Origin of the sequence: Catenuloplanes sp. NPDC051500 (genome assembly GCF_044454585.1) — a bacterium.
Taxonomy (GTDB): Bacteria; Actinomycetota; Actinomycetes; order Mycobacteriales; family Micromonosporaceae; genus Catenuloplanes.
Window position 1 is genome coordinate 224,763 of sequence record NZ_JBITDX010000009.1, and the last position, 102,970, is coordinate 327,732.

Annotated in this window: 97 protein-coding genes, 3 tRNA genes, 1 pseudogene and 1 riboswitch; of the genes and pseudogenes, 45 read left to right on the top strand and 56 right to left on the bottom strand. The window is 70.9% G+C overall.

The window, feature by feature from the left end:
• Positions 1-84 precede the first annotated feature (84 nt).
• Positions 85-2,028, bottom strand: coding sequence for an ABC transporter ATP-binding protein (locus ACIA8K_RS20375; RefSeq protein ID WP_396061628.1), 1,944 nt, complete (start codon positions 2,026-2,028; stop codon positions 85-87).
• Between the two features lie 2 nt (positions 2,029-2,030).
• Positions 2,031-3,803, bottom strand: coding sequence for an ABC transporter ATP-binding protein (locus ACIA8K_RS20380; protein ID WP_396061295.1), 1,773 nt, complete (start codon positions 3,801-3,803; stop codon positions 2,031-2,033).
• Positions 3,804-3,971: 168 nt separating this feature from the next.
• On the opposite strand from ACIA8K_RS20380, the gene ACIA8K_RS20385 reads away from it, so the two are divergent.
• Entirely contained in the window at positions 3,972-4,538 is a 567-nt protein-coding gene (locus ACIA8K_RS20385) for a dihydrofolate reductase family protein (RefSeq protein ID WP_396061298.1), read from the top strand.
• A gap of 63 nt (positions 4,539-4,601) precedes the next feature.
• Here the strand turns inward: ACIA8K_RS20385 and ACIA8K_RS20390 are convergent, their stop codons facing one another.
• Complete coding sequence (locus tag ACIA8K_RS20390) at positions 4,602-5,429, bottom strand: SDR family oxidoreductase (RefSeq protein WP_396061301.1); 828 nt, start codon at positions 5,427-5,429, stop codon at positions 4,602-4,604.
• A 78-nt stretch (positions 5,430-5,507) separates the two neighbouring features.
• Between ACIA8K_RS20390 and ACIA8K_RS20395 the strand changes: the two genes are divergently transcribed.
• Positions 5,508-6,350, top strand: a complete 843-nt coding sequence (locus tag ACIA8K_RS20395; RefSeq protein WP_396061303.1) for a helix-turn-helix domain-containing protein — start codon at positions 5,508-5,510, stop codon at positions 6,348-6,350.
• Here ACIA8K_RS20395 and ACIA8K_RS20400 read toward each other — a convergent pair.
• From ACIA8K_RS20400 to ACIA8K_RS20440, 9 genes are all read right to left on the bottom strand, one after another.
• Positions 6,340-7,593: an Hsp70 family protein gene (locus ACIA8K_RS20400; RefSeq protein ID WP_396061307.1), complete on the bottom strand. Its 1,254-nt coding sequence runs from the start codon at positions 7,591-7,593 to the stop codon at positions 6,340-6,342. The genes ACIA8K_RS20395 and ACIA8K_RS20400 overlap by 11 nt on opposite strands.
• Positions 7,594-7,846: 253 nt before the next feature.
• A complete protein-coding gene (locus ACIA8K_RS20405; RefSeq protein ID WP_396061309.1) occupies positions 7,847-8,059 on the bottom strand; it encodes a hypothetical protein in 213 nt (70 codons plus the stop codon).
• Between the two features lie 18 nt (positions 8,060-8,077).
• A complete protein-coding gene (locus tag ACIA8K_RS20410) occupies positions 8,078-8,458 on the bottom strand; it encodes an STAS domain-containing protein (protein ID WP_396061311.1) in 381 nt (126 codons plus the stop codon).
• The gene (locus ACIA8K_RS20415; protein ID WP_396061314.1) at positions 8,455-9,522 is read right to left on the bottom strand and encodes a B12-binding domain-containing protein; all 1,068 of its coding nucleotides are present in this window, start codon (positions 9,520-9,522) and stop codon (positions 8,455-8,457) included. The genes ACIA8K_RS20410 and ACIA8K_RS20415 overlap by 4 nt, the downstream gene beginning before the upstream one ends.
• A complete protein-coding gene (locus ACIA8K_RS20420; RefSeq protein ID WP_396061317.1) occupies positions 9,519-11,129 on the bottom strand; it encodes a SpoIIE family protein phosphatase in 1,611 nt (536 codons plus the stop codon). The genes ACIA8K_RS20415 and ACIA8K_RS20420 overlap by 4 nt, the downstream gene beginning before the upstream one ends.
• Before the next feature lie 83 nt (positions 11,130-11,212).
• Positions 11,213-11,992, bottom strand: a complete 780-nt coding sequence (locus tag ACIA8K_RS20425) for an exodeoxyribonuclease III (protein WP_396061319.1) — start codon at positions 11,990-11,992, stop codon at positions 11,213-11,215.
• 4 nt (positions 11,993-11,996) lie between these two features.
• A complete protein-coding gene (locus ACIA8K_RS20430) occupies positions 11,997-12,929 on the bottom strand; it encodes an Acg family FMN-binding oxidoreductase (protein ID WP_396061631.1) in 933 nt (310 codons plus the stop codon).
• A gap of 479 nt (positions 12,930-13,408) precedes the next feature.
• On the bottom strand, positions 13,409-15,022 hold the full coding sequence (locus tag ACIA8K_RS20435; RefSeq protein ID WP_396061634.1) for a GAF domain-containing protein: 1,614 nt from the start codon (positions 15,020-15,022) through the stop codon (positions 13,409-13,411).
• 98 nt (positions 15,023-15,120) lie between these two features.
• Positions 15,121-15,831 carry a VOC family protein gene (locus ACIA8K_RS20440; protein ID WP_396061322.1) on the bottom strand — a complete coding sequence of 237 codons (711 nt, stop codon included), beginning with the start codon at positions 15,829-15,831 and terminating at the stop codon, positions 15,121-15,123.
• 58 nt (positions 15,832-15,889) lie between these two features.
• Between ACIA8K_RS20440 and ACIA8K_RS20445 the strand changes: the two genes are divergently transcribed.
• Positions 15,890-17,320, top strand: coding sequence for an ATP-binding protein (locus ACIA8K_RS20445; protein ID WP_396061324.1), 1,431 nt, complete (start codon positions 15,890-15,892; stop codon positions 17,318-17,320).
• On the opposite strand, the gene ACIA8K_RS20450 is transcribed toward ACIA8K_RS20445, so the two are convergent.
• On the bottom strand, positions 17,298-17,903 hold the full coding sequence (locus tag ACIA8K_RS20450; protein ID WP_396061327.1) for a D-alanyl-D-alanine carboxypeptidase family protein: 606 nt from the start codon (positions 17,901-17,903) through the stop codon (positions 17,298-17,300). The two genes, ACIA8K_RS20445 and ACIA8K_RS20450, sit on opposite strands and share 23 nt — an antisense overlap.
• A 133-nt stretch (positions 17,904-18,036) precedes the next feature.
• On the opposite strand from ACIA8K_RS20450, the gene ACIA8K_RS20455 reads away from it, so the two are divergent.
• Complete coding sequence (locus ACIA8K_RS20455) at positions 18,037-18,867, top strand: alpha/beta fold hydrolase (protein ID WP_396061637.1); 831 nt, start codon at positions 18,037-18,039, stop codon at positions 18,865-18,867.
• Here ACIA8K_RS20455 and ACIA8K_RS20460 read toward each other — a convergent pair.
• A complete protein-coding gene (locus tag ACIA8K_RS20460; RefSeq protein WP_396061329.1) occupies positions 18,856-19,329 on the bottom strand; it encodes a nitroreductase family deazaflavin-dependent oxidoreductase in 474 nt (157 codons plus the stop codon). The genes ACIA8K_RS20455 and ACIA8K_RS20460 overlap by 12 nt on opposite strands.
• 109 nt (positions 19,330-19,438) lie before the next feature.
• Positions 19,439-20,158 (bottom strand): annotated as a pseudogene (locus ACIA8K_RS20465) (septum formation family protein); the annotation flags it as partial.
• 71 nt (positions 20,159-20,229) lie between these two features.
• Between ACIA8K_RS20465 and ACIA8K_RS20470 the strand changes: the two are divergent.
• From ACIA8K_RS20470 to ppk2, 6 genes are all read left to right on the top strand, one after another.
• Positions 20,230-21,168 carry a phosphotransferase gene (locus ACIA8K_RS20470; RefSeq protein WP_396061332.1) on the top strand — a complete coding sequence of 313 codons (939 nt, stop codon included), beginning with the start codon at positions 20,230-20,232 and terminating at the stop codon, positions 21,166-21,168.
• A gap of 8 nt (positions 21,169-21,176) precedes the next feature.
• Complete coding sequence (locus ACIA8K_RS20475; protein ID WP_396061335.1) at positions 21,177-21,827, top strand: NAD(P)H-binding protein; 651 nt, start codon at positions 21,177-21,179, stop codon at positions 21,825-21,827.
• A gap of 341 nt (positions 21,828-22,168) precedes the next feature.
• Positions 22,169-23,455, top strand: coding sequence for a citrate synthase (locus ACIA8K_RS20480; protein ID WP_396061639.1), 1,287 nt, complete (start codon positions 22,169-22,171; stop codon positions 23,453-23,455).
• 166 nt (positions 23,456-23,621) lie between these two features.
• Positions 23,622-24,851, top strand: coding sequence for a M20 family metallopeptidase (locus ACIA8K_RS20485; protein WP_396061338.1), 1,230 nt, complete (start codon positions 23,622-23,624; stop codon positions 24,849-24,851).
• Between the two features lie 47 nt (positions 24,852-24,898).
• Complete coding sequence (locus tag ACIA8K_RS20490; RefSeq protein ID WP_396061341.1) at positions 24,899-26,926, top strand: glycerophosphodiester phosphodiesterase family protein; 2,028 nt, start codon at positions 24,899-24,901, stop codon at positions 26,924-26,926.
• A 174-nt stretch (positions 26,927-27,100) separates the two neighbouring features.
• Entirely contained in the window at positions 27,101-28,033 is a 933-nt protein-coding gene (gene ppk2, locus ACIA8K_RS20495; protein ID WP_396061344.1) for a polyphosphate kinase 2, read from the top strand.
• On the opposite strand, the gene ACIA8K_RS20500 is transcribed toward ppk2, so the two are convergent.
• Together ACIA8K_RS20500 and ACIA8K_RS20505 are read right to left on the bottom strand one after the other, a co-directional pair.
• A complete protein-coding gene (locus ACIA8K_RS20500) occupies positions 28,007-29,071 on the bottom strand; it encodes a hypothetical protein (protein WP_396061346.1) in 1,065 nt (354 codons plus the stop codon). The two genes, ppk2 and ACIA8K_RS20500, sit on opposite strands and share 27 nt — an antisense overlap.
• 169 nt (positions 29,072-29,240) lie before the next feature.
• The gene (locus ACIA8K_RS20505) at positions 29,241-29,444 is read right to left on the bottom strand and encodes a cold-shock protein (protein ID WP_396061348.1); all 204 of its coding nucleotides are present in this window, start codon (positions 29,442-29,444) and stop codon (positions 29,241-29,243) included.
• A 323-nt stretch (positions 29,445-29,767) separates the two neighbouring features.
• Positions 29,768-29,831: riboswitch (cobalamin riboswitch) on the top strand.
• A gap of 86 nt (positions 29,832-29,917) precedes the next feature.
• Between ACIA8K_RS20505 and ACIA8K_RS20510 the strand changes: the two genes are divergently transcribed.
• Genes ACIA8K_RS20510 through ACIA8K_RS20520 form a run of 3 tightly spaced genes read left to right on the top strand, consistent with a single transcriptional unit; the run spans position 29,918 to position 33,904 of the window.
• Positions 29,918-31,909 (top strand): magnesium chelatase subunit D family protein, encoded by a 1,992-nt coding sequence (locus ACIA8K_RS20510; RefSeq protein ID WP_396061351.1) that lies wholly within the window; start codon positions 29,918-29,920, stop codon positions 31,907-31,909.
• Between the two features lies 1 nt (position 31,910).
• Positions 31,911-32,513 (top strand): cob(I)yrinic acid a,c-diamide adenosyltransferase, encoded by a 603-nt coding sequence (gene cobO / locus ACIA8K_RS20515; protein WP_396061354.1) that lies wholly within the window; start codon positions 31,911-31,913, stop codon positions 32,511-32,513.
• Positions 32,507-33,904 carry a cobyrinate a,c-diamide synthase gene (locus tag ACIA8K_RS20520; protein WP_396061357.1) on the top strand — a complete coding sequence of 466 codons (1,398 nt, stop codon included), beginning with the start codon at positions 32,507-32,509 and terminating at the stop codon, positions 33,902-33,904. Before cobO ends, ACIA8K_RS20520 begins: the two co-directional genes overlap by 7 nt.
• Here ACIA8K_RS20520 and ACIA8K_RS20525 read toward each other — a convergent pair.
• Positions 33,841-34,257: a hypothetical protein gene (locus ACIA8K_RS20525; RefSeq protein WP_396061650.1), complete on the bottom strand. Its 417-nt coding sequence runs from the start codon at positions 34,255-34,257 to the stop codon at positions 33,841-33,843. The genes ACIA8K_RS20520 and ACIA8K_RS20525 overlap by 64 nt on opposite strands.
• On the opposite strand from ACIA8K_RS20525, the gene ACIA8K_RS20530 reads away from it, so the two are divergent.
• On the top strand, positions 34,144-34,764 hold the full coding sequence (locus tag ACIA8K_RS20530; RefSeq protein ID WP_396061642.1) for a cobalamin biosynthesis protein: 621 nt from the start codon (positions 34,144-34,146) through the stop codon (positions 34,762-34,764). The two genes, ACIA8K_RS20525 and ACIA8K_RS20530, sit on opposite strands and share 114 nt — an antisense overlap.
• 26 nt (positions 34,765-34,790) lie before the next feature.
• On the top strand, positions 34,791-35,129 hold the full coding sequence (locus tag ACIA8K_RS20535; protein WP_396061644.1) for a hypothetical protein: 339 nt from the start codon (positions 34,791-34,793) through the stop codon (positions 35,127-35,129).
• A 52-nt stretch (positions 35,130-35,181) separates the two neighbouring features.
• On the opposite strand, the gene ACIA8K_RS20540 is transcribed toward ACIA8K_RS20535, so the two are convergent.
• Both ACIA8K_RS20540 and ACIA8K_RS20545 read right to left on the bottom strand, forming a co-directional pair.
• Entirely contained in the window at positions 35,182-35,964 is a 783-nt protein-coding gene (locus tag ACIA8K_RS20540) for a hypothetical protein (RefSeq protein WP_396061360.1), read from the bottom strand.
• A gap of 55 nt (positions 35,965-36,019) precedes the next feature.
• Positions 36,020-36,556 carry a carboxymuconolactone decarboxylase family protein gene (locus ACIA8K_RS20545; protein ID WP_396061363.1) on the bottom strand — a complete coding sequence of 179 codons (537 nt, stop codon included), beginning with the start codon at positions 36,554-36,556 and terminating at the stop codon, positions 36,020-36,022.
• Between the two features lie 22 nt (positions 36,557-36,578).
• Here ACIA8K_RS20545 and ACIA8K_RS20550 point away from each other — a divergent pair, with 22 nt between their 5' ends.
• The 3 genes from ACIA8K_RS20550 to ACIA8K_RS20560 all read left to right on the top strand — a co-directional run bounded on the left by ACIA8K_RS20550 (position 36,579) and on the right by ACIA8K_RS20560 (position 39,004).
• Positions 36,579-37,070, top strand: a complete 492-nt coding sequence (locus tag ACIA8K_RS20550; RefSeq protein ID WP_396061366.1) for a MarR family winged helix-turn-helix transcriptional regulator — start codon at positions 36,579-36,581, stop codon at positions 37,068-37,070.
• Positions 37,067-38,494 carry a polyprenol phosphomannose-dependent alpha 1,6 mannosyltransferase MptB gene (mptB, locus tag ACIA8K_RS20555; protein ID WP_396061369.1) on the top strand — a complete coding sequence of 476 codons (1,428 nt, stop codon included), beginning with the start codon at positions 37,067-37,069 and terminating at the stop codon, positions 38,492-38,494. The genes ACIA8K_RS20550 and mptB overlap by 4 nt, the downstream gene beginning before the upstream one ends.
• 108 nt (positions 38,495-38,602) lie before the next feature.
• The gene (locus ACIA8K_RS20560; protein ID WP_396061371.1) at positions 38,603-39,004 is read left to right on the top strand and encodes a hypothetical protein; all 402 of its coding nucleotides are present in this window, start codon (positions 38,603-38,605) and stop codon (positions 39,002-39,004) included.
• 206 nt (positions 39,005-39,210) lie between these two features.
• Here the strand turns inward: ACIA8K_RS20560 and ACIA8K_RS20565 are convergent, their stop codons facing one another.
• Positions 39,211-40,104 carry a LysR substrate-binding domain-containing protein gene (locus ACIA8K_RS20565; protein ID WP_396061374.1) on the bottom strand — a complete coding sequence of 298 codons (894 nt, stop codon included), beginning with the start codon at positions 40,102-40,104 and terminating at the stop codon, positions 39,211-39,213.
• A 216-nt stretch (positions 40,105-40,320) separates the two neighbouring features.
• On the opposite strand from ACIA8K_RS20565, the gene ACIA8K_RS20570 reads away from it, so the two are divergent.
• Positions 40,321-41,529, top strand: a complete 1,209-nt coding sequence (locus ACIA8K_RS20570; protein ID WP_396061376.1) for an FG-GAP repeat domain-containing protein — start codon at positions 40,321-40,323, stop codon at positions 41,527-41,529.
• A gap of 221 nt (positions 41,530-41,750) precedes the next feature.
• Positions 41,751-42,077, top strand: a complete 327-nt coding sequence (locus tag ACIA8K_RS20575; RefSeq protein ID WP_396061379.1) for a TraR/DksA family transcriptional regulator — start codon at positions 41,751-41,753, stop codon at positions 42,075-42,077.
• Positions 42,078-42,190: 113 nt separating this feature from the next.
• On the opposite strand, the gene ACIA8K_RS20580 is transcribed toward ACIA8K_RS20575, so the two are convergent.
• The 8 genes from ACIA8K_RS20580 to ACIA8K_RS20615 form a co-directional block, all read right to left on the bottom strand.
• Positions 42,191-42,922, bottom strand: a complete 732-nt coding sequence (locus tag ACIA8K_RS20580) for a hypothetical protein (protein WP_396061382.1) — start codon at positions 42,920-42,922, stop codon at positions 42,191-42,193.
• Between the two features lie 36 nt (positions 42,923-42,958).
• Positions 42,959-43,318, bottom strand: a complete 360-nt coding sequence (locus ACIA8K_RS20585; protein WP_396061384.1) for a VOC family protein — start codon at positions 43,316-43,318, stop codon at positions 42,959-42,961.
• 56 nt (positions 43,319-43,374) lie between these two features.
• Positions 43,375-44,460, bottom strand: coding sequence for an NAD-dependent epimerase/dehydratase family protein (locus tag ACIA8K_RS20590; protein WP_396061387.1), 1,086 nt, complete (start codon positions 44,458-44,460; stop codon positions 43,375-43,377).
• Between the two features lie 50 nt (positions 44,461-44,510).
• Positions 44,511-45,134, bottom strand: a complete 624-nt coding sequence (locus tag ACIA8K_RS20595; protein WP_396061389.1) for a hypothetical protein — start codon at positions 45,132-45,134, stop codon at positions 44,511-44,513.
• Between the two features lie 5 nt (positions 45,135-45,139).
• Positions 45,140-46,012 carry a carbohydrate ABC transporter permease gene (locus ACIA8K_RS20600; RefSeq protein ID WP_396061392.1) on the bottom strand — a complete coding sequence of 291 codons (873 nt, stop codon included), beginning with the start codon at positions 46,010-46,012 and terminating at the stop codon, positions 45,140-45,142.
• Positions 46,009-46,911, bottom strand: coding sequence for a carbohydrate ABC transporter permease (locus ACIA8K_RS20605; protein WP_396061395.1), 903 nt, complete (start codon positions 46,909-46,911; stop codon positions 46,009-46,011). Before ACIA8K_RS20605 ends, ACIA8K_RS20600 begins: the two co-directional genes overlap by 4 nt.
• 65 nt (positions 46,912-46,976) lie before the next feature.
• A complete protein-coding gene (locus tag ACIA8K_RS20610) occupies positions 46,977-48,239 on the bottom strand; it encodes an ABC transporter substrate-binding protein (protein ID WP_396061397.1) in 1,263 nt (420 codons plus the stop codon).
• 14 nt (positions 48,240-48,253) lie between these two features.
• Positions 48,254-49,273, bottom strand: a complete 1,020-nt coding sequence (locus ACIA8K_RS20615) for a hydroxyacid dehydrogenase (RefSeq protein ID WP_396061400.1) — start codon at positions 49,271-49,273, stop codon at positions 48,254-48,256.
• 131 nt (positions 49,274-49,404) lie between these two features.
• Between ACIA8K_RS20615 and ACIA8K_RS20620 the strand changes: the two genes are divergently transcribed.
• On the top strand, positions 49,405-50,505 hold the full coding sequence (locus ACIA8K_RS20620; RefSeq protein ID WP_396061402.1) for a substrate-binding domain-containing protein: 1,101 nt from the start codon (positions 49,405-49,407) through the stop codon (positions 50,503-50,505).
• Here the strand turns inward: ACIA8K_RS20620 and ACIA8K_RS20625 are convergent.
• Together ACIA8K_RS20625 and egtA are read right to left on the bottom strand one after the other, a co-directional pair.
• Positions 50,502-51,065, bottom strand: a complete 564-nt coding sequence (locus ACIA8K_RS20625) for an HD domain-containing protein (RefSeq protein ID WP_396061405.1) — start codon at positions 51,063-51,065, stop codon at positions 50,502-50,504. The two genes, ACIA8K_RS20620 and ACIA8K_RS20625, sit on opposite strands and share 4 nt — an antisense overlap.
• Positions 51,066-51,130: 65 nt before the next feature.
• Entirely contained in the window at positions 51,131-52,354 is a 1,224-nt protein-coding gene (gene egtA / locus ACIA8K_RS20630) for an ergothioneine biosynthesis glutamate--cysteine ligase EgtA (RefSeq protein ID WP_396061408.1), read from the bottom strand.
• A gap of 544 nt (positions 52,355-52,898) precedes the next feature.
• On the opposite strand from egtA, the gene ACIA8K_RS20635 reads away from it, so the two are divergent.
• Both ACIA8K_RS20635 and ACIA8K_RS20640 read left to right on the top strand, forming a co-directional pair.
• Positions 52,899-54,488 (top strand): protein kinase, encoded by a 1,590-nt coding sequence (locus tag ACIA8K_RS20635; protein ID WP_396061410.1) that lies wholly within the window; start codon positions 52,899-52,901, stop codon positions 54,486-54,488.
• 43 nt (positions 54,489-54,531) lie between these two features.
• Positions 54,532-54,666, top strand: a complete 135-nt coding sequence (locus tag ACIA8K_RS20640; RefSeq protein ID WP_396061653.1) for a hypothetical protein — start codon at positions 54,532-54,534, stop codon at positions 54,664-54,666.
• Between the two features lie 22 nt (positions 54,667-54,688).
• Here the strand turns inward: ACIA8K_RS20640 and ACIA8K_RS20645 are convergent, their stop codons facing one another.
• Together ACIA8K_RS20645 and ACIA8K_RS20650 are read right to left on the bottom strand one after the other, a co-directional pair.
• A complete protein-coding gene (locus ACIA8K_RS20645; protein WP_396061412.1) occupies positions 54,689-55,837 on the bottom strand; it encodes an oxygenase MpaB family protein in 1,149 nt (382 codons plus the stop codon).
• 117 nt (positions 55,838-55,954) lie between these two features.
• Complete coding sequence (locus ACIA8K_RS20650) at positions 55,955-57,004, bottom strand: polysaccharide deacetylase family protein (RefSeq protein ID WP_396061415.1); 1,050 nt, start codon at positions 57,002-57,004, stop codon at positions 55,955-55,957.
• Between the two features lie 152 nt (positions 57,005-57,156).
• On the opposite strand from ACIA8K_RS20650, the gene ACIA8K_RS20655 reads away from it, so the two are divergent.
• From ACIA8K_RS20655 to ACIA8K_RS20670, 4 genes are all read left to right on the top strand, one after another.
• On the top strand, positions 57,157-57,645 hold the full coding sequence (locus ACIA8K_RS20655) for an AAA family ATPase (protein ID WP_396061417.1): 489 nt from the start codon (positions 57,157-57,159) through the stop codon (positions 57,643-57,645).
• A 28-nt stretch (positions 57,646-57,673) separates the two neighbouring features.
• Entirely contained in the window at positions 57,674-59,371 is a 1,698-nt protein-coding gene (locus ACIA8K_RS20660; protein ID WP_396061418.1) for an alpha/beta hydrolase, read from the top strand.
• Between the two features lie 46 nt (positions 59,372-59,417).
• Entirely contained in the window at positions 59,418-60,422 is a 1,005-nt protein-coding gene (locus ACIA8K_RS20665) for an LLM class flavin-dependent oxidoreductase (RefSeq protein ID WP_396061420.1), read from the top strand.
• 174 nt (positions 60,423-60,596) lie between these two features.
• Positions 60,597-61,610, top strand: coding sequence for an LLM class flavin-dependent oxidoreductase (locus tag ACIA8K_RS20670; protein WP_396061647.1), 1,014 nt, complete (start codon positions 60,597-60,599; stop codon positions 61,608-61,610).
• Positions 61,611-61,711: 101 nt separating this feature from the next.
• Here the strand turns inward: ACIA8K_RS20670 and ACIA8K_RS20675 are convergent, their stop codons facing one another.
• Entirely contained in the window at positions 61,712-62,491 is a 780-nt protein-coding gene (locus ACIA8K_RS20675; RefSeq protein WP_396061423.1) for a hypothetical protein, read from the bottom strand.
• Between the two features lie 201 nt (positions 62,492-62,692).
• On the opposite strand from ACIA8K_RS20675, the gene ACIA8K_RS20680 reads away from it, so the two are divergent.
• The gene (locus ACIA8K_RS20680; RefSeq protein WP_396061425.1) at positions 62,693-63,253 is read left to right on the top strand and encodes a hypothetical protein; all 561 of its coding nucleotides are present in this window, start codon (positions 62,693-62,695) and stop codon (positions 63,251-63,253) included.
• Between the two features lie 4 nt (positions 63,254-63,257).
• On the opposite strand, the gene ACIA8K_RS20685 is transcribed toward ACIA8K_RS20680, so the two are convergent.
• Positions 63,258-63,857 carry a hypothetical protein gene (locus tag ACIA8K_RS20685; protein WP_396061427.1) on the bottom strand — a complete coding sequence of 200 codons (600 nt, stop codon included), beginning with the start codon at positions 63,855-63,857 and terminating at the stop codon, positions 63,258-63,260.
• A gap of 292 nt (positions 63,858-64,149) precedes the next feature.
• Here ACIA8K_RS20685 and ACIA8K_RS20690 point away from each other — a divergent pair, with 292 nt between their 5' ends.
• The 4 genes from ACIA8K_RS20690 (at position 64,150) to ACIA8K_RS20705 (ending at position 70,877) form a co-directional block, all read left to right on the top strand.
• Positions 64,150-65,427, top strand: coding sequence for a VWA domain-containing protein (locus tag ACIA8K_RS20690; RefSeq protein ID WP_396061430.1), 1,278 nt, complete (start codon positions 64,150-64,152; stop codon positions 65,425-65,427).
• Between the two features lie 2 nt (positions 65,428-65,429).
• Positions 65,430-66,257 (top strand): peptidase, encoded by an 828-nt coding sequence (locus ACIA8K_RS20695; protein ID WP_396061433.1) that lies wholly within the window; start codon positions 65,430-65,432, stop codon positions 66,255-66,257.
• Between the two features lie 192 nt (positions 66,258-66,449).
• Positions 66,450-67,331 carry an ADP-ribosylglycohydrolase family protein gene (locus ACIA8K_RS20700; protein ID WP_396061436.1) on the top strand — a complete coding sequence of 294 codons (882 nt, stop codon included), beginning with the start codon at positions 66,450-66,452 and terminating at the stop codon, positions 67,329-67,331.
• A gap of 309 nt (positions 67,332-67,640) precedes the next feature.
• Positions 67,641-70,877 carry an AbfB domain-containing protein gene (locus tag ACIA8K_RS20705; RefSeq protein WP_396061439.1) on the top strand — a complete coding sequence of 1,079 codons (3,237 nt, stop codon included), beginning with the start codon at positions 67,641-67,643 and terminating at the stop codon, positions 70,875-70,877.
• Here ACIA8K_RS20705 and ACIA8K_RS20710 read toward each other — a convergent pair.
• Positions 70,826-71,344, bottom strand: a complete 519-nt coding sequence (locus tag ACIA8K_RS20710) for a CGNR zinc finger domain-containing protein (RefSeq protein ID WP_396061441.1) — start codon at positions 71,342-71,344, stop codon at positions 70,826-70,828. The genes ACIA8K_RS20705 and ACIA8K_RS20710 overlap by 52 nt on opposite strands.
• Positions 71,345-71,404: 60 nt before the next feature.
• Here ACIA8K_RS20710 and ACIA8K_RS20715 point away from each other — a divergent pair, with 60 nt between their 5' ends.
• Complete coding sequence (locus tag ACIA8K_RS20715) at positions 71,405-72,487, top strand: epoxide hydrolase family protein (protein ID WP_396061444.1); 1,083 nt, start codon at positions 71,405-71,407, stop codon at positions 72,485-72,487.
• Positions 72,488-72,655: 168 nt separating this feature from the next.
• Entirely contained in the window at positions 72,656-73,870 is a 1,215-nt protein-coding gene (locus tag ACIA8K_RS20720) for an acyltransferase family protein (protein ID WP_396061446.1), read from the top strand.
• 28 nt (positions 73,871-73,898) lie between these two features.
• On the opposite strand, the gene ACIA8K_RS20725 is transcribed toward ACIA8K_RS20720, so the two are convergent.
• Positions 73,899-74,585, bottom strand: coding sequence for a response regulator (locus ACIA8K_RS20725; RefSeq protein ID WP_396061449.1), 687 nt, complete (start codon positions 74,583-74,585; stop codon positions 73,899-73,901).
• Complete coding sequence (locus tag ACIA8K_RS20730) at positions 74,582-76,177, bottom strand: ATP-binding protein (protein ID WP_396061451.1); 1,596 nt, start codon at positions 76,175-76,177, stop codon at positions 74,582-74,584. Before ACIA8K_RS20730 ends, ACIA8K_RS20725 begins: the two co-directional genes overlap by 4 nt.
• A gap of 79 nt (positions 76,178-76,256) precedes the next feature.
• Between ACIA8K_RS20730 and ACIA8K_RS20735 the strand changes: the two genes are divergently transcribed.
• Complete coding sequence (locus tag ACIA8K_RS20735; RefSeq protein ID WP_396061454.1) at positions 76,257-77,636, top strand: cation:dicarboxylate symporter family transporter; 1,380 nt, start codon at positions 76,257-76,259, stop codon at positions 77,634-77,636.
• A gap of 1,820 nt (positions 77,637-79,456) precedes the next feature.
• Here the strand turns inward: ACIA8K_RS20735 and ACIA8K_RS20740 are convergent.
• The 3 genes from ACIA8K_RS20740 to ACIA8K_RS20750 form a co-directional block, all read right to left on the bottom strand.
• Positions 79,457-80,311 (bottom strand): DUF817 domain-containing protein, encoded by an 855-nt coding sequence (locus ACIA8K_RS20740; protein ID WP_396061457.1) that lies wholly within the window; start codon positions 80,309-80,311, stop codon positions 79,457-79,459.
• A 232-nt stretch (positions 80,312-80,543) separates the two neighbouring features.
• Complete coding sequence (locus ACIA8K_RS20745) at positions 80,544-80,774, bottom strand: hypothetical protein (protein WP_396061460.1); 231 nt, start codon at positions 80,772-80,774, stop codon at positions 80,544-80,546.
• A 137-nt stretch (positions 80,775-80,911) separates the two neighbouring features.
• Positions 80,912-81,196: a Smr/MutS family protein gene (locus ACIA8K_RS20750; RefSeq protein WP_033337616.1), complete on the bottom strand. Its 285-nt coding sequence runs from the start codon at positions 81,194-81,196 to the stop codon at positions 80,912-80,914.
• Positions 81,197-81,308: 112 nt separating this feature from the next.
• Here ACIA8K_RS20750 and zwf point away from each other — a divergent pair, with 112 nt between their 5' ends.
• Positions 81,309-82,652: a glucose-6-phosphate dehydrogenase gene (zwf, locus tag ACIA8K_RS20755; protein ID WP_396061463.1), complete on the top strand. Its 1,344-nt coding sequence runs from the start codon at positions 81,309-81,311 to the stop codon at positions 82,650-82,652.
• Positions 82,653-82,756: 104 nt separating this feature from the next.
• Here zwf and ACIA8K_RS20760 read toward each other — a convergent pair whose 3' ends face one another.
• On the bottom strand, positions 82,757-83,224 hold the full coding sequence (locus tag ACIA8K_RS20760; protein ID WP_396061466.1) for a universal stress protein: 468 nt from the start codon (positions 83,222-83,224) through the stop codon (positions 82,757-82,759).
• A 268-nt stretch (positions 83,225-83,492) separates the two neighbouring features.
• On the opposite strand from ACIA8K_RS20760, the gene ACIA8K_RS20765 reads away from it, so the two are divergent.
• Together ACIA8K_RS20765 and ACIA8K_RS20770 are read left to right on the top strand one after the other, a co-directional pair.
• Positions 83,493-84,233: an ArsR/SmtB family transcription factor gene (locus tag ACIA8K_RS20765; RefSeq protein WP_396061469.1), complete on the top strand. Its 741-nt coding sequence runs from the start codon at positions 83,493-83,495 to the stop codon at positions 84,231-84,233.
• 47 nt (positions 84,234-84,280) lie between these two features.
• Positions 84,281-84,664, top strand: coding sequence for a hypothetical protein (locus tag ACIA8K_RS20770; RefSeq protein WP_396061471.1), 384 nt, complete (start codon positions 84,281-84,283; stop codon positions 84,662-84,664).
• Positions 84,665-84,878: 214 nt separating this feature from the next.
• Here ACIA8K_RS20770 and ACIA8K_RS20775 read toward each other — a convergent pair whose 3' ends face one another.
• Positions 84,879-85,793: a DUF389 domain-containing protein gene (locus ACIA8K_RS20775; protein ID WP_396061473.1), complete on the bottom strand. Its 915-nt coding sequence runs from the start codon at positions 85,791-85,793 to the stop codon at positions 84,879-84,881.
• A gap of 126 nt (positions 85,794-85,919) precedes the next feature.
• Positions 85,920-85,991, bottom strand: a tRNA-Gly gene (locus tag ACIA8K_RS20780).
• 111 nt (positions 85,992-86,102) lie between these two features.
• On the opposite strand from ACIA8K_RS20780, the gene ACIA8K_RS20785 reads away from it, so the two are divergent.
• Positions 86,103-86,462 carry a hypothetical protein gene (locus ACIA8K_RS20785; protein ID WP_396061476.1) on the top strand — a complete coding sequence of 120 codons (360 nt, stop codon included), beginning with the start codon at positions 86,103-86,105 and terminating at the stop codon, positions 86,460-86,462.
• A gap of 27 nt (positions 86,463-86,489) precedes the next feature.
• Here the strand turns inward: ACIA8K_RS20785 and ACIA8K_RS20790 are convergent, their stop codons facing one another.
• From ACIA8K_RS20790 to ACIA8K_RS20830, 9 genes are all read right to left on the bottom strand, one after another.
• On the bottom strand, positions 86,490-86,801 hold the full coding sequence (locus ACIA8K_RS20790) for a hypothetical protein (protein WP_396061479.1): 312 nt from the start codon (positions 86,799-86,801) through the stop codon (positions 86,490-86,492).
• Between the two features lie 38 nt (positions 86,802-86,839).
• A tRNA-Glu gene (locus ACIA8K_RS20795) sits at positions 86,840-86,916 on the bottom strand.
• An 18-nt stretch (positions 86,917-86,934) separates the two neighbouring features.
• A tRNA-Ala gene (locus ACIA8K_RS20800) sits at positions 86,935-87,006 on the bottom strand.
• Between the two features lie 223 nt (positions 87,007-87,229).
• Positions 87,230-88,075 (bottom strand): carbohydrate ABC transporter permease, encoded by an 846-nt coding sequence (locus ACIA8K_RS20805; protein WP_396061482.1) that lies wholly within the window; start codon positions 88,073-88,075, stop codon positions 87,230-87,232.
• The gene (locus ACIA8K_RS20810; RefSeq protein ID WP_396061485.1) at positions 88,072-88,986 is read right to left on the bottom strand and encodes a carbohydrate ABC transporter permease; all 915 of its coding nucleotides are present in this window, start codon (positions 88,984-88,986) and stop codon (positions 88,072-88,074) included. The genes ACIA8K_RS20805 and ACIA8K_RS20810 overlap by 4 nt, the downstream gene beginning before the upstream one ends.
• 62 nt (positions 88,987-89,048) lie before the next feature.
• A complete protein-coding gene (locus tag ACIA8K_RS20815) occupies positions 89,049-90,362 on the bottom strand; it encodes an ABC transporter substrate-binding protein (RefSeq protein ID WP_396061488.1) in 1,314 nt (437 codons plus the stop codon).
• A gap of 38 nt (positions 90,363-90,400) precedes the next feature.
• Positions 90,401-92,404: a beta-galactosidase gene (locus ACIA8K_RS20820; protein WP_396061491.1), complete on the bottom strand. Its 2,004-nt coding sequence runs from the start codon at positions 92,402-92,404 to the stop codon at positions 90,401-90,403.
• Complete coding sequence (locus ACIA8K_RS20825) at positions 92,401-93,438, bottom strand: LacI family DNA-binding transcriptional regulator (RefSeq protein ID WP_396061493.1); 1,038 nt, start codon at positions 93,436-93,438, stop codon at positions 92,401-92,403. Before ACIA8K_RS20825 ends, ACIA8K_RS20820 begins: the two co-directional genes overlap by 4 nt.
• Before the next feature lie 243 nt (positions 93,439-93,681).
• Positions 93,682-94,539: a LysR family transcriptional regulator gene (locus ACIA8K_RS20830; RefSeq protein WP_396061496.1), complete on the bottom strand. Its 858-nt coding sequence runs from the start codon at positions 94,537-94,539 to the stop codon at positions 93,682-93,684.
• 72 nt (positions 94,540-94,611) lie between these two features.
• Between ACIA8K_RS20830 and ACIA8K_RS20835 the strand changes: the two genes are divergently transcribed.
• The gene (locus tag ACIA8K_RS20835) at positions 94,612-96,003 is read left to right on the top strand and encodes a GNAT family N-acetyltransferase (RefSeq protein WP_396061498.1); all 1,392 of its coding nucleotides are present in this window, start codon (positions 94,612-94,614) and stop codon (positions 96,001-96,003) included.
• A 24-nt stretch (positions 96,004-96,027) separates the two neighbouring features.
• Here the strand turns inward: ACIA8K_RS20835 and ACIA8K_RS20840 are convergent, their stop codons facing one another.
• Positions 96,028-97,860 (bottom strand): anthranilate synthase family protein, encoded by a 1,833-nt coding sequence (locus ACIA8K_RS20840; RefSeq protein ID WP_396061501.1) that lies wholly within the window; start codon positions 97,858-97,860, stop codon positions 96,028-96,030.
• 228 nt (positions 97,861-98,088) lie between these two features.
• Here ACIA8K_RS20840 and ACIA8K_RS20845 point away from each other — a divergent pair, with 228 nt between their 5' ends.
• From ACIA8K_RS20845 to ACIA8K_RS20855, 3 genes are all read left to right on the top strand, one after another.
• Complete coding sequence (locus ACIA8K_RS20845; protein ID WP_396061504.1) at positions 98,089-98,748, top strand: isochorismatase family protein; 660 nt, start codon at positions 98,089-98,091, stop codon at positions 98,746-98,748.
• A gap of 157 nt (positions 98,749-98,905) precedes the next feature.
• On the top strand, positions 98,906-99,871 hold the full coding sequence (locus tag ACIA8K_RS20850) for a DUF1152 domain-containing protein (protein ID WP_396061506.1): 966 nt from the start codon (positions 98,906-98,908) through the stop codon (positions 99,869-99,871).
• A gap of 42 nt (positions 99,872-99,913) precedes the next feature.
• Entirely contained in the window at positions 99,914-100,060 is a 147-nt protein-coding gene (locus ACIA8K_RS20855) for a hypothetical protein (RefSeq protein ID WP_396061509.1), read from the top strand.
• Positions 100,061-100,105: 45 nt separating this feature from the next.
• On the opposite strand, the gene ACIA8K_RS20860 is transcribed toward ACIA8K_RS20855, so the two are convergent.
• On the bottom strand, positions 100,106-100,663 hold the full coding sequence (locus tag ACIA8K_RS20860; RefSeq protein ID WP_396061512.1) for an ester cyclase: 558 nt from the start codon (positions 100,661-100,663) through the stop codon (positions 100,106-100,108).
• 138 nt (positions 100,664-100,801) lie between these two features.
• On the opposite strand from ACIA8K_RS20860, the gene ACIA8K_RS20865 reads away from it, so the two are divergent.
• A complete protein-coding gene (locus ACIA8K_RS20865) occupies positions 100,802-101,455 on the top strand; it encodes a cellulose binding domain-containing protein (protein ID WP_396061515.1) in 654 nt (217 codons plus the stop codon).
• Between the two features lie 8 nt (positions 101,456-101,463).
• Positions 101,464-102,009 carry a hypothetical protein gene (locus tag ACIA8K_RS20870; protein ID WP_396061518.1) on the top strand — a complete coding sequence of 182 codons (546 nt, stop codon included), beginning with the start codon at positions 101,464-101,466 and terminating at the stop codon, positions 102,007-102,009.
• 271 nt (positions 102,010-102,280) lie between these two features.
• Here ACIA8K_RS20870 and ACIA8K_RS20875 read toward each other — a convergent pair whose 3' ends face one another.
• Complete coding sequence (locus ACIA8K_RS20875) at positions 102,281-102,715, bottom strand: DUF6069 family protein (RefSeq protein WP_396061521.1); 435 nt, start codon at positions 102,713-102,715, stop codon at positions 102,281-102,283.
• Between the last annotated feature and the right edge of the window lie 255 nt (positions 102,716-102,970).

Sequence of the window (102,970 nt, forward strand, 5' to 3'; positions counted from 1 at the left end):
GACATCCCGTACCGGCCCGACCGGCATCCGCGCGCCGATTCCACTCTCGAGAGTCAGCCGGGCGCGGCGATCATGCGCACGGCTTCAGTGCGCGATACCCGGACCGGTGGATTCCCAGGTGGCGTACATCGCGGCGTAGCGTCCACCGGCGGCGACAAGCGCGGCGTGCGGCCCGGACTCGACCACCCGGCCGTCCTCGACCACCAGGATCCGGTCGGCACGCCGGGCCGTGGAGAGCCGGTGCGCGACCAGGATCGCGGTCCGGCCCGCCAGCAGCCGGTCCAGCGCGGCCTCCACCCGCAGCTCGCTGCGCAGGTCGAGGCTTGACGTCGCCTCGTCGAGCACCACGATGCGCGGCGCGGCCAGGAACGCGCGGGCCAGCGCGATCAGCTGCCGCTCGCCGGACGACACGGACTGGCCGCGCTCGTGCAGGAAACCGTCCAGGCCGATGCGCGCGACCAGGTCGTCCAGGCCCACGGCCGCTACCGCGTCCCGCACCTCCGCGTCGGTGGCGTCCGGCCCGGCGAACGCCAGGTTGTCCCGCAGCGTGCCGGCGAACAGGAACGGCTCCTGCGGCACCACGCCGACCTGCCGGTGCAGCGACGGCAGTGACACGGTCCGCAGGTCGTGCCCGTCGATGGCGATCACGCCGGACGACGGGTCGTAGAAGCGCGCCACCAGCTTGGCGAGCGTGGACTTCCCGGCACCGGTCGGTCCCACGCAGGCCACGGTCTCTCCGGGCGCGATCCGCAGCGACACGTCATGAAGCACCGGCCGGCCGGGCCGGTAGCCGAACGTGACCGCGTCAAAAACGATCTCACCTCTTACCAGCGGAAGATCAACATCCCCCGAGGGTACGCCGGGAGGCGTGCCGAGCAGCCCGCGGAGTTTGCCGATCGCGGCCCGGGCCTGCTGATAGTTCGTGTACAACTGCACAAGCTGCTGCACCGGCAGGAAGAACGCGTTCAGGTAGAGCACGAACGCGGTCAGCTCGCCGATGGTCAACTCGCCGCGCAGCACCATCCGGCCGCCGATCCAGAGCAGCGCGGCCAGCCCGAGCAGCCCGATCACCGACGTGCCGGGCCCGTAGACCGCGTTGATCCGGCCGGTGGCGTCGTTCGCGTCCCGGAACGCGCCGACCACCTCGCGGTGACCGAGCACGTGCCGTACCCGCTGGTGGTAGGCGGTGATCACCCGGACGCCGTAGAGGCTCTCGGACAGGTGCGCGAACATCGCCGCGATCGTGTCCCGCTGCCTGTTGTACGTGTGGTTCGCGGCCCGCCGGAACCACAGCGTCAACGCCAGCAGCGGCGGCACCACGATCAGCAGCGTGATCGCGGCCAGCCCGGCGTGGTAGTGGAACAGCACCGCGGTGACCACGACCATGGTCAGCCCTTGGATCAGGAACTGCGCCGCGCCCTCCTGCAGCAGGTGCTGCAACGCCTCCACGTCCGAGGTCATCCGGGTCATCGTGACGCCGGCCTTCTCCCGCGTGTAGTACTCGAGCGACATGCGCTGGAGCTGGGCGAACACCCGCACCCGCAGGTCCCGGGTGGCGTAGGCGGCGAGCCGGCCGCTCTGCCGCACCCGGACGCCGGTGGCGAGCGCGGTGCAGACCACCGCGAGCAGGAACGCGACCGCGCTTGCGACGAGCACTGTCGTGTTCCGGGCCAGGATGCCGTGGTCGATGCCGATCTGCACCAGGTACGGCCCGGACTGCAGCAGCAGCGCCTCGACCCCGACCGCGACCGCGGCGGTGATCAGCAGCGCGGGACGGCCGGACAGCAGCGACCAGAGCGAGATCCGGCCGCCGTCCGGCGCGAAGCTGAACGGCTCGTGCGCGGGCGGGCGCTCCGGCTCGGAGGCTTCGAGGCGCGCCACGCCGTCGGCCAGCTCGGGCGGGATTCCCGCGAACGGTAGGGCGGCGGACTGATTGCGTGCGTTCCGCCCGGCGCCGCTGCCGGTGAAGCCGCCGGGCGAGCCCGACCCCGGCCCACCGCCCGGCCCGCCGAAACCGCCGCCGAACATGCTCACGCTCTCGTCTCCTCTTCCGCGGAGAAGGTCGCCAGCACCGCGGCGTACCGTGGCTCGGTCCGGAGCAGTTCCGCGTGCGTGCCGTCCGCGACGACGCGACCGTGGTCGACGAGCAGGACGCGGGCGGCCAGGCCGATCGTGGCGAGCCGGTGCGCCACGATGATCGTGGTCCGGCCGCGCATGAGGCTGCGAAGCGCGTCGTGGATGTGCTGCTCCACGGCCACGTCGACCGCGCTTGTGGCGTCGTCGAGCACCAGCACGGGCGGGTTGACAAGCAGCGCGCGGGCGATCGCGACGCGCTGCCGCTGACCGCCGGAGAGCGTGTAGCCGCGTTCGCCGACGACCGTGTCGTACCCCTGGTCGAGGTGCTCGATGAAGTCGTCCGCGCCGGCCGCCCGCGCCGCGGCCCGCACCTGCTCGCGGCTCGCCTCCGGCCTGCCGAACGCGATGTTGTCGTGAAGCGAGACGGAGAACAGGAACGGCTCGTCCGGGACGATGCCGACCTGATGGCGGAGCGTTTCGAGATGATAATTCCGGACATCTCGTCCGTCGATCGTCACGCTCCCGGCCGTCACGTCGTAGTAGCGCGCGATCAGCCGGCCGATCGTGGACTTGCCGGACCCGGTCGCGCCGACGATCGCGACGGTCTCACCGGCGTCGATGGCCAGGTCGAGGCCGTCGAGCGCGCGCGTGCCGTCGGGGTAGTCGAAGCACACGCCGTGGAACCGCACCGCGCCCTCGATGGTGGCCTCGACCCCGTCCGGCGGCGAGACGATCGTGGGCGGCAGGTCGAGGATCTCGTAGATGCGCTTGGCGGACGCGGCCGCACGCTGACCCAGCATGATCATCATGCCGAGCATGCGGAACGGCGGCTGGAGCATCAGCACGTACGAGTTGAACGCCACGATCGTGCCCACCGTGGCGCTGCCGTCGATCACCATCAGGCCGCCGACAAGCAGCACCAGCGCCAGCCCGATCCGGGTCAGATTGTCCAGCACGGGATTCCACCGGCTGCGGATCCGCGCGTCGCGCATGTAGATCCACCGCACCCGGTCCGCGGCCGTGGCCAGCGCGTCCACCTGCCGCTGCTCGGCCGCGAACGACTTGACGATCCGTACCCCCTGGATGTTCTCGTCGACCACTGTCGCGAGCCCGGCCAGCCGCGCCTGGATCACCCACGACACCGGGAAGATCGCCCGGCGCATGCGCAACCCGACCACCGCGATCAACGGCATGGTCGCCATCGCCACAATCGCCAACGGCACGTTGATCGTCAGCATCAGCCCGAACGCCACCGCCGCGATCAGGCACTGCACCACGATCGACGGTCCGAACGCCAGGTACATCTGCACCGCGCGAATGTCCGAACTCGACCGCGACATCAGCTCACCGGACTGCACCCGGTCGTAGAACGCGAACGGCATGCGCAGCAGATGGCTGTAGACGATGTTGCGCAGGTCGTACTCCATCTCGTACGCCGTGCGCAGCAGGTACAGCCGGGCCAGGAAGTTGATCACACCCTGCGCCAGCGCAAGCCCCACGATCAGCCAGACATAGGTCTCCAGCCGCGCGGTCCGGTCCACAAGCGCCTCGTCGATCCCGCGCCGCACCAGATCCGGAATCTGCACCTGCACGATCAACCCGACAAACGACAGCGCCAGCGACGTGATCAGCAGCCCTTGATGCGCCCGCAGCACCGGCCACGCCCGCCGCAACCAGCTCTTGGAAACATCCCGGTCGATGCCGGCCTTCGGCGCGCGCCTGGTCACAGCTCCCTCACCACGATCCTTAGCCTAGCTAAAAAGGCCCGGGCGACACGCCGCGGATCAGGATGCTGCACGCCGAGGGCACGGATGCCAGGATTTTCGAGACGGCATGTCGAAAGCGGGCGGGCGCCGTTCGACCAACTGGCAGGAACCCACCTGAGGAGTCATCTGATGCGAACCCTGATCGTCACCGCCTTCGTCTCGCTGGACGGTGTCATGGAGGCGCCCGGCGGCGAGGCCGGCTACCGCAACTCCGGCTGGACCTTCAAGGGCGTCGAGTTCGACCCCGCCGCGTACGAGATCAAGGGCCGTGAGCAGGAGGAGGCCGGCGCGCTGCTGCTCGGCCGCCGGTCGTATGAGGCGTTCGCCCCGGTCTGGCCGACCATGGTGGAGGACTTCAAGGGCTACAACAGCATGCCGCGGTACGTCGTGAGCACCACCCTGCAGAGCGAGGACGAGCGCTGGCCGGCCACCATTCTGCGATCGATCGAGGACGTCGCCACGCTGAAGGAGACCGAGGGCGGCCCGATCTCCGTGCACGGCAGCGCCACGCTCGGCGCCGCGCTCGCGGACGCCGGCCTGGTCGACCGCTACCACCTGCTGGTCTTCCCGCTGCTGCTCGGCGCCGGCAAGCGGCTGTTCAGCGACGCGGACAAGGACCTGACCAGGCTGCGGCTCACCGAGCACGAGGTCTACAGCAACGGAATCCAGAAGCAGGTCTTCGACGTCGTACGCTGATCATGCGAGGCGCCCGGCCCTGCCCGGCCGGGCGCCCGCGATCTGGGCCGCCCGCGGTCCCGCCTACGCGTCCGTCGCGGCGGCGGAGGCCTTCTGTGGCTCGATCTCGGCCAGCCGGGCCCGGAGTGCCGCGGTCACGCCCTGGTAGGAGTCGCTGCCGAGTACCACCCGCCGCGGCGCCGGGCTCTGTTCCGCGCTCGCGATCACGGCCGCGGCGACCTTCGCCGGGTCACCGGGCAGCAGGTCGCCGTGCCCCTTGATGCCGTGCACCATCGCGGACGGCGCGTTGCCGTAGTCGGCCAGCGGCGTACCCACCTGGAGGCTTGTGGTGGCGAACGCGGTGCGTGCCCCGCCCGGCTCGACGAGTGTCACCTCGATGCCGAACGGCGCGACCTCCTGCGCCAGTGCCTCGGAGAAGCCCTCCAGGCCCCACTTGCTCGCGTGGTAGAGCGAGGCGCCGGCGTGCGCGGCCAGCCCGGCGACTGACGACATCTGGATCAGCCGGCCGCCGCCCTGGGCGCGCAGGTGTGGCAGCGCGGCCCGGGTCGCCTGGATCGTACCCAGGAGGTTGGTGGCGATCTGGTGTTCCACCTGCGCGTCGGTGAGCTCCTCCGCGGCGCCGAACAGCCCGTATCCCGCGTTGTTGATGACCACGTCGACGCGTCCGAGCCGCGCGAAGACCTCATCGACGACCGGGCGGATGCGTGCGGTGTCGGTCAGGTCGAGGCGCGACACGGTGAAGCGGTCGCCGTGCTCCTTCAGAAGGTCGTCGGCCGAGCCGTCGCGGCGGACCGTGCCGGCGACCCGGTCGCCGCGCTCAAGCAGTTGCCGGCTCATCTCCCGGCCGAACCCGCTGTTGACCCCGGTGATGAACCACGTGCGTGTTGTCATGACCACAAGCCTCTGCCGCGGGTACGCGACGCGGCAGTCGCCGCTGTTCCTGGTAGTGCGGGGGATACCGTGGTCGGCATGGAGCACGGCAACGCCCTCGGCGATTTCCTCCGCGCCCGCCGTGAGCTGGTCAGGCCGGCCGACGTCGGGCTGGCGCCCGGCCACGGGTTGCGGCGCGTGCCGGGCCTGCGGCGCGAGGAGGTGGCGCTGCTGGCCGGGATCAGCGCGGAGTACTACCTCCGGCTGGAGCAGGGCCGGGATCGCAGCCCGTCCGCGCAGGTGGCCTCCGCGCTGGCCCGGGTGCTGCGGCTCGACGCGGACGCGACCGCCCACCTGCTGGCGCTGGCCGCCCCGCCGCCGCGTCGCACCGGCCGGTCGGCGCAGGACACGGTGCCACCCGGTATCGGCCTGCTCATCGAGGGGCTGAACGTGCCCGCTTTCGTGATCAACAGGTACCACGACATCCTGGCCGTGAACCCGCCCGCGCGGAGGCTGACCCCGCTTGTGACGCCGGGCGTCAACTGGCTTCGCGTGCACTTCGCCGAGCCGTCCGCGCGGGTGCACGCGCCGGAGTGGGAGCGGGGCGCCGCCGCGATGGTCGCCCACCTGCGGGCGCAGGCCGGCACCGATCCGTCGGACGCGCGCCTGCAATCCTTGATCAGCGAATTGTCGCAGGCCAGCACGCTGTTCCGGGAGCTGTGGGACCGCCACGAGGTGCACCGCGGGCACGGCTCGTCGACTGTCATCCGCCACCCGGTGCTCGGCGATCTGCACCTGATGGCGGAGAAGTTCGCAATCGTCGGCTCGGACGGCCTGGAGGCGGTCCTGATGCACGCGGCCCCCGGCTCACCCTCCGCCGAGGCGCTGGCCAGACTGCTGTCGGCGGAGGCGGAGGCGGAGGCGCTCGCCGTCACTCCTTGACGGGCTTGAACGCGTTCCGCACCGCGCCGAGCCAGCGCTTCTGCAGGTGCCGCAGCTTCGGGTTCGCGACCGGGACCCGGAAGTTCGACGTGCCGACGCCGGCGCGCGTCACATGGCCGGACGCCGGCGTGATCGCGACGACCTGGGAGAGGTCGCCGGTCTCCTCGTTGCGGCTGAGCCTGTGGTACGCAAGCGCGCCCACCGCGACCGGCAGCTCCGGCTGCTCGGGCACGGACGGTGTGGTGCCGAGGCGCGCGTAGAGGCGGGTGGAGACGAGCGGGACGCGGCTGGAGCCGCCGACAAGCATCAGCGAGTTCAGCAGGAAGGACGAGACGCCGGCCGCCTCGACGACGCGGCGGGTCTCCTCCACCGCGCGCGCGATGAGCGGCTCGGCGACGTACTCCAGCTCCTCGCGGGTGATGTGCAGCGGGCGCTCCCAGCCGGGCACGCGGACCGTCACGGCCGCGTTCCGGGACAGCGCCTCCTTGGCGCCGCGGACCTCGGTGCGGAAGTCCTGGCGGGCGCGCAGCTCGACCGCGGTGCGCGGGCGGAACAGCCGCTTCCAGGTGTCCGGGTCGCGGCGGGCCAGGTGACGGCGGAAGTGGTCGAGCAGCGCGATGTCGATGTCGACGCCGCCCAGGTCGGCGAGGCCGCCGGTGCTTGCCACCTGCCAGCCGTTGATCTCGCGGCGGACCACTGTGACGTCGAGCGTGCCGCCGCCGAAGTCGAAGACCGCGATCGAACCGCCGAACGGCACGTGGTGGCCCTCGACCTGGGTGCAGTAGACCGCGGCCGCGACCGGCTCCTCGAGCAGCCGCACCTCGCCCATGCCGGCCCGGCGCGCCGCGTCGGTGAGCATCTCGCGGTGCTGGCGGCCCCAGCCGACTGGGCAGGTCAGGAGCGCGCCGTCCGGGTTGACGCCGGCCATCCGGGCCTCGTAGGCGACACGGGACAGCACGGCGCTGAGCAGCACCACGACCGGGACCTCGACGCCGCCGAGCGGGATCGAGCCCTCGCCGACGCGGCGCTTGGGGTGCGGCTCGTAGCGGACCGGGTCCTCGGCGCCGAGCCGGGCCGCCTCGATGCCGGTCACGATGTTGCCCTCGGCGTCCAGATAGACGCCCGAGTCCATCAGCGAATAGCCGTCGAACAGCAGCGTCTCAGGAGGCTCACCGGAACGCCCGACCACTGCCACCGTGTGGGTCGTGCCCAGATCCACCGCCAGTTGCGACGGACTCTCCACTGCTGTCTCCCCCACCCGTCCCGATCAGCGCGCCGCCGCGCCGCCGGGATGGTACCCACGGACTCAGCCTTGCAGCTAGAGACCACTCTGACGGGTGATCAACTTAAGCGACGACCGCCCCACTGACCGTCAACACCACCGCACGCTATCGAAAACCCGCAAACCTCGCCGCAGCGGTACGGCATAGTCCCGCTGTCGGGCCGTTCGTTGCATCGTCCCCTGGCCAGCGGTTGTGCGCATCCTGAGCGGCAACTCAGCGACAGCCGATCGCGGACCGTGACGCGGGCCCCGGAACGCGGCGCGAAAGCTGGTCCCAAACCGTGATCTGAGGCGCGCCGAAATCGTTTCCGGCGGGGCGTCGATAGAGGTGTGCACCGCCGTCCACGTCCGAGACGCGCCACACGCCGTCGCCGGCCGGGAACAGCAGGAGATGAAGCTCGCCCCGGGAGCCGTCGTCGAGCGCCACGGTGGCGATCACCCTGCCCTACACGGCGTCTATACGCCCGTGTGTAGCGAGGGGCGCCTCCCGGCGGGCGGGCGCGGGGTCGACGCCGAGGACCGTGTCGAGGCCGGTGACCTCAAGGATCCGCATGAGCTGCATGGTGACGCCGGTGATGACGAACGTGGCCCCGACGCGCTGCGCGTCCTGGTTGACGTGGATGAGCGCGCTCAGGCCGGACGAGTCGCAGAGGTCCAGCCCGGAGACGTCGAGGCGGATCGTGCGGACGCCGGTGGTGATCAGCGGTGCGGCGTGGTCGACCAGCTCGTCAGCGGTCTCGAAGTCGAGGTCGCCGGTGACGGTCAGCGCCACGGTGCCCGGGTCGGGATGGTGGGTGTCGATGCGGAGGGGGGAATCGTCGATCATCGCTTCGGCCTCACAGTGTCGTGGCCCGGGACTGTACCCGCCGACAGCTCCGCCAAACCCAATGTCAGCAGATCTCCCGCGCGTGGGAAGTCCCGGAGGTCGTCGCCGAGCAGATCCAGGCAGACGGTGAGCGCCCGGAGCGGCACGTGGCGGGCCTGGAGCACCGATGCGGTCCAGGTCAGGAACTCGGTGAACACGCTCGCGTCGTTGACGTAGAGCGCGGCCGCAAGGAAGTCCACGATGTGTGTGACGTCCTCCGCGGTCGCGTCGGCCTGGCGCTGGTCGTAGTCGCGCATCGGCGGGTACCCGGCGCGGAGCCGGTCGAGCAACCCGATGATGATCTTGTGTCGCTGCCGTACCAGCTGGGTGTATTCCTCGTCGGCCAGGTGCGCGAGGTCGTCGTGCGGCGCGCGGGCCGGCGGGTTCCACCCGGAGTCGAGGATGTCCGCGGCCTCGGTGGCGGTCGCGGCCCAGCCGTCCGCGCCGAGCAGCCGGGCGTGCCGGCCGTCCACGCCGAAGCCGCGGCCACCGGTCAGCACCGGCACGCCCACGGCCTGGCAGGCGGTGAGCGTGGCGTGCGCGCGCGGCAGCCGGGTCGGCAGCGCGCAGCTGAGCGCGACCACGTCCGGGCCGGTCTGGTGCAGGTGGGTGACCAGGTGCGGCCCCGGCACGTTCGCCCCGAGGAAGTCGACGCGCCAGCCGCGCAGCCGCAGCACCTCGCCGACCAGCCGGGGCGGGAGCGCGTGCCACTCGCCGTCAGTGCAGGCGACAGTGATCCGGCCGAGCGTGGGGCGGGGGGCGGCGCGGGCGATCAACGCCGCGATGGCGCGCTCGCTTGTCGCGGTGGCCGCGTGCTCGCGGGCGACCGACCACTCGTTCGCGGCCCAGAGCTCACCGACGCGGACCTGGGCGGGCGCGATCAACTCCAGGAGCAGCTGCTCCGGGGCGACGCCGTCCTCCCAGAGCGCCAGCACCAGATCGGTCGCGCCCCACTCGTCCCCGGCGCCGACGAGCGCGAGGTACTTCTCATCCACGCCGGGCAGGAGCGCGGTGGTGGCCGTCACCGAGGCCGTCGCGAGTTGACCGGATGGAGTGGCTGCTCGGGCCCGCGCGAGGGGACCCGGACCGCGAGGAGCGCTATGTCGTCGTGCGCGGCGCCGTGGATCCAGTCGGAGACGAGCTGCTCCAGCCGCTCCACCACCGCGTATGCCGGCATGCCGTGACAGCTGGCCACCGCGTCCGCGAGGCGCTCCTCGCCGTACGCCTCCCGGCCGCCCACCCCGCCGCGCGCCTCGAAGATCCCGTCGCTGTAGAGCAGCAGCAGGTCGCCGGGGCCGAGCGTGAGGTCCGCGGTGTCCACCCGGATCGGGCCGGAGACGCCGATCAGCGTGCCCTTCGCCGCGACCTCCTCGACGCCGCCGCCGGCGCGCAGGATCAGCGGCGGCGGGTGCCCGCCGGCCGCGACGGTGACCTGCCAGGAGTCGTCCTCGCGGACCAGGGTGGCGAGCGCCAGCGTGACGAACCGGCTGCGGTCGCGGGGGTCGATCAACGCCTGGTTGAGCACGCGCAGCAGCGGTTCCGGGCGGCCCTCCAGCAGGCGCAGCGCGCGGAGCGTCTGGCGGACCTTGCCGGCCAGCACGGCCGCCTTCGGTCCCTTGCCGCACACGTCGCCGAGCACGACCATCGTCTCCGCGTCCTCGCCACCGGGCAGGAACGAGGGGGTACGCGGGAACGCGTCGTAGAAGTCGCCGCCGATCCGGGCCGCGTCCTGAGCCGGCCGGTACGCCCCGGCCAGCTCCAGCCCGTCGATCCGGGGCAGCTCCGGCGGCAGCAGGTCGGCCTGCAGGATCGCGGTCGTCTCCACCTGCTCCTGGTAGAGCGAGGCCGCGGAGATCGCACCACCGGCGCGGGCCGCGAAGATCCGTGCCTGCAGCTCCTCCTCCTCGGCGAACGTCCCCGGCGCCCGGCGGGCCAGGATCAGCGCGCCGGCCGGGACACCGTTGCCGGGCAGCGGCGTGACAAGCAGCGCGCCGATCTCGCCGAAGCCGTCCGGCAGCAGCGAGGCCGGCACCTGGGTCTGGTCCAGCCAGCGGCTCGGCACCGGCGGGAAACCGGCGAGCGCCTCGACCAGGCCGGGCACGCTCTCCGCGTCCCGCTCGCTCATCGCGCCGGTCTCGAAGCGGCTGCCGGTCACCGCGCGCACCCACTCGGTGCGATGGCGGGACGGCGGCAGCACGACCACTGCCGCGTCGGCCAGGTGGGCGGCGGCCAGCTCCACAGTCGTACGCACGCAGCGCCCACGGTGCAGCGACGCGGACAGCCGTCGGCTCGCCTCGGCCAGGAACGCGGTCCGCTCCTTCTCCCGGGCTATCGCGGCGGTCCGGGCCAGCTCGTCCGTACAGTCGTGGACGGTCCACACCGAGTGCGACTCGTCGACCGGCTGCCGGCGCCCACGCAACGGCCGCCCGTGCAGCTCCAGGTCGAACGCCTCAGGCTCGTCGGTGATCTCGCCGATCGCGGTCAGGCCCGGCAGCAGCCGACGCGCGGCCGCGTTGGCCAGCAGCACGGCGCCGTGATCGTCACAGAGCAGCACCGCCTCCGCGGTCGCGTCAAGCACGGCGTGCAGCAGGTGTGTCGGCGGTGGTGTACTGACGTTCCGTAAACCCGTCATGGTGTTCGCCCCCAGGTCCGGGTGTTGGTGATCGTCAAGACCCGAGCCTACGCGCCGACCCGGAAACCACCATTCGTGAGCCGTTACAGCTTGATATCCACGACGATCGGCGCGTGGTCCGACGGGCCCTTTCCCTTTCGCGCCTCCCGATCGACGTACGCGTCCGTCACCTGCGACGACACCGACTCCGACGCGTAGATCAGATCGATCCGCATGCCTTTGTTCTTGTGGAACATGCCCGCGCGATAGTCCCAGTAGGTGAACGGACGGTCACCTTTCAGTGGGCGTGGCACGATGTCGTGCAGGCTCAGCGCCTCCCGGAGCACGCGCAGCGCATCCCGCTCCGGCGGCGTCACATGGGTGGCACCCTCGAACACGGCCGGGTCCCACACGTCCTCGTCTGTGGGAGCGACGTTGAAGTCACCGCAGACCGCAAGCGGGCCCGGCTCGGCGCGCAGCGCCTCGGCCAGCCGGGAGAACCAGACCAGCTTGTACGCGTAGTGCGGGTCGTCCGGGGTGCGGCCGTTCGGCACGTACACCGACCAGACGCGCAGGCCGCCGCAGGTCGCGGAGACCGCGCGCGTCTCCGGCGTCGCCTCGTCCGGGAAGCCGGGGTCGCCGTCGAACCCGCGGCGCACGTCCTCGAGGCCGACGCGGGACAGCAGCGCCACCCCGTTCCACCTGCCGTCGCCGTGCGCCGCGGTCTCGTAGCCGAGCGCCCTCACCTCGTCGGCCGGGAACTGGTCGGCCGTGCACTTGATCTCCTGCAGGCACAGCACGTCCGGCGTGGTGTGTTCCAGCCAGTCGAGCAGCCGGGGGAGCCGCGCCTTCACACTGTTGACGTTCCAGGTAGCGAGCCGCATGCCCCTACCCTGCCACGATGACGCTCCCGGCCGGTCGTCGTGGCGTGGCGGCGCCCGGCGCGGCGTACCCGATCCGCACCACCATCTGCGGCGGCCCGTGACGCCCCAGCGCCAGCCGCAGCTGCTCCCGCGCGGCCGGGACCTCGATCGGCTGCGACACCAGCGACGATGCCAGTCCCGCGTCCGTCACCGTGAGCAGCAGCTTCTGCAGCGCCTGCCCGGCTGTCACCTGCTCCGCGGCCGAGTCCGCGGGCGTACCGAGCACCGCCACCAGCGGCTCCACCTCTTTAGCCGGATATTTCGTGTCGATTCCTCCGAAGTCACGACGGGGCAGGACGTCGGCCGAGTCTGCCTTCGGGCCCGCCGCCTCCGATGGCACGCCGTCGATCGCCGGAGCCGGTCGTGTCCACGCCTCGATCTCCGCCCGGTACCGCTCGTCGCGCCGCAGCACCCGGTCCGCGCTGTGCGCGATCTCCGCGACCGCGGTCACGGCCGGCGTGCCCACGATCAGATCCAGCCAGCAGCCTTCCGACCGCACCGCCTCGAGCATCCGCGCCCGGACCGCGGCCGGGACCGGCGAACCGGAGAACCGTCCCCGCGTGCTCCGCCGCCTCGGCACCGCGCGCAGCAGCGCCAGCTCGGCCGGCGTCGCCGCCCGTGCCGCCCCCGGAGTCAGCCGCGCCACCAGGTCGGACTCGCCCCGCGACGGCATGATCACCAAGTCCGCCGGGCGTCCTGCCCCGGCCAGCGCCAGCCGCGCGTTGCCGAGCGCGGCGCCACACCCGATCCTGGCCGCCCACCTGCCCGGATCCGCGACCGGCAGCCGCCGCGCCGGATCCGACCACACCTCGATCGCCCCGTCCACCAGCCGGAACCGCCACGGCTGCGTATTGTGCTGCGACGGCGCCCACACCGCCGCCGCCACCGCGACCGCCATCTCCTCCGCCCGATAGCCGGCCGTCTTCGGTGCACCGATCTCCTCCGGCGCGGGGAACGTCGCAGCTTCTCCGGCCAGCGGAATCCGGACCATCGCGCACCTCCTGAAGCGTTCCTTTCACTCTGACCGGCGCAACAGAGGGCCCTCAGGGCCGAAAGACCTCAATTCATCTACCCACACCCGCCGTGGACCGGCCCGCACGCTCCCGCGGGCTCCGGTCGGCCCCCAGGGGGCCTCCCTTCCGGTGCCGTGGGTGGTCGCGTCCGCCCCCGTTCGTGGCGCGCGGCCACGACACGGCGCGAAGGCCCTGCCCTGGGCCGGGCGAGGTCGAGAGACGGATTCAGGACACCGACCGCAGGCGTCGCGCGTGCAGGGAGGAGCGCAGGCGACGACCGGAGCCCGCGGGAGCGTGCGGGCCGCGACCACCGACCGAGTGGGTCAATGAATGTGATCGTGATCGGTGGGGTGGATCTCGTGTTTCAGAGGGGGACCGACCAGGTCAGGAGCGTGCCGGGAGGGCTGGGCGCGGGGGAGAGGGTGAAGGTGCCGCCGTGGCTGGTGGCGCGGTCGGCCATGTTGACAAGGCCGCTGCGGGCTGCGTCCGGTGGGCAGCCGATGCCGTTGTCGAGGACGGTGAGCGTGAGGTGGCCGGCGGCGATGCGGAGGCCGACCTCCACGGTTGTCGCGCGCGCGTGTCTGACCACGTTGGACAGGGCCTCGCGGAGTACGGCCAGCAGGTCGGGGCGGAGGCTGTCCGGGATGGCGCTGTCGACCGGGCCGTAGAGGTCGAGGCGGGGCCGGAAGCCGAGCGGGCCGGTCGCGGCGTCGATCATCTCGCCGAGGTCGGTGCGGAGCGCGGGGGCGACAGGCGTGCGTAGTTCGAAGATGGCCCGGCGGATGTCGCGGATCGTGCTGTCCAGGTCGTCGACGGCCGCGTTGATGCGCTGCGCGGCCTCGGGGCGGCCGGCCAGCGGGATCGCGGTCTGCAACTGCAGTCCGGTGGCGAAGAGGCGCTGGATGACGACGTCGTGCAGGTCGCGGGCGATGCGTTCGCGGTCCTCGAGCACGACCAGCAGCTCGCGTTCCTCCTGGGCGCGGGCGCGTTCGAGCGCGAGCGCGGCCTGACCGGCGAAGGTCGCGAGCATGGTCAGGTCGTCGTCGTGCCGGGTGATCGCGTCGTCGTGCGCGACCACGAGCGCGCCGTGCAGCGCCTCCGCGCTGCCGAGCGGTGCGACCATCGCCGGGCCGGACGGGACCTCGCCGGGCCAGGCCGCGGCCCTGGCCAGGCTGTCCACCGTGACGGTGCCGGCGCCGGTGACCGCGGGCAGAAACGCGGTCTCGCTCGCCACCAGCTGCGCGCCGGCGGCAAGTGACGAGTCGCCGTCGACGACCTCGACGGTCAGGCGGTCGGTGTCCGCGTCGTAGAGCAGGACAAGCACCAGGCGCGCGCCGGCGACCTCGCGGGCCCGGCGGGCGATCAGCGACAGCGCGTCGGTACGGCGCACCTCGGACAGCAGCACCGAGGTGATCTCCGCGGCCGCGGCCAGCCACTGCTCGCGGCGGTGCGAGATCGCGTAGAGGCGGGCGTTTTCGATGGCGGCGCCGGCGGCGGCGGCAAGCGCGACCATGATCTCCTCGTCGTCGTCGGTGAACTCGGCCGCGCCCTGCTTCTCGGACAGGTAGAGGTTGCCGAAGACCTGGTCGCGGATGCGCACCGGCACGCCCAGGAAGCTGTGCATCGGTGGATGGTTCGCCGGGAAGCCGGCCGACTGCGGGTGCGTGGTGATGTCCGGCATGCGGACCGGGCGCGGGTCCTGGATGAGCAGCCCGAGCACGCCGCGCCCGTGCGGCAGGTCGCCGATGTGCCGGGCCTGCTCCGGCGTCATGCCGTGCGTGATGAAGTCGGTGAGCAGCCGGTCCTGCCCGATCACGCCGAGCGCGCCGTAGCGGGCGCCGGCCAGCTCACAGGCCGCGCCGACGATGCGCTGCAGGGTGCTGTGCAGGTCCAGGTCGGTGCTGATGCCGACGACCGCGTCCAGCAGCGCGCGCAGCCGTTCCCGGCTGGCCACCACGTCGCCGACGCGGTCGAGCATCTCCTGGAGCAGCTCGTCGAGGCGGACCCGGGACAGCGGCCCGAGCCCGAGCGACGGCGGTTGGTCTGCGGCCACGGAAGAGATGGTAAGGCGTGAGGTCAGGACGTCTCCGGGGCGAACGCGCAGAATTCGTTGCCCTCCGGATCCTCCATGATCCACCAGTGGATGTCGTCGTCCGGGGCGCGCTGCACGGTCGCGCCGGCCGCGACCAGCGCGTCAGGTGTGGGGCCGGTGAGCGTGACGTCCCAGTGCACGCGGTTCTTCACCGTCTTCGGCTCGGGCACGTTCTGGAATACGAGGTATGCGAACGTCTGCCCGGCCCCGCCGATAAGCGCGGCGAAGTCGTCGTCGTCCTTGTGGTCGACCTTGCCGCCGAGGATGTGCTGCCACCACCGGGTCTGGGCGATCGCGTCCCGGGCGTCGACGACCAGCTCGTACAACCTGGCGGGCCGGTCGTCCGGCGGGAACGCGCAGAACTCGTTGCCCTCCGGGTCGGCCAGCAGCCACCACGTCTCGTCGGGGCGCGGTTCCAGCAGCACGCGCGCGCCGGCCGCGAGCAGCGGGCCGATCGTCTCGCCGGGCCCGAGCCGCAGGTCGAGGTGCACGCGGGTCTTGAGCGCGGGCGGCGCCGCCGGCACGCCGTTGATCCAGACGGTGGGCGAGTCCTCGAGGCCCGGCGTCAGCGACCAGACGACCGGCCTCGTGTCGTGCGGCTTTCCGGTGGCGCGCAGTGCGATCTGCCAGAACGCGGCCATCCGTGCGGGGTCCGACGCATCGATGCAGATGTCGGTGAAGGCGGCGATCGTCATCTGCTCATCCTGCCCGATCGTCCGGTGCGTGGCAGACTCGATCAGAGAGGGAGGTTCCATGACCCTGAGGCCCCCGAGTGAGTCCGTCGAGTGTCACGGCGCGTCCGTGCGGATCATCGACCCGGACGGGATCCTGCTGGCCGCGGCCGGTCCCGAGCCGGTGGAACTGCTACACGGCGCGTCGTTCCCGGCGCCGCTGCGCGCGGTCACGATGACCGCGGGCAGCCGGCTGTCCTCGAACGGGCCGGTCTACCGGTTCGTCGGCACGGTGCGGCGCGGTGGGCTGGACGCGGTGCGGTCCGGCCTGACCGGACCGGTCGGCGTCATGATCGCCCAGCAGATGGCGACGCGAGACCCGCTGCGGTTCGCCGCCAAGACCGCGTCGCTCGCCGGGGAGACGATCCGGCGGCTGGGGGAGCGGCCGGACGATCTGCCGCGCGAGCGGACCGTGGCGGACGCGGTCACCGGCATGTCGGCGAAGGTGCTCTACGAGGCGGAGTTGACCGGGCTGCCGCAGCAGATGTCGGTGACGGTCACGGCGGAGGCGCCCCGGCGGGCGGACACGCCGCTCATCCCGTACCTCCGCGGCTTTGTGACTGTGTTCTTCGACGTGCTTGCGGAGTTGAGCGGCGGCGAGCTGAGCGGCCGCTACCTTCTCACGCTAAATCCCGAAATTTCGGATGTAGTGGATGTGGCCAGCCTCGATCAGGTCGGCGGGCTTGACCACATCGTCCGGCAGCTGCGGGAAGTGGCGGTCTCGTTCAACCACCCCGAGGCGATGGCCCGCTGGGGTGCACGGCGACCGCAGGGCATCCTGCTCTACGGGCCGCCCGGGACCGGGAAGACCATGCTCGCCACCGCGCTCGCCCACGAGATCCGCGGTGAGCTGCGCGAGGTTCGCACGCCGGAGATCCTGGACCGCTGGCTCGGCGCGTCCGAGCGCAACATCAAGAAGATCTTCGCGGAGGCGCGCCGCTACACCAGGCCGACAGTGCTGCTCTTCGACGAGTTCGACTCGATCATCAGCTACACCGGCGGTGGCCAGGACGCGGCCGGCCAGGCGATCAACTCGGTCGCGGGCATCTTCAAGCAGGAGATGAACACGCTGATCGAGGAGAACCCGCTCGTCATAGTGGTCGCGACCACGAACTTTCCGGACCGGGTGGACGCGTCGCTGATCCGCTCCGGCCGCTTCGACATCAAACTGTCAGTCCCGAAGCCGGACACGGACGGCCGCGCCGAGATCCTCGGGAAGATGCTGCGCCGGCTGATCGCCACGCACGAGTCGGCCGGGTTCCGGATGTTCGGCGACGACGTCGACGCCCGTGAGCTCGCCGCCGCGTGCCCCGGTGCGACAGGCGCGGACATCCGCGAGGCGCTGCGCCGCGTGCAGCTTCAAAAAGCAATGGAAGAGGCGAGTGGGTACGCCCCGGCGCCGATCAGTCAGAGCGAGCTGCTCCAGGCGCTCACGTCAGTTTTTCCGGTTTGAACGCCCAGTGCCAGGATTCGCGTGGCGTGTCCTCCGCGAAGCCGTACCTTCCGGCGTTGTCCCGCATCCAGGCCAGCGCCTTCGGGTTCAGGTCCAGGTCGGTGGCCATGCCCCAGCCGTGGTCGGAGGTGCCGGGCTTCGCGGCCAGCCCGCCCTGCGAGTAGAGGCCCTTGCGGCGCACCAGGTCCACCTGCTCCTCGTAGGGCCGGTACGAGTCGGTGATGCCGATGGTGACGCCCTGCGCCTTCGCGTCCGCCATCATCTGCGTCAGCTTCTCCGCGGCCGGCGCCCACAGCTTGTGCCGGGTCTCGCCGACCTTGCCCAGCGCGGTCGGCGGTATCTTCCCGTTGCCGTAGGCGGCCAGGTCCTCGGGAATGCCCTGCGCGTTGACCTTCATTTTCGCGGCCGGCGCCGTGCTCGGCGCGGTGGTCCCATGCACGGCGCTGGCCAGGGCGGACGCGAACGCCTGACCGCTCTTCGCCACCGCTGTCGCGCTCTTCGCCGCGGTCTGCTGCGTCATCGACGAGATGCGGTGCTCGATGTCGTTGATCCGCGCGGTGATGCCGGTGATCCCGTTCAGCATGTCCCCACCCCCAGATGCTTCAGCCACCCATCGGCCGTTTCCGCGAAAACTTGAGGCGTCATGCGGAAAAGTGTCAGGGGTGGGGCGCGAGTGACGCTCCGAGGCCGCATGCGAGGAGCCGAACGACGTGGAGATGGTGCACACCGACGACGGCGTACGCCTCTGGACCGACCGTACCGGTCACGGCGCGCCGCTCGTGCTCTGTCACGGCGGGCCAGGACTGTGGGACTACCTCGGTGACGTGGGCGCGCTGCTGGCCGGCGCGGGACAGATCGTCCGCTGGGACCAGCGGGGGTGCGGCCGCTCGGAGAAGAAGGGGCCGTATACGGTCGTCCGCTGCGTCAACGACCTGGAGGCGATCCGGCAGAGTCTCGGCGCCCGGCGCATCACCCTGCTCGGCCATTCCTGGGGCGCCATGCTCGCGCTGCGGTACTCGCTGTCGTTCCCGTTCGCCGTGGAGAAGCTGATCTACGTCTCCGGCACCGGCGTCGACCCGCAGGAGACCTGGCAGCAGCCGTTCCACCACGCGGTCGAGGAGCGGATCGCCGCCGACGGCGAGCTGGCCCGCTGGCGTGACCTGAGCACCCGCGAACGCAACCGCGAGGAGGACCGCGAATGGGCGATCCTGCAGTGGACGACCGACTACGCCGACCCGCGCACCGCCCGCGCCCACGCGGAGAAGCTGGCCACGCCCTGGCCCGGCATCAACCACGAGGCCGCGGACGCGCTCAATGCGGACAATGCGGCCTACCTGCGCGAACACGACATGCCCCGGATCTGCAAGGTGATCCCCGCACCCGTACTCATCATCGACGGCGACCGCGACCTGCGCCCGCGCCGTGCTGTCGACTCGCTTGAGGCCGTGCTGCCGGACGTGCGCCGGGTGACGATCGAGGGCGCCGGTCACTCGCCGTGGGTGGAGGACCCGGACGGCTTCCGGGACGCGGTCATGTCATTCCTGTGAGGGAACCAGCCGGAAGATCCTGATCTGCCGGCCGCCCGCGGTCTCCAGGTAGGCCTGGTAGCTCGGCCAGCGCGCCACGATCGCGCCCCACAGCCGGTCGTGGTCCGCGCGCTCGGTGACCTCCTCCGCGTGCACCGCCAGGTCCGCGCCGCGCACAGTGACGATCGCGGCCGGCGTGGCAAGCAGGTTGAACACCCAGGCCGGCGGCCGGTCCTGCCCCCAGTTCGTACCGACGACAACGAACGCGCCGCCGTCCCGCAGATAGCTGAGCGGGTTCTGCCGGGGCAGCCCGGTCTTCCGGCCGGTCGTGGTGATCAGCAGGCTGGGCAGCATGCCGAGCGCTACCACCCGCCCGCGCGTCACCCTGCCCACAAGCCGATCCACAGGCATCATCGCCCGCGCGAACGGCGTGAACCACCGGAATCCGCTCAGCCACCGCCAGAACGCCCGCCACAATCGCATCCGCCCACCATGACGAACCCCGGCCCGAAAATCCATGAAAACCCGCCGGGGGTACGCCGAGAGCGTCAGCGGCCGGAGCGGCGGACCGTCCCGTCAGTTTGCCCTTGGGATCGTAGACCACGCAGTAGACGTGCCGATTGCCGTCCTCCCACGTCTCCGCCGTCGGGGAGCCGGAGGTGTAGTCCAGCACGGAGTCGTCCAGGTCCGTCCCGACGTACGCACGGAACGCCGTGCGGCACTGCTCCGCCACCAGGTCGCTCATCGCGTCTCCGGGGAACGTGCCGGCGGCGGGCCACGGATCGGACGCCAGGATCACCTCACCGTCGTGCGGCGTCTCGCAGGGCACCACCTCGGTGGTGTCCGGCCAGGGGAGCTCCGTGTTGTCCAGGATCAGGTCATCGCCGGCCACACAGTCACCCGGCAGGACCGCGCGTATGCCGACCCGGAGCGGGCTGCCGCTGGGTGACGGCGTCGCGAGCGGCCGAGACGTCGCCTCCCCCGCGAACAGCGGCTCCAGATAGACGGTCACCAGGGCGCCCAGCGCGAAGATCGCGATCGCGGTGCAGACCGGGACCCGCCAGCGGCCGTGCACGTACCGCGCCGCGAAGATCAGGGCGGCGACCCCGACCGCGCCCGCGGCGGAGAACACCGCACGCCACGCCGACAGCTGGGCCAGCGTGATCAGGACGCTCACGGTGGCGATCAGCGCGGCCGCGTCGAACACGCGGGCGCGCACTTCCCCGGCTCTGGTGGGGATCTCGGGCGGGGGTTCTTCGGGGAGATCATCCGAGCCCGGCGGAAGCGGTTCATCGGTAGCCGTCGTGGCCATCCATCGACGTTATCACCTGGTCTTGCGCGGCCGGCTCCCGGAAATCCCTGATCAAAGCTACATTCGGGTCCATGTTCGCCGAGCCGCCCGGATTCGACCGTGTCGCGCTGGCCGGCGCGCTCCGTGAGGGGTGGGGGATCGAAGCGGTGACGCTTGACTACGCGCCGGTCGGGTTCGGCACCCACCACTACCGGGTCCGGGACACCGCGGGCGCGGACTGGTTCGTGAACGTGGACCTCGGCGCGGACGCGTCGGCGCTGGAACGGGCGCTTGGCGCGGCGGCGGCGCTTGCGGAGGCGGGGCTTGAGTTCGTGGCCGCGCCCCGGCGCCGGGTAAACGGGCGCTGCGTGACAGTGACGGCCGGGGGAGACGCGGTCTCCGTGGTCAGCGTGATCGACGGGACGCCGCACGAGTTCGGCGAGCTGCCGCCCGGGCCGGTGCGCCTCGCGGTGCTGGGCGCGCTCGGCCGGATCCACGCGGAGCGCGGGATCGACGCGCCGCGGGACACGCTCGCCGTGCCGCACCGGGCCGCGCTGGCCGAGGCGCGGGAGACGCTTGACCGCCCCTGGGACGGGGGACCGTACTCCGCGCGTACCCGTGAGCTCCTGGCTTTCCGGGGTGCGGTCGTCGACGGGCTGTTCGCACGGTACGACGCGCTCGTGCCCCTGGTCCGGGCGACCGGGGACGACTGGGTGGTCACGCACGGCGAGCCGCACGCGGGCAACGTGATGATCCCGGCCGGCGGCGGGATCCGGCTGATCGACTGGGACACGGCCGCGATCGGGCCGCGCGAACGCGACCTGTGGATGCTCACGCCGGGTGACGACGCCGAGTGGGCCGCCTACGGGACCCACGGGATCGACGAGACCGCGATGGAGCTGTATCGGCTGCGGTGGACGCTCTCCGAGATCTGCGCGTTCACCAGGGACCTGCGCGTGCCGCACCGGGACGACGAGAACACCCGGATCGCCTGGCGGGAGCTGAGCGGTTACCTCACCGCCGCCATATGATCGACCGCATGGCGCGAATCGTGATCATCGGTGGGCACGGCAAGGTCGGGCTGCTCCTGGCGCCCCTGCTGGTGGCGGCCGGCGACGAGGTCACCTCGATCTTCCGCAACCCGGACCACTCCGCCGAGGTGGCCGCGACCGGCGCCCGGCCCGTGGTGGCGGACGTGGAGAAGCTTGACACCGAGGCGATCGCGGCGCTGCTCGCGGGTCACGACGCGGTGGTCTGGTGCGCGGGTGCCGGCGGCGGGAGCCCGGAGCGCACCTACGCGGTCGACCGGGACGCGGCGATCCGGAGCATGGACGCGGCGGCCGAGGCCGGGGTGCGCCGGTACGTCATGGTGTCCTACTTCGGCGCCGGGCCGGATCACGGCGTGCCGGCCGACAACGGCTTCTTCCCGTACGCGGAGGCGAAGTCCGCGGCCGACGCCCACCTGGCCGGGACGGCGCTGGAGTGGACGATCCTGCGCCCGAGCCGGCTCACCACCGATGCGCCGACCGGGCTGATCGAGACGTCCGCGCAGGGTGCGGCGTCCGGCGCGGTGTCCCGTGCCGATGTGGCCGCGACAGTGGCGGCCGTGCTTGCGAACCCGGACACCCGCGGCGCGACGATCGAGTTCAACAACGGCGGGACGCCGATCGCCTCAGCGCTCGTGCCGTAGGGCCCCGCCACCGCTTCCGACGGCACGCGACCGGGCCGCTGCCGTGCCCCTGGTGCGGTATGCAGCAGAAGGGGCGCAATGGACATATCGCGCCTGGCAACGTCGCCGTCTGGGCCTGAGGCACCTGCTTACGGCGATATGGTGCGCAGAGAAGCGACGCGACACGCCGTGGTACCACGAATAAAAGCCGCTGAAGCCGCGTTAAGGCGGGCCGACAGCGGTCGGTGATCCACGCCTCACTGGGGCCGCTGCGCCGGTGCCGGGTGGAGGGTTTACGGTGAACGGAAGGTCTACCCAGAGATCTGCCGGTAAAGCGAGGGAAATACATGACGGATGTCAAGATGGGCGAAGTCAAGCTTGAGCATCCTGGCGGACAGCTGTCGATGCCGGTTCGAAGCGCGGTTGAGGGACCGGCGGGTGTTGACGTCGGTCAGTTGTTGAAGGAAACCGGATACGTCACCCTCGACACCGGATTCGTCAACACCGCCTCGTGCACCTCCGCGATCACCTACATCGACGGCGATGCCGGAATTCTGCGGTACCGCGGTTACCCGATCGACCAGCTCGCGGGCAAGGCGTCGTTCCTCGAGACGTCCTACCTGCTCATTTACGGTGAGCTCCCGACCGCGGACCAGCTCGCCGAGTTTGACTCCCGGGTGCGCCGGCACTCGCTGCTGCACGAGGAGATGCGCCAGTTCTTCGGCGGCTTCCCGCGCGACGCGCACCCGATGGCCGTGCTCTCCTCCGCGGTGAGCGCGCTGTCGACGTTCTACCAGGACGCGCTCGACCCGTTCAACCCGGAGGACGTGGAGATCTCCACGGTCCGGCTGCTGGCCAAGGTGCCGACCATAGCGTCGTACGCCTACAAGAAGTCGATCGGCCAGCCCACGCTCTTCCCGGACAACAACCTGGGCTACGTGGAGAACTTCCTCCGCCTGACCTTCGGCGTCCCCTCCGAGGACTACGAGGTCGACCCGGTCGTCGCCAAGGTGCTCGACATGCTGCTGGTCCTGCACGCGGACCACGAGCAGAACTGCTCCACCTCCACGGTCCGCCTGGTCGGCTCCTCCCACGCGAACCTGTTCGCCTCCGTCTCGGCCGGCGTCAACGCGCTCTTCGGCCCGCTGCACGGCGGCGCGAACGAGGCCGTGCTGCAGATGCTCAACGGCATCCACCAGAACGGCGGCGACGTCAACGCGTTCGTCGAGCGCGTGAAGAAGAAGGAGCCCGGCGTCAAGCTGATGGGCTTCGGTCACCGCGTCTACAAGAACTACGACCCGCGTGCCGCAATCGTCAAGGAGGCCGCGCGGGACGTTCTCGAGCGCACCGGCGGCAAGGCCGACCCGCTGCTCGACCTCGCGATGAAGCTTGAGGAGATCGCGCTCGCCGACGACTTCTTCATCTCCCGCAAGCTGTACCCGAACGTGGACTTCTACACGGGCCTCATCTACAAGGCGATGGGCTTCCCGACCAAGATGTTCACGGTGCTGTTCGCGCTCGGCCGGCTCCCCGGCTGGATCGCGCAGTGGCGCGAGATGATCGAGGACCCGGCGACGAAGATCGGCCGCCCGCGGCAGCTCTACACGGGTGCGCCGGAGCGCGCGTTCGTGCCGATGACCGACCGCTGATTTTTCGAGGCCCGCGTTCCGGCTCCGGCAGGGCGCGGGCTTTTCCATGCCCGGGTGAGGCCGGTAGGGACAACCCCTCCATCGATCCGGGTGCGGGCTGCACTGTGTGCGGCTCCGCGCTGCGACAGGCTCTTGTGGACCGATCACCACGGCTACGGGGGTTGTCATGGAGCACCGCATCAGTAGGCGCACGCTGCTCGCCGGCTCGGCCGGACTGGGCCTGTTCCCACGCTCGTCCACACCGGATCCGGCCGGGCCGGCGAACTGTCCGGAGCCGGCGCCGGCTGTGGAACCGCTGCGGGCCGAGCACGGGCTGATCGCGCTGCGCCGAGATCTGCACCGGCACCCGGAGGGCCCGGGCCAGGAACGGCGCACCGCCGCGGTCGTGGCGGGCCGGCTCCGGGCAGCCGGGCTCGACGTCACCACAGGCGTCGGCGGCCACGGCGTCGTGGGCGTGCTCGCCGGAGCCCGCCCCGGCCGAACCGTCGCCTACCGGGCCGACATGGACGCGGTGCCGCCGGGCGACCAGATCGGCGGCGGTCCGGAGCCGGCCCACCTGTGCGGCCACGACCTGCACACCACGATCGGCGTCGGCGTGGCCGAGGCGCTGGCCCGCCGGCGGCGTACCCTCGGCGGCTCTGTGGTGTTCGTCTTCCAGCCCGCGGAGGAGACGCTGACCGGCGCGGCAGCGATGCTCGCGGACGGCCTCTTCGCCCACACCCGCCCGGCGGAGATCCACGCGCTGCACTGCGCGCCGATCCCGACGGGCCGGATCATGGTCACGCCCGGCGTCGGGCTGCCCGGCCGGGACGCCGGCACTGTCACGCTTGACAGCCCGGAGGCCGCGACCCGGCTCGCCGAACGGCTCACCGCGCTGAGCACGGTCGCGCGACCGGAGACGCCCGAGCAGCTGGAGCGGTTGTGGGAGGATCTGGCGACGGCCGGCGGGCCACTGGCCGAGTTCGTCGTGGTGCAGGCGAGCGTCCGACCCGACAATCCGGCCACGGTACGGATCAACGCGCGCTGCTGGCCGGAGCAGCGGTACACCCGGGTACGCGAGGAGATCCGCCGCCTTGCCGCGCCCGCGACCGTGGACTTTCCCACCGACCCGTTCCCGGCGATGGTCTGCCCGCCGGCCGAGGCGCTCGAGCTGCGCCGCCACCTGGGCAGTGCCGAGGTCGCCCACGCCGCGATCCCGTTCAGCGGGGAGGACTTCGCACTGTTCCTCAAGGAGATGCCAGGCACCTACTCCTTCCTCGGCGTCCGTGGCCCGAAGGCTTCGATCACGTCAAGCTACCCGCACTTCGGCACGTTCGCGCCTGACGAGCGCGCGATCGGTCACGGTGTGCGCGCGATGACCGGATGGCTCGCGTCCCGGGCCGTAAGCCGGGGTTAACGTCGATGTTCCTTGCGGTCTGTGCCGGGCCGACACGATCCTGAGTCATGTGGAAACGTCGATTGTTCACAGGTGCGCTGGTGCCGGTCCTCATGGCGGGTCTCGTCGCAGCGCCGGCCTCGGCGGGCGGGCGTAAGGCCTTCGACCTGCAGGCGCACCGCGGCGGTCTCGGGCTGCGGGTGGAGAACACGCTCGCCTCCTTCGGCAACGCGCTCCAGCTCGGCGTGAGCACGCTCGAGCTGGACGTGCAGATCACCGAGGACGGCAGGGCCGTGGTCACGCACGACCGGAAGGTGTCCGGCGCCAAGTGCGCGGACACCGCACCCGCCGTGCCGAACGACCCCGAATATCCCTATGTCGGGAAATACGTCAACACGCTGTCGCTTGCGCAGGTGCGTACCCTCGACTGCGGTGGAAAGGTCCTGGCGGACAAGCCGGGGCAGCTGGCCGTGCCGGGCGCGCGCATGCCCCTGCTGAGCGAGGTCTTCGCGCTTGTCAAGCGCTATCGCGCGGACGACGTGACGCTCAACGTGGAGACCAAGGTGGAGGCGGGCGCGCCGGCCGAGACCGCACCACGTGAACAGTTCGTGCAGGTCACGGCCGCGGAGATCCGGGGGGCCGGGATGCTGCGCCAGGTGACGATCCAGAGCTTCGACTGGGGCGCGCTCATGCGGTTCCGCGAGGTCGAGCCGCGGCTGCCCCGGGTGGCGCTCACCAACTACGACTTCCTGCAGGTCGGGGCGCCGGGCGCGTCGCCGTGGCTGGGCGGGCTGGACATCGACGCGTTCGGCGGCGACCCGATCAAGGCGATCAAGACGTTCGGCGCCTCCGCGTTCTCACCTGTGCACGGCTTCCCGCAGAACGGCACCGTGACCGATCCGGCCTACAAGCCATATGTCACCGCGGCGCTCGTGGAACACGCGCACCGCAACGGGATCAAGGTCATCCCGTGGACCGTCGACGACGTGCCCACAATGACCAAGCTGCTCGACGACGGTGTGGACGGCCTGATCACGGACTATCCGGACCGGCTGCGCACGCTTCTTGCCGCGCGCGGCTACCCGCTGCCCCGCGGTTACGCGTCGCCGTTCGACATCCAGGCGCACCGCGGGGGCCGGGCCACGCTCCCGGAGAACACGCTCCCGGCCTTCTCCGCCTCGCTTGCGAACCGGGCGATCTCCACGCTCGAGCTGGACACCGGCGTCACCCGCGACGGGCACCTGGTGGTGCTGCACGACCGGGCCGTCAACGGCTCGCACTGCATCGACACCGCGCCAGCCTCCGCGGGGGACCCCGCGTTCCCCTACGTCGGTGACCTGGTCCACTCGCTCACGCTCGCCCAGATCAAGACCATCGACTGTGGTACGAAGACGAACCTGCCCGGCCAGACCGCGGTGCCGGGCGCCCGGATCCCCACGCTGACCGAGGTGTTCGACCTGGTCCGGGCGTCCGGCCGCGGCGACGTCAGGCTCAACATCGAGACGAAGATCAGCCCGACCGCCGACGACACCGCGCGCTTCGACGTCTTCACCCGCACGCTCGTCACCTCGATCCAGCGGGCGCGCTTCACCGGCCGCGTCACCGTCCAGTCGTTCGACTGGCGCACCATCCAGCTGTCCCGCAGGCTCGACCCGCGCATCGAGACCGTGGCGCTGATCTGGCAGTACGGTCCGGCCGAGTGCGCCTCGCTCGCGGACGAGTGCTCCCTGCGGGCCGTCTACGGCGACCCGTCGGTCCGCAGCCCGTGGACCGGCAGCCTCGACTGGTGGCGCTACCGCGACGTCGGCCGGCTGGTGCGTGCGGCAGGCGCGTCCACCGTCTCGGCGAACTGGCAGGTCCACGACCCGGCCCAGCCCGTGCACGCGGACGCGGACTGGTACCTGCGCACCGACCCGTCCTACTTCCACGGCCCCACGGTCCCGGTCCTCCAGAACCGTGACCATCTCAAGGTCGTGCCGTACACGGTCGACGACCCCGCGATCATGCAGCACGTGATCGACCTCGGCGTCGATGGCATCATCACCGACACACCGAACCTCCTGATCCAGGTCGCCATCCGCAACGGACTGCGCTGATCGTGCGGCCGCCGCCTCGCGCGCCGAGGCGGCGGCCGTGCAGCGGGTACGACGCGGGCGCCGGCCGCTGCGTCGCCGGTCAGGCCGCCGAAGATGACCACGTCGTCGCAGTTCACGCAATGTTTGCCAACTGTAGGCGTCTTGGGCAGCGTCACGACGGGGTATCCCTCTGTCATGGTGGACATGCCGCACGCCGATGATCTTCAGCCCGTCCTGGACCAACTCGGGGACTACGACGTGCGAGACGATGACGATGACGACCCGGTCCTGATCAAGCCGGACGGGTCTCCGGTCGACACGTGGCGCCAGGACTACCCGTACGACGACCGCCTGCCCCGCCCGGACTACGACCGGGACAAGCGCCTGCTGCAGATCGAGCTGCTGAAGCTGCAGAACTACTGCAAGTCCACCGGCGAGCGCCTGGTCATCCTGTTCGAGGGCCGGGACGCGGCCGGCAAGGGCGGCACGATCAAGCGGTTCATGGAGCATCTGAACCCGCGCGGCGCCCGGGTCGTCGCGCTTGAGAAGCCGAGCGAGCGCGAGTCGACGCAGTGGTACTTCCAGCGTTACGTCGAGCATCTGCCGGCCGCGGGCGAGATCGTCATGTTCGACAGGTCCTGGTACAACCGGGCCGGCGTCGAGCGGGTGATGGGTTTCTGCACGCGCACCGAGTACCTCGAGTTCATGCGCCAGGCGCCGGAACTGGAGCGCATGCTTGTCCGCTCCGGCATCAAGCTTGTCAAGTTCTGGTTCTCGGTCACCAGCGGTGAGCAGCGCACCAGGTTCGCGATCCGGCAGGTGGACCCGGTCCGGCAGTGGAAGCTCTCGCCGATGGACCTCGCCTCGCTCGACAAGTGGGACGACTACACCGAGGCGAAGGAGGCGATGTTCTTCTACACGGACACCGCCGACGCACCCTGGACCGTCGTCAAGAGCAACGACAAGAAAAGGGCCAGGATCGAGGCGATGCGGTACGTGCTGAGCCGCTTCGACTACGACGGCAAGGACCGGGAGCTGGTCGGCGTGCCGGACCCGCAGATCGTCGGCCCGGCGTCGCTCGCGGTCGAGGGCGTGCAGGGCTCACCGCGCGTCTTCCCGCGCCTCTGACGCCCACCGCGTGATCATGGTGACGAGGCCGCGCAGCCGTTCCAGCTCGGCCACGTCACCGTCAAGCGGTGTGCCGTAGGCGTTGCCGATCCGCTTGCCGCGGATCATGTTGCCAAGCACGGCCGGCCCGAACCAGCTGTACTTGGCCGCTCCGCACGCCGCGATCGCGCGCCGTACCGTGTCCGCACTCCCTCGCAGGCCACCGTCGTGCAGTCCTTCCAGGTAACCCTCGGTGGCGGAGTCCTCGATCTCCGGCAGCAGTGCGGCGTCGATCAGCCCGTCCGTCACGCTGTCGATGATCAGGTTGGCGATGTCCTCACCGAGTGCGCCGTCGCCGGTGAACGCCCAGTCGATCAGCACGGTCCGGTCGCCGTCCGCGATCAGGTTCGTCGGCCACACGTCCAGGTGCGCGAGCGTGCGCGGCGCGTTCTCCGCCGTGCGCAGCAGGACGTGGCGGCCCTCCCAGAGCGCGCGCAGCTCCGCGGCCGGCCACAGCCCGGCGAGCGGGTGCGCGTAGTCCTCGTCGGTGCGCATCCACACGACGTTGGCGGGGCCGTGTGCGAGATAGTTCCGCAGCCAGTTTCGGGACAGCCACGGCTCCGCGGGCACCCGGTCCGCCCAGCGGGCCTGCCCGGCGCCGAGCTGATGGGCGAAATGCCGGAACCGGGCCGGTGACCAGGACGGGCCGTGTGCGCCGTGCGCTTCGGCCAGCCACAGTTCGACCGCGCCGTCCGGCCGGGTGACGCACTCAAGCAGTTCGGGCGGCGTGATGCCGGTGCCCGGGTAGGCGCGGGCCGCGAACCCGGTGGCGTAGGCGGTGGCCTCCCGGCGCCAGTAGTTCCAGTGGTCCGGGACGTCGCTGGTCTGCCAGTTCGGGCTGCCTGTGGGGGTCGCGGACGGCGGCCGGGCGATCTTGCGGATCGCGGTGCCTGTGGTCCCGCGCACCCGCCAGATGCCACCCGTGGCCGCGTTGCCTGAGTTGTGAGTCAGCGGCTCGGCGCTGACGACCGCGCCGACGATGTGTGCTGGCGCCTCCACGGCGTACCCCCGGACGATCTGGCTCTTGAAGCAGTGACGATCATCATGCCGTGGGTACGGCTCGGATACGCAAAAAGCACCGGCAGCGATGAACACTGCCGATGCTCTGGTGAAGCAGGTCTAGGGCACCGCTCGGCCCGGATGGCTACGGGCGGTGGAAGGGGGTTACTTACAGCGGGCGGATGTCCGCGGCCTGCGGGCCGCGCTGGCCCTGCGTGATCTCGAACTCGACTCGCTGGTTCTCGTCGAGCGAGCGGTAGCCGCTGGACTGAATCGCCGAGAAGTGAGCGAAGACGTCGTTGCCGCCGTCGTCAGGGGTGATGAAGCCGTAGCCCTTGTCCGCGTTGAACCACTTGACGGTGCCGACAGCCATGTACTTCTCCTTGCCAAATCGAACCCCGCGTCGTGCGGGGTCGTAGGTAATGGGCCCGCAACTCACGAACCCGTCTGTTGCATTTCTGGCCCCCCGCAAAAAGCGCCCGCGGTCGTGATCCCGCAGGCGCTGCCGAACTCTCGGAAGAGAGAGTCAAAACACTGGGAACCAAAACTGCAACGTTGCGATGCTAACACGGTTACAGGCCCGCACCAGATGAATCAGCGTGAAAACTCGCGTTCACGCAGCCCCTCCCGTAACCCCGCGTTGACGTGCCCCTCAGGGGTACGCGAGCATGACCGGCGAGCGGATTGCGGAGGAAACCCGGTGTGAGTCCGGGACGGTCCCGCCACTGTGACCGTGCGGCCCCGCCGCACGGGAGTCAGGTCACTCCGGCCGCTCGTACCGACCACCAGCGCGGGCGTGGACACCCGCGGAAGGGACTTGAGCATGCGGCCGCCTCTGAGTGCGGAATGACCGTCCCCTACCCGTTCTCGGCCGTCGTCGGCCTCGACGATCTACGGCAGGCACTTCTGCTCACCGCGGTCTCCCCGGCGATCGGCGGGGTGCTGGTCCGCGGTGAGAAGGGCACGGCCAAGTCGACGGTGGTCCGCGCGCTCGCCGCGTTGCTGCCGTCGATCGACGTCGTCCCGGGCTGCCGCTTCGCCTGCGACCCCGCCGCGCCGGACCCGTCCTGCCCGGACGGGCCGCACACGCCCGCCGGGGTCGTGTCGCGCCAGGCTCCGCTCGTGGAGCTGCCGGTCGGCGCCACCGAGGACCGCGTGGTCGGCACGCTCGACCTCCAGCGCGCGCTCGCGGACGGCACCAAGGCCTACGAACCCGGTCTGCTGGCCGCGGCGCACCGGGGTGCTCTCTACGTCGACGAGGTCAACCTGCTGCCGGACCACCTGGTCGACCTGCTGCTGGACGCCGCGGCCATGGGCCGGGCGCACGTCGAGCGGGACGGCGTCTCGGTCAAGCACGCGGCGCGATTCCTGCTCGTGGGAACCATGAACCCGGAGGAGGGCGAACCGCGCCCGCAGCTCGTCGACCGGTTCGGCCTGGTCGTCACCGTGGCCGCGCCGCGCGAGGCGGGCCAGCGTGCGGAGGTGGTGCGCCGGCGGCTCGCCTACGAGGCCGATCCGGCCGCGTTCGCCCTCCGCTGGGCGGCCGACGAACGAGACCTGGCCGGCCGCATCGTGACGGCGCGTGACCTGCTGCCGTCCGTGGCGTTGCCGGACGCGGAGTTGGACCGGATCGCCCGGATCTGCATCGCCTACGCGGTGGACGGCATGCGGGCGGACATCGTGGTCGCCCGCGCCGCTATCGCGCTGGCCGCCTGGCGCGGGAAGACCGTGGTGAGCGGCGACGAGGTACGGGACGCGGCGCGGCTGGCACTGCCGCACCGACGCCGCCGGGACCCGCTCGACCCGCCGGGCGCGGACGAGGAGAAGCTGGAAGAGGCGCTGAACGAGGCGGGCGCGGACCAGGACCCGCCGGAGCCGCCCGAGCCGGACGGTTCTGACGGCGGTCCGGACGACGGCGGTCCGGACGACGGCGGTGGACCGGCTGACGGCAGCCCTTCGGCGGGACCGGCCGGCGGCCCGGAGGCAGCGCCACCGTCTCAGGCGCCCCCGAAGAACGGCTCGCCCGAGACGTCCACGCCCCCGGCCGGCCCCGGCAAGGACCAGAAGGCGCAGCCCGCGCCGGTCGGTTTCGCCTTCCGCCCCAAGGCCTTCACTGTCACCGGCCGCGGTGAGGGCGCCCACGCCGGCCGCCGCTCACCCGCGTTCGCCCGTCGCGGTCGCGTGGTCGGTGCGCGTTCCCCCCTCGGCCGCCGGAATTTCGCCCCGCACCTCCCGGCGACCCTCCGCGCCGCGATCGGCCGTGGCAGTCGTACCGTCGAGGCGGTTGATCTTCGGGAGGCCGTGCACGTCGGCCGCGAGGCGAACCTCGTGCTCTTCGTGGTGGACGCGTCCGGGTCGATGGCGGCCCGGCAGCGCATGCGGACCGTCAAGACCGCGGTGCTGTCGCTGCTTCGCGACGCGTACCAGCGCCGGGACCGGATCGGCATGATCACCTTCCGGGGCGGCGAGGCGACCACAGTGCTGCCGCCCACCTCAAGCCACGAGGTCGGCGTCGCCCGGCTCGCGGAGCTGCGCACCGGCGGGCGTACCCCGCTCGCGGCCGGCCTGCGCTCCGCCGCCACGGTGATCGCCGCCGAACGCCGCCGTGACCCCCGCCGCCGCCCGCTGCTCGTGGTCGTCACGGACGGCCGGGCCACAAGCGGCCCCGACCCGCTCACCGTCACACCCGCGCTGGCCGGCACGGCGGCAGTTGTCGTCGACTGCGAGTCCGGCCCGGTCCGGCTCGGCCTGGCCCGGCGGCTCGCGGGCGCGCTCGCCGCGGACTGGATGCCGCTGGACCGGCTCTCCGCGTCCGCGATCTCGGTAAGGACGGCCTGACATGCCGCAGGGCAAGGTGGAGAGCGTTCCGGACGACGGGCTGACCACGCGCCAGCGCCGCCGCCAGCAGGTGCTGGCCGTGCACACCGGTCCGGGCAAGGGCAAGTCCACTGCCGCGTTCGGGATGGCGTTGCGTGCCTGGTCCGCCGGGTGGCCGATCGTGGTGTTCCAGTTCGTGAAGAGCCCGAAGTGGAAGGTCGGCGAGGAGACCGCGTTGCGCGCGCTCGGCGAGGTGCCCGGCGGTGCGCCGGTGACCTGGCACAAGATGGGGGAGGGCTGGTCCTGGATCCAGCGCCCCGGCACCGAGCGGGACCACGCGGCCGAGGCCGCCCAGGGCTGGGAGCAGATCAAGAAGGACCTGGCCGCGGAGGCGTACCGCTTCTACGTGCTCGATGAGTTCACGTACCCGATCAAATGGGGCTGGGTGGACATCGACGACGTGGTCTCGACGCTGCTCGCCCGGGGTGGCAACCAGCACGTGGTGATCACCGGCCGGGACGCGCACCCCGCGCTGCTGGAAGCGGCCGACCTGGTCACCGAGATGACGAAGATCAAGCACCCGATGGACGCGGGTCGCAAGGGCCAGCAGGGAATCGAATGGTGAGCATCCCCCGGGTCGTCATCGCGGCGCCCGCGTCCGGACACGGCAAGACCACGGTCGCGACCGGCCTGCTGGCCGCGTTCGCCGCCCGCGGCACCCGCGTCGCCCCCTTCAAGATCGGGCCGGACTACATCGACCCCGGCTACCACGCGCTCGCCGCCGGCCGCCCCGGCCGCAACCTGGACGCGGTGCTGGCCGGCCCGGAACGGGTGGCGCCGCTGTTCGCACACGGCGCGGCCGGCGCTGACCTGGCGATCGTCGAGGGCGTGATGGGCCTCTACGACGGCCGCGTCGGCGAGGGCGACTTCGGCTCCACCGCCCACGTGGCCGGCCTGCTCGGCGCGCCGGTCATCCTTGTCGTCGACGCGACCGCGCAGGGCCGGTCCGTCGCGGCCGTCGTGCACGGCTTCCGCTCGTTCTCCACAGGCGTGCACATCGGCGGCGTGATCCTCAACCGGGTCGGCTCCGACCGGCACGAATCGCTGCTGCGCGACGCCTGCGAGGAGGTCGGCGCGCCAGTCCTCGGCGTCCTCCGCCGCCACGACGCGGTCGCCGCGCCGTCCCGCCACCTCGGCCTCGTCCCCGCGGTCGAACGGCACGCCGAGGCCGCCGCGTCCGTCGAGGCGCTGGCGTCGCTGATCGCGTCGTCAGTGGACCTGGACGAGGTGCACGCGCTCGCGTCGTCCGCCGGCCCGCTCCCGGTCACCGCGTGGTCACCGTTCGACGAGGTATCGGCCGCCGCCTTCCAGGTCCCCGGCGGCACTGTCACCGAATCACGGCCGGTCATCGCGGTCGCCGGCGGGGCCGCGTTCAGCTTCGGCTACGCCGAGACCACCGAGCTGCTCGCCGCCGCAGGCGCGGAGGTCGTCACGGTCGACCCGATCCACGACGAAAAACTCCCCGAGGGTACGCGGGGGCTGATCATCGGCGGCGGCTTCCCCGAGGTCTACGCGTCCCAGCTCTCCGCGAACGTCTCCCTCCGCACCGACGTCGCCCGCCTCGCCGCGGCCGGCGCCCCGATCGTCGCGGAGTGCGCCGGCCTGCTCTGGCTGGCCCGCTCGCTCGACGACGCCCCGATGTGCGGCGTCCTCGACGTCGAGGCCGCGATGACCCCGACGCTCACGCTCGGCTACCGAGACGCGGTCGCGCTGGCCGACAGCGTGCTCGCCCCGGCCGGCACCCGCGTCTCCGGCCACGAGTTCCACCGGACCATGGTCAGCCCGCGCTCTGGCCTGCTGCTGGCCCCGCAGGCGGAGGCGGCGTGGGCGTGGCGCGGGGCCGAGCCGGAAGGGTTCATCGCGGGAAACGTGCACGCCTCCTACCTGCACCTTCACTGGGCCGGCCAGCCGGGCATCGCGTCGCGCGTGGTCGCGTCCGCCGCAACTGTGGAATGAGCGGGGAGCCGGGCCGCGCGGGTCGCAATGAGGCGCCGGATTCTGTCAGGCTCTCCGATGGCGATGGCGATGCCGATGCCGATGCCGATGGCGATGCCGATGCCGATGCCGATGCCGATGCCGATGCCGACGGCTACGGCGGTGCCGGTGGCGACGGCGGTGGCCCGATGATCGAGTCGCGTCGCTATGCGGTCGGCGTCGGGGTCCGGCCGCGGGCGACAGTTGGCGAGGTGTGCGCGCTGGTCGACGCGGTGATCACGGATCATGCGATTCCGCTGGAAGCGGTCGTAGCCCTGGCCACCCTGGATCGTCGTGCCGATCATCCTGCCGTCCAGGCACTCGCCGCCGCTCACGGCTGGCCGGTGGTCGGCTACACCGCCGACGAACTCGCCGCGATCGGCACACCCGGCCCTTCGCCCCGCGTGCAAGCGGCGGTCGGCGCCCCCAGCGTGGCCGAGGCCGCCGCCCTACTCGCTGCCATGTCGACCCCATCACCCGCGGCCGTGGTCCCGTTACTTGCGGCGCCGTCGACTGCGGTCCCGTCACCTGCGGTCCCGTCACCTGCGGTCCCGTCACTTGCGGTCACGTCACCTGTGGTGCTGTCGGCCGTGGTCCCGTCACTTGCGGTCCCGTCACCTGCGGTGCTGTCGGCTGCGGTTCCGTCGGCTGATGCCGGCATCGAGTCGCCTGATGCCGTCGCCGAGTCGTTTAAGGCCGTCGCCGCGTCGCTTGACGCCGCGCCCGCGTCGCCCACGTCGCCTCAGGCCAGCGCCACGTCGCCCACGTCTGCCCGCACCGCGCGCCTCGTCGTCACCAAGCGCACGACCCCTACCGCCACCGTCGCGATCGCGGCCTCATGAAGGAGTCCAGCCCCGTGGGTTGCACGCTGACCGTCTGCCGGGACTGCTGCTGCGGCAGCCGCAAGAAGCACCCGGACGTTGACCACGACTGGCAATTGGACCGCCTGCGCGCCGAACTGACACCCGCCGGTCACCGGGTCAGGACCAGCCTCTGCCTGGACGCCTGCGAGCAGTCGAACGTCATGATCGTGCACCCGTCCCCGGAGGCCCGGCGGCGTGGCGCCCGCCCGGTCTGGTTCGGCCTTGTACTCGACGACGCGATCGCGGACGACATCGCCGACTGGGTAAAGGCGGGCGGTCCCGGCGTCGCCAAGATCCCCGCCCCGCTGGAACTCTCCGTCATCAGAGTCCCCGGCCGCAGCTGACCGCGCCGCGCCGCGCCGACCGCGACAGGGCTGACCCCGACAGGGCTGACCCCTACTTCTGCTGGATCGCCTTCATCGCCTCGTCGTAGTCGGCCACAAGTGCCGGATCCGGCTTGGCTGGTGCCGGGGCCGCGCCGTACCCGTTGAGCGACAGTTCGACGTGGTTGGCCGGCACCGCACCGGCCGCGGGCACGTCGTAGACGAACGTGAGCAGCCGCCCCTCGCCGTCGAGCGTCGCGGTGAACGGGACCGCGGCGGCCGCGTCCCCGAGTTGGGCGAGCAGTTCCGCGGTCGGGCCGACCTTGAGCACGCCGGGCCCGATCTGGGTCAGGTCGACGGTCCCGGCGTAGGTGTGCTCGCCGGTCTCCCGCGCGTCAGTCACCGCGCGGACGGCCGCGGTCGCGCCGATCACGTCGTCGCCGGGCGCCGGGAACGGGATGCCGCCCAGCTCGGTCACGGCCGGGTCGGTGAGCGGCACCCATTTCTGCCCGGTCATCACGTCCGGCAGCGAGGAGGTCAGGTTCTCCACCTGGCTGAAGTCGAGCAGCACGAACCGTTCGCCGCCGACCACCACGTAGTCCGAGGTGAACTGCTGACCCTCGACGCCGGAGTCCAGCTTCACGCGCATCGAGTTGCTCGGCGCGAGCGCGGAGCCCTCGATGACCTGGTAGGTGGTCTTGTGCTTGAACGTGTAATTGCCGTCCAGCAGCGCGACCACCGAGTTGTCGAGCGCGTCGAACGGGTCCGCCGGCACGTCCTCGTCGCCGCCGCACGCGGTGAGCGCGAGCGCGGCCGCCACCAGGACCACCGAAACCGTTCGTAGCTGCTTCTTCACGCGCTGCCGCTCCTGTCCCTAGCCGAGGCCGCCGCGAGCCTACCGTCTCCCTCTCTTACGTGGCGCTGGCCGGTTCTGGATCGATCGGCGCACCGGTGAGCCGGTTCGCGAACGTCGACAGCGTGTAGGTCCCGATCCCGAGCACCACCTCCAGCGCCTGTTGCGGGTTCCATCCGGCGGCCAGGAACAGATCAAGATCATCCGGGGGTACGCCTCCGGCGTGAGCGAGCGCTGCCAGCGTGAACACGCGTACCCCCTCAAGCTGTGGATCGTGGAGGGGTTGACCTGCCTGCAGGGCCGCGATCAGCGAGGCGTCCGCGCCGAGCGTCCGCAGCCGGGTGGTGTGCAGCGCGACGCAGACGTGGCAGCCGTTGCGGACCGCGACCGTCATGATCAGCGTCTCGCGGGCGAGCGGCGGCAGCGAGGTGGACTCGAAGAGCGCGTTCAGGCGCTGAAAACCCTCCAGGAGCTGCGGCGACGTGGCCATCCGCGCGGCGGCCTGCGGCAGGTGGCCGAAGTGGTTCTCGATCGCGCGCAGGTGGCGGCGGGCCGGTTCGGGCGCGGTGTCGGTGGTGTGTGCGGGGAAGTGCATGAGGTCTCCTAGAATCGTCAACGTGGTTGACGAAAAGGTAAACCAGGTTGACGATCGCGTCAACGGCTGGGAATTGCCGCTGCTGCTCTTCGGCGGCTTTCGCACGCTCGTCGACGCGCTGCACGCGGAGTTGGCGCGTGAAGGGCATCCGGACGCGCGCCCGGTGCACGGCTTCGCCATGCAGGCCATCGGGGTCCGCGGGGTCACCGCGACCGAGCTGGGGCGGCGGCTCGGCGTGTCGAAGCAGGCCGCGGGCAAGACCGTGGACAGGTTGATCGCGCTCGGCTACGCGGAACGCGCGGACGACCCCCGCGACGCCCGCCGCAAGATCGTCCGGCTGACCGCGCGTGGGCTGGACTGTCTGGCCCGCTCCGCGCGGATCTTCGACGCGCTGCGTACCTCCTGGGTGGGCACGCTCGGCTCCGCGCGCGTCACGGAGATCGAGACGTCGCTGCGGGCCGTGGTGCCGGCCGAGTCGCTCCGCGTCGACGCACCGGGTTGGATGGGAACGTGAGGCTGCTGGGATTCCTGTCGTCGGCGATGCTGGCGGGCGGCGCGTGGTGGGCGGGCGCGCTTCCGTCCGGGCACCGCTCCGGCCCGCCCGGCCCCTACCTCGCCGGCCTGATCGTGTGCCTGATCGGGCTGGCCGGCTTGATCGTGTGCTGGCTGCGCCTGGCCCGAGCGCTGCCACCGCTGCGATCACTGCTGGTCACCGGCGCGCTCTGGCAGTTGCCGTTCCTGTTCGCGCCGCCGCTGGGCAGTCGCGACGTCTACTCCTACGCGTGCCAGGGCTGGGTGTACACGCACGGGCTCGACCCCTACCTCACCTCACCGCGCGCCGCGGGATGTCCCTGGCTGCCCGGCGTCGCGGACCTGTGGCAGGACGCCACCACGCCGTACGGGCCGTTCGCGCTGCTCATCTCCGGGATCGCGGGTCTCTCCGGGTCGTGGCTGGTGGCGCTGGCCGTGTTGCGGGCGTGCGCGCTGGTCGGGGTGACGCTGGCGGGCGTGGGCGTCTGGCAGCTGGCGTCGTCCGTCGGTGCGGTCGGCGGGGATGCGCGGTTGGCGGTGTGGCTGGGGCTGCCCGCCCCGTTGATCGCGGTGCACGCCGTCAGCGGGGCGCATCATGACGCGCTGCTGGCAGGGCTGGTGGTGGTCGCGCTGGGGTGGGCGCTCCGGGGATCGTCCGGGTTTCTCGTTGCGGCCGGGGTGGCGCTCGGGCTGGCCGCCGCTATCAAGATCACGGCGCTGGCGGTCATTCCGTTCGTGCTGATCCTGGCGCTGCGTGAGCCACGGCGCCCTGCCGCCGCACAGCGCGGCCCGCGTGGACCCCTGCTGGTGACGGGTGGGCTGGCCGGCTCGTTCGGGCTGGTCACGCTGGTGTCCGGACTGGGGTTCGGCTGGCTGGGCGCGCTCACCTCGTCGACCGGCCCGAAGCAGTGGACCTCCGTACCCACAGGTGTGGGCATGGCCCTCGGCTACCTCCTGCGCGCGGCCGGACTCGGCGCCCACGAGGAGGCCGCGCTCACCGTCAGCCGGCTGGGCGGCGTCGTGGCGCTCGCCGCCCTGGGCCTGGTGTGCCTGTGGGGGGCATGGCGGCGGCGTGACGACCCGCGCGCCGTGGTGCTGCGGGCGGGCGTGCTGCTGCTGGCCGTGGTGCTGCTCGGGCCGGTCGCCTATCCCTGGTACTTCCTGACGCCCTTCCCGGTGCTGGCGGCTGCCATGACCTCCGACCGTCAGCTGCGGTGGCTGTCCTACGGGGGCGCCGCCGCCTCGCTTCTCGTGCTGCCGGACGGGCTCGGGATTCCCGCGGTCACCAAGGCGCCGGGGGCGATCGCCGACCTGCTGCTGGTGATCGTCATCGTGGTCGTCGGAATCCGCCGGCTGCGTCAAACGCGCCGCACTCCGGTGGCCGGCGACTCCGGTGCGCTCAGGTGAGGCTGTCGCATTCGGCCTTCGGGACCGCGCCGGCTTTGTGCGTGCCGCGCACACCGGGCACGATCCGAGGCGCACATCGATGTCGGCGTATCGAGAGTGGAGGCGTGCATGCGGGAGATTCTGCCGGGACTCATCGGCGGCGTGGTCGGCCTGGCGGGGGTACTGCTCGGGGCCTGGCTGGGGAGCAGGGGACAGGACCGGCGGTGGCTCCGGGAACAGAAGTTGAAGGCGGCGACGGAGCTGACCACCGCAGGGAGCCACCTCTACGAGTCCCAGCTGGAGGGGGCCGATCAGCGGCGGCTCGCACCCGCCGACCGGGTGGCCTGGCAGGACCGGCTCCAGGCGGGGCGGTCCCAGATCCATCTGCTGTGCGGTGACGACACGCGGGCGGCGGCGGACCGGTTCGCGGGACTGGTCTGGCGGAACGCGGGGGCGGAGACGCAGGACCAGGACGAGGTGGTGAAGGCGCTGCAAGCGCTCACGGCCTGTGTGCGGCGGGAGATCCGCTGAGCAGAGGAGTGCTCTCCCGCACCACCACCTCGGCCTCCACCGGAGAACTCCTCCTGGACGGGGATCGGCGTCAGCCCGGCCCCGCGCAGCCCGTCGGCGAAGCCGCGTTACGGTCCCGCGAGGTCCGGATCCGATCGCCCGGGTGCACGATCGCGAAGTGCCGATAACCGGGATCCACGAGGGTACGGACCCGAGTCTTCAGGAACTCACCGGGCACGCAGGAAGCGGAGGAAGGCGTCGACGTGGGCGTTGCGGGCGTCCCGCCGCCGGGAGACGTGGTACCAGATCGGGGGCGCGCCGCGCAGCGCCACCGTCCGAAGGTCGCGGGGACTGCCGCGGGCGGCCTCGGGATGCAGCGCGAGCGTGGCGCCGGTCGCCCCGATGCTCTGGTAGACGTCCTGGAAGTTGTGAGGGGCGATGTCTATCAGGCGGGCGCCGGCCAGCGGGCGGGTGTCGCCCAACGACCACAAGGACATGAACTCGGCGGAGATGGCCGGGAGGTACAGCATCGGGTGGGCGGCGAACTCCTCGGCGTCGACCTCGCCCCGGCGTGCCAGCGGATGCCGTGCCGGGACCACGCCGATGCGTTCCAGCGGCCACAGCCGGGTCGACACGACGTCGTCGTCCGGCGGTGGCAGCGGCGCCAGCGTGAGGTCCGCCCGCCTGCGGCGCAGCGCGTCCGCGGGGTCCTCGTAGCCGAGCAGGGAGATCACGACCGAGGCGCCGGGGTGTACGGCGCGCAGCGCGAGCGCGGCAGTGCGCAGCTGACGTCGCCGGCCCACCAGCTGGTCGAGACCCTGGACGCCGATCCGCAGCGCCGGGCCGGTGCCGCGCCCGGCCGACAGGGCGATCCGCTCGAACGCGTCCAGAAGGCCGGCGGCGGCGCGGATCAGTGTGTGACCGGCGGGCGTCAGCCCTCCGACGCCGCCGTGGTCGCGGATGATCAGCGGAGCGCCGAGCCGCCGCTCCAGCGTCTGGATGCGCTTGGTCAGCCCGGACGGGGTGATGGCGAGTTCGTGCGCGGCCGCGGTGTAGCTCCTGACGATCGCGAGCACCACGAAGCTGCGAAGCGCTGATACGTCGATGTCGAACCCACCCATGGCAGCCCCGTTCCGCCGGTCGTTCCCTGACCGGGACCGTGATCGGAACGCTATTCGCGATCGTGGCGGGCGGCAGTCACGGACTCGACAACGTCGATGCCGCAATCCGTCTTTCCACATTGGAACAACACGCCGGGGGTACGGCCCCCGCCCGTCCAGACTCGAAGTCACGTGATCGACAGGCCACGTCAAAGGCAGGACGAGCAGGGGGAAGACGTGAACAGAAGGATCTTGGCAAGGGTGGCGGCGGGCGCGGCACTGGTCTGTGCCGCGACCGTGGGCGTCGCACCCATGCCGGCATCAGCTGTCGGCAGCGGCGGGGCGCGCTTCGTCATCAGCGGCTTCGGGCTCAACAACGGCTGGCGGGTGGACCGTCACCCGCGGGTGCTGGCGGACATCACCGGCGACGGGCGCGCCGACATCGTCGGATTCGGCGATGACGGGGTGACGACCGCCGTGTCCCGCGGTGACGGCACCTTCACGACTGTCTTCGGAGCGGTCGGCGACTTCGGATATGCCCAGGGCTGGCGGGTGGGCACGCATCCCCGGTTCGTCAAGGACGTCACCGGCGACGGGCGGGCCGACATCGTCGGCATCGGCAACTCCTTCGTGATGGTGTCGGTGTCGCTGGGCAACGGCGCCTTCGCCGCGCCGCTGTTCATCAACATCGGGTTCGTGGCCGGCTCCACCTATTTCCTGGCGGACGTCAACGCGGACAACCGCGCCGACCTCTACCGGGTCACGAACGGCCGGGTCGACATCGCGGTGGCGCTCGGGAACGGCTCGTTCGCCACACCGATCCTCGCGACGACCGAGTTCACCGTCCCGGGCGGGTTCGACACGCCCAAGGTGCAGGACGTGACCGGCGACCGGCGTGCGGAGTTCCTGGCGTTCTCGGTCAGCGGTCCCATCCACATCAGGTCTACCAGCCCGCTTGCGAACAACACCTATCCGCTGTCCCACCGCGCGCAGGCCGACACCACGAGCACGCCGCAACTCATGGACGCGTTCGCCGACATCACCGGTGACGGCCTGGCCGACATCGTGGCGTTCGGCCAGACCGGGGCCGCGTCGTACTCCGCGACGTCGACCGGCGGGGGCAACTTCCGGGACTTCGCCGTGGCCGTCAACGACTTCGGCGCGGGGACGGGCTGGACCCGCCAGCACCCGCGCCAGGTGATCGACGTCAACGGCGACGCGCGGGCCGACATCGTGGGCTTCGGCCAGCAGGGCGTGTGGATCGCGCTCTCCAACGGCAACGGCACGTTCGGCCCGACCCAGTTGCTTGTCGCGGACTTCGGCTCGGACCAGGCCTGGACCGTGGACCAGCACGTCCGGGTGGCCGCCGACATCACGGGTGACGGGCGCGCCGACATGATCGGGTTCGGGAACGATGGTGTCTACAGCGCGGTCACCACGCCCTGATCGCAGTCGACTGCGCGGCCGGGGGACCATCGCCGGCCGCGCAGCCGCGCGCTCACGCCCGGGGCCCGGCGGGCAGGCACGGGCACGTGATGCAGGCACGGGGGCGGGGGGGGGGGGGCCGTCATTCGACGTCAGGGCGATCGCCGTCACGGGTACAGCCGATGTCGAGCGTGACCTCGATGGGACCGATTCTGACTCTCCAGGCCCAGTAAGCTGCAGGCATGGTCCGCGATGAGTTGCTGCGGCTGCGGGCGAGTGCCGAGGCCGGCGCCGTCACGCTGGCCCAGGACCTGGAGGCGCTCTTCACCGCGTCGCGCGACTCGAACGCCGACGACGAGCACGACCCCGAGGGTACGACAATCGGCTTCGAACGTGCCCAGCTGACCGCGCTGCTCGCCGCCGCCCGGGAGCGGATCGCCGAGGTCGACGACGCGCTCCACCGGGTGGACGCGGGAACCTACGGCGTCTGCGAACGATGCGGCCGTCCCATCGCCCCGGACCGGCTCGCCGCCCGCCCGTTCGCCCGCCGCTGCATCGCCTGCGCGTAGGGCACTGATTGATCACCCACGCATGCCGACCGGTAGCTATATCGTGAAATTTAGGGCACGGAGTGCCCGCGCCGCCCGCCTCGACCGGACAACGGCGGTAAGCCAAAAATGACCTACGTCCTGAGAAGCGCGGCCGCGAAGAGGTCGTCCAGGTGGTCGCCGTGGACGCCGAGCGCGCGTTCGGCGGCCGCGTGGTCGATGCGGTCGAGGCCGCCCGTGACGCGGGTGGTGACGTCGATGTGGGTGAAGCGGGCCGGCCACATGTAGTCGACGAGGGTGCCGCCGGTGAAGAGCGGGGCCATCGCGGTGTGCGTGTCGCGGCTCAGCAGGAACGTGCCGGGGCAGGTGACCGACTCGGCGGCCAGGATCTCGCCGGCACTCACCCCGTCGCGGCAGGTGATGGCGCGCGCGCCGACAAGCGAGTATCCGTAGGGTGGGGCGATCAGCGCGCCGGTCACGGTGAGCGTGCCGAGCACCACGACGCGGGCCTTGCGGTCGAGCACCAGGTTGCCGTCGATGTGCACGTCGCCGGGCCAGACCCGGATCACGCCCTTGTCGAGCGTGACCGGGCCGGCCAGTCGAAGATCCTCACAACTGCCGCGGGGGTACGCCGCGGTGAGCACCCGCAGCGCCGCCCACCGCATCGGCATGTGACTGCTTGTCCAGTGCTGGAACTCGGGCACGCCGGCCAGGTCGACGGGGTCCGGGCCGAACGCCTTGTCGAGCCAGCCGGCGCCGGGGCTGAACGGTGTGTCCCGGGCCGGCATGTCCCGCAGCGACAGGTGTGCCGCCTGCACGCGTGCCCGGTCGAGCGGAAACGCCGTCTCCGGCCACTCTGTCCCCATCGCCGCATTTTAGCCCTGAGCAGGGCGGATGCGCGCCTACTCCACGCAGAGGCAGAACGGATGGCCGGCCGGGTCGAGGAAGACGCGGAACGTGGTGCCGGGCTGGTGGGCATGCTTGGTCGCGCCGAGCGCGAGTACCTGGGTCTCGGCCTCGTCGAGGCTGTCGACCTCCACGTCGAGGTGCATCTGCTGCGGTTTGTCCGTACCGGGCCAGTCCGGCGGCACGAACCGGTTCACCCGCTGGAACGAGATGCACTGGCCGAAGTCCGCGCGGATCTGTGCCCAGTCCGCGCTCGACTCCTCGACCTTCCAGTCGAGCATGGTTCCGTAGAACGCGGCGAGCGCCACCGGGTCGGGGCAGTCGAGCACGATGCTTGGGTAACGAGCGATTGCCATGTCCGACAGGCTAGAGGCGATTCCCGACATCCACTGTCGGGATCGGCGAGAAACACTCAGGACGGGTTGCCGTGGCCCGGGAGCAGGCCGGTGAGCTGCCCGGACCGCGACCGCAGCGCCGCACTGCCGGTGCCCGCGTAATGCGACATGCCGTTGAGCAGCTCGTCCAGCGCGGACAGTGCGTCGTGTTTCGGGGTCCAGCCGAGCGCGGTCGCCGCCCGGGTGCAGTCCAGCAGCGGCACGCCCATCGCGAGGTCCAGCCAGCCGGGGTCGGTGGGCTGCAGCCTGGCCTTCCAGGTCGCTCCGGCCAGGCCGCGCAGGACGCCGCGCGGCACGGAGACCGTCCGGCCGTGCAGGTGGCGGGCCAGCAGCGGCGGGTCCAGGATGGGATCGGCCGCAATGTTGAAGGCGCCCTGCACGTCGGTGCGCACGGCCGCCAGGTAGGCCTCCGCGACGTCGTCCGCGTGCACCGCCTGCACCCGCAGCCGCGGGTGGTCCGGAAGCAGCGGCACCCGGCCGAAGCGCAGCAGCGACACCGGCGGCAGCGGGCCGAGGAACAGTCGCGCGATCCCGGAGCCGGCGTCGTGCTGGAAGATCAGGCCGGGGCGCAGGCGGACGATCCTGGGCCCGGTCGCGGCCTCAAGCATCTGCTCGGTGGCCACCTTGTCCCGGCTGTAGGACGAGCTGGGAATCCCGGTGGTGGGATGTGACTCGTCGACAAGGCTGTCCTTCGGCCCGGGGCCGTAGACGCCGACGGACGAGGCGTGGACCAGGACCGGGACGCCCGCGCGCTGCACGGCCTCGAGGACGTGGCGGGTGCCGTCGACGTTCGTGCGGCGCAGCTGGGTGCGGTCGTGGCTGGGCTGGATCTGCCAGGCGAGATGCACCACGGCGTCGACGCCGTCGAGCCATCCGGTCAACGGCTCGACGACCGCGGGGTCCCCGACGTCGGCCGCGTGCCAGCGGACACCGTCATAAGGCGCACCGGCCCCGACAGTCGGCACCCGCCGCGCCACGCCCGACACCTCGATGTCCGGCTCCGCCGCCAGCCGCCGCAGCAGTGCCGTGCCCATGTTGCCGGTCGCCCCGGTGATCAGAATCCGCATGACCTGCGAGTACCCCGCCAGCCCCGGATCATCCATGCGTGGAGGAGGAGCGGCCACGGCGGGCCGCTCCCATCCGTACCCCCGGCTCAGGCTTCTTCGGGTTCTCGCAGCGAGGCGGCGGAGTTGGCCCAGGCCAGGATCAGCGCGCACCCCGGCAGTGTGGCCAGGCCCAGGATCGGGGCCTGGTTGACCGCCACGGCGGCCGCGGTCAGGGCCAGCAGCGTCAATGCGGTCAGCCACCACCTGCGGACCGCCGCGTAGGCAGAGGTCAGCAGCCCGGCCCAGAACCGCAGGCCGGGCCGCAGCGGCAGGAGAGCGAGCGAGACCACGCCCGCGGACAGGACGAGCACGGAGAGCACCGCGAACAGCGGCACGAGGTAGGCACCGAGCGTGCGATCGTGAAGCGCCACGATGTCCGCGATCAGCACGCCGGTAAGCGTCACGACAAGCGTCCAGCGCAGCAGCGCGGCCCGGAAGAACCGGCGGTAGGCCGCGACGAAGGACAGGTCACCGTGGAGATAGCCGAAGGCCGCCGCGACCGACGGCCCGATGCTCACTGTCAAAAGAAGGAAGAAGAGGGGGTACGACAGGGGCTCCGACACCACTGCCAACGCGAACAGCAGCGGCAGGTTCGCGACCGCAAGCGCCAGGTTGAGGGTCAGCGCGCGCCGCACGAACGACCAGATGAGCTCCCAGGTACCCCAGGACACGTTGATCATTTGAGCCCCGAGGTGGCGATGCCGCGCACGAAGTAGCGCTGCCCGAGCAGGAACACGGTCAGGATCGGCACCACGGAGATCACCGAGCCCGTCATGATCATGGCGTATTCGGCATCGTAGAGGCCGACGAACGCACGCAGGCCGATCTGTACCGTCCACAGGTCGTTGCTGGTCAGGTAGATGAACGGGCCCATGTAGTCGTTCCAGGTGTTGACGAACGTGAGCAGCGCCAGCGAGGCGAGCGCGGGCTTGGACAGCGGCAGGATCACCCGCGCCCAGATGCCGTACTCGGAGAGGCCGTCCAGGCGCGCGGCCTCGCTCAACTCGTCCGGGATGGTGAGGTAGAACTGCCGCATCAGGAACACGCCGAACGCGCCGAACGCCTGCAGCAGGATCAGCGACAGGTGCGTGTCCACCAGGCCGAGCTTCTGCATGATGATGTACTGCGGCACCATGTACGCCTGCCACGGCACCGCGATCGTGGCGATGTAGGCGAGGAACAACGCGTCCCGCCCGGGGAACCGGACCTTGGCGAAGCCGTACGCCGCGAAGCTGCCGGTCAGCACCTGCAACGCGGTCACCGAGACGCTGAGCAGCATCGAGTTGCCGAGGTAGGTCCAGAGCGGGATGCGCTCCCAGATCTCCGAGTAGTTCTCCCACCGCAGCTCCGTGGGAATCCACTGGATCGGGACCGTGAAGACCTCGTTGTTCTGCTTCAGCGACGAGCTGAGCATCCAGGCGAACGGGATCATGACCGCGAGCGACAGGAAGATCAGGAGTGCGTAGCCGAGGATCTTCCCGGCCGGGTTGGTCGCGCGCCTGGTGGGCCTGGGTGTGACCACCTTTGGCGTCGTGAGCAGTGCGGTCATCGCTCACTCCTCTGCTGGATGCGGAACTGGATCAGCGTCACCAGCAGCACGATCAGGAACAGCACCATGGAGATCGCGGACGAGTAGCCGAAGCGCCCCTGGGTGATGCCCTCGCGGAAGATCAGCTGGGACAGCACAAGGGTGGAGCGGCCGGGGCCGCCCTCCGTCATCACCTGCACCAGGTCGAAGACCTTGAAGCTGGAGATGGTCAGCATGATCACGACGAAGAACGTGGTGGGCCGCAGCGACGGCAGCGTGATGTTCCGGAAGCGGGCCCACGGGCCGGCGCCGTCCACCTTCGCGGCCTCGTAGAGCTCCGGCGGGATGGTCTGCAGCCCGGCCAGATAAAGCACCATGTAGTAGCCCATGTCCCGCCACACGCTTGTGAGGATGACCGCGAACAGCGACCAGTCCGACGAGGTGGTCCAGCCGGGCGGGTTGTCGATGCCGATCCCGCGCAGGAACTGGTTGATCGGGCCGAGATCCGGGCTGAACAGCATGTTCCACACCACCGCGACCGCGACGAGCGACGTCACGTAGGGGAAGAACAGCGCGGTGCGGAACAGTCCCACGCCGCGCAACGGCCTGTTGAGAAGCATCGCGAAACCGAGCGCGGCGACAAGCGTGAGCGGGATGTGCCCGAGCGCGTAGAGGCAGGTGTTCTGCAGCGCCACCCAGAAGTTGGCGTTGTTCCACATCCGCTCGAAGTTGGCCAGCCCCACCCACTCCGGCGAGCTGTAGGAATCCCACTCCATGAACGAGAGGGCGAGCGCGGCGACGACCGGGACGAGCGTCAGCGCTGCGAAGCCGATGAAGTTCGGCAGGATGAAGCTCCAGCCGATGAGCGTGGTGCGCCGGCGTCTCCGGGGCTTCTGCGCTGCCGAGGTCAGAACCGCCACGATCACGATCTCCTTTCACGGGTACGGGTGGGAGCCGGCGTGGCGTCGCCGGCTCCCACGCTGTCCTAACCGACCTCGTTCTTGACCCGGTCGTTCATCTCCTTGATGCCGTCCGCGACCGACTTCTCGCCGGACATGATCAGCTCGTGCTCCTCCTTGAGCACCGTGTCCACATCGGAGGACTTGTCGCTGACCGGCATCTCGAGCATCACGCTGGCCGGCGCGAACGCCTTCTTCGCCACCTCGTCGGTCGGCATACCGGCCACGCCCGCGTAGGCGGCGAGCACCGCGTCGTTTGTGAACGACGGGTAGATGCCGATCCTGGCGACCGCTGTCGCACCCTTCTCCCCGGATGCCCACGTCACGAACGTCGTCGCCGCAGCCGAGTTGCGCGCGTTCTTGTTGACGGCGAACGCGGTCGGCGAGCCGAACGTCTTGGTACCCGCACCCTTCGTCGTCTGCGGCAGCGGCGCCACACCCCAGTCCACGTCGTGCTTACCGGCGGCCTTGTCCGCGAGCAGGCGTGCGGAGTACCAGGCGCCCATCGGCAGCATCGCGGCCTTGCCTGTGGAGAACTGGCTGTCGTAGGTCACCTTCTGGCTGTTCGCGGTGCCCCACGGCATGATCGCGCCGGCCGCCTCCAGGTCGAGCGTCATCGTGTACTGGTCGGTCATCCAGGCGTAGTCGCCGCCGAGCTGGTCGCCGCCGGTCTGCGCGGCCGCGACCGCCTGCACCACCGAGCGCCACACGTGCTGGTAGGAGCCGTAGACCTTCGCCGCGCCGTCGCCTGTGGTCTTCGACTTGGCCAGCGCCGCGTACTCGGCCCAGGTCAGGTTCGACATGTCGGTGTCGCCGACAAGCTTCTTGTTGTAATACAGAACCCAGAAGTCCTGCCGGTACGGGAGCGCGTAGTACCTGCCCTCCAGGTCGAGCGCGTCCAGGCCGAGGTAGCTCTCCTTCGGCAGCCCGTTCACCGTGCCGGTCAGGTCGGTGAGCTGGCCGCGGGTGCCGTACCTGGCGTAGTCGGTCACGTTCTTCATGGTCAGCACGTCGGTCTTGTCACCGCCGGCAAGCATCGTCGTGACCTTGTCCGAGTAGTCGTCCGCAAGGATGTCGACCGGCTGGATGTCGATCGTCGGATTGTCCGCCTCGAACGCGTCGAACAGCGCTTTGAACTCCGGCGTCTGCGCGTAGTTCCAGATGGAGACGGTCAGGATCTCCTTGCCGTCCGCGGTCTTGGCCGGTTCGTCACTCCCGCCGCCACAGGCGGTCGTGACCATGAGCAACGCGGCCGAGACCGCTATGCCCTTCATCAGGTGCCTCTTCATGGTGTGCCCCTCGGTTATGCGTGCGTCGTGAGCAGATCGGCGGTGACCTCCGCGTGCAGCGGTTCCCGGGCGAGCCACCGTGCGAGCTCGTCCAGGGCGAAGTCGCTGAGCCGCAGGATCTCGGTGCCGAGAGATCCCGCGATGTGCGGAGTGATCAGGATGTTCGGGACGGAGCGGATCGGGTCGTCGAGCGGCAACGGCTCCGGATCCGTGACGTCGAGGATCGCGAAGAGCCGCCCGGAGCGGGCCTCGTTCTCCAGGGCTTTCGGGTCGATCAGGCTGCCGCGCGCCGTGTTGATGACCGTCGCGTGATCGGGCAGCAGTGCCAGCTCGGCCGCGCCGATCATGCCCTTGGTCTGCGCGTTCTCCGGCGCGTGCAGGGTGAGCACGTCGCAGCGGGGGAGCAGGTCGTGCAGGCCGGTGGGTACGCCACCCGCGCGGCGGATCTCGTCCGGGTCGGCGAACGGGTCCGCCACCAGGCACTGTGCGTGGTCGAGCGTGTCGAGCAGCCGTACCACGCGGCGCCCGATCCGGGAGAAGCCGACCACGCCTATCGTCCGGCGGTAGTTCGAGAGGTCGCCGTAGCCGTTGCGGTGACCCCAGCCCTCGCGCGCGGCCGCCGGGTCCGCGGCCAGGAAGGGTGCCTTCTTCCCGGCCAGGATGATCGCGGCGAGCGTGAACTCGGCGACCGGGATGGCGTTCACGTCCGCCGCGTTGCTGACCCGGATGCCGCGCCGCCACACCTCGTCGCTGACCAGCCCCTGCACGCTGCCGGCCGCGTGAATGACCGCCTTGAGGCTGCGCGCGTGGTGGAGTCGCTCCGCGGTCAGTTGCGGCGCCCCCCACGACGTGAGCAGAATGTCGGCATATTTCAATTTTTCTAGTGATTCTGCGGAATCCAGTTCGTCGATCCGGATCGGATCGCCAAGCAACACCATCCCGGCCAGCCGGTCGAGGCGCGCCCGGTCGAAATGCGCCCGGAACGAGCTCTCGTCCATGACGAGCAGCGCCCGCGGCTTGCCGGGGACTGACACTGGTGCCTCCCGCTCAGATTCGGTAAAAGGTGAGCTGGGTTACATGAATAACGGCAGACGTACATGTAAGCCAGAGGACGTAACCTGCCGGACACAAACGTTCAGACTCGAACACCGTCCATGGAGGCGCCGTGCAGCCGGATCGCATGTTCAACCTGCAGCGGCAGGAACGCCTGCTCGGCGAACTGCGCCGGCACGGCGCGGTCCGGGTCCGGGACCTGGCACGCGACTTCGGCGTCTCCGAACTGACCATCCGCCGGGACATCACCGCGCTCGCCGAACGGAACCTGCTCACCAAGGTGCACGGCGGGGCCACGCTGCCGATCGACTTCGTGCCACAATCACAGCGGCCGCGCCGGGCGCCGACGACGCGGTTCACGATCGGCATGGTCGTACCCTCGCTCGATTTTTATTGGCCTGCGATCGTTGCCGGAGCACGCACCGCCGCGGCCGTGCTGGGGATCAGCATCCAGCTGCGCGGGTCAAGCTACGACCTGGTGGAGGACCGCCGGCAGATCACCCGGCTGATCGAGGCGCAGCAGGTCCAGGGGCTGCTGCTGGCCCCCAGCCTGGACGGCGACGGCATCGACGAGATGGTCGAGTGGATCGGCCGCCTCCCGATCCCGACAATCCTTGTCGAACGTCAGCCGGCCCGCTGGACGCCGACGCCACGCCAGCTCGAATGGGTGCGCAGCGACCACGCGCTCGGCGTCGAGATCGCGGTCCGGCACCTGTGGGAGCACGGCCACCGCAAGATCGGCCTGGTGCTGTCCAAGGGCAGCCCCACCTCGGTCCACCTGGAGCGCGGGTGGCGCGCGGTCTGCACCGACCTGGGCCTGCCGCAGGAGCTGCTGATCCGGGAGTCGGTCGCGCTCGACGCACCAGGCCATCGCGAGATCATCGCGGACATCCTGGCCGAGTGCCGGCGCACCGGGACGCGCGCGCTCATCGTGCACAGCGATCCGGATGCGATGTCCGTCGCCCAGTTCTGCGCGGAGCAGGGCATGTCGATCCCGGACGACCTGGCGATCGTCTCCTACGACGACGAGGTGGCACACCTGGCGGAGCCGGCACTGACCGCGGTCCGCCCGCCGAAGAACCACGTGGGGCGGATCGCGGTCGAGCTGATGGTGTCACGCCTGCTCGAGGGCGAGCGGCGGCCGTCCCAGCAGGTCCAGGTCACGCCGGAGCTGGTCATCCGCAGCTCGTCGATGCCGCGGGTGGTGCGTTAGAGCGCCGCTCCGAGGCGCGCCTGCACGCGGTCCGCGATCGCGCGGATGTGCGGCGTGCGCAGGTGGGCGACAAGCGCGTTCGGCGAACCGGGGCCGTGCCGGTGCAGCATGTCGGTGATCCGGTCCTCGATGCCGAGCGCCTCGCCCTGCGCGCCGACGGTCTGGTCCGCGTAGGTGAGCGCGTCCGACGTGGCGGAGGCCTCGTCCGGGTAGGCGGCCATCTCCGCGTCCAGGCCGCGCACCGAGGCGACGAAGCAGGCGCCGGAGTGGTTGGCGACCAGGCGCGAGACGCGGGACGGCCAGCCGTTGCGGTCGAGCAGGCGGGCGCCGTCTATCGGGTGGAAACCGGTTTCACGGGCCAGTTCGCCGTACCCGATGTCGTGCAGCCAGGCGGACGCGACAAGCAGCTCACGGTCCTCGGCCGGGACCACTGCGGAGATCTGCGCGGCCCGGGCCGCGACGGCCGCGGTGTGCAGCCAGCGGTTCCCCAGGCCGCCGATCACCCGCTCGGCCAGCGTGCGGGCGGCAGCGGCGGTGGGGAGCACCAGAACCGAAGACATCCGCTCACGGTACGACCGGGAATGGGGAACTCCGCCAGTCAGTTCGCCTGCTGTTCACCCAGGTTTCAGTGCGCGGTAGCTGACTCCTTGCTCAGCCTTTCCTCAATCACGCGAATCACCCGCGCGCGGGCCGGGACGTCGAGCGTGGTCCGGTCCAGGCGACGTGCCGCGAGGTCGAGCACCGCATGCGCGGCCCGGGACACGCCTGCGTCCGCGAAGCCGTCCCGCGCGGCCTGCTCCCACCGGCCGGCACCCGGCGCGGCCAGGTCACGGGTCAGCGAGGTGGTCTCGTCGTCCACAAGCAGCGCCGCTATCACAGCGATCGGCGCGATCCACTCGTTGCCCGGCTGCGCGTCCAGGCAGCGGACCTCCAGGTAGCCGCGCGGCCGGATCGGCGGGAACAGCAGCGTGAGGTGGTACTCCAGGTCCTCGGTCGTCGGCGGCGTGTCGAGCGCGCCGTCGATCCAGTCGTTGAACGTCAGACCCCGCGGCGCATCCCAGTCCCGCCCGTCGCGGCGCACGCACAGCAGCGGCGCCGCGAGCGCGTGCCGGGCCCAGGCGTGGGCCGGGTCGTCGCCCAGGTCGATCGCGCGGGTCAGCTCCCGGTCGACGCCGAACCAGGCCCGCATGCGGGCGGAACGCCAGCCGGTGTCGATGCCGCCCTGCCGGTGCGAGGTGGCGAACGCGGCCATCAGCGCGGGACCTGCCGCATAGAGCGCGGCCCAGCGGTCCGCGAGCTGCTGAGACTCGCCCGCGTCCACGCACGCCTGCAGGCCGGCGGTGTTGCACATCATCACGCGACCGGCCTCGCCCGTCCGGTCGAAGGCCTTCTCCAGGGCGTCGAACCTGGGCGTGCGCAGCAGTCGGCGCGGTGACCGCCACGGGTCCAGCCCGTGCTCACCGAGCACCAGTCCTTCGGTCGCGAGCAGCCGGGACAGCTGGCGGCGGTCGCCCTCGGTGGCGGCGTAGAGCGCGGCAAGCGACCGGAACGGCGCCGACGAGATCTCCACCTGCCCGCCCGGCTCGACAGTGACAGGCGTCCCGTTGTCGAGCGTCTCCTGCGGGCTGTCCGGCGCGATTGACGCCGGCGCGTGCGGGCCGAGCGCGCGCCGCAACGTCTCCAGTTCCAGCGGGCGGGCCGGGTCGTCCGCGTGGTGGACCGTGAACTCCAGCTCCGCGCCGATCAGCCGTGACGGCCCGGTCCGGAAGCAGAGCGACGCGATGTGCTCCTCCGCCTGGTCCCGGTCGGTGACCGATTGGTGCGACGGGGTGATGGTGGAAATGGACAAGATCCAAACCTTCCGGGACGCGCGTGAAACAGCGGATTTTTCCCCGTGTGAGGTGCGAGTTACCCGTGTCGATGTGCGAGACCACGCCGCGCTCACCCGTTCCGAGCTGCGGCAACCCACGGGACGTTACCGGCTCACTGCGTTGGGTGACACCCTCTGGCGCGTGCAACTTCCATCGTTATCCGATGGTGACCGGCGATCGCGCAACCCGATCGGGGCGCCCCTCGCGGTGGTCCTTCGGCCCGCACCGAGCGGGCGGCCGGACGATGCTGGGCAGGCCTGGCGCCGCGTCCGTCCCGACCGTGCGCCAGGCCCGCCCATCAAACGACTCAGCGCGGGTGAGCGTGGTTCCGTCACGCGAACGGGGTAAGCAGTGGGCTACGTCACTCCCGCCGTCGTTGATCGACATCGGTCATCGCGGCCCCAAGGTCGGGTAGGTTACCGTGAACACCGGCGAGGACCACGACACGCATCCGGGCTTCATCCCTGATGCGTCGTCGTCATACGTAGTGGGTAGTTTTCATATATGCCAGAAGCCCCCACCATGATCGCCGGACGTTACCGCCTCGGTGAAGAGATCGGCTCCGGCGGCATGGGCCGGGTGTGGCTCGCGCACGACGAGCGCCTTGACCGGGATGTCGCCATCAAGGAGATCGTCCTCCAGACCGGCAGCGAGGAGGACGCGGCGGTCGCCCGTCGTCGCACGCTCCGCGAGGCGCGCGCGGCCGCGCGACTCAACCACCCCGGCGTGGTGGCCGTCTACGACGTGTTCGAGGCGGACGGCAAACCGTGGATCGTGATGGAGCACGTGCCGTCGCGCTCGCTCAAGGAGGTCGTCCAGCAGGACGGCCCGCTCGAGGACCGCCAGGCCGCCGTGATCGGCCTGCAGATCCTGGAGGCGCTCGAGGCCGCGCACCGGGCTGGCGTCCAGCACCGCGACGTCAAACCGGCGAACGTGCTGATCACCGAGGACGGGCGCGTCGTGCTCACCGACTTCGGCATCGCCACGATCGAGGGCGACGCGCTTGTCACCAGCTCCGGCCAGCTGCACGTCTCGCTCGACTACATGGCGCCGGAGCGCGCGCAGGAGGGCCAGGCCACCGACGCGTCCGACCTGTGGTCGCTCGGCGCCACGCTCTACGACGCGGTCGAGGGCCACGCGCCGTTCCACCGGGCGTCAGCGGTCGGCACGCTCACCGCGATCGCTGTCGACCCGCCGGACACGATGGAGCGCCCCACCAGCCTGGCCCCGGTCATCGCCGGCCTGCTCCAGAAGGACCCGGGCAAGCGCCTCTCCTCTGCCGAGGCCGGCAAGCTGCTGCAGGCGGTCGCGGACGGCAAGGCCCCCCGCGCCGTGGCCACGCCTGCCGCCCCGGCCAAAAAAGATCAGAATCAGCCGGGGGTACGCACCGGAGCGCGCCGGCCCGCGCTGCTGATCGCCGCGGCCGCGGTGGTCGTGGTGCTCGCGCTTGTGGCGTTCGTGGTGTTCCGGCCGGACGGGTCGAGCGGCCCGACGAACGACGACAACGTGTCCGCGGAGCAGACCGGGACGCCCGCGCCCTCCTCCGTACCCTCGGAGGCTCCTGCTTCTGCGGCCGCCTCCCCGTCGCCGTCGGCCGCGGCGCCCGCGAGCCCGACCCCGACGCCGACCACCGGGAGCGGCGGTGAGGCGACCGGTGGCCGGCCACAACTGCCCGCGGGCTGGAAGGACTACAAGGATCCGACCGGCTTCTCCGTCTACGTGCCGAACGGCTGGTCGCAGCAGCAGCGCGGCACGATGGTCTACTTCGTCGGCAACAACGGGCGGGTGCTCGGCATCGACCAGACAAAGACGCCCCAGCCGAACCCGGTGGCGGACTGGCGGTCGCAGTCCAGCTCCCGGGTGGCCGGCGGCGACTTCCCGAACTACCGCGAGTTCAAGATCGCCGAGGTGGCGTACTTCCAGAAGGCCGCGGACTGGGAGTGGTCCTACGACGACCCGAACCTCGGCCGTCGCGTGCACGTCAACAACCGGGGCGTGATCACCTCGCCCACCCAGGCCTACGGCATCTACTGGCAGACGGACGACTCCGACTGGGCCGCCGCGCAGGCCGACCTGCAGACCATCTTCGCCAGTTTCGTGCCCGCCTCCTGAACCGCTTGACTTGAAGTGCGGTTGACGTTTGACGCTTGACCGCGTGACGGACTCGATCCTCGATGAGGCATACCGCAGACTGATCGACACCGGACCCGAGCGGAACGGCTGGCTCTCCAACCACGCACCGATGGCGGTGGAGGCGCTGGCCGCCCGCGGTCGCGCCGACGTCGGGTGAGCCCGGATATCCCGGCTTGAGCTCATCCCGTGGTGGAGGTTCGTTCCGCCTCGGCCTTTCCGGCCGCCCGGGCCTGCCGGCTGCGCAGCTGTCGTTCGGCGCGGATCAGCAGGCGCCGACGGCCACCCGGCAGTCGGCCGCCGACCTGCGTGACGGGCAGGTTGATCGCGGCGCGCCACAGGCCGTACCAGGGGAAACGGGGTTTCAGGCCGAGATCGCGCAGGGCGGCCGGGCCGAGCAGCCAGGTGCCGAGCGACAACGCGCGCGCCGGGGGCTCGGGTTCGCCCGCGGCGATCAGCGAGGCGGCCAGCGCCACGCTGTTCGCGTCCGGCGGCGGGTCGTGGGCCAGCAACTGGTAGAGCAGGCGGCGGCCGGTGCGCTCGGTGTGCGGCAGCCAGCGTTCGCCGACGCCCATCAACCAGCCGACGTAGGACCACAGGTGCATGACGGCCGCGCTGTCCGCGCGCGAGACGCGCACGCCGAGCAGTCGCAGGTGGAGCAGGAAGCTGGTGCTGAACACGCCGAGCGTGCTCGCCTGGTCGTACTGGTTGATCGGCACGCCGCGGAAGGCAGTGTCCCAGGCCGGGTCCGTTTCCAGCCGATGGTTGACCATCGCGTGCATGACGCGCACGTGAAGCGACAGCCGATGACCCTCGGCGCCCGCGCGCAGGCCGCCGGGCGCGGTGACTGCCCGCCACCACTCCGTCGTCTCAGCGATCCGGCGCGCGGTCTCACCGCCGGTCAGCCGGCCCGTGCGGACCAGGGGTTCAAGCGCCGCGGCGGTACGGTAACCGCCGAGCAGCGAGCCGTAGGCCAGTACCAGTGTGGCGTCCCAGCCGTAGGAGCGGCACGCCTCCGCACCCCGTTCCAGCAGCGCACCGTCCACCCAGGACGGAGGCGTACGGACCGTGTCGAGGAACTGCGCTATCGGGTGCGGCGCGGGCGCGCCCGGGTCGGCGAGCGCGTCGCGGATCTGCCGGTGCGTGACCGTGTGCTCCGCCAGCGCGCGGGCAAGCACCGCGCCGGGCTCGTCGCGCTCGAGCAGCGCCGCGCGCAACGCCGCCAGGTCGCCGGCGCTCGGCCGGGCGCCGGGGCCGGCCGTCAACCGCAGCGGGCGGGCCGCGCGTTCCGCCCACTGACCGCCCGCTCCGAACCGGGCTGGGGTGACCATTCCATGACCATAAGTCACGTCGGCGCCACGCGCCCGGCGAACGTCGTCGTTGATCGACAGGCATCGTTGACCTGGCGACCGCGGGGAGGCCGCGAAGGCCTCCCCGGGCGCGAACCGTCAGGGTGTACTGCAGGTGACAGTGGGTGCGTTCCAGGTGCCGTTCGCCATGACAGTGAACCCGAAGGACGTGGAGGCGCCGGGGGAGAGGTTCCCGTTGCCGTTCGGGCGCATGGTCATCACGGTTCCCGAGCTGTCCCAGCTCGGCGTGCCGTTCCAGGTGGCGGAGACGCGCTGGCCGCCGGTGAGCCTCACGATCGAGGTCCAGCTGGTGATGGCGGTGCTCCCCGCGCGCACTGTGACCTGCCCGTTGAAGCGGTCACCCCAGCGCTGCGTCTCCGCGTACGTCGCGGTGCAGGCTCCACCGGACGGAGGCGGCGTGGTGGGCGTGCCGGGGTTGCCGGAGCCGTCCGGCGCCACCGCCCGCCCGGTCGAGGGCGAGATCATGCCCGGGCAGAGACCGCGCGCGGCCAGGTTGGAGACGATCTGAGGCACCGCGCTGATCGTGGTCTGGTAGGCGTCGTGCATCAGGATCACGCCGCCGGCCTGCAGCGTGTTGGCCGCGGCGACGATCTGGGACGTGCTGGCGCCGTTCCAGTCCTGCGAGTCGACAGACCAGATGACCTCCCGCAGCCCGAGCTGGGCCTCGACCGACTGCAGCGTCCCGTTCGTCTCCCCGTACGGCGGCCGGAACAGCCGCGGCGTCACACCTGTCGCCGACTGGATCGCGCTCTGCGTCGAGGACAGCTCCTGGGTGATCTGCGCCGCGGACATCTGCGTCAGGTGCGGGTGGCTCCAGCTGTGGTTCGCCACCCAGTGCCCGGCCGCGACCTGTGCCTGTGCGAGGCCGGGGTTCTGCTGCACGCGCTGGCCGGTGTTGAAGAACGTGGCCCGCGCGCCCGCATTGCGGAGCGCGGTGAGCAGCGACTGGGTGGTGGCCGGGTTCGGGCCGTCGTCGTAGGTGAGCGCGACGTATCCGTTGTCGCAGGCCGCGGCGGCACGGGCGCCTGGCACTGCCGCGGCGCCGGCCTGCGAGGTGGCGGCCGCGGTGAGCAGGCCGGCGCCGGTGAGCACTGCGGCGACCAGCGCGGCGGCACGTTGTCGGGACATGGTGGGCTCCCTCCATCTTCTTACGTAAACATTCCGGAGTATGAATGGAGTTCTGTCCAGCTTCAAGAGAAGAACATCAATGTCTTGGTGGATGACAATAGTCCCGGAAGTTCCGGAATTTTGCCGGAAGGAAGCGGGCGTATCCTGTGATCATGGCGCGGGTGCTGGTCACAGGCATGTCCGGCGCGGGCAAGAGCACGCTGCTCGCCGAGCTGGCCCGGCGCGGCCACCGCACCGTCGACACCGACTACGACGGCCTGACACTTCCGGACGGCACCTGGGACGAACCCCGGATGACCGCGCTTCTCGCCGCCGAGGAGGCCCTGGTCCTCTCCGGCACGGTCCCGAACCAAGGCGCGTTCTACCCGCGTTTCACCCACATCGTGCTGCTCAGCGCACCCCTCGACGTGCTCCTCGCGCGCATCGCCACCCGTACCACAAACGACTACGGCAAGACGCCGTCCCAACAACAGCAGATCAGGGGGTACGTCCGAGACGTCGAACCCCTACTCCGGCGCGGTGCGACTATCGAACTCGACGCGCGCCTCCCGATCCACTCGCTCGCGGACACCGTCGAGTCGCTGCTCCGCGCCCCCGATCCCAGTGATCACGCCGTTGCCGCGAGCACGCTTGATTACTGACAACCCATTCGGCGGTACGGTGCAGCGCATGTCGATGCGGTCACGCCTGTCCGTCCTCATTGCCGGGACGGTCCTGCTCGCGGCCGGCGCCGCCGGGCTCATCCACGCCGACGCGGGCCTGACAAGCGAATCCACCCGGGTCGGCGGCGTACCGGTGGAGGTGGTCCGCAGCGGCGGAAGCCACGACGACGTCGGCGTCCGGCGGCCCGCGGTCGTGGTGGTGCACGGCTACGCCGGCTCCGGGCGTCTGATGCGGCCGTTCGCGGACACGCTGGTCCGCCGCGGCTACGTGGTGCTGCTGCCGGACCTGGCCGGCCACGGCGCGAACACCCGCCGCCTCGATGTGCCGTCGGTGATCGACCCGGAGATCGCGGGCGTGGTCGACTACGCCCGCGGCCTGGACGACGTCGACCCGGACCGGATCGCACTGCTCGGACACTCGATGGGCGCGGGCGCGGTGGTACGCGTCGGCGCGGCCGACCCGCGGATCACCGCCACGGTCGCGGTCTCGCTTCCCGGCGTCGAGGCCGCGCCCGGCCCGCGCCGTCTGCTGCTGCTCGTCGGCGCGCTTGAGCCCGGCGGCATCCGTGCGGCCACCGAGCGGGCCGCCGATTCCGGTCCGGGCTCCGAGGACGACCGCCGCCTGGTGATCGTCCCCCTGGTCGAGCACATCTCGGTCCTGTTCGCGCCCCGCACCCACCGCGAGGCCGCCTCCTGGCTCGACGCCGCGACTGACAACACCCCGCCGTGGACCGGCATCGCCCCGCTGCGCCGCGTGCTGTCGGGCACCGCGCTCCTCCTCGGCGCGCTGCTCCTCCTGATCGCCGCCGTCGCCGCCACCCCGAGACGCCGTCCCGCGCCCGGCCGCGACGGCCCGCGCGCGGGGCGGCCTGGCCGCGATGGCGTGGGCGCAGACGGGCCGGGCCGTGATGAGGCGAGCGCCGCCCCGTCTGCCGGCAGCCGGGGGACGTCTCGGATCGGGCAGGTCTGGGCCGCGGTCAGGGAGCGTGCACCGATCTGGGTCGTCGCGGCAGTTGCCGGGGCGCCCGGAGTCGTCGGTGGGGCGCTGCTGTCGCTGGTGGCGGCCGCGCCGGTGACCGGCTACCTGATCGGGTACTTCGCGCTGACCGGTGCGGTGCTGACGATCGCGGCGCCGCTCCTTGCCGCATATGCCCGCAGGAACGCGGATGGCCACACAAACCCGGCGGGCGCGCCGCCCTCGCTCGCCGTACCCGCGTCGCCCTCGTGGTGGCCGTTCGGTTCGAGGACGGTCGCGGCGGCGGCCGGATCGACGGCGGCGGTGCGGTCGGGCCCTGGACCGCGACTGTGGGCCGTTCCGGCCTCGGCCGTCGCCGGGGGAGTGGCTGTCGTCGTACCCGTGCAGCTGGGGTTGACCTTGATGGTGCCGTATGGGGATCGGTGGTGGCTGATCGCGGTGCTGGCGCTGGCGACGGCCGCGCTGTTGCACGGTGCGCGCGCGGTGGCCGGGCCGGGCTGGGATGCGGGCGTGCTGGTGCTGGTGTGCCTGCCGTTGCCGGTGGCCGCGGTGATCGGGCTGGCACCTGGTTTCCTGATGCTGATCGGGCCGCTGGTCGCGGTGCTTTTCGTGCTCTATGTCGGGCTTGCCGCGCTCGGCCGGAACGCCGCCTGGTGGCACCCGGTCGCGGCCGGCGCCGTGATGATCGCCTGGCCGGTCGCGGCCGCGCTTCCGGTAAGCGTGAGCTGAGGCGCGGACGGGAACAAGAACGATGCCCCCGGCCGTTGAGGCGCGCGTGAAGAAGATCGGATTCCTGTCCTTCGGGCACTGGCGGGACGTGCCGGGCTCGCAGACGCGCAGCGGCGGCGACGCGCTGCTGCAGACGATCGAGCTGGCCGAGGCCGCGGAAGAGCTCGGGGTGGACGGCGCGTTCGTGCGCGTGCACCACTTCGAGCGGCAGCTGGGCTCGCCGTTCCCGCTGCTTGCCGCGATCGGCGCGCGCACCCGCCGGATCGAGATCGGCACCGGCGTGATCGACATGCGCTACGAGAACCCGCTGTACATGGCGGAGGAGGCCGCGGCAGCGGACCTGATCAGCGGCGGCCGGCTGCAGCTCGGGATCAGCCGGGGATCCCCGGAGACCGCGCTGCGCGGCGCGGAGGCGTTCGGGTATCAGGCGGACGATCCGGCGGACATGGCGCGGCGCAAGGCGGAACTGTTCCTCTCCGCGATCGACGGCGCACCTGTCGCCCGCACCGATCCGGCCCGGACCGGCGGCGTGAGCGGGCACCTGGCGATCACGCCACAGTCACCCGGCCTGCGCGACCGGATCTGGTGGGGTGCCGGCACGCGCGCGACGGGCGAGTGGGCCGCGAAGCTCGGCGTGCACCTGCAGAGTTCAACGCTGCTGAGCGAGGACACCGGCGTGCCGTTCGACAAGCTGCAGGCGGAGCAGATCCGGCTGTTCAAGGAGGCGTGGACGCACGAGCGGACGCCGCGCGTGTCCGTCTCCCGCAGCGTGCTGCCGATCACCGAGGACATCGACCGGATGTACTTCGGCACGCAGGCACACGACGACCAGGTCGGGCTGCTCGAGGGCGTGCGGTCGCGCTTCGGCCGCACGTTCGTGGGCGAGCCGGACCGGATCGCGGCGGAGCTGGCCGCGGACGAGGCGGTGCGCGAGGCCGACTACGTGCTGTTCACGGTCCCGAACCAGCTGGGCGTCGAGTACAACGCCCGCATCCTCGGCACGATCGTGGAGCACATCGCACCGGCAATCGGGTGGAAGCGCGCTTTCTGACAATCCGCCACGGTACGGAGTGCCGCCCGCCGAGCCGTGGGCGGTGGGCAGCGGCGAGCCGAGGCGTCGGCCCGGCTGGCGATCGGTAGGGCCCGGCGCGCAGTTGCCGTCGTGACATCGGTCCCGTCGTCTCGGCGGCGGGGCCCGGCACGCGGCAGAATGGGTCTCGTGCCAATGCCTGATAAGCCGCTGCGGAAACTAGGATTTCTCACCATCGGCCTGTTCGACGAGGCTGATCCCGCCGCCGGCCACGAGTCCACGCTGCAGATCATCGAGCTGGGGGAGCGTCTCGGCTTCGACAGCGCCTGGCTGCGGCACCGCCACTTCCAGTTCGGGATCTCCTCGCCGGTCGCGGTGATGGCCGCGGCCTCGCAGCGCACCCGCCGGATCGAGCTGGGCACCGCGGTGACGCCGCTCGGCTGGGAGAACCCGGTCCGGCTCGCGGAGGACTGGGCCACCGTCGACGTGCTCACCGGCGGACGCCTCAACGGTGGGGTGAGCGTCGGCCCGCCGATGCGCTGGGACACGGTCAAGGGTGCGCTCTACCCGGACACCGCGGAGACCGAGGACCTCACCTACGGCCGGGTCGAGCGGCTGATCGCGGCCGTGCGCGGCGACGAACTCACGGACGGCACCGCGGTCGAGGGCTTCGAGCAGTTCTCGAACCGGGTGCAGCCGCACTCGCCGGGACTGGCCGGCCGGCTCTGGTACGGCGGGGCCGGGCTCACGTCCGTGACCTGGGCGGGCGAGCACGGCCTGAACCTGCTGACAAGCAGCGTGGTCTACGCCGAGGAGTCGGAGGACTTCGCGGAGATCCAGCTGTCGCACGTGCGCGCGTTCCGGGCCGCGCACCCGGACGGCGACGCGGCCCGTGTCTCGCAGGGTCTGGTGGTGATCCCGACCGACTCCGCAACGCCCGAACAAGTCACGAAATATCAGGCATATGCGGAGAAGCGCATGCCGCGTACGACACAGCCGAACGGCCCGAAGCGGGTGATGTTCGCACCGGACCTGGTCGGCACGTCCGCGGAGATCGCCGAGCGGCTCTATGCGCACGCCGCGTTCCGGGAGATCGACGAGGTGGCGTTCGCACTGCCGTTCACCTTCACCCACGACGACTACGTGCAGATCCTCACCGACATCGCCACCCACCTCGGCCCCGCACTCGGCTGGAAGCCGACCAGCTAGCGCTGCGCCGACCAGCTAGCGCTGCGCCGGTCGGCTAGCGCTGCGCCGGTCGGCTAGCGCTGCGCCGGCCGGCCGGCTGGCGCTGTGCTGTATGCCGGAGGTCAGCTGAAGTCCGGCGCGTGGTCGCGGGCCCATTCCGCGTAGCTGCGCGCCGGCCTTCCGGTCAGTTCCTCGACGGTACTGGTGACCGGCTCGGGCGTGTGCGTCAGCGACTCCCAGTAGTCAAGCGCGGTGTCCGCGAACCCCGGCGACGACCAGGTGATCATGGCCTGCCGCGACTCCTCCCGGGGCTGCTCCTCGACCCGCAGCTGCCGCCCGATCGCCGCGCCGATCAGCTCTACCTGTGCGGCCTGGCTGATCGATTCCGGACCGGTGATCACGTGGGTACGCCCGGTGTGCGCGTCGTCGGTGAGCGCGAGTACCGCCACGTCGGCGATGTCCCGCTCGTGGATCAGTGACCGCCGTGCCTCCGGTGACGGGATGCGTACCGTCCCCGTGTCCCTGATCTGGTCCGCCCACCCGAGCGTGTTGGTGGCGAAGCCGCTCGGCCGCAGGAACGTCCACCTGTCGGTGACGCCGCGGATTGCCGTCTCCACCTCGCCCCAGAATCCGGCCTCAGCGCTCATCGCGGACACGTAGACGACGCGCCGCCCGCCTAATTGCCGGGCGACCTGGTCCGCGAGTTTGCCGTCCAGGAACGGCCAGATCAGGAACACGGTGTCGACGCCGTCCGCGGCCCGGTCAAGCGTTTCCGGATCCGAGATGTCGCCCCCGTCCCGGCGGCTCATCGGGCGCGCCGTCACGCCCCGCTTCCGCAGACCGCGCACCACGTGCCGCCCGATGTTCCCCGTACCGCCGATGACAAGCGTGCTCTCACTCATGTGGACAGCAAACGTCCTCAACAACGGTTGAGGTCAAGCGGCGCGACGGTACTCCGAACGGGGGAGATGATCTCCGGGTCCGGGTTCCCTGGGCCGAAAGGGCGTCCCCGTCTCGTACCCACGGGTGGTTCTGCTCTGTGAAACGGCGCGGCGTCGCCAAGCACCGCCCGAATTAACTGCAAATTTCGGCATAATGGCCGTATGAAGCGTAAATACGTGGCGTGGGCGGCGTTGGCGCTGGCCCTCGGCGGGCTGGTGGTTGGTGCGGCGCCGGGCGCCGCGATGGCGAAGGGGTCGCAGGTCTCGCTGGGCGGGGCAAGCGCGCCGGAGCCGAGCGGAGCCTCCCTGCGCGACCTCAACGGTGGCAAGAGCATCTGCGTGAACATCCAGGTGGACGGCACCGGATGGCAGGGGTGGCGGTGCGGCAAGAAGGGCACGCGGACCACCGCGGGCGCGGCCGGCACCGCGAAGAAGGCGAAGGCGGTGGCGATCACGGCGAACGGCGTCGGGACGCTCTGCATGAAGATCACGATTCAGTCCGCGCCGGTGCAGACCTGCGTCAGTGACAAGACTGTGCTTGTCGCGGGCTCCAACAGCGGCAACGTCCGGCTGGACACGCTCCAGATCAAGACGTCCGGGAGTGGCGTGTGCGGCAACAGCCGTGCGAACTACGCCTCCTGGTCCGCAGTGACGTGCGCGAAGGCGGGGACCTGGCTCCCGATCGGCAAGTCCGGCGCGAACGCGCTCGGGCTGTCTCTCTAGACCATCAGGCGAAGGCGATCGCGTGGCCGCCGGCGATGCTTGCCCGGCACGCCTCCCAGAGCGCGAACCACACGGTCGTCTCGGTCGCGAAGTCCGCGTCGTCGTCCACGTGGCCGATCCGGTGCGCCTCGGCCTCGGGCAGGCTGCCGTCGTCCGCGAGCGTGATGCCGAGCGCAGGCGCGCACCGGCGCAGCTCCGCACGCAGGCCCTGGCTGGAGCCGACCATGCCGCCGCCGGCCACCTCGGGGTGGTCGTTGAGGAACAGCGGGTTCGGGAAGTCGACGGGCACGTAGTACCCGGCCGAGTCGGAGTGGCAGAGCAGGTGCGAGGAGAACATCATCGTCTCGTCGTCGATCAGGCCACGGTCGGCCTGCAGCGCGTCCGGCGTCCGCGCGGGCGGGACCGGGCGGCCCGTGTCCACAAGCGCCATCACCCGGCGCAGATAGGCGAGCGCGGAGTAGGGCAGGTCCGCGGCCACGTGCGAGTCGCGCGGGACCGGCGCGGTGTCCGGCTCCGACCAGGTGATGCCCTCGGACGCGAGCGCGACGCGCAGCGCCTCCAGACCGGCCCCGTCATTCGTGCCCACAGCGATCGCAAGACCCATTTCGGGCACGCTACCGGAGATCACCCGCGCGGCTGTCACCGGGAGTGATCGTGCTGTCCGAAGCGGGCCGTCCGGGCGAGGCCAAAGGAGTTCACGCACGTCGATGCGTTCGACGGGCCGGCCAGGTGCGCATCTTCTACCGAGAGTGATCGGTTCGCAGCTGATCCACGGCCGCCTATGAAACCCAGTGCGCGGCCGTGAGCAGGGCGGACTCTGGCTTACCCCGTCGAAGGTGGTGAATGTCTTCTGGGTGTGTCACTGTGATCGAAGGGTGATCACTATCATCGCGCCGGTGATCCACAGAAGAGTGTCCATAGTGGCCGTTCTGGGCCTCCTTGGCGCCGTCGCGGTCGCACCATCCGCCGCGCTCGCCGACGAGACCGAGAACGCACCGCCCGCCGAACCTGCGAAGGTCGAGCTGGTCCTCGACGTCAGCGGCTCGATGAAGGCCGCCGACATCGACGGCAAAACCCGCATCTCCGTCGCGAAGGACGCGTTCAACACAGTCGTCGACGCGGTCCCGGAGACCACCCAGCTCGGCATCCGCGTGCTCGGCGCCACCTACGGCGGCGACGACAAGGCGGTCGGCTGCAAGGACTCTCAGCAGCTCGTCCCGGTCGGCACTGTCAACAAGGTCGCGGCGAAGAACGCGATCGCGTCGCTGCAACCCACCGGCTTCACCCCGGTCGGCCTGGCACTTCGCGGCGCGGCAGACGACCTCGGCACCGGCGGCTCCAGCCGGCACGTCATCCTGATCACCGACGGCGAGGACACCTGCGCGCCGCCCGACCCGTGCGAGGTCGCCCGCGAGCTCGCCGCCAAGGGCACCAACCTGGTCATCGACACGCTCGGCCTCGCGCCGGACGAGAAGGTCCGCCAGCAGCTGGTCTGCATCGCCACCGCCACCGGCGGCACCTACACGGCCGCGCAGACGCCGACCGAGCTGACCGACCGCATCACCCAGCTGGTCGAGCGCGCCACCGACGTGCCGGTCGCGGCGCCGCCGGTCTCGGTCACCGGCACGGACGTCTGCGAGGGCGCGCCGACGCTCACCGCGGGCATCTACACCGACCGGGAGAAGTTCGAGGAGCACCGGTTCTACCGCGTCGTCGTCGCGGAGGACCAGGAGCTGCGGGCCTCGGTGAGCGTGGCGCTGGACCGGCCGCTGCAGCGCGACTACGGCGTGCTGCTGCGCGCGGTCTCCACCGACGGGCGCGAGCTGGTCCGCGGAACCGATGCGGGCAGCGGCCGCACCGACGTGCTCTCCACGGGTCTGCGCTACTCGGGCGCCTACTCCGACCTCGATCAGGAGTCGGAGGGTGACCGCGTGGTCTGCCTCGCGGTCAGCAACTCCTTCGCGGCAGGCGCCGGCGCGGCCAACGCCGCCGCCACCCCCGGTATGCCGATCGAGCTGAGCATCGACGTCGTCGACGCCTCACCGGCCCCCGACGCGCCCGGCCTCGGCCGCGGCTTCCTGCTCCTGCTCGTGCTCGCCGTGTCCGGCCTCATCGCCGGCCTGCTCGCCGGCTGGCTGACCCGCTGGTGGGTCGCCACCTGGAGGGAGAACTGATCATGCGAGTCCTGACTGTTCTGGGCGGCGCCGCGCTGCTGCTGGGGCTCGCCGCCCCCGCGCAGGCCGCGCCCACCCCCACAACTGACACCGAGGTCACGCCGTCCCCGGGTGCGCAGACCGTCACCAAGGCCGGCACCAACTTCAACAACGCGGCCGCCGTCGACGCGGGCCAGCCGGTCGAGGTCGACGCGGCCACCGGTGAGTACCTGTACTGGTCGTTCGCGGCCACCGCGGGCCAGGTGCACGACATCGCGGCCACCGTCACGCTGCCGCCGGCTGCGGACCGTACCGGCGACCAGGCCTGGACCGTCGAGGTCTTCGACGGTCTGCGCCGCCGCCAGGCGTGTGTCGACGGCGTGCAGAGCCCGGTCGCCAAGACCGCCGACGCCGAGGTGAAGCTGCGCTGCACGCTCCGCCGGGTGCGCTCGTGGGCCGAGCCGTGGTCCGGCGACCCGCTGCCCGGCACGTACTACGTCCGGCTCTCCATCACGGCGATGCCGGAGAAGGACCTCGGCCAGCCCGCGAAGGTGTCGCTGCTCGTCGGTGCGGACGAGGCCGGCACCTCCGCGGACGACGGCGAGCTGGCGGCGCCGCTCAACCCGGTGACCAAGGCCGGCACCGTCAACGCGCAGCCGTCGGCCGCGCCGTCCGGCAGCCCGCTAGCGGGTTCCTCCGACGCCGGCGATGACGGCTGGAACTGGGACTGGCTGCCCAGCCTGCCCGAGTTCTCGGCCCGCTGGTTCTGGACCGCGGGTGGCGGCATGCTCGCCGCGATCGCGGGCGTGGTCGGTTTCGCCCTGACCCGCCGCCCGCGCGCCGTTCGCTAGCTTTCCTCAGTCCCCCGCACCGGCGCGACCGCGGCCAGCCCCCACGCTCGCACCGGCCCTGCCGCCGGGGGAAGAACGGCCGGACCCGGAACCTTCCTCCCGGGTCCGGCCGTTCATGCATTCAAAGGCTTCCGGGGGTACGGGCGTCCGCCTGTTCCCGAGCGCCGGGAGGTCTGGCAGGATGGGCCGCGTATGGTGATGATCGATATCTGCCGGGACAGCCTGGACGGGCTCTCCGTCGGCGACGCGCTCGGCGCACAGTTCTTTGTACCGGGGACGCACCCGGACACCCTTCCGGCCGGGGAATGGCCGTGGACCGACGACACCGAGATGGCCTGTTCGGTCGTGGCCGCGGCGCGGGCCGGGCAGCCGCTCGACCAGGACCGGCTGGCCGCGCTGTTCGGAGAGCATTTCGAGCCCTATCGGGGGTACGGCGGGGGCGCGGTAGTGCTGCTCCGGCAGATCCGTGAGGGTGGGGACTGGCGGGTGCTGGCGCCGGCCGCGTTCGGCGGGCAGGGGTCGATGGGGAACGGCGCGGCGATGCGGGTGGCGCCGCTCGGTGCGTTCCACGCGGGGGATTCGGCGACCGCGGCCCGGGAGGCGCTGCGCTCCGCGGAGATCACGCACGCGCATCCGGAGGCGATCCTCGGCGCGGTGGCCGTGGCGGTCGCCGCCGCGGAGGCCGGGTGGGCGCGAACCCTGCGTGACCGGCCGGAGCCCGCGGATCTGCTCGACGCGATCGGTGATTATCTCGTCGGGAGCCAGGTGCGGACCGGCGTGGAGCGGGCGCGCCGGCTACTCGGGGTGACCGTGGCGGAGGCGGCCTACGAGTTGGGAAACGGCGCGCAGGTGCTGGCGCAGGACACGGTGCCGTTCGCGCTCTGGACCGCGGTCACGTATCTGCACGATTTTTCCGCAGCGATCTTTGCCTGTGTGGAAGCGGGCGGCGACGTGGACACGACCGGCGCGATCGTCGGTGGCATTGTGGCGTCTTATACGGGGCGTGACGGAATTCCGGGGGAGTGGTTGGCGCGCCGGGAGCCGTTGCCGTCGTATGCGCTTTCTGCTGCCTAATGCGTACCCTCTGTGGTATTTGATCTTCGCCTCTGCCCTGAGCAGCGGAAACGCCGGTCGATACCGTCATAGGCCGAAATTTCGGGCACCCGGCCGCGACCTGGAACATCACACGCGCCGGGCCCGGATGACCGTCCCGCGGCGGCTGGGGCAGAATCGACCGTCCCCAGTGGCCCGGCAATAGTGTGAAATCGATGACCGCTCCACGCTTCGACGGGTTCCCCGGTCTTTTCCGAAGAAGATTCGTTCGGTACGGTCTGGGGCGCTGTGCGAAATTAAGCAATTCTTAAAAGAGCGGTGGGAAGCCAAGTGACCGAGGGTATCGACCTCGTTGTTGCGGCCCGGGTGGGCGACCGTCGAGCGCTTGCGGAGCTGAACGCGCTCCATCTGCCCCTGGTCTACAACGTCGCGGGCCGTGCGCTGCGCGTTCACGCGGACATCGAGCACGCGGTCCGCCGCACGTTCGCCCGGTCCGCGCGCGAGCTGGCCCAGCTCCGCGACCCGGAACGCTTCCGCGGCTGGCTGCTCGCGCTGACCGTCCGTGAGGTCGCCGGGCTCCAAGCCGCAGGCACCGGCCTCTCGACCGCGCTCGACGGCGGCGCACCGGACCCCACCACCGACTTCGTCGGCCTCGGTGTCGTCCAGCACGGGCTTACCGGCCGCCGCCGCGAGCTCGACGAGGCCACCCGCTGGATCGACGGCGAGTTCTCGATGGTCCTCGCGCTCTGGTGGCTTGAGGCCGCCGGCCTGCTCAGCCGCGCCGAGGTCGCCGAGGCGCTGCGCACGCCGCCGGACGACGTCACCGGCCGCGTCACCGAACTCCGCGAGCAGTGGGAACAGGCCCGCGCGCTTGTCGGCGCCCTTCGCGCCCAGCCGGCCTGCCCCGAGCTCACCGCGATCACCGACGGCTGGGACCGCGTCCCCGCCCCCGCCTGGCGCCGCGGCCTCGGCCTGCACGTCGGCGACTGCCCCGCCTGCGCCGCAGCCGTCCACGACCTGCCCGAACTGGTCCGCCTGCTGGCCGACAACCCGCTGGTCCCGGTCCCGGGCGCGCTCGTCACCGCGCTCGCCGCCGACGGCGTCATCCCGGCCGACGCCGCCAAGACCAACCCACTGCTCGGGGGTACGCCCGCGGCGACGCCGGTCCGGTCGAGCACGGCCGGCACCAGCGGCCCGGCGGCCGGACGGCCGGGCGCGTACTCGGCCGGCTGGGGCGGCGCCCCCGGCACCCCGGCGGCCGCGGCGACCGCCGCCGGTGGCGTTGCAGTGCCCCCGACCGCCCGCCCCGCCACCCGAACGGGTGATGCTGGAGCGGTTTCCGCCGGACCCACTGTCGACATCGCGGCCATCGCTGCTGCGGCGGCGGCCGGTACCGCTGCCGCCGCCGGTAGCGCCGGAAAGTCGTCTGCGGCCGACGCCGCCCGGTCACAGCAGGGCTCCACGGCTGAAGGCGCAACGACCAGCCGTGGCTCTGCGAGCGGTCGGGGCTCTGCATCCGGTCAGGGTTCTGTGAGCGGTCAGGGGCCCGTGAGCGGTCAAGGTTCTGCGAGCGGCCAGGGCTCTGTGAGCGGTCAGAGTTCTGTGAGCGGTCGGGGCTCTGCATCCGGCCAGGGCTCTGCGAGTGGTCAAGGCGCTGCGAACGGCCAAGGCGCTGCGAGCAGGCATGGCGGCGCAGCCGCCCGCCACACGGCATCGCCTGAGGTTTCCCCGCGCGATGCGTCCGGCGGAGTGGCTCACCGGCCGACCGCGTCGGTTCAGGGCGCCGGCACGGGCGCTGCCACCGGGGCGGCCGCCCGCCACACGGCATCGCCTGGCGCATCGGCCTCCCGGGCTGTCGCCGACGCCGCCGGTCAGGGGGCGGGTGGATCGACCGGAACTGCCTTCCGCGCCGCCGCGACAGGTGCTGCCACAGGTGCTGCGGCAGGTGCTGCGGCAGGTACTGCCGCCGGTACTGCCGCCGGTACTGCCGCCGGTACTGCCGCCGGTACTGCGGCCGGTGCTGCGGCCCGCCACACCACGTCGTCCGGCGCGGCCGGGACCGCCCGGCCCGCCTCCGCCGGTCAGACTGCCGCAGGCGGTGCGGTCGTGCGGCGCACTGATCAGTCCGGGCAGGGCGGTGGAGGGCGGCACGGCGCCGATCCGGCAGGCGCGGCCGGAGCCGCGGCGCTCCCGGACCGTACCGGCGATGTCTCTGGAAGGTCCGCGGCCGGAACGGCCGAAGGGCGGGCCGCGACAGGTGGCACGGCGGCAGCGGCCGGCGCGGACGCGTCGTCGGAGGCCGGCCCGTCGTGGAAGGGTGCGCCCACCCGCATCCCGAGCGCGGACCCGGTGGTGGAGGACGAGCCGGCCTGGAAGGGCGCGCCGACGCGGATTCCGGTGACGGACTCGCCTACCGCGATGCTGCCCGCCGTGGCCGGGAGCGGCTCGGCCAAGGGTACGAGCGCGCGGGAGGCCCCGCCGAGGGCGTTGCGTGGGGCGGTCGCCGGTGACACGGTGGCGGTGCCGATGTCCCAGGGCGCCGTGGTGCCCCGGCAGCGTGGCGCGGTCCCACCGGCGCCGAGGGCCGAGGAGCTGTCGACAGCTGTCATCCCGCGGGTGCCGCTCGCGGTCGCCGCGGGCGCCGAGACCGGGCCGGACGGGCCCGATGACCGGGACACCGGCGTGCTGGCCGGCGTGATCCTGCCCGGTGACCAGTTCGTGCCGTCGCAGACCGCGTCCCGGCACCTGCCGCCGCCTGCCGATCACGGTGACGACGACGCCGGGATCCTGCCGGTGCCGGTCGAGGCGGAGGAGAAGGAGCGCGGCGGGCGGTCGACGGCGGTGCTGGCGCTGGCCGGGGTCGCGGCGGCCGTGGTGGCGCTGACCGCGGGCGCCCTGGCGATCAACAACGCGATCAAGGGCGACGACAGCACGCGGACCGCGGCGCCGATCGGGTCGCAGGGCGTCTACGCGGTGCCGCCGGTCGTGGAGTCGAGCGCCGCGTCCGAGTCGCCGTCCCCCTCGCCGTCGCCGTCCGCGTCCGCCTCGAAGTCGGCCTCGCCCAGCCCGTCGGCGAAGCCGTCGCCGTCCAAGACCCCGTCCGCCGCGGCCTCGTCGCCGGCGGCCGGTGGCGGCAACACGCCTGTCGTGGTCCGGCAGTCGTTGCGGATGGCCTCGGACTCCGGCCGCTACGTGCGGGCCAGCGGTGGCAGCGTGAGTGTGGAGCGGGTGTCCGCGAGTAGTTCCGCGGCGACCCGGCTTGAGGCGTCGTTCGAGGTGGTGGCCGGTCTGGCGAACGCCGGCTGCGTCTCGTTCCGCACGTCGGACGGCACGTACCTGCGGCACTTCGACTACCGGATCCGGGCGTCCGCGGACGACGGCTCCGCGATCTTCAAGTCGGACGCCACGTTCTGCATGCAGCAGGCCGGCGGCGCCGTGATGCTGCGGTCGCACAACTTCCCGGACCAGTTCCTGCGGGTACGCGACGGTGGCCTCTACATCGGCACGCCGGACCGTCAGTCCGCGGCGTCGATGCTGTGGGTGCTTGCGGACGGGCTCGGGGACTGATCCAGGTGACGTCTGCGGTAAGCGCGGGTCTTGGCCCGGTTACCGCAGACGGTCATCGAACACCAGCGGCCCGCGCCGCTCTTTGACGTGTCGTAGAACGCCCACCGGCAGTCCGGGGCCGCGCAGAGTTTGACGCGCGCCCAGCTGCCGGTGGCGACCGTGTGCGCGACCGTGAGGACGATCCGGTCCTCGGCCGTGAGCGTGAGCCCGGTTCCCGGCGTGTACGCGAGCCGCAGTGGGAACGTCTCGGCCGTACCCTCGCCGGTCAGGCTCTTTCGGAGCGCCGTGCGCAGGCGGAGTGCCGCCTCAAGATCCAGCCCTCGGGACAGGCCGTGCGCCGTGAGCCAGTCGTCGAGCGCGCGCTGATCGCGGAGTTGCTCGCCGCCCTCGTGCGTGGCGCCGTGCCGCCGGAACGTGCGTTCGTCGACCGTGTTGAGAAACGCCTCGAGCAGCTCCAAATCCTCCACGACACCAGACTAGCCGATGAGTGGTGTTGCAATCTACGACACCGCTGTTATGTTTTACCGGTGTTGACTCCGTTTGCGCTGCACGTCAGCGACCAGGACCTGACCGCGCTCACCCGCCGCCTGCGCGACACTCGGGCACCGGCCGCGTTCCCCGCGCCCGGCTGGGCCGCCGGCGCCGAGGCCGAGACCGTCGCGCGGCTCGTCCGGCACTGGGGCGACGGGTTCGACTGGCGGGCGCGGGAGACGGAGATCAACGCGCTGCCGCAGTTCACGGCGGACGTCGCGGACACCCGCCTGCATTTCGTGCACCTGCGCGGCGAGGGGCCGCACCCGCTGCCGATCGTGTTGACGCACGGCTGGCCAAGCACGTTCCTTGAGTTGGCCCGGCTCGGCGACCGGCTCGCCAACCCCAGCCGGTACGGCGGGGACGCGGCCGACTCCTACGACGTGGTGATCCCGTCGCTGCCCGGCTTCGGGTTCTCCGCGCCGTCCGGCGTGCCCACCCACGACCTGTGGCACACGCTCATGCGGGACGTGCTCGGCTACGACCGGTTCGCCGCCCACGGCGGTGACCTCGGCGCGGGCGTGACCAGCCGGCTCGCCGCGTACCACCCCTCGTCCCTGATCGGCATTCACCTGCTGGCCGCGATGACCCCGCCCGGCGAGCCGGTGACCGACGAGGAGCGCGCGCACGTCGCGCAGGTGGCCCGATGGCACGCGGCCGAGGGTGCTTACGAGCATCAGCAGCAGACGCGGCCGCTGACGCTGGCGCACGCGCTGAGCGACTCACCCGCCGGGCTGCTGGCCTGGATCGTCGAGAAGTACCGGGCGTGGAGCGACTCGGCATACGCGTTCACCGACGACGACATCCTGACCCAGGCGTCGATCTACTGGTTCACGAACACGATCGCCACCTCGTTCCAGCCGTACTTCTCCCACCGCCCGTTCTGGCAGCGCATCGAGGTCCCGACCGGCTTCGCGTCCTTCCCCGCGGACCTCTCCCGGCCGCCGCGCAGCTGGGTCGCCCGCACCTACGACCTGCACCGTTACACAGCGATGCCGCGCGGCGGCCACTTCGCCGCCCACGAGGAGCCCGACCTCCTCGCCGCCGACCTCACCGCGTTCTTCCGCCCTCTCCGCTGATCGACGAAGATCGCTGCGAAACCTCATAAAAGCAGCTAAGCGTGCAAATTGGACTATCGATTTCATAGGGCGGCAAGGCGCGTGTGAGGATGGGTGAAAAGCCGGGCAAACGGGAGCTGGCTGACCACTTATCTCGGCTTTATGCCGGAGCGGGGACCATGCAGCGTTATGTACCGTATTCCCGCTCTGGACGGGCTCCGGCTGGTGGCCGCGCTGGCCGTGGCGCTCTACCACTACACGTCCTTCTGGTCCGTTGATGGAGTGCACAACCCGACCCACTATCTGCCGTACGCCGGCCGGGTGACGATCTACGGCTTCCTTGGCGTCGAGATGTTCTTCATGATCAGCGGGTTCGTGATCGGGATGAGCAGCTGGGGGAAACGGCTTGGGGACTACGCGGTGTCCCGGCTGGCGCGGCTCTACCCGGCCTACTGGGCGTGCATCGCGATCACGCTTGCGGTGACCACGCTGCTGCCGATCACGGGCGGCTGGATCCCGGTGTACGACACGTTCACCTGGACGGACATCGGCATCAACCTGACCATGCTGCAGCACCCGCTGGGACATCCCTCGGTGGACAACGTCTACTGGACGTTGTGGACCGAGCTGCGGTTCTACCTGCTGTGGGCGCTTGTGGTCGGGCGGGGCGTCACGTACCGGCGAGCCGTGCTCTTCTGTGTGGTCTGGGTGTTCGCGTCAGTGCTCGCCGTGCAGCTCGCCAACCCGATCCTGAGCACGCTTGTCATGCCGGAGTACGCGGGCTACTTCTGCGCCGGCATCGTGCTCTACCTGATCCGCCGGTTCGGGGGGTCGGCGCTGCTGTGGGGGATGCTCGCCTTCACCTGGCTGCTCAACCTGCACAGCCTGGCCGGGCGGGTGAAACTCGACCCGGGCTGGACCGTGCCGCTCTGGCCGGCCGTCCTCATCATCACGCTTGTCTACCTGGTGCTGATCGCGGTCGCGACCGGTAGGGCCGACCGGATCGACTGGCGCTGGCTGACCGTGGCGGGCGCGCTCACCTACCCGTACTACCTGCTGCACCAGCGGCTGGGGTACATCGTGATCCGGCACGGGATGGTCGACACGAGCATTCCGCTTGAGGTGCTGGTGCCGGCGACGATGGCGTTGATGCTGGTGCCGGCGTGGCTTGTCTACCGGTTCGTGGAGAAGCCGTTCGGGCCGAGACTGCGAAGGGCGTTGCAGAACAGCGTGGCGGAGATCCGCAAGGACCGCTCGGGCGACGCGGTGAGCACGGACCACCAGGCGGGCAGGGATCAGGCGGGCAGGGACCACGCGGCTGAGACGCCGTCGCAGCGGACCGCGGTCGTGCCGGTGCAGAGTAACCGCCGTCCCGAGCCGGCGGGCGCGTCCCGGGGCGCGTGACCGCTCCCGCCCCGCCTCCGCACCGTGTTCAGGCCGGCCGGTACTCCACTTCCGGCCGGCCCGGCCCGCCGTACCGCGGGGACCGCACCACTCTCCCCGTACCCGCGAGATGTTCGAGGTATCTGCGGGCCGTGACACGCGAGACGCCGGTGGCCGCGGCGATCTCCGCGGCGGACAGACCGCCGGTCGGCGGCGACGCGCGCAGAGCGCCGAGCACCCGGTCAAGCGTGGCCGTGTCCAGGCCCTTGGGCAGCGAGTCCGCGGGCGCGCCGCCGCGCATCGCCGCGAAGACCCGGTCGATCTCATGCTGCGCCGCCACCTGCCCGTCCCCGTGCAGTTGCCTGTGATACTCCGCGTACCGCTCCAACTTGTCCCGGAACCCGGCGAACGTGAACGGTTTCAGCAGGTAGTGCGCCACGCCGAGCGCCGCCGCGGACCGCACCATGGCGAGATCACGCGCGGACGTCACCGCGAGCACATCAGTCGGGATTGCCGCGGCGCGCAACGCCCTGACGATCTCCAACCCGTGCAGGTCAGGCAGGTGCAGATCAAGCAGGACCAGGTCGATGCCGCCGGGCCGGAGCGCGGCCAGCGCGGCCCGCCCGGAATGCGCCACCCCGACGACCTCGAAACCCTCGATCCGCCGGGTGTACGCGACGTGCGCCTCCGCGATCAGCGGCTCGTCATCGACGACAAGCACCCGGATCGCTGTCATGACGGGCCTCCGATCGGCAGCCGCACCGTGATCACCGCACCGCCCGAAGCCCCGGACGCCGCCACCGCCGACCCGTTGTGCCGCTCCGCGACCTGCCGGACCAGCGCGAGCCCGAGCCCACGCCCCTCCCGCTTGGTGGTCCACCCCCGCCGGAACGCGGCCGCCGCCTCCTCCGCGGTCATGCCCGGCCCGGTGTCCTTCACCCGGACCAGCACCTCCGCCGGCCCCTCGGTGACAAGCACCGTCACCCGGCGCGGCGCAGGATGCCCGGCCAGCGCCTCAAGCGCGTTGTCGATCAGGTTACCGACCACTGTGAGCAGGTCCCGGCTCGGCAGCCGCGCGCCGTCCAGCCGGGACTCCGGGTCGACAACCAGCTCGACGCCGCGCTCCGCCGCCTGCGCGGACTTGCCGAGCAGCAATGCGGCCAGCGCCGGCTCCGCGACCGCGCCGACGACCTGGTCGGTGAGCTGCTGCGCCAGCTCCAACTCCGCGGTGGCCAGCCGGACCGCCTCGTCCGCGCGCCCCAGCTCGACCATTGTCAGCACTGTGTGCAGCCGGTTCGCGGCCTCGTGCGCCTGCGCGCGCAGCGCCTCGGTCAGCCCGCGCACCGAGTCCAGCTCGCCGGAGAGCGCGCGCAGCTCCGTGTGGTCCCGCAAGGTCAAGACCGTGCCGAGGGTACGGCCGTCGAAGCGCGTCGCCCGCTGATTGGCGACCAGGATGCGATCGCCGGCAAGCACCGGCACATCAGCGGGCGGCTCCGCCGCGGTGAGCAGCTCCGCGACCTCGGCGGGCAGCTCGAGCGCGGAGACCGGCGCGTCGTCCGCGTCGTCCGGGAGGCCGAGCAGACGGCGGCCCTCGTCGTTGATCAGCGCGACCCGGCCGTCCGTGTCCACCACGACCAGGCCCTCGCGCACCGAATGCAGGACCGCGTCGTAGTACTCGTACATGCGCCGCATCTCCTCCGGACCGAGCCCGTGCGTCTGCCGCCGCAGCCGGTTGGAGAGCAGCCAGGCGCCGGCCGCGGCGATCCCGAGCGCGGCAAGCGTGGCGAGCAGGACCACCGGCAGCTGGTTTCGCAGCCGCCGGTTGATCTCGTCGGTGGTGATCCCGACCGAGACCAGGCCGGTGATCGCGCCGGCCTCGTCACGGACCGGCACGACCGTGCGCACGGACCGGCCGAGGCTGCCGGTGGTCGTCTCCACCACGGTGCCGCCGTTGAGCGCCTCGTCGATCGAGCCGACGAACGGGCCGTTGATCAGCGTCGGGTTCGGGTGCGTGTAGCGGGTGCGGTCCGGCGCCATCACCACGATGAAGTCGGTGTCGGTCGCGTCCCGCACGCTCTCCGCGTACGGCTGGAGGATGCTCGTCGGATCTTCGGCGCGCAGCGCGCTCACCACAAGCGGTGAGAGCGCGATCGTCTCGGCCACGGCCGTGACCTCCTCGACGGCCGCGTGCTGCGCGTCCTGCGCGGCGAGCGCGACAGTGCCCACGGTCCCGGCCGTGACCAGCAGCGTCACGACGAGCACCTGCAGCACGAACAGTTCGCGCGCGATGCTCCATCGTCGGATGATCGGCCGTCGGATGATCGGCATGTTTCGGGTCCGGGTCCTCACGGTGAACAGAATGAACGCAATGGTGCCTCACCCTGAGACACAGGCCACAGTCTGCGGCATGAGCGTCACAGAGCACACAGCGCCGGTACGGCGGTCGGGTGGCCGTACCCACTTCCTCTATATCGCCGTCATCGTCGCCGTGCTTCTCGGCATCGCGGTCGGCTTCCTCTGGCCGGACACGGCGAAGGAGCTGGCACCGCTCGGCACCGGCTTCGTCAACCTGATCAAGATGATGATCGGGCCGGTCATCTTCTGCACGATCGTCCTCGGCATCGGCTCGATCCGGAAGGCCGCGTCCGTCGGCAAGGTCGGCGGGCTGGCGCTCGGCTACTTCCTGACCATGTCCACGGTCGCGCTGGCGATCGGCCTGGTCGTCGGCAACATCGTGCACCCGGGCCAGGGCCTGCACCTGAGCGACTCGGTCGCGGCCGCCGGTCAGAGCGCGGCCGGCAAGGCGCCGCACACAAGCACCGCCGACTTCCTGCTCGGGATCATCCCGCACACGCTCGTCTCCTCGCTTACCGAGGGCCTGGTGCTGCAGACGCTGCTTGTGGCCCTGCTGTTCGGCTTCGCGGTGCAGTCGATGGGCACGCGGGGCGAGCCGGTGCTTCGCGCGGTCGAGCTGCTGCAGCGCGTGGTCTTCAAGATCCTCGCCATGATCATGTGGCTGGCCCCGATCGGCGCGTTCGGCGCGATCGCCGCGGTCGTCGGCGCCACCGGCATGGACGCACTGAAGAGCCTGGCCCAGATCATGCTCGGCTTCTACATCACCTGCGCGATCTTCGTGTTCGTGATCCTCGGCCTGATCCTGCGGCTGGTCGCCGGCGTCAACATCTTCAGCCTGCTCAAGTATCTCGGCCGCGAGTTCCTGCTGATCGTGTCCACGTCGTCGTCCGAGTCCGCGCTGCCCCGCCTGATCGCGAAGATGCAGCATGCGGGCATCAGCAAGTCGGTCGTCGGCATCACGGTCCCGACCGGCTACTCGTTCAACCTGGACGGCACCGCCATCTACCTGACCATGGCGTCGCTGTTCATCGCATCGGCGATGGGCGACCCGCTGAGCATCAGCGAGCAGATCTCACTGCTCCTCTTCATGATCATCGCCTCGAAGGGCGCGGCCGGCATCACCGGCGCCGGCCTGGCCACGCTCGCCGGCGGCCTGCAGAGCCACCGCCCCGACCTGGTCGACGGCGTCGGCCTGATCGTCGGCATCGACAGGTTCATGTCCGAGGCGCGGGCCCTTACCAACTTCGCCGGCAACGCGGTCGCCACCGTCCTGGTCGGCACCTGGACCAAGGAGATCGACAAGGAGCGCCTCGACGCGGTCCTGGCCGGCCGCGAGCCCTTCGACGAGGCCACCATGCTCGACGAGGAAGAGGAGGCCAAGCAGGTCCCGGCCGCCGCCGTCACCTCCCCTTCGGACGACGCCACCCGCTGACCTGATCCCGTACGCCGCCGGACCCGACGGCACACGCCTTGCCGGGTCGCGGCGCGTCGGACAGCGTATCGACGTTGTGCAATGTAGTGTGTGCGTACTCGGGCGCCGCCGGAATCCCCCTCCGGCAGCGCCCGAGTCGTACCCGCGAGGCTTTTGTTGGTACTCGTCGGCCAACTGCCGGGCCAGCAACAACAGCTACGAAGACCGGCGTTGGTTCAGCGGTACCACCGAAGACGCCCTCGAGTTCGTCTGCGCCGGCTTCATCATCCCTCTCACCGACCGGCCGCAGCCTGACCTCCAGCCGTCAACCCTCGACGAACTTACGAACTGAAGCACTCAGCCATGCACAGCGTCCGATCCGATATGATCAAATGCCCGGTAACGCACCGCAATGATCGGACAGTCAGCGAGTCAGTTGGTCAATCCAAATGAATCGAATAATCACCCGTCGAATGTACACAGGAGTGGTTATGGGTGCCGCATAGCCACTCCTGTGTACATTCGACGGATGATCTCTGTGCGGAGATTCTAAGCCGATCCGCTTTATGGCAAAATTTCGCGCGCGCGGTGCCCGCTCTCCAGTTGCTCTCCGTAGTGACCGCCTTTTGTCCTTGATCACGTAAGCTTTACTGAGATTTCGCGGTCGGGGTGCGAGTCGGGCACTCCGCGCCCGAAATTTCGTTATATAGAAGCCCCTGACGCGCCTTACCCTGACCGCGGAAGGTCGGTAGAAGGCCCTAGGGCTCAGGGGTCATGTCCGGCGAGGCCGTCCAGTCCTCTGGCCGGACATGGATCTTCCACTATGCGGGAATCAAGATCCTTGTTTTGCTCACGGTCCTTTCCCGGCTGCGCAAAGGACCGTGAGCAAAACAAGGATCTTGACCACCCCGGCCACTCCGCCAGCCACCGTTCGGCGGCACCGCCTTGGCCTTGCCTGCAGCGAATCCCTGTGTAGATCATCCTCGCCAAAATTCCCGCGGTAGCTGCTTCTTTGTCCCCTCCACGTTTCTGCGGGAGCCGTTCGCATGTCTTGACCTTGCCCAATCCTGAGTGGAGCCGGCCGCGCAACCGGCTTGACGCGCGCCACCGCTTCGATGCCGCTCTTGATCTTTGTCAGGCCACGCGCTCTGCCGAGGTCTTGTGATCAAAGTGGATAAGTGCCGTATTGGCCGCAATGCTGCGAAATTTCGGGCACAAGGCGCCCGCGACGCGACCTGACTCAGAGGCGCACAAGATCGATAGTGCCGTCCCGAGCGCTGTCCGAAGGCGACGCCGGGGCAGGTGGGAAACTGATAGGGATAGTGCGCCGGATCGGCATGTCGGAAGGCGCCAGTGCCGGGTGAGTAGGGCGGGAGACTGAAGGGCGGAGCGTGCCGGATCAGCACGTCGAAAGCGCGGCATCGGGCCGGGTTAGTAGGGCGAGAAAAAGCGGGGAGAAGCGTGTCGGATCTGCAGGTCGGAAGCGCGGCGCCGTGCGGGTTGAGTAGGGCGGGAAAATGGCGGGGAGAAGCGTGCCGGATCTGCAGGTCGGAAGCGCGGCATCGGGCCGGGTTAGTAGGGCGGGAAAATGGCGGGGAGAAGCGTGCCGGATCTGCAGGTCGGAAGCGCGGCGCCGGGCCGGGTGAGTAGGGCGGGAAACGGCGGGGAGAAGCGTGCCGGATCAGCACGTCGGAAGCACGGCATTGACGGCTGGGTGAGCGGAAACGGCATGGAAGATGCGCCGGATTTGCCTGCGGCGGCGCTGGACGTGACGATCCAGGCGACCGGTGTGGGGGTGTGCCCGGCCACGGCGGGAACGGATCCGAGCGGCGTGCGGAGCGCTAGCGGAGCCCGGCGTGAGGTTGGCCCGCGGGAGCGTGCGGGTCGCGACCACCCACGGAGTGGGAAAGCGGCTTCGGGTTCGTGATCTGGGGTGGTGCGGGGCGGGGGAAGGAGAGGGATTCCCAGCGTTTGAGGGCGGCCACGAGGACGAAGCTGACGCTGACCAGGAGGGCCCAGGAGCCGAATTTCGAGAGGTGGACCATGCGCCAGACGTCGCCTTGGTCGGGGTACTGCCAGGCGCCGAGGAACGTCGCGCCGTTTTCCGCGAGCCAGAGGACGCCGCCGATCAGCAGGAACGACACCGCGAGCGGCATCGTGTAGCGGGTGGGCCCGACGCGGAACGTCACTGTGGTTCGCCAGGTCGCGGCGATCAGCGCGATCGCGCCGAGCAGTCGCAGGTCGGGGAGCCAGTGGTGGGCGAAGAAGTTGGCGTAGACGAACAGGGCGGCGAGCGCGGTCGGCCAGGTCCGGTAGTTGATCAGCTGGAGGTCGAGTCGGCGCCACGCCTGGCACATGTAGCTGCCGACTGCCGCGTACATGAAGCCGCTGTACAGCGGCACGCCGCCGATCTTGCTGAAGGCCTCGCCGGGGTACGCCCACGAGCCGGTGCGGACCTTGAACAGCTCCAGGGCGAGACCGACCAGGTGGAACAGGCCGATGACAAGTACCTCCCGCCCGGTCTCCACACCGACCGCCCAGAGCAGCACTGTCAGCGCCAGGCAGCCGGCGAGCAGCGCGTCGTACCGGGCGATCGGCAGCGGCACCACGCTCGTCACCGCCAGCATGGCGAAGACCGCGACCGCGAACATGCAGCTGACGGCCTCGTGATACCCGAACCGGAGAAGCTGGCGCATGACGTGAGTCTGTCCGCGCCCTCGGTGGCGACGGGTGGAGCGTTTGTGGAGGTGCTGTGGACGTCCCCGCCTCTGATCCGCCGGGAAACCAGGGACATCGTCGTCGCCGGAGGGAGGTGCTAGGGCGCGGTTCCTATCTGCCAGGGCCCGATGTACCTGCCCCACACCACGATCGCAGCGGCGGGCGCGGCCACCACGAACGCGATCTTCAGTGCAAGCTGACCCGGCAGCGCTATCGGGGCGGGCTCACGTCGTACCCACGCAGCGTTTTTGATCTGGGCAGGGTGTGGGGGAGCGTGACGATTGTGGCGAGGGCGAGAGCCGAGATGATGGCCTGGGCGGCGATGGCGGCGGGGGAGGACACGCCGAGCACGTAGATCGAGTAGCCGTTGGCGGCGGCGTCGGTGGTGAGGATCGCGGCCGCGAGGAGCAGGCCGGCGCGGCGGCGGAGGAGTAGGAGCACGCCGGCGAGCGGGTCGAGGAGCGTCAGCGAGAGGAAGTAGGCGGCAAGCCACGGCGGGGCCCACGGGTAGGGCGGCCAGGTGGTGAGCTGCCAGAGGTGGACGGCGCCGCCGTAGAGCAGGACCGCGGCCAGGAACCTCAGCGTCCGCGTCCGCGCCGGCCGGTCGGGGCGTCGTGCTTGAAGTGCACGAACAGGCGGCCCCAGTTGTCGCCGTCCTTCTCGACACGGTGGTAGAGCTGCTTGATGTCGCGCTGGTCGAGGAAGCGCAGCACCTTCTTCTTCAGGGCGCCGCTGCCCTTGCCGGGGATGATCTCGACGGTGGCGGCCTTCTTCTGGATCGCCTCGTCGATGATGTTCCGCAGCGCGCGGTCGATCTCCTGACCGCGGTTGAAGATGTCGTGCAGATCCAGCTTCAGCTTCACGCGCCCATATTAGCTGTCGCCCACGTCTCACCCCGCTCCGGAAATCCGGACGATCATGTGTTCGTTGGTCAGGAACGCATAGTTCTCTACCGACTTTATGGGGTGGACCCCAATGAACGAGCGCGCTGATGCTGTCGTTCTGTTCGGCGTGACCGGCGATCTCGCCGCCAAGAAGCTGATCCCCGCCCTCTACGAGCTGACCCGCCGCGGCCGCCTGGACCTGCCGGTGATCGGCGTCGCCCGGTCGGCGTGGGACCACGAACAGCTGGTCAAGACCGTGCGGAAGGCGGTGGTCGAGGCCGTCGACGTTGTTGACGAGGCCGCGTTCGACGCGCTGACCGCGCGAATGACCATGATCTCCGGGGGGTACGACGACGCGCGCACCTACGCCCGGCTGGCCGCGGAACTTGCCGACGCGAAGAATCCGCTCTTCTACCTCGCCATCCCGCCTACCGTCTTCACCGACGTGGTCAACGGGCTGAGAGAGCTCGCGGACCGCGGCCGGGTGGTCGTGGAGAAGCCGTTCGGGTACGACCTCGCGTCCGCGCAGGCGCTCGCTGTCACACTGCGGAGCGCGTTCGCGCCGGAGCGGATCTTCCGGATCGACCACTACCTCGGCAAGGAGGCGGTGGAGGGGATCACGGCGGTCCGGTTCGGCAACCGGCTGCTGGAGCCGATCTGGAGCCGCGAGCATATCGACAACGTGCAGATCACGCTTGCGGAGCAGTTCGGCACGCAGGGGCGGGCCGGCTTCTACGACCGCAGCGGCGCGGTCCGGGACGTGCTGCAGAACCACGTGCTCCAGGTCGCGGCGCTGCTGGCGATGGAGCCGGGCGGGTCGAAGTCGGACGAGCTGCACGCGCTGCGCCGGATGCGGCCGCTGACCCCGGCGAGCACCGTCTTCGGCCAGTACGTGGGTTACCGGGACGAACCGGGCGTCGGGGAGGGCTCGACGACCGAGACGTTCGTGGCGGCGACGCTGCGGATCGACACGCGGCGGTGGGCGGGCGTGCCGTTCCACCTGCGGGCCGGCAAGCACCTCGGTGAGACCGCGACCGAGGTGGTGGTGACGCTGCGGCCGTCGAGCACGGCACCGTCGACGCCGAACCTGCTGCGGCTGCGCCTCGGGAAGAAGGACGGCCTCGGGTTCACGCTCAACGTCAAGGCGCCCGGCCGGGATGCGGCGGCGACCCGCGCGGTGCCGCTCGACGTGGATTTCGGCACGGTGCTCGGCGAGCGCCAGGAAGCCTACGAGCGGCTGATCGACGACGCGCTGGACGGGCGGCAGGACCGCTTCGCCTCGGAGGAGACGATCCGGGAGGAGTGGCGGATCGTGGCGCCGGTACTGGACGCGCCGATGCCGATCCTGCCGTACGAGCGGGGGAGCTGGGGACCGGAGACGCCCGGCACGCTGCCGACCGGTGGCTGGCACGCGGTCGGCGGCGCCGGACGCTAGGTCAGGAGGGACTGGAGCGGCACCGACTCGTCGGCCAGCCGCTCGAGCCACGGTCGGCGCGGCACCGATCGCACCAGCACCGCGTCGACCGCCAGGACGGTCTCTCAACCGCTCAGTTCGGACAGCTCCCGGCTGATCGCGTCCGCCACGCTGCGCTGCTGCCACTGCCGTGCGAACGCGTCGGGCGGGACGACCTGCACCGGGCAGGTCGCGTGCGCCACGCAATAGCCCGCGATCGACCGCCGGAACACGCGCCGCCACCAGCGCTGCGGCGTCCGGCCGACGAAGAGCACGTCGTCCTCGCGCGCGTAGTCGACAAGCGCCGCGCCCGGCCGGTCAAGCACGGTCACCGAGTTGATCTGCACGTCCGGCGGCATGCCGCCGAGCGCGTCCGCGAAGCACTCGCGGATCAGCTGGCGGGCCGCATCCCGCCCACGCACGTAGACCGCGTCCGTGCCGTCGAGATCCCAGGCGCGCACCGCACGCAGCGGTACGCCACGCCGCCGCGCCTCACCGACCGCCAGGCGCAGTGCGCGCAAGCCGGTCAGCGACGGCGACACACCGACGATCACACGAGGTCCCACCGAGTCGGCCAACACTCTGCCCTCCGTCCCGTCCGCCCGTCATCACCACGCCGATGCGCCGGCGGACGTGCCGCATCACAAGACCCAACGATCGGGTGTCACGGGGTGCCCGCCCGCGCCGCTCGTCGTCATGCAGACGGTAAGCCCCCGATGCCCTCTCCCGTAAGGGGCGAATTTCATCGATCTGTGACAGGCCTTTCGACACGCGGTCACAGAGTCTTGCATAATGCAGGTAAAAGCCTGCATAATTCTGGGCATGGACCGGGTCTTCCGCGCGCTCGCCGACGCCACTCGCCGCGGCCTCCTCGACAGCCTCCGGGCCCGCGACGGCCAGACGCTCGGCGAGCTCTGCGCCGGGCTCGACATGGCCCGCCAGTCCGCCACCCAGCACCTCACCGTGCTCGAGGAGGCGCACCTGATCAGCACCGTCCGCCGGGGCCGGGAGAAGCTGCACTACCTCAACCCGGTGCCCATCCACGAGATCCGCCGCCGCTGGATCGCCGCGTTCGACGAACCGCGGCTCGCGGCGCTTGAAGCAATCAAGGAGCGCTCGATGATCCCCGACTACGTCTACGTCACGTACATCCGGAGCACTGCCGAGCGCGTCTGGTCCGCGCTCACCGACGCCGATCTCACCGCGCGGTACTGGGGGCACAGCAACAGGTCCGACTGGCAGCCCGGCTCCACATGGGAGCATGTCCGGACGGACGGTTCCGGCATCGCTGACGGCGGCGGCGTCGTCATCAAGACCGATCCGCCCCGGCAGCTCGTCATCTCGTTCGGCATGCCCGGCGACCGGCCTGAAGACGGCGCGGGAACCGTCACGTTCGATGTGGAGCCCTGGCAGGAGATCGTGCGGCTCACGGTCACCCACACCGGACTGACGTCCGAGGAGGACCTCGGCCTCATCTCCAAGGGCTGGCCCGCGGTCCTGGCGAACCTCAAGTCGCTGCTGGAGACCGGCGACGTGCTGCCCCAGGCGCCGTGGGAGATGTGAGTACCCGTGCTCACGCGTACCACAGCTGGCGGGCATAGGTTTTCGGCATGAACGCCAAGACCGTCACCGCTGCCCTGGCAGTCGCCGTCCTCACCGTCGTCACCTGGTTCGCCTGGCTCGGCTGGGACACCAAGCAGGACGTCGACGCGGCCGGGAACGTCTCCGGGCCCTACCAGGCCTGGCAGGTCATCGGCTGCGGCGTCACGCTGCTCGCCCTCCTGGTCGCGGCGATCGTGCTGCGCGTCAACGCCGTCGCCACCGCGGCCGCGATCACGCTCGCCTTCACCGCGGTCTGGACCTGGGACGCGGCCCGCCACGACGACTCCGGCCTCTTCGCGGTCGGCGCGCTCCTCGTCTTCGTCGGCCTCGCCGCGAGCAGCGCGATCGCCGCGGCCGTCACCAGCTTCGTCGCCCGGCCCCGGCCCGCCTGAACCGCGCTGCGGTGAGATCAGAATCCTGAAGAACTAGAAGCAGATTTTCCCGCTTCCGCGGTGGTCCGGTTCCGCATGCTCCCGCGGGCTCCGGTGCCGTGGGTGGCCGGGGAAACCCAGGGGCGTGCGTCAGGTCGACACAGGTGCCGGGCGCTGTGTCGATGTGGGGCCGGGGCGAGGCGCCGCAGCCCGGGATCCCACGTCGATCCAGCGCCTACCGTCGCCAGGCGAGGCGCTGGATCAGGAGGGTGAGGATGCCGGCGATCACGATGGCGATCAGGTTGATCAGGAGTTGCAGGGCGGAGCCGGCGGCCTCCTCGGTCACGCCGTAGGCGAGTGCCACCGCCGCGTTCGCCGCGGCCGGGACCGTGGTGACGGAGATCAGGACGCCGACCAGGGTGCCGGCCCGGGCGGAGGTCAGGGACAGCATGCCCGCGACGCCGGCCAGGAAGCCGACGACCCAGGAGAGCGCGTCGGGGCGCCAGATGAAATCGGTGAGCGGGCGCTCGGCCAGAAGCATCGACCTGTCCACGAGGCCGGTGGCGTCGAGCAGCAGCGTGGTCGCGGCCGTGCAGGCCATGCCGACGGCGAAGCCCACGGCCAGGGAGAGGAGCGCGCGGCGTACCAGACGGGGCCTGAGTCTGACCGCGCCGACGCAGAGCGCGGCGAGCGGGCCGAACTCGGGGCCGACCACCATGGAGCCGACGATCAGGATCGGCTGGTCGAGGAGCACGCCGATGCCGGCGATCACGCAGGCCACGACCATGAACATGCAGAACGCGACGGAGAGCCGCGCCTCCTCGCCGGTTTTCGACTCGACCTCGTGCCAGACGACCGCGTCGACGCCGAGCCCTGGGGTGCGGCGGGCGGCACGGCCGGCCGCGCGGGACAGCGCCACGTCGACCTGCTCGATCACGATGGACCCGGACTCCTCGATGCCGAGTCCGCGCAATGCGTCCAGGATGTCGCTGGCGCCTTCACGTACCACGTCGAACTCGATCATGTCGCCGCGTGGGGTGCGGGCCACCCCGGGCATCACAACCACGTGCGCCACGGCCTCGTCCTTCGCCAGCAGCGTTTCGATCTCGGCGGTCAGCGCCTCGGGCGCGATCACCCGTACATGAAGCATCGTCGGCCCCTCCCGCCCGGTAGCGCCCACGAAGTCTAGAGATCGGCTCGCGGGGGTGCTCCACTGCCTGAGGAGGGTGCGACATGCCAGGCTCGCGGTCTGCGCGAAAGGCTGACTGAAGGAAAGAGCGGACGACGGGATTTGAACCCGCGACCCTCACCTTGGCAAGGTGATGCGCTACCGCTGCGCTACGTCCGCGTGTCACTCCGGTATGTTGCTCCCGGCGACAGGGGAAACATTACGCGACGCCCTTCATCGACGTCGCACCGGGTTCCTGTTGCGGCCGCGAGGGGTCGCTACCGTGGTGGCGTGGCCCACTGGATCTTTCAGAGCAAACCCGGCACCGGCCTCGATCCCCGCCGCTGCGTCAAACGGTACCGATCCCGCATCGCCGCTGGTGACGACATCGCGTTCTGGCAGACCGGCGGCGTCGGCCTTGTCGGGCTGGGCGCGATCGCCGGCCCGCCCGAACTCGACGCCGAGGCCGGTTGGACCGCACCGATCACGCTGCTCCGGGTCTTTCCCGAGGCTCCGGTCCCGCGCGCCGCCCTGCTGGCCGACCCCGACTTCGCCGACAGCGCCATCCTTCGCATGCCGGGCGCGGCCAGCCCTTTCCCGGTGACCGGCACCGAGTGGGCCGCCATCCTGCGCCACACCGCCGGGCGCTGAACGCCGCAGGTCGTGGCACGCACCGTGTCAGTCGCCACCGAGCCGGCCCCGTGGAGCGTCGTGGGGATCTTCCAGGGCCGCGGCTGGGAGCAATCCGCGCAGCCCGGCGTCGAGCAGCGGTGACCGGTACTGCTCGCTGCCAGGGATTTTCGCGATCGCCATCACCAGGTCGAGCGCCTGTTCGAACGTCACGTCCAGCCGGAGCTGGTGCCGTTGTTGCGCAGCCCGCAGGAGCGGTTCACCGGTAGCGGACAGTCGTTCTCGGTCTCTACTCGACCGGGCGCCGAGCACGAGCAGTCGCAGCCAGGAGCGGGCGGCTCCTGCCCCTGACGGACGCATGAGCTGCACCTGAGACACGTTGATGATGAATGGGTTGCTGGTCGCCCGTCCGAGGGTCGAACTCGGTCTTCCGGATTGAGAGTCCGGTGGTCTACCTACCTCAGCCTCACGGGCGTTGATGTTGTCTACTGCGTGGACCTGGGCGGATTTGAACCGCCGACCCCCGGAATGCCATACCGGTGCGCTACCGCTGCGCCACAAGCCCGAGAAAAGGAAACGCCGCCCGGTTTGGAATCGGAGGGCGGCGTCGAGGAGCACGTGCTATTCACGCCGTCGGAAGGAGGCCTCAGCCTGGTGTTCGGTCATTGTCGCTGGTCTCCTCTCCGGTAAGGCGGTGCGGTGCTTGTGAATACGTTAGGGCCACGCCACCGGGCCGGCAACGCAATTACGCCGCCCGCATCCCGGTGGAACGGGATGCGGGCGACGGGTCAGCCCTTGACGCCGCCGGCGACGAGGTCGAGCTTCCAGTAGCGCTGGAGGAACAGGAACAGCGCGAAGATGGGGATGATGGAGATGAGCGCGCCAGTGATGACGAGCGTGTAGAGCGCGGGCTGGGAGGCGCCGCGGTTGAGCAGGGAGTAGAGGCCGACAGTCAGCGGGAAACGGTCGTCGTTGGCAAGCATGATGTAGGGGAGCAGGAAGTTGTTCCAGATGCCGATGAACTGCAGCAGGAAGACTGTGACCAGGCCGGGCATCATGACCGGCAGGCCGATCGACCACAGCATGCGGAACTCGCTCGCTCCGTCCACGCGCCCGGCCTCGAGCATCTCGTCCGGGATGGACGCGGCGGCGTAGACCTGGCAGAGGTAGATGCTGTACGGGCTGATCACGCTCGGCAGGATGACAGACCAGTACGTGCCGACCAGGCCGGTCGAGGAGAGCAGCAGGTACTGCGGGATGGACAGCGTGATGCCGGGGACGAGCACGCCGGCCAGCAGCGACCCGAGGATCACCTTCTGGCCGGTGAACTTGTACTTTGCCATCGCATAGCCGCAGGCGGCGGAGACCAGCACGGTCAGGAACGCGCCGCCGCCCGCGTAGATGAGGCTGTTCAGCGTCCACTTCCAGAACCGGCCGCCGCCGTAGGAGTTCAGCGCGGACACGTTCTCGCTGAAGCCGCCGTTGAAGCTGGGGAAGCCGGAGAACGTGGTGAACAGCTCGCCGGCGCCCTTGGTGGAGGCGAAGACCAGCCAGATGATCGGGGCGAGCGAGTAGAGCGCGCCGATGACCAGCAGGATCGTCGGGACGAGCTTGACACGCGAAGCGGATTTCACGCCGACCTCCTGGCACGGAGCCGGAACACGGCCAGGGCGGCCAGGGACATGAGCACTGTGGCCAGCGCGAGCAGCACCGAGGTGGCCGAGCCCAGGTAGACGTCGTTCTCGATGAACGCCTGCTGGTAGATCCGCATCAGCGGCACCCAGTCCGGCGTGATCGAGTTGGTGACGGACTTGACCGTGTTCGGCTCGCTGAAGACCTGGAGCATGCCGATGAGCGAGAACACCGACGTCATGATCAGAGCAGGGGCCAGCAGCGGAATCTTGATCTTCCAGGCGATCTGCCACTCGTTCGCCCCGTCGATCTTCGCGGCCTCGTAGACCTCGGCCGGCATCGCGCGCAGCGCCGTGTAGAGCACCACCATGTTGAAGCCGACCGAGCCCCAGATGGCGATGTTCGCGATCGAGAAGTAGATCGAGATGTCACCGAAGAAGTCCGGCGCGGGCAGGCCGAGCTCGGTGAACGCCCTGGTGATCGGGCTGACCGCGGGCAGGTAGGTGAAGCCCCAGAGCACCGACGCGATGACGCCTGGCACCGCGTACGGCAGGAAGATCGAGATCCGGGTGAAGCCCTTGAGACCGACCTTGGGTACGTCGAGCATGAGCGCGAACGACAACGCCAGGCCCATCGTGATCGGCACCATGATCACGCCGTAGGCCAGCATGCGGGTCAGCGCCTCGTACATGGCCGAGTCGGTGATCGCGGTGACGTAGTTCTCCATCCCCACGAACACTTCGGTGCGCACGCCGAAGCCCCGGCCGCGGACGCGCATGGCGTGCAGGCTGAGCCAGATCGCGTACCCGATGGGGATGAGGAAGAAGGCGATGAAGAGGACGACGGCAGGTGCGGTCATCAGATAAGGGGCGGCGCCGGGGCCGCGGCGGCGTCGCTTAACAACAGTGGTCATGTGCACGCATCCGTTCTGGACACCGACGGCCCGCCGGCGAGGAGCCGGCGGGCCGAACAGTGCTAGGCGACCTGGTAGCCCTGCTTCTTGAGGTCGTCGACCGAGGTGGTCTGCACCTGGTCCGCGACCGCCGCGAAGTCGGTCTTGTTCTTGACCGCGGTCGGCAGCAGGTCCTCGAACGCGCCGTAGGTGACGTTCGTGTTCGGGCCCCAGCTGTCGAAGCCGCGCGCGGTCTTCGCGATGGCGGCGGCGGTCGCGGTGTAGTCGGGCTGGTTGCTCATGTACTCCGGCGCGTTGCCGAGCACGTCCGCGCCCTGACCGGCGGTCGCCGCCGGGTACAGGCCGATCTTCACCAGCGCGGCAAGCGCCTCCGGGTCCGCGGTGATCCACCTGGCGAACTTCGCGGCCGGTGCCTTCTGCTTCGAGGTCGCGGCGACGCCTGTCGAGGAGCCGCCCCAGAAACCGGTGACGTTCTCGCCTGCGGACCACTGCGGCATCGGGGCGACCTTCCACTTGCCCTTGGTGCCGGGGGTGACGCCGGCCAGCACGCCCGCGCCCCAGACCGCGCTCGGCCAGGCGATGATGGTGCCGTCGCTCATCTGCGCGTTCCACTGCGGCGTGTACATCGGGTCGCCGAGGATGTCGCCGGAGTTGGCCAGCCCGCCCCAGAAGGACAGCATCTTCTTGGTGGCCTCGTCGTTGATGCCGACCTTCCAGGCGTCGTTCGAGTTGCTCCACCAGTTCGCGCCGGCCTGCTGCGCGAAGCCGGCGAGCCAGCCCGCATCGCCGGGCGAGAAGGTGGTCAGGTACTTCTTGGGGTCCTTCGCGCGCACGGCCTTGGCCAGCACGCCGAACTCCTCCCAGGTCTTCGGCACCGAGAAGCCCATCTCGGTGAAGATGTCCTCCCGGTAGAAGAGCATCATCGGGCCGACGTCCTGCGGGATCGCGTAAGTGGCGCCGCCGAACGAGGTCAGGTTCCAGGTGCCCTCCGCGAACGCGCCCTTGATCGGGGCGATCGCTGTGGTGATGTCCTGCAGAGCGTTGTTCGTGATCAGCGTCGGCAGCGCCTGGTACTCGGCCTGGATCACGTCGGGCGCGTTGCCGGCCTTTGACGCGGTCAGGAACTTCGAGACCAGCTCGTCGCTTGCGGCCTGGCCGGACAGCTGCACCTGCTGCGTCGGGTTCTTCGAGTTCCACAGGTCGACGACGGTCTGGATGTTCTCCGCCCAGGACCAGAAGACGATTGTGGCGGGCGCGTTCTCGTCGCCCTCGATCGCCGGGGCGGCGCCGTTCTCGCCGCCCTCGTCGTCGCCGTTGCCGCAGGCGGCCAGGAGCATGGTGGCGGCCGACGTGGCCAGCAGGGTCCTTCTGCGCATGATGTTCTCCGCTTTTAGGTGAGGGTCAGCCGGCACCGTCAGGCGCCGGAGTGCTGCCGCAGGATCGCGACACCACGGGGGGCGAGCTGCGCCCCGTCGTGCAATGGGGTACCGGTGAGCACGTCCACGGCATCCCCGTCGAAGGGCACGGAGACGGTGCCGTCCCCGTGGTTGAGCAGGAAGAGCAGGTCGCCGCGTCGAACCGCTTCGACATTGGGCGGCAGACTGTGCAGCACGCCTTCGACGCCGGCGTCCTTGAGGAAACGGGTGGTCAGGGCGGACAGCCCGTCGGCGTCCGGCAGCGTCGCGATGTACCAGGCCACACCCGCGCCGAACTCGTGACGCGTCACCGCGGGCGAGTGTGAGTCGTCGAAGGTGGCGATCACCTCGGCGCCCTCCGCGCGAATCGTCTCGGTCCAGTCACGTGCCCGGAAACCCGACGTGTTGAAACCGGTTTCATCGCGCCACGAGCAGCTGAGGTCGCCGTCGACCGGCCGCCACGCCTCGCCCGACATGCCCAGCACCTCGCGCAGCGGCGCCGGGAAACGCCCGGTGTGCAGGTGGCCGCGCGGGTCGGCGAGCCCGGAGAACGGCCCGACGACAAGGACTCCGCCCGCACGCACCCACGCCGTGAGAGCCGCCGCGTCCTCGTCCGAGAGCACAAAAAGACTAGGAGCGATCACCAGTTGGTACGCGAGGAGCTCCGACGACGCTCGCGCGAGGTCCACTGTCACCCCCCGCTGCCAGAGCGGGTAGTAGTAGTCGGTCAGCTGCTCCACCACGGACAGCCGGTCGCTCGGGCGCGCCCGCTCCTCCGCCGCCCACCAGCTGTTCCAGTCGTGAAGCAGGGCGACGTCCGCGCGCACCTCCGTACCCGCGACGGCACTCAGTTGTTGAAGTTCCAGACCGTGCGCACGGACCTCCTCGTGCGCGGTGGTGTCCGGCCCGGCCAGCGGCACCATCGCGGAGTGGAAGCGCTCCGCGCCGAACGCGGACTGACGCCACTGGAAGTAGCAGACCCCGTCCGCGCCGCGCGCCACCGCCTGCAACGACTCCAGGCGCAGCTGCCCGGCCGGCTTCGGCAGGTTGTGCGGGCGCCAGTTGACCGCGCCGGTGGACTGCTCCATCAGCATCCACGGCTTGCGGCCGGCAAGCGAGCGCATCAGGTCGTGGGTGAGCGCGGCGCGGGCCGGGAAGCGCGGGTCGGCTAGGTCCGGGTACCAGTCGTTGGAGATGATGTCCTGCTCGGGAGCCCAGGACCAGTAGTCGACCGGCTTGAACAGGCCCATGTAGTTCGTGGTGACCGGCTTGTCCGACCGGGCCCGCAGCAGGTCGCGCTCGGCCTTGAACTGGTCGAGCAGTGCGTCCGAGCAGAACCGGGCCCAGTCGAGCCGCTGCGACGGGTTGACGATGTAGGGCGCGGTGCGCGGCGGCAGGATCTCGGCCCAGTCGGAGTAGTGCTGCGACCAGAACGTGGTGCCCCAGGCCGTGTTCAGCTCGTCGAGGGTCCGGTAGCGCGCGGTCAGCCAGCGCCGGAAGTTCGCGGCGGTCAGATCGCAGTGGCAGACCTGGCCGTACTCGTTGCCGACGTGCCACATCGCGACCGCGGGATGATCCGCGTAGCGCTCCACCAGGTCCGTCACGATCTCAAGCGACCGCGCCCGGTAGACCGGCGACGACGGGCACCACTGGTTGCGCGCGCCGTACCAGAGCGTGGTCCCGGACTCGTCCACCGGCAGCGTCTCCGGCCAGCGGTGCCCCATCCACGGCGGCGGCGACGCGGTCGGCGTGGCCAGATCGACAGCCACCCCGGCGCCGTGCATCAGGTCCAGCACCCGGTCCAGCCAGGCGAAGTCGCGCTCGCCCGGGGCCGGCTCCAGCCGCCCCCAGCTGAACACGCCCACGGTGACCAGGTTGACGCCGGCTGCCCGCATGAGCGCCGCGTCCTCCTCCCACACGTGCTCCGGCCACTGCTCCGGGTTGTAGTCGCCGCCGAAGAGCAGTCCTCGCCCGTCGGTCACGGTGTGCAGGCCGGGTTTCACGCGTGTGCCCCCTTGGTTCGTGGCGCCGCGGAGCTGCCGCCGATCACCAGGCGGCACGGCACCAGTTCACCGCCGTCCGGCGGCCCGGCGGCGTCGTCCGAGAGTTGTTCGATCAACATCTGCGCGCCGCGGCGGCCCAGCTCCAGACTCGGCGGCTCAAGCGTGGTGATCTGCGGCCGGAACATCGCCGCGACCTGCGCGGACGTCAACACCAGGACAACCGTCAGATCCGCTGGTACGTGCCAGCCGCGCTCCTCGACGGCCTCCAGCACGCCGACGACCGCCTGGTCGCTGGAGACCGCGACGGCAGTGGTCTCCGGATGCGACTCCAGCAGCGCGTGCAGCGCCGCGCGGCCCTGCTCCGCGGTGTCCGCGCCGAAGCCGTCCGCATAGGACAGTCCGGCTTCCTTGGCCGAGGCCGCGATCTCCTGGCCGATGCGCACGACCGGGCCGTACTCACCCGCGTACGCCGCGCTCGTGTGGTTGATGAACGCGATCGCGCGGTGGCCGAGCCCGGTCAGGTGACCGACCACGTCCGCGCCGAGCCGGCCGAAGTCGATGTCCGCGAACCACAGCTTCTCCGGGCGGCGGGTGCGGCCGATCAGCGCGAACGGCACGTTCTCACCTGTCAGCAGCTCCACCCGCTCGTCGTCCAGCCGGACCTCCATCAGCAGCACGCCGTCAAGCAGCCCGGTGCCGGTCAGGTAGCGCAGCTCCTCAAGCGGGTCCGCGTTCTCCGGGGAGAGCAGCAGGTGGTAGCCGAGCTCGCTGGCCGCGGCCGCCGCGCCGGTCGCGAACTGCATCTCGGTCAGGCCGAACCCGCTCGCCGGCGCCGGGTAGTGCAGCGCAAGGATTCTGGTCCGCTTGCTGACCAGGCCGCGGGCCAGCACGTTCGGCCGGTAGCCGAGCTCCTGGGCGGCGGACTCGATGCGGCGCTTCGTCTCGGCGGCGACCGGGCGCGTGCCGTTCAACGCGGCGGACGCGGTGGAGACCGCGACGTTCGCGCGCATGGCTACGTCCCGTAGCGAGATCATGCGCCACCGACTCCTGTTGTCCGAATCACTGTCGAAACGTTTCGCACACGCTAGAGCTGCGCTTCTGAAGATGTCAATGGTGTTACATGAGGAATTCCTCTGATCAAAAAGTGGTGGTTAGGTGACCGTCCGTCATGGCGCGAGCCCGGGGCAGGCGCGGAGTCCGGTCCTTGAGCGTCATCGCCGGACGCGCGACCACGCGCCAGGAGAACGCGGCAGGCGACACGGCCGGCCACGTGCTCCTCACGGCGACAGCAGGGCGAGCAGCGCGCGTACCGCCGGGGTCGCGGTGCGGGTCAGCGCATGGGTGGTGCGGGTGATCGGCGGGCCGGGGAGCGTGCGCAGCGCCACGCCGGGCGGGACATCTGTGACGGTCGCGACCAGCTCCGGAACCAGCGCGACGCCCAGGCCGGCCCGGACCATCCGCAGCACCAGCGCGTAGTCGTCCGCGGTGTGCACCACGTTGGGGCGGAAGCCGGCCAGCGCGCACACCCGGTCCAGCAGCTCGTGATCAGTGGTGCCGGCCGAGCCCCCGATCCACGCCTGCTCGTGCATGCGCGTCGCGTCGCCGTCCTCCGGCAGCGCCAGCAGGATCGGTTCGGTGCCGAGTGCCAGCCGCGTCGTGCCGGGCGGCGGATCCTCCGGGATCACGTTGTAGGTGAACGTGATCGCCACGTCGCAGCCGCCGTCCGCGAGCGCGGCCAGGGCCTCGCGCGGCTCCAGCTCGTGCACGACGACCCGCAGATCCGGGTGCCTCAGTTGCGCCGCCCCGATCGCGGGCAGCAGGCGGGCGGCCGCGGCCGTGCCGAAACACGCGACCCGCAGCGGCCCGCGCGGCGTCGCTGCCGCCCGCAGATCCTCCTCCGCCACCTCCATGGCGTGCAGGATCGTGTGCGCGTGCCGGACCAGCCGCTCACCCTCAGCGGTCAGCCGCACCCGCCGCCCGGCGCGGGCGAAGAGCCGCACGCCCGCCTCCCGCTCAAGCGTGGCCAGCTGCTGGGAGACGGCGGACGACGACATGGCGCAGGCCTCACCGACCGCGATCATCGTGCCGCGGCGGGCCAGCTCACTGAGGAGTTTCAGCCGGGTGGGGTCCAACATCCTTAAAACCTTACAGTTGTACGAAGTAACGCTAAGTAGACGTGATCGTTCTACGGTGGCGATACTCCCACCATGATCACGGTCATCGAAGTGCCGCAATTCCAGGCGTCCCAGTCGCCGTCCGCACCCCGGCTCGCCGACGGCGCCCGTTTCCTGGCGTCCCTGATGCCGTCCGCGCGCCAGGTGCGCGTGCCGATCGGCGGCACGCTCGCGGAGACCGCGGCGAACGTGCGGGCCGCGCTGCCGGCCGACGGCTTCCCCGTGGTGGTCGGCGGTGACTGCGGCGTCGGCCTCGCCCCGGTAGCGGCCGCGGCGTCCCGGTACGGCGACCGGCTCGGCGTCGTCTGGTACGACGCGCACGGCGACCTGAACACGCCGGAGACCTCGCCGTCAGGTGCGTTCCCCGGCATGGTGCTGCGGACACTGCTCGGCGAGGGGCCGGACGCGCTTGTGCCAGCGGTGCCGCTGTGGCCGTCCCAGGTCGCGCTTGTCGGCACGCGCGTGCTCGACCCGGCCGAGTCCGCGTACATCACGTCGTCAGGCATCGGCGGCGCACTCGATCCCGGCGCGGTGGCATACCTCCACGTCGACCTGGACGTGCTGGCCGGGATCATCTCCGTCGGCTGTTCCGAGCCGGGCGGGCTCACCCCGGCGCAGCTGCTGGAACACGTGGCCGGCGTCGCCGCCCGGCACGAGATCGTCGGCCTGACCATCAGCGGGTACGCGCCCGCCTCCACAGTCGACGAGCCGATGCTCCGCGAGCTGATCCCCGCGTTGGTGCGGATCTGCGCCGGCGGGCAGGCGCGGCGCATCGAGCGGATCGCGGCCGCGTCCTGGCCGGCCGCCGTAGCCGAGGAACGGGACGGCTGGCTGCTGCGGCACACGCCCGGCGTCACCCGCCGCCGGAACAACTCGGCGCTGCCGGTCGGGCTCCCGTCCGTACCCTCGATGGAGCAGTTCTACGGTGCGGTCAACGCGCCGGCGATCGCGCAGATCTCACCGGCGGATCAGTACGCGGAACTGGACGCGCTGCTCGAATCGCGCGGCTATGTGCTCAACGGCGAGACCTCGGTGCTTACCGCCGCGACGCTCGGTTCGCCGTCGCATGCGGTGACGCGGCACGACGACAGTTCAGAGTGGGAGCGCCTGTTCGCGTCGATCGCCGGAGACGTCACCGCACTGCCGGTTATCTCCCGGATCGCGGCGCCCGCCGCCGTCTTCACAGTGCAGTCCGCCGCGCTCGCGCTTGCCGTCACCGTCGACGGCTGGACCGGCGTGTTCTGCATGGTCACCAGGCCCGAGCACCGCCGCCGCGGCCTGGCCACCGCACTGCTCGCCGCGATCGCGGAATGGGCGCCGGGCCCGCTCTACCTCCAGGTCGAGGACACGAACACTGTCGCGCGGGCCGTGTACGAGCGCGCCGGATTCACGCTGTCCCACAGGTACCACTACCGCACCAGGTGATCGCGGCGCGGGGGTGGCCGGATCTCACCGGCCGGGGCTGTTCCGCGGCGGCAGCAGGCCGGACAGCGCCGCGCGTACCGCCGGCAGTCCGTCCGGGCTGAGCACCGACTCGGGGTGGAACTGGAACGACCGGAACCGTTGCCCGCGCAGCGCGTACACGTCCCGGGTGAGCGGGTCCCGGCACACCTGCACCGCCCCCGGCGTCAGCGGGCTCCGGAACGACTCGCGGCCGTCGCTCGCGGTGAACGTGTTGTAGAAGCCGACCCGGGCCGGTTCCCCGAACAGGTCGATCCGCAACTGGGTGCCCTGGTGGGGAACAGCCCTGCGGATCAGCCGGAGCCCGAGCAGCATGCTGAGCACCTGATGGCCGAGGCAGACGGACAGGAACGGGCGGCCGCCGGCCAGCAGATCGGCGGTCAACCGGCGCAGCGTGCGGATCCTGGGATCGTCCGCATCGCCCGGATCGCCCGGCCCGGGACCGATGATCGTCAGGTCGAACGCGTCCGGGTTGACCGGCTTGTCGTACCGGATCACCTCGACCTTCGGCCCCAGGCTGCGGACCTGCTGCGCAAGCATCCCGGTGAACGCGTCCTCGCCGTCGACGATGGCGATCCGCTGGTCAGGTGGCAGCGAGCCGGCGGCGGCGCCCGGACGCCGTGCGTCCAGCCAGTAGGGAGCGAACGCGTCGTTGCGGGCCCGCAACGACGCGCGGACCTGCGGATGGTCAGCGAGACGGCGGCTGCCGGGCGCGCGCGGCCCGGCCGGCCCGGTCAGTGCGTCAAGCAGCGCCGCGGCCTTGGCCCGGGTCTCCGCGGCCTCGGAGGCCGGATCAGACCCGCGCACAAGCGTGGCGCCCACGCCGATCGACAGTTCGTCACCGGCGATCTCCGCGGTCCGGATCATGATCGCCGAGTCCATCTCGGACCGGCCGCCGTCCCGGGTCAGCAGCGCCAGCACGCCGCCGTAGTAGCCCCGGCCGGCCGGCTCGTGCCGCCGGATCACCCGGCACGCGTTCTCGAGCGGGCTGCCGGTGACTGTCGGCGCGAACATGGTCTGCCGCAACACGTCCCGCGCGTCACGCGTGGTCACGCCGGCCACCAGGTACTCGGTGTGCGCGAGATGCGCCATCTCGCGCAGCGCGGGGCCGATGACGTGGCCGCCGTCCTCGCAGACCGCGGCCATCATCTTCAGCTCCTCGTCGACCACCATCGACAGCTCGTCGGTCTCCTTCGCGTCCCCGAGGAAGGCCAGCAGCCCGTCCAGTTCCGCGCCGCCGGGCGGATACCGGTACGTGCCGCTGATCGGGTTCATCGTGGCGACGCCGCCGCGCAGCGACACGTGCCGTTCCGGGCTCGCACCGACGAACGTCCGCCCGCCCAGGTGCACCAGGAAGGTCAGGTATACGCCGGTCTCCCGCCCGAGGAGCCGTGCGAACAACCCGGCCGCGGCGGCTGGCGAGAACCCGTCGACGCGGGCCCGGAACGACCGCTTGATGACGACGTTGGAGCCCTGGCCGGTACCGATCTCCTCGCGGACGACCGCGCGCACGATCTCGGCGTAGGCGTCGTCGTCGATGTCGAAGTGCCCGCCGGTGAGCGTCACCGCGGTGTCCGGAACCGCGTCCAGGAAGCGGGCGACCGGGACGGCGTCACGGTGCTCGACCCCGAGCGCGAGCAGCGGCACACCGTCGTCCCGGCAGGCGAAACCGCGCTCGGCCAGCTGGCGGTACGGCAGCACGGCCAGCACGTCCCGGTCCGCGGGCAGATCGGCGACCGCCGCCACGTCGAGTTCAGGCCCGGTGAGGACCTCGATCTCGCCGCCGCGGTGAAGCAACGCGAACGGAGCCGTCCCCGACAACAATTCCTCCACCGTGCCCCCCGTTCGCCCGTGTGGCTGCGACGACGAGCATTCCAGGTGCACTGTGGATGGATCAGCTACTCGAGCGGGTAGGCGGGTAGTCCTTGCCGGGTGTGAACGGCCGGTGCGAGCATCGGCCCGGACCACGACACGGAGGGCCGTCGACATGTCGCATCTGCCAGCCGAAACACCCCGTCCGGCCGCCCCGGCGCGGAAACGATCCCGCCGATGAGCATCCCGCCGATCCCGCCCTACCCGATGCCCGGCCGCCACGACGTGCCGCCCGGCGGCGTGGGCTGGCGGCCCGACCCGGCGCGCGCGGCACTGCTCATCCACGACGCGCAGCGGTACTTCCTGCGGCCTTTCCCGGCGGACGCCTCGCCCGGCCGGGAGCTGCGGCGCCACCTCGGCCTGCTCCGGGACACGGCGGACGCCACCGGCATGCCGGTCTTCTACTCGGTGCAACGCGGCGACATGACGCGACCTGAACGTGGCCTGCTCCACGACTTCTGGGGTACGGGCATGCGCGCGATCCCGGAAGACCGTGACGTCGTGCCGGAGGCCGCGCCCCGCCCGCACCACCGGACCGTCGTGAAGTGGCGCTACTCCGCGTTCCACCGCACGCCGCTCGCGGAACTGCTTGCCGCCGCGGGCCGGGATCAGCTCATCGTCTGCGGCGTCTACGCGCACCTCGGCTGCCTGATCACCGCCTACGACTCGTTCAGCCGGGACATCGAGACGTTCCTGGTGGCGGACGCGACGGCGGACTTCACCGCCGGCCACCACCGCACGGCACTCCACACCGCGGCTGCGAGCTGCGCAGTCGTGCTTGACACCGCCGACATCGCTACCCACCTGGGTGGTTCCGGCACCAGCGGTTTTCGGTGACCACCCACGGATCCCCAGGCCGCGGGAGCATGCGGGGCTGGACCACGGCGGTGGCGGGACATGCGTGTGGTCTTGGGTTTCTTCGGGTTCTTGTGTGCCGCGCCGGCGGCGGTTCGCTCAGGTCCGGCCGGTGGACCCGGTGGTTGATCATTGAGGGGTGCTGACTCCCTCGCTGTCCACCCCGCCGCTGTTCGCCGCGCTTGCCTCGGCCCGCAACGTCCTGATCGCCGGCGCGGGCGGTGGCTTCGACGTGTACGCCGGGCTGCCGCTTGCCTTCGCGCTGTGGGAGAGCGGTGTGCGCGTGCACCTGGCGAACCTGTCCTTCTCCGAACTTGAGCTTGTCGACCGCGAATTCTGGACCGCCCAGCACGTGGTGGCCGTGACACCGGACTCGGTCAGCCCCGACTGGTACTTCCCCGAGGGCACGCTCGCCCGCTGGCTGGCCGCCCACGACCTGCCCTCGACGGTGTACGCGTTCCCGCCGCTCGGAGTCCAGTCGCTGCGCGAGGCCTACCGGCACCTGATCGACACCCTGGACCTCGACGCGGTGGTGCTCGTCGACGGCGGCACCGACATCCTGCTGCGCGGCGACGAGAACGGGCTCGGCACGCCGGTCGAGGACGTGACGAGCCTCGCCGCCGTCGCCGGGCTCGACGTGCCGGTCAAACTTGTGACGTGTCTTGGCTTCGGCATCGACGCCCACGACGGGGTCAGCCACGTGCAGGTGCTCGAGAACATCGCCGCGCTCGACCGCGACGGCGGCTACCTCGGCGCCCTGTCCATCCCCGGCACCAGCCGCGAGGCGACGCTCTACCGCGAGGCCGTCGCGGACGCGGCGGCAGCGACCCCGCAACGCCCGAGCATCGTCCAGGGCCAGATCGCCGCCGCGACAGCCGGCATGTTCGGCGACGTCCAGTTCACGTCGCGCACCCGGGGCAGCACCCTCTTCATCAACCCCTTGATGGCCATGTACTTCACGGTCTCGCTCGACAAACTGGCCGCCCGCTGCCTCTATCTCCCCCTCATCGAACCGACCTACGGCCGTCGCCAGGTAATCACCCGCATCGATTCCTTCCGCGCCACGCTCCCCACCACCCGAATACCCCGCGCCTATCCGCACTGACCGGGACCTCAGGCGCTGAGGCATCCTTCAAAGCATGGAGCCTTGAAGATCAACGGCATCCACACCCTCGGCGGGTACGACCTGGAGGTCGACACCACCGACGGCGTGGACGCCCAGCTGGTCGAGGCCGTCCGCACCGCATGGCGCCGCCGGGACCCGCAGCTGGGCGTGCTGCGGCACCACATCTGAAGCGCGCCGGCCCACAGATCCTCGCGGGTAGCCGGAGCATGGAGGTCAGTGCGAAAGGTCGGGAGGTGTCGTGTCGAGGAGGCGGGGGTCGGGCGTGGAACTCATCTTTGACAGGCCGCGCAGTGCGCGGATCAGCCACAGCCAGTTGCGCGGGTTCTTCATGTTCAGGCCGCCCATGAGCTGCCGCAGCATCGTCATCGTGTCGAAGTAGGCCCGCTCGCAGACGAGGTTCTCCTGCTCGTCGAAGATGAAGGAGGCGGTCATCCGCATGCGGAAGCGCTGTCCGGTCGCCGGGATGCCGTTCAGCGGGCCGAGATGCGTACCGGTCAGCCAGAATTCGACGATTACCGCGTCGGGGCAGTGGCGCAGCGAGATGAGTTCGTGGTTCTGGTCCGGGAACGCGCCCCGCGACTCGGCCCAGTAGCCGCGCACGCCCTCCTCGCCGTCGTAGACCCGCATCGTCGCGATCAGCTCGTAGTACGGGTGCGGGAACGTGGACAGCACGTCGTCCCACTGTTGCGTACCCTCGTCGTGGATGTGGTCGAGCACGAGCTTCTCGCGTGCGCGGAGCGTCTCGGGGTCGGGCAGGTCGAAGCGGCCCATGGTTCTCCTCAGGATCTGGGCGGGATTCGGAGGCACCCTACCGGCGTCCGTCCGATGTGTCGCGTTCTCTGTGATCACGGTCGTTCGTCGCTTCGGCGGTATAAGGTGGCGACTCCGCAACAGGCAGGAAGGCGTGTGATGTCGGCGGCAACGACGCTCCGTAACCTCGCGCCCTGGCTTCCGACCGGGGTGGCGGTGGCCTTCCTGCTGCTCTCCATGGTCACGGTCGCGACCTACGCGGTACGCGGTGACGTCGATCCGCCCGTACCGGTCCGGGCCGCGCCGGCGCTGCCGTCGTTCTCCCCGGACACGCCGCCGCCGTCCATCGACGGCAGGGCCACGATCGGCCTGGCCGATCCGGGGCGCCGCGCGCCCGAGGTGGAGCGGCCTTCACCCGGGCGAAGCAGCACCGCGCCGCAGCCCTCACCCGGGCGGGGCAGCGTCGCGCCGCAGCCCGCACGGAACGGGCTCTCCGGGGCGTACCGTGTGCTCGATTCCTTTGATGGTGGTTTCATCGGCGAGGTGCTCGTCTCGAACGCGGCGCGCACCGACGCGGATTGGACCGTCACACTGACCATGCCGGAGACGATCACCGGGCTGGTCACGTCGTGGGTCGAGGGCGCGCCGCAGGCCACGCTCGACGTGGACGGCCGCACCTACACGTGGCGGTCCGGCGTGCCGGTGGGCGCGGGCGGCAGCGTACCCCTGCGATTTCATGTGAACCGGGACGGCGGCGCGGAGCGCCCGGCTCGATGCACGGTCAACGGCACGTCCTGTTCGGGTCTGACGTAGGAGCAACAGTGCGGCACGAAGGTCTGCTCGGTGCGACGTTCGCGGACGGCGCGGTCGGTTGCGCCTACGCGGAGGGCAAGGTGCTGATCGTCAAGATCGGCGATCGTGAGCTGGAGCCGGACGAGTTCCACGTCCGCCCGGACACCGAGATCACCGGCTGGGCCTACGTCTGCTCGTGCGGCTGGCGGGGCACCCAGTGGCAGCGCGTCGCCACCCCCGAGGAGCAGGACCTGCCGGCCCGCCGCGTCTGGTCCGCCCACCCGTCCCCGCCGATGGACGCGATAGACCTGATCAGCGGCCACGAGTACGGCGACCACATCACGCCGATCCGCGACGCCGCGCTGGCCTCGCTCCCCGGCTTCCCGGACGACCGCGCGCTCGCCGCCGTCGGCCAGGCCCGCGAGCTGGGCGCCTCCTGGTCCGACATCGGCACGGCCGCCGGCCTGACCCCCGAGGAGGCACACGCCCGCTGGCAGCACGCGCCCGTCCAGATCATCACCCCCCGTCACGGCGCCCAGCTTGCCGCACTCGCCCGCCTCTGCTCCCCGTCCTGACCCGCCGGGGCGGGCAGCGTCGCCCATACGCGCCGAACACGGCGGTCAGCGGCGCGGCCCGGCGTCATTACTCTGCTCGGATGACGGTGACTGGCGGCTCCTGCCCACCGCCGCCGGTGACCTGCCCTGCGACATCGCGCTCCGCCACGGCCACGCCCAGCTGGCAGACCTGCTATCGAGAACAAGATCCGCACCATTTTCTCGCTCTATGGGTGCGGGTCCGCGACTCATCGACCGTCCTCATCGGCGCCGGCAGGTCATGGAATCGGCGTCAGGAGGTTACGGAACGCTCGACCGGCAGGCGGCGGGCGATCACGGGGATCACGATCGCCGCTGCGACCAGGTGCGTCAAGATGAGCAGCAGCCGCGTGGCCCACCCGGCGTTCGCGATCACATCCGGTACCAGCGAGAGCAGCGTCAGCACCACTGTGACTCGGACGAACGTGCTCCGCGGCCGTCGGGCGAAGCGGCGCAGTCCGGCCGCGATGACCAGCCCGACCAGCGAGAAGACGACCGTCAGCGTGGCGAAACCGGACGGCGGAATCGGCCCACCCGCGACATCCAGGCTGATCCCGGCGGCCCGCCCTGCAGCCGCCACCGCGGCAGTGGCAACAGCGGCCACGATCGCGGCGGCGAGTCCTTCGAGCAGCATCCGGCGAATGCCGGTGGTGGAGCTGGTGGCGGCCTCGGTGCGCGTGCTGGTCATGACGATCCTCCGACGTATGCCGACCGGCCCACGCCGGTCTCCACCTGAACGTCGAACCGCATCACCCTAAATCGACAAGATCCACAGATTTCCCGGAAGACACCACCCGCCGCTGCAATCGGGACCGGCACAACCTCGACCTAGATCCTTGGGGGGGGGGGGGCCCCCGGGGCCCCCCCGGCAAGGGGGGGCCAAGCCGCCCCGACAAGAAAGGGGGGGGATTGACGGGGGGGGACGAACCCAACGCGGGGGCGG

Coding starts and splice junctions, on each gene's coding strand:
- ACIA8K_RS20375 (WP_396061628.1), bottom strand. CDS start 2,028: ATGTTCGGCGGCGGTTTCGGCGGGCCGGGCGGTGGGCCGGGGTCGGGC.
- ACIA8K_RS20385 (WP_396061298.1), top strand. CDS start 3,972: ATGCGAACCCTGATCGTCACCGCCTTCGTCTCGCTGGACGGTGTCATG.
- ACIA8K_RS20390 (WP_396061301.1), bottom strand. CDS start 5,429: ATGACAACACGCACGTGGTTCATCACCGGGGTCAACAGCGGGTTCGGC.
- ACIA8K_RS20395 (WP_396061303.1), top strand. CDS start 5,508: ATGGAGCACGGCAACGCCCTCGGCGATTTCCTCCGCGCCCGCCGTGAG.
- ACIA8K_RS20410 (WP_396061311.1), bottom strand. CDS start 8,458: ATGATCGACGATTCCCCCCTCCGCATCGACACCCACCATCCCGACCCG.
- ACIA8K_RS20420 (WP_396061317.1), bottom strand. CDS start 11,129: ATGACGGGTTTACGGAACGTCAGTACACCACCGCCGACACACCTGCTG.
- ACIA8K_RS20425 (WP_396061319.1), bottom strand. CDS start 11,992: ATGCGGCTCGCTACCTGGAACGTCAACAGTGTGAAGGCGCGGCTCCCC.
- ACIA8K_RS20430 (WP_396061631.1), bottom strand. CDS start 12,929: ATGGCGGTCGCGGTGGCGGCGGCGGTGTGGGCGCCGTCGCAGCACAAT.
- ACIA8K_RS20435 (WP_396061634.1), bottom strand. CDS start 15,022: ATGCTCGACCGCGTCGGCGACGTGGTGGCCAGCCGGGAACGGCTGCGC.
- ACIA8K_RS20440 (WP_396061322.1), bottom strand. CDS start 15,831: ATGACGATCGCCGCCTTCACCGACATCTGCATCGATGCGTCGGACCCC.
- ACIA8K_RS20445 (WP_396061324.1), top strand. CDS start 15,890: ATGACCCTGAGGCCCCCGAGTGAGTCCGTCGAGTGTCACGGCGCGTCC.
- ACIA8K_RS20450 (WP_396061327.1), bottom strand. CDS start 17,903: ATGCTGAACGGGATCACCGGCATCACCGCGCGGATCAACGACATCGAG.
- ACIA8K_RS20455 (WP_396061637.1), top strand. CDS start 18,037: ATGGTGCACACCGACGACGGCGTACGCCTCTGGACCGACCGTACCGGT.
- ACIA8K_RS20460 (WP_396061329.1), bottom strand. CDS start 19,329: ATGCGATTGTGGCGGGCGTTCTGGCGGTGGCTGAGCGGATTCCGGTGG.
- ACIA8K_RS20470 (WP_396061332.1), top strand. CDS start 20,230: ATGTTCGCCGAGCCGCCCGGATTCGACCGTGTCGCGCTGGCCGGCGCG.
- ACIA8K_RS20475 (WP_396061335.1), top strand. CDS start 21,177: ATGGCGCGAATCGTGATCATCGGTGGGCACGGCAAGGTCGGGCTGCTC.
- ACIA8K_RS20480 (WP_396061639.1), top strand. CDS start 22,169: ATGGGCGAAGTCAAGCTTGAGCATCCTGGCGGACAGCTGTCGATGCCG.
- ACIA8K_RS20485 (WP_396061338.1), top strand. CDS start 23,622: ATGGAGCACCGCATCAGTAGGCGCACGCTGCTCGCCGGCTCGGCCGGA.
- ACIA8K_RS20490 (WP_396061341.1), top strand. CDS start 24,899: ATGTGGAAACGTCGATTGTTCACAGGTGCGCTGGTGCCGGTCCTCATG.
- ppk2 (WP_396061344.1), top strand. CDS start 27,101: ATGGTGGACATGCCGCACGCCGATGATCTTCAGCCCGTCCTGGACCAA.
- ACIA8K_RS20505 (WP_396061348.1), bottom strand. CDS start 29,444: ATGGCTGTCGGCACCGTCAAGTGGTTCAACGCGGACAAGGGCTACGGC.
- ACIA8K_RS20510 (WP_396061351.1), top strand. CDS start 29,918: ATGACCGTCCCCTACCCGTTCTCGGCCGTCGTCGGCCTCGACGATCTA.
- cobO (WP_396061354.1), top strand. CDS start 31,911: ATGCCGCAGGGCAAGGTGGAGAGCGTTCCGGACGACGGGCTGACCACG.
- ACIA8K_RS20520 (WP_396061357.1), top strand. CDS start 32,507: ATGGTGAGCATCCCCCGGGTCGTCATCGCGGCGCCCGCGTCCGGACAC.
- ACIA8K_RS20545 (WP_396061363.1), bottom strand. CDS start 36,556: ATGCACTTCCCCGCACACACCACCGACACCGCGCCCGAACCGGCCCGC.
- ACIA8K_RS20560 (WP_396061371.1), top strand. CDS start 38,603: ATGCGGGAGATTCTGCCGGGACTCATCGGCGGCGTGGTCGGCCTGGCG.
- ACIA8K_RS20565 (WP_396061374.1), bottom strand. CDS start 40,104: ATGGGTGGGTTCGACATCGACGTATCAGCGCTTCGCAGCTTCGTGGTG.
- ACIA8K_RS20575 (WP_396061379.1), top strand. CDS start 41,751: ATGGTCCGCGATGAGTTGCTGCGGCTGCGGGCGAGTGCCGAGGCCGGC.
- ACIA8K_RS20580 (WP_396061382.1), bottom strand. CDS start 42,922: ATGGGGACAGAGTGGCCGGAGACGGCGTTTCCGCTCGACCGGGCACGC.
- ACIA8K_RS20585 (WP_396061384.1), bottom strand. CDS start 43,318: ATGGCAATCGCTCGTTACCCAAGCATCGTGCTCGACTGCCCCGACCCG.
- ACIA8K_RS20590 (WP_396061387.1), bottom strand. CDS start 44,460: ATGGATGATCCGGGGCTGGCGGGGTACTCGCAGGTCATGCGGATTCTG.
- ACIA8K_RS20600 (WP_396061392.1), bottom strand. CDS start 46,012: ATGACCGCACTGCTCACGACGCCAAAGGTGGTCACACCCAGGCCCACC.
- ACIA8K_RS20610 (WP_396061397.1), bottom strand. CDS start 48,239: ATGAAGAGGCACCTGATGAAGGGCATAGCGGTCTCGGCCGCGTTGCTC.
- ACIA8K_RS20625 (WP_396061405.1), bottom strand. CDS start 51,065: ATGTCTTCGGTTCTGGTGCTCCCCACCGCCGCTGCCGCCCGCACGCTG.
- ACIA8K_RS20635 (WP_396061410.1), top strand. CDS start 52,899: ATGATCGCCGGACGTTACCGCCTCGGTGAAGAGATCGGCTCCGGCGGC.
- ACIA8K_RS20645 (WP_396061412.1), bottom strand. CDS start 55,837: ATGGTCACCCCAGCCCGGTTCGGAGCGGGCGGTCAGTGGGCGGAACGC.
- ACIA8K_RS20650 (WP_396061415.1), bottom strand. CDS start 57,004: ATGTCCCGACAACGTGCCGCCGCGCTGGTCGCCGCAGTGCTCACCGGC.
- ACIA8K_RS20655 (WP_396061417.1), top strand. CDS start 57,157: ATGGCGCGGGTGCTGGTCACAGGCATGTCCGGCGCGGGCAAGAGCACG.
- ACIA8K_RS20660 (WP_396061418.1), top strand. CDS start 57,674: ATGTCGATGCGGTCACGCCTGTCCGTCCTCATTGCCGGGACGGTCCTG.
- ACIA8K_RS20670 (WP_396061647.1), top strand. CDS start 60,597: ATGCCTGATAAGCCGCTGCGGAAACTAGGATTTCTCACCATCGGCCTG.
- ACIA8K_RS20675 (WP_396061423.1), bottom strand. CDS start 62,491: ATGAGTGAGAGCACGCTTGTCATCGGCGGTACGGGGAACATCGGGCGG.
- ACIA8K_RS20680 (WP_396061425.1), top strand. CDS start 62,693: ATGAAGCGTAAATACGTGGCGTGGGCGGCGTTGGCGCTGGCCCTCGGC.
- ACIA8K_RS20685 (WP_396061427.1), bottom strand. CDS start 63,857: ATGGGTCTTGCGATCGCTGTGGGCACGAATGACGGGGCCGGTCTGGAG.
- ACIA8K_RS20695 (WP_396061433.1), top strand. CDS start 65,430: ATGCGAGTCCTGACTGTTCTGGGCGGCGCCGCGCTGCTGCTGGGGCTC.
- ACIA8K_RS20700 (WP_396061436.1), top strand. CDS start 66,450: ATGGTGATGATCGATATCTGCCGGGACAGCCTGGACGGGCTCTCCGTC.
- ACIA8K_RS20720 (WP_396061446.1), top strand. CDS start 72,656: ATGTACCGTATTCCCGCTCTGGACGGGCTCCGGCTGGTGGCCGCGCTG.
- ACIA8K_RS20725 (WP_396061449.1), bottom strand. CDS start 74,585: ATGACAGCGATCCGGGTGCTTGTCGTCGATGACGAGCCGCTGATCGCG.
- ACIA8K_RS20730 (WP_396061451.1), bottom strand. CDS start 76,177: ATGCCGATCATCCGACGGCCGATCATCCGACGATGGAGCATCGCGCGC.
- ACIA8K_RS20735 (WP_396061454.1), top strand. CDS start 76,257: ATGAGCGTCACAGAGCACACAGCGCCGGTACGGCGGTCGGGTGGCCGT.
- ACIA8K_RS20740 (WP_396061457.1), bottom strand. CDS start 80,311: ATGCGCCAGCTTCTCCGGTTCGGGTATCACGAGGCCGTCAGCTGCATG.
- zwf (WP_396061463.1), top strand. CDS start 81,309: ATGAACGAGCGCGCTGATGCTGTCGTTCTGTTCGGCGTGACCGGCGAT.
- ACIA8K_RS20765 (WP_396061469.1), top strand. CDS start 83,493: ATGGACCGGGTCTTCCGCGCGCTCGCCGACGCCACTCGCCGCGGCCTC.
- ACIA8K_RS20770 (WP_396061471.1), top strand. CDS start 84,281: ATGAACGCCAAGACCGTCACCGCTGCCCTGGCAGTCGCCGTCCTCACC.
- ACIA8K_RS20775 (WP_396061473.1), bottom strand. CDS start 85,793: ATGCTTCATGTACGGGTGATCGCGCCCGAGGCGCTGACCGCCGAGATC.
- ACIA8K_RS20790 (WP_396061479.1), bottom strand. CDS start 86,801: ATGCGTCCGTCAGGGGCAGGAGCCGCCCGCTCCTGGCTGCGACTGCTC.
- ACIA8K_RS20810 (WP_396061485.1), bottom strand. CDS start 88,986: ATGACCACTGTTGTTAAGCGACGCCGCCGCGGCCCCGGCGCCGCCCCT.
- ACIA8K_RS20815 (WP_396061488.1), bottom strand. CDS start 90,362: ATGCGCAGAAGGACCCTGCTGGCCACGTCGGCCGCCACCATGCTCCTG.
- ACIA8K_RS20825 (WP_396061493.1), bottom strand. CDS start 93,438: ATGATCTCGCTACGGGACGTAGCCATGCGCGCGAACGTCGCGGTCTCC.
- ACIA8K_RS20830 (WP_396061496.1), bottom strand. CDS start 94,539: ATGTTGGACCCCACCCGGCTGAAACTCCTCAGTGAGCTGGCCCGCCGC.
- ACIA8K_RS20835 (WP_396061498.1), top strand. CDS start 94,612: ATGATCACGGTCATCGAAGTGCCGCAATTCCAGGCGTCCCAGTCGCCG.
- ACIA8K_RS20845 (WP_396061504.1), top strand. CDS start 98,089: ATGAGCATCCCGCCGATCCCGCCCTACCCGATGCCCGGCCGCCACGAC.
- ACIA8K_RS20860 (WP_396061512.1), bottom strand. CDS start 100,663: ATGGGCCGCTTCGACCTGCCCGACCCCGAGACGCTCCGCGCACGCGAG.
- ACIA8K_RS20865 (WP_396061515.1), top strand. CDS start 100,802: ATGTCGGCGGCAACGACGCTCCGTAACCTCGCGCCCTGGCTTCCGACC.
- ACIA8K_RS20875 (WP_396061521.1), bottom strand. CDS start 102,715: ATGACCAGCACGCGCACCGAGGCCGCCACCAGCTCCACCACCGGCATT.